At 37.6% G+C, this 115,343-nt stretch carries 112 protein-coding genes, 3 pseudogenes, 1 riboswitch and 1 other annotated feature (1 of these 117 running past the window's edge); of the genes and pseudogenes, 82 read left to right on the forward strand and 33 right to left on the reverse strand.

What is annotated here, in order from left to right; translation table 11 throughout:
• Window positions 1–422 precede the first annotated feature (422 nt).
• Window positions 423–2,141 (forward strand): HD-GYP domain-containing protein, encoded by a 1,719-nt coding sequence (locus tag C9J35_RS10965; protein WP_107924642.1) that lies wholly within the window; start codon window positions 423–425, stop codon window positions 2,139–2,141.
• A 120-nt stretch (window positions 2,142–2,261) separates the two neighbouring features.
• Here the strand turns inward: C9J35_RS10965 and C9J35_RS10970 are convergent, their stop codons facing one another.
• A complete protein-coding gene (locus tag C9J35_RS10970; RefSeq protein WP_107924543.1) occupies window positions 2,262–3,647 on the reverse strand; it encodes a glycine--tRNA ligase in 1,386 nt (461 codons plus the stop codon).
• A gap of 452 nt (window positions 3,648–4,099) precedes the next feature.
• Between C9J35_RS10970 and ccpN the strand changes: the two genes are divergently transcribed.
• The 13 genes and pseudogenes from ccpN (at window position 4,100) to C9J35_RS11035 (ending at window position 16,347) form a co-directional block, all read left to right on the forward strand.
• Complete coding sequence (gene ccpN / locus C9J35_RS10975) at window positions 4,100–4,732, forward strand: transcriptional regulator CcpN (protein ID WP_107924544.1); 633 nt, start codon at window positions 4,100–4,102, stop codon at window positions 4,730–4,732.
• 16 nt (window positions 4,733–4,748) lie between these two features.
• Entirely contained in the window at window positions 4,749–5,561 is an 813-nt protein-coding gene (locus C9J35_RS10980; RefSeq protein ID WP_107924545.1) for a pyruvate, water dikinase regulatory protein, read from the forward strand.
• 220 nt (window positions 5,562–5,781) lie between these two features.
• Window positions 5,782–7,602: a DNA primase gene (gene dnaG / locus C9J35_RS10985; RefSeq protein ID WP_167395954.1), complete on the forward strand. Its 1,821-nt coding sequence runs from the start codon at window positions 5,782–5,784 to the stop codon at window positions 7,600–7,602.
• A gap of 32 nt (window positions 7,603–7,634) precedes the next feature.
• Window positions 7,635–8,762: an RNA polymerase sigma factor RpoD gene (gene rpoD, locus C9J35_RS10990; protein ID WP_107924547.1), complete on the forward strand. Its 1,128-nt coding sequence runs from the start codon at window positions 7,635–7,637 to the stop codon at window positions 8,760–8,762.
• Window positions 8,763–9,723: 961 nt separating this feature from the next.
• On the forward strand, window positions 9,724–10,287 hold the full coding sequence (locus tag C9J35_RS10995; RefSeq protein WP_107924548.1) for a hypothetical protein: 564 nt from the start codon (window positions 9,724–9,726) through the stop codon (window positions 10,285–10,287).
• A gap of 531 nt (window positions 10,288–10,818) precedes the next feature.
• On the forward strand, window positions 10,819–11,169 hold the full coding sequence (cccA, locus tag C9J35_RS11000) for a cytochrome c550 (RefSeq protein ID WP_054768194.1): 351 nt from the start codon (window positions 10,819–10,821) through the stop codon (window positions 11,167–11,169).
• A 153-nt stretch (window positions 11,170–11,322) separates the two neighbouring features.
• Window positions 11,323–12,015: a tRNA (adenine(22)-N(1))-methyltransferase gene (locus tag C9J35_RS11005; protein ID WP_107924549.1), complete on the forward strand. Its 693-nt coding sequence runs from the start codon at window positions 11,323–11,325 to the stop codon at window positions 12,013–12,015.
• A gap of 1 nt (window position 12,016) precedes the next feature.
• Window positions 12,017–13,138 (forward strand): Nif3-like dinuclear metal center hexameric protein, encoded by a 1,122-nt coding sequence (locus C9J35_RS11010; RefSeq protein WP_107924550.1) that lies wholly within the window; start codon window positions 12,017–12,019, stop codon window positions 13,136–13,138.
• 15 nt (window positions 13,139–13,153) lie between these two features.
• The gene (locus C9J35_RS11015) at window positions 13,154–13,378 is read left to right on the forward strand and encodes a hypothetical protein (protein WP_107924551.1); all 225 of its coding nucleotides are present in this window, start codon (window positions 13,154–13,156) and stop codon (window positions 13,376–13,378) included.
• Between the two features lie 111 nt (window positions 13,379–13,489).
• A complete protein-coding gene (locus C9J35_RS11020; RefSeq protein ID WP_107924552.1) occupies window positions 13,490–13,738 on the forward strand; it encodes a DUF2164 domain-containing protein in 249 nt (82 codons plus the stop codon).
• Between the two features lie 373 nt (window positions 13,739–14,111).
• On the forward strand, window positions 14,112–14,648 hold the full coding sequence (locus C9J35_RS11025; protein ID WP_054768195.1) for an NADPH-dependent FMN reductase: 537 nt from the start codon (window positions 14,112–14,114) through the stop codon (window positions 14,646–14,648).
• Between the two features lie 168 nt (window positions 14,649–14,816).
• Window positions 14,817–15,392, forward strand: coding sequence for a signal peptidase I (lepB, locus tag C9J35_RS11030; protein WP_107924553.1), 576 nt, complete (start codon window positions 14,817–14,819; stop codon window positions 15,390–15,392).
• A gap of 60 nt (window positions 15,393–15,452) precedes the next feature.
• Window positions 15,453–16,347 (forward strand): annotated as a pseudogene (locus C9J35_RS11035) (PhzF family phenazine biosynthesis isomerase).
• A gap of 280 nt (window positions 16,348–16,627) precedes the next feature.
• Here the strand turns inward: C9J35_RS11035 and C9J35_RS11040 are convergent.
• From C9J35_RS11040 to C9J35_RS11055, 4 genes are all read right to left on the reverse strand, one after another.
• Window positions 16,628–16,825: a YwbE family protein gene (locus tag C9J35_RS11040; protein WP_107924554.1), complete on the reverse strand. Its 198-nt coding sequence runs from the start codon at window positions 16,823–16,825 to the stop codon at window positions 16,628–16,630.
• A gap of 51 nt (window positions 16,826–16,876) precedes the next feature.
• Window positions 16,877–17,413 carry a tubby C-terminal domain-like protein gene (locus C9J35_RS11045; RefSeq protein WP_107924555.1) on the reverse strand — a complete coding sequence of 179 codons (537 nt, stop codon included), beginning with the start codon at window positions 17,411–17,413 and terminating at the stop codon, window positions 16,877–16,879.
• A gap of 484 nt (window positions 17,414–17,897) precedes the next feature.
• Entirely contained in the window at window positions 17,898–19,160 is a 1,263-nt protein-coding gene (locus C9J35_RS11050; RefSeq protein WP_107924556.1) for a dicarboxylate/amino acid:cation symporter, read from the reverse strand.
• Between the two features lie 263 nt (window positions 19,161–19,423).
• Window positions 19,424–20,473, reverse strand: coding sequence for a TRAP transporter substrate-binding protein (locus tag C9J35_RS11055; protein ID WP_107924557.1), 1,050 nt, complete (start codon window positions 20,471–20,473; stop codon window positions 19,424–19,426).
• A gap of 111 nt (window positions 20,474–20,584) precedes the next feature.
• Here C9J35_RS11055 and C9J35_RS11060 point away from each other — a divergent pair, with 111 nt between their 5' ends.
• Together C9J35_RS11060 and C9J35_RS11065 are read left to right on the forward strand one after the other, a co-directional pair.
• Window positions 20,585–22,165 carry an ATP-binding protein gene (locus tag C9J35_RS11060; protein WP_235616285.1) on the forward strand — a complete coding sequence of 527 codons (1,581 nt, stop codon included), beginning with the start codon at window positions 20,585–20,587 and terminating at the stop codon, window positions 22,163–22,165.
• A gap of 60 nt (window positions 22,166–22,225) precedes the next feature.
• Window positions 22,226–22,927, forward strand: a complete 702-nt coding sequence (locus tag C9J35_RS11065) for a response regulator (RefSeq protein WP_107924559.1) — start codon at window positions 22,226–22,228, stop codon at window positions 22,925–22,927.
• A gap of 140 nt (window positions 22,928–23,067) precedes the next feature.
• On the opposite strand, the gene C9J35_RS11070 is transcribed toward C9J35_RS11065, so the two are convergent.
• From C9J35_RS11070 to C9J35_RS11085, 4 genes are all read right to left on the reverse strand, one after another.
• Complete coding sequence (locus tag C9J35_RS11070; RefSeq protein ID WP_107924560.1) at window positions 23,068–24,036, reverse strand: 4-hydroxy-3-methylbut-2-enyl diphosphate reductase; 969 nt, start codon at window positions 24,034–24,036, stop codon at window positions 23,068–23,070.
• 190 nt (window positions 24,037–24,226) lie between these two features.
• Window positions 24,227–24,778 (reverse strand): VrrA/YqfQ family protein, encoded by a 552-nt coding sequence (gene vrrA, locus C9J35_RS11075; protein ID WP_054768197.1) that lies wholly within the window; start codon window positions 24,776–24,778, stop codon window positions 24,227–24,229.
• A gap of 398 nt (window positions 24,779–25,176) precedes the next feature.
• Window positions 25,177–25,881 carry a response regulator gene (locus tag C9J35_RS11080; protein ID WP_054768198.1) on the reverse strand — a complete coding sequence of 235 codons (705 nt, stop codon included), beginning with the start codon at window positions 25,879–25,881 and terminating at the stop codon, window positions 25,177–25,179.
• Window positions 25,874–28,582: a DUF4118 domain-containing protein gene (locus tag C9J35_RS11085; protein ID WP_235616276.1), complete on the reverse strand. Its 2,709-nt coding sequence runs from the start codon at window positions 28,580–28,582 to the stop codon at window positions 25,874–25,876. Before C9J35_RS11085 ends, C9J35_RS11080 begins: the two co-directional genes overlap by 8 nt.
• Window positions 28,583–28,861: 279 nt before the next feature.
• On the opposite strand from C9J35_RS11085, the gene C9J35_RS24855 reads away from it, so the two are divergent.
• From C9J35_RS24855 to kdpC, 4 genes are read left to right on the forward strand one after another with little or no spacing between them, the layout of a single operon-like run.
• Complete coding sequence (locus C9J35_RS24855; protein ID WP_369122290.1) at window positions 28,862–28,930, forward strand: potassium-transporting ATPase subunit F; 69 nt, start codon at window positions 28,862–28,864, stop codon at window positions 28,928–28,930.
• Window positions 28,931–28,953: 23 nt separating this feature from the next.
• Window positions 28,954–30,648 (forward strand): potassium-transporting ATPase subunit KdpA, encoded by a 1,695-nt coding sequence (kdpA, locus tag C9J35_RS11095; protein WP_107924563.1) that lies wholly within the window; start codon window positions 28,954–28,956, stop codon window positions 30,646–30,648.
• A gap of 15 nt (window positions 30,649–30,663) precedes the next feature.
• Window positions 30,664–32,727 (forward strand): potassium-transporting ATPase subunit KdpB, encoded by a 2,064-nt coding sequence (gene kdpB, locus C9J35_RS11100; RefSeq protein WP_107924564.1) that lies wholly within the window; start codon window positions 30,664–30,666, stop codon window positions 32,725–32,727.
• 12 nt (window positions 32,728–32,739) lie between these two features.
• Window positions 32,740–33,381 carry a potassium-transporting ATPase subunit KdpC gene (kdpC, locus tag C9J35_RS11105; RefSeq protein WP_010859878.1) on the forward strand — a complete coding sequence of 214 codons (642 nt, stop codon included), beginning with the start codon at window positions 32,740–32,742 and terminating at the stop codon, window positions 33,379–33,381.
• A 97-nt stretch (window positions 33,382–33,478) separates the two neighbouring features.
• Here the strand turns inward: kdpC and C9J35_RS11110 are convergent, their stop codons facing one another.
• Window positions 33,479–34,534: a 2,3-butanediol dehydrogenase gene (locus C9J35_RS11110; protein WP_054768205.1), complete on the reverse strand. Its 1,056-nt coding sequence runs from the start codon at window positions 34,532–34,534 to the stop codon at window positions 33,479–33,481.
• A 301-nt stretch (window positions 34,535–34,835) separates the two neighbouring features.
• Here C9J35_RS11110 and C9J35_RS11115 point away from each other — a divergent pair, with 301 nt between their 5' ends.
• Window positions 34,836–36,137: a DEAD/DEAH box helicase gene (locus tag C9J35_RS11115; protein ID WP_107924565.1), complete on the forward strand. Its 1,302-nt coding sequence runs from the start codon at window positions 34,836–34,838 to the stop codon at window positions 36,135–36,137.
• Between the two features lie 12 nt (window positions 36,138–36,149).
• Window positions 36,150–37,043 carry a deoxyribonuclease IV gene (locus C9J35_RS11120; protein WP_107924566.1) on the forward strand — a complete coding sequence of 298 codons (894 nt, stop codon included), beginning with the start codon at window positions 36,150–36,152 and terminating at the stop codon, window positions 37,041–37,043.
• An 84-nt stretch (window positions 37,044–37,127) separates the two neighbouring features.
• Here C9J35_RS11120 and C9J35_RS11125 read toward each other — a convergent pair whose 3' ends face one another.
• Window positions 37,128–37,364, reverse strand: coding sequence for an endonuclease IV (locus tag C9J35_RS11125; RefSeq protein ID WP_054768200.1), 237 nt, complete (start codon window positions 37,362–37,364; stop codon window positions 37,128–37,130).
• A 104-nt stretch (window positions 37,365–37,468) separates the two neighbouring features.
• On the opposite strand from C9J35_RS11125, the gene C9J35_RS11130 reads away from it, so the two are divergent.
• The 3 genes from C9J35_RS11130 to C9J35_RS11140 are packed head-to-tail and all read left to right on the forward strand — an operon-like array spanning window position 37,469 to window position 39,499.
• Window positions 37,469–38,215 carry a metal ABC transporter ATP-binding protein gene (locus tag C9J35_RS11130; protein WP_107924567.1) on the forward strand — a complete coding sequence of 249 codons (747 nt, stop codon included), beginning with the start codon at window positions 37,469–37,471 and terminating at the stop codon, window positions 38,213–38,215.
• 13 nt (window positions 38,216–38,228) lie between these two features.
• Entirely contained in the window at window positions 38,229–39,092 is an 864-nt protein-coding gene (locus C9J35_RS11135; RefSeq protein WP_054768201.1) for a metal ABC transporter permease, read from the forward strand.
• Window positions 39,089–39,499: a Fur family transcriptional regulator gene (locus C9J35_RS11140; RefSeq protein WP_107924568.1), complete on the forward strand. Its 411-nt coding sequence runs from the start codon at window positions 39,089–39,091 to the stop codon at window positions 39,497–39,499. Before C9J35_RS11135 ends, C9J35_RS11140 begins: the two co-directional genes overlap by 4 nt.
• Window positions 39,500–39,597: 98 nt before the next feature.
• Here the strand turns inward: C9J35_RS11140 and C9J35_RS11145 are convergent, their stop codons facing one another.
• Complete coding sequence (locus C9J35_RS11145) at window positions 39,598–40,014, reverse strand: hypothetical protein (RefSeq protein WP_107924569.1); 417 nt, start codon at window positions 40,012–40,014, stop codon at window positions 39,598–39,600.
• Between the two features lie 438 nt (window positions 40,015–40,452).
• Window positions 40,453–41,541, reverse strand: a complete 1,089-nt coding sequence (gene serC, locus C9J35_RS11150) for a 3-phosphoserine/phosphohydroxythreonine transaminase (RefSeq protein ID WP_107924570.1) — start codon at window positions 41,539–41,541, stop codon at window positions 40,453–40,455.
• Window positions 41,542–41,781: 240 nt separating this feature from the next.
• On the opposite strand from serC, the gene C9J35_RS11155 reads away from it, so the two are divergent.
• The 3 genes from C9J35_RS11155 (at window position 41,782) to C9J35_RS11165 (ending at window position 43,923) form a co-directional block, all read left to right on the forward strand.
• Window positions 41,782–42,240 carry a MarR family winged helix-turn-helix transcriptional regulator gene (locus C9J35_RS11155; protein ID WP_054768202.1) on the forward strand — a complete coding sequence of 153 codons (459 nt, stop codon included), beginning with the start codon at window positions 41,782–41,784 and terminating at the stop codon, window positions 42,238–42,240.
• Entirely contained in the window at window positions 42,227–43,264 is a 1,038-nt protein-coding gene (locus tag C9J35_RS11160) for a threonine aldolase family protein (protein WP_107924571.1), read from the forward strand. The genes C9J35_RS11155 and C9J35_RS11160 overlap by 14 nt, the downstream gene beginning before the upstream one ends.
• A 122-nt stretch (window positions 43,265–43,386) precedes the next feature.
• Window positions 43,387–43,923, forward strand: a complete 537-nt coding sequence (locus C9J35_RS11165) for an isochorismatase family protein (protein WP_107924572.1) — start codon at window positions 43,387–43,389, stop codon at window positions 43,921–43,923.
• A gap of 36 nt (window positions 43,924–43,959) precedes the next feature.
• On the opposite strand, the gene C9J35_RS11170 is transcribed toward C9J35_RS11165, so the two are convergent.
• Both C9J35_RS11170 and C9J35_RS11175 read right to left on the reverse strand, forming a co-directional pair.
• The gene (locus C9J35_RS11170; protein ID WP_107924573.1) at window positions 43,960–44,469 is read right to left on the reverse strand and encodes a PCYCGC motif-containing (lipo)protein; all 510 of its coding nucleotides are present in this window, start codon (window positions 44,467–44,469) and stop codon (window positions 43,960–43,962) included.
• A gap of 81 nt (window positions 44,470–44,550) precedes the next feature.
• On the reverse strand, window positions 44,551–46,863 hold the full coding sequence (locus tag C9J35_RS11175) for a YhgE/Pip domain-containing protein (RefSeq protein ID WP_107924574.1): 2,313 nt from the start codon (window positions 46,861–46,863) through the stop codon (window positions 44,551–44,553).
• Window positions 46,864–47,058: 195 nt separating this feature from the next.
• On the opposite strand from C9J35_RS11175, the gene C9J35_RS11180 reads away from it, so the two are divergent.
• The 5 genes from C9J35_RS11180 (at window position 47,059) to C9J35_RS11200 (ending at window position 51,403) form a co-directional block, all read left to right on the forward strand.
• A complete protein-coding gene (locus tag C9J35_RS11180; RefSeq protein WP_107924575.1) occupies window positions 47,059–47,538 on the forward strand; it encodes a thioredoxin family protein in 480 nt (159 codons plus the stop codon).
• A 280-nt stretch (window positions 47,539–47,818) separates the two neighbouring features.
• The gene (locus C9J35_RS11185) at window positions 47,819–48,520 is read left to right on the forward strand and encodes a tetratricopeptide repeat protein (RefSeq protein ID WP_107924576.1); all 702 of its coding nucleotides are present in this window, start codon (window positions 47,819–47,821) and stop codon (window positions 48,518–48,520) included.
• Between the two features lie 410 nt (window positions 48,521–48,930).
• Window positions 48,931–49,734: a putative bifunctional diguanylate cyclase/phosphodiesterase gene (locus C9J35_RS11190; protein WP_107924577.1), complete on the forward strand. Its 804-nt coding sequence runs from the start codon at window positions 48,931–48,933 to the stop codon at window positions 49,732–49,734.
• Between the two features lie 276 nt (window positions 49,735–50,010).
• Window positions 50,011–50,568 carry a hypothetical protein gene (locus C9J35_RS11195; protein WP_107924578.1) on the forward strand — a complete coding sequence of 186 codons (558 nt, stop codon included), beginning with the start codon at window positions 50,011–50,013 and terminating at the stop codon, window positions 50,566–50,568.
• A 181-nt stretch (window positions 50,569–50,749) separates the two neighbouring features.
• Window positions 50,750–51,403, forward strand: coding sequence for an alpha/beta hydrolase (locus C9J35_RS11200; protein WP_107924643.1), 654 nt, complete (start codon window positions 50,750–50,752; stop codon window positions 51,401–51,403).
• Between the two features lie 554 nt (window positions 51,404–51,957).
• Here C9J35_RS11200 and proC read toward each other — a convergent pair.
• Window positions 51,958–52,758 carry a pyrroline-5-carboxylate reductase gene (gene proC / locus C9J35_RS11205; protein ID WP_054768286.1) on the reverse strand — a complete coding sequence of 267 codons (801 nt, stop codon included), beginning with the start codon at window positions 52,756–52,758 and terminating at the stop codon, window positions 51,958–51,960.
• 307 nt (window positions 52,759–53,065) lie between these two features.
• Between proC and cyoE the strand changes: the two genes are divergently transcribed.
• A complete protein-coding gene (cyoE, locus tag C9J35_RS11210; RefSeq protein ID WP_107924579.1) occupies window positions 53,066–54,016 on the forward strand; it encodes a heme o synthase in 951 nt (316 codons plus the stop codon).
• Between the two features lie 38 nt (window positions 54,017–54,054).
• On the opposite strand, the gene C9J35_RS11215 is transcribed toward cyoE, so the two are convergent.
• From C9J35_RS11215 to C9J35_RS11245, 7 genes are all read right to left on the reverse strand, one after another.
• Entirely contained in the window at window positions 54,055–54,789 is a 735-nt protein-coding gene (locus C9J35_RS11215) for a metallophosphoesterase (RefSeq protein WP_054768287.1), read from the reverse strand.
• Between the two features lie 639 nt (window positions 54,790–55,428).
• Window positions 55,429–55,872 (reverse strand): helix-turn-helix transcriptional regulator, encoded by a 444-nt coding sequence (locus C9J35_RS11220; protein WP_107924580.1) that lies wholly within the window; start codon window positions 55,870–55,872, stop codon window positions 55,429–55,431.
• Window positions 55,873–56,040: 168 nt separating this feature from the next.
• A complete protein-coding gene (locus C9J35_RS11225; protein WP_107924581.1) occupies window positions 56,041–56,445 on the reverse strand; it encodes a hypothetical protein in 405 nt (134 codons plus the stop codon).
• Window positions 56,446–56,594: 149 nt separating this feature from the next.
• Window positions 56,595–57,929, reverse strand: coding sequence for a hemolysin family protein (locus C9J35_RS11230; protein ID WP_107924582.1), 1,335 nt, complete (start codon window positions 57,927–57,929; stop codon window positions 56,595–56,597).
• A gap of 32 nt (window positions 57,930–57,961) precedes the next feature.
• On the reverse strand, window positions 57,962–58,381 hold the full coding sequence (locus tag C9J35_RS11235) for a MerR family transcriptional regulator (RefSeq protein ID WP_235616277.1): 420 nt from the start codon (window positions 58,379–58,381) through the stop codon (window positions 57,962–57,964).
• A gap of 383 nt (window positions 58,382–58,764) precedes the next feature.
• Complete coding sequence (locus C9J35_RS11240; RefSeq protein ID WP_107924583.1) at window positions 58,765–59,955, reverse strand: YbfB/YjiJ family MFS transporter; 1,191 nt, start codon at window positions 59,953–59,955, stop codon at window positions 58,765–58,767.
• 150 nt (window positions 59,956–60,105) lie between these two features.
• Window positions 60,106–60,600 (reverse strand): hypothetical protein, encoded by a 495-nt coding sequence (locus C9J35_RS11245; protein ID WP_054768288.1) that lies wholly within the window; start codon window positions 60,598–60,600, stop codon window positions 60,106–60,108.
• A 195-nt stretch (window positions 60,601–60,795) separates the two neighbouring features.
• On the opposite strand from C9J35_RS11245, the gene C9J35_RS24530 reads away from it, so the two are divergent.
• Window positions 60,796–60,924, forward strand: coding sequence for a hypothetical protein (locus C9J35_RS24530; RefSeq protein WP_268807922.1), 129 nt, complete (start codon window positions 60,796–60,798; stop codon window positions 60,922–60,924).
• 210 nt (window positions 60,925–61,134) lie between these two features.
• Here the strand turns inward: C9J35_RS24530 and C9J35_RS11250 are convergent, their stop codons facing one another.
• The 4 genes from C9J35_RS11250 to C9J35_RS11265 all read right to left on the reverse strand — a co-directional run bounded on the left by C9J35_RS11250 (window position 61,135) and on the right by C9J35_RS11265 (window position 63,850).
• Window positions 61,135–61,719, reverse strand: a complete 585-nt coding sequence (locus C9J35_RS11250; protein WP_054768289.1) for a 5' nucleotidase, NT5C type — start codon at window positions 61,717–61,719, stop codon at window positions 61,135–61,137.
• A 12-nt stretch (window positions 61,720–61,731) separates the two neighbouring features.
• Complete coding sequence (gene ispG / locus C9J35_RS11255; RefSeq protein WP_107924584.1) at window positions 61,732–62,847, reverse strand: flavodoxin-dependent (E)-4-hydroxy-3-methylbut-2-enyl-diphosphate synthase; 1,116 nt, start codon at window positions 62,845–62,847, stop codon at window positions 61,732–61,734.
• Between the two features lie 96 nt (window positions 62,848–62,943).
• Window positions 62,944–63,288, reverse strand: a complete 345-nt coding sequence (gene yqfZ / locus C9J35_RS11260) for a protein YqfZ (RefSeq protein ID WP_054768290.1) — start codon at window positions 63,286–63,288, stop codon at window positions 62,944–62,946.
• Window positions 63,289–63,340: 52 nt separating this feature from the next.
• Complete coding sequence (locus tag C9J35_RS11265; RefSeq protein WP_107924585.1) at window positions 63,341–63,850, reverse strand: DUF1189 family protein; 510 nt, start codon at window positions 63,848–63,850, stop codon at window positions 63,341–63,343.
• A gap of 193 nt (window positions 63,851–64,043) precedes the next feature.
• Between C9J35_RS11265 and C9J35_RS11270 the strand changes: the two genes are divergently transcribed.
• The 4 genes from C9J35_RS11270 to C9J35_RS11285 all read left to right on the forward strand — a co-directional run bounded on the left by C9J35_RS11270 (window position 64,044) and on the right by C9J35_RS11285 (window position 69,502).
• Window positions 64,044–65,675: a Na/Pi cotransporter family protein gene (locus C9J35_RS11270; protein ID WP_107924586.1), complete on the forward strand. Its 1,632-nt coding sequence runs from the start codon at window positions 64,044–64,046 to the stop codon at window positions 65,673–65,675.
• 65 nt (window positions 65,676–65,740) lie between these two features.
• Window positions 65,741–66,220, forward strand: a complete 480-nt coding sequence (locus C9J35_RS11275) for a DUF456 domain-containing protein (protein ID WP_107924587.1) — start codon at window positions 65,741–65,743, stop codon at window positions 66,218–66,220.
• A 231-nt stretch (window positions 66,221–66,451) separates the two neighbouring features.
• On the forward strand, window positions 66,452–67,057 hold the full coding sequence (locus C9J35_RS11280; RefSeq protein ID WP_054768291.1) for a superoxide dismutase: 606 nt from the start codon (window positions 66,452–66,454) through the stop codon (window positions 67,055–67,057).
• Window positions 67,058–67,297: 240 nt separating this feature from the next.
• Complete coding sequence (locus C9J35_RS11285; RefSeq protein WP_107924588.1) at window positions 67,298–69,502, forward strand: peptidoglycan D,D-transpeptidase FtsI family protein; 2,205 nt, start codon at window positions 67,298–67,300, stop codon at window positions 69,500–69,502.
• Between the two features lie 200 nt (window positions 69,503–69,702).
• Here the strand turns inward: C9J35_RS11285 and C9J35_RS11290 are convergent, their stop codons facing one another.
• A complete protein-coding gene (locus tag C9J35_RS11290; RefSeq protein WP_235616278.1) occupies window positions 69,703–69,897 on the reverse strand; it encodes a hypothetical protein in 195 nt (64 codons plus the stop codon).
• Window positions 69,898–70,129: 232 nt separating this feature from the next.
• On the opposite strand from C9J35_RS11290, the gene C9J35_RS11295 reads away from it, so the two are divergent.
• The 9 genes and pseudogenes from C9J35_RS11295 (at window position 70,130) to C9J35_RS11335 (ending at window position 79,234) form a co-directional block, all read left to right on the forward strand.
• Window positions 70,130–71,107 carry a PstS family phosphate ABC transporter substrate-binding protein gene (locus C9J35_RS11295; RefSeq protein WP_107924589.1) on the forward strand — a complete coding sequence of 326 codons (978 nt, stop codon included), beginning with the start codon at window positions 70,130–70,132 and terminating at the stop codon, window positions 71,105–71,107.
• 65 nt (window positions 71,108–71,172) lie between these two features.
• Window positions 71,173–72,120 (forward strand): phosphate ABC transporter permease subunit PstC, encoded by a 948-nt coding sequence (gene pstC / locus C9J35_RS11300; protein WP_107924590.1) that lies wholly within the window; start codon window positions 71,173–71,175, stop codon window positions 72,118–72,120.
• Between the two features lies 1 nt (window position 72,121).
• Window positions 72,122–73,000, forward strand: coding sequence for a phosphate ABC transporter permease PstA (gene pstA / locus C9J35_RS11305; protein ID WP_054768292.1), 879 nt, complete (start codon window positions 72,122–72,124; stop codon window positions 72,998–73,000).
• A gap of 90 nt (window positions 73,001–73,090) precedes the next feature.
• Window positions 73,091–73,846 (forward strand): annotated as a pseudogene (pstB, locus tag C9J35_RS11310) (phosphate ABC transporter ATP-binding protein PstB); the annotation flags it as partial.
• A 13-nt stretch (window positions 73,847–73,859) separates the two neighbouring features.
• A complete protein-coding gene (phoU, locus tag C9J35_RS11315) occupies window positions 73,860–74,519 on the forward strand; it encodes a phosphate signaling complex protein PhoU (RefSeq protein ID WP_054768293.1) in 660 nt (219 codons plus the stop codon).
• Window positions 74,520–74,718: 199 nt separating this feature from the next.
• Window positions 74,719–75,591 (forward strand): vWA domain-containing protein, encoded by an 873-nt coding sequence (locus tag C9J35_RS11320; RefSeq protein ID WP_107924591.1) that lies wholly within the window; start codon window positions 74,719–74,721, stop codon window positions 75,589–75,591.
• 77 nt (window positions 75,592–75,668) lie between these two features.
• Complete coding sequence (locus C9J35_RS11325) at window positions 75,669–76,739, forward strand: mechanosensitive ion channel family protein (protein WP_107924592.1); 1,071 nt, start codon at window positions 75,669–75,671, stop codon at window positions 76,737–76,739.
• A 39-nt stretch (window positions 76,740–76,778) separates the two neighbouring features.
• Window positions 76,779–76,987, forward strand: a binding site (T-box leader).
• 286 nt (window positions 76,988–77,273) lie between these two features.
• Complete coding sequence (gene trpE, locus C9J35_RS11330) at window positions 77,274–78,659, forward strand: anthranilate synthase component I (RefSeq protein ID WP_107924593.1); 1,386 nt, start codon at window positions 77,274–77,276, stop codon at window positions 78,657–78,659.
• A complete protein-coding gene (locus C9J35_RS11335) occupies window positions 78,656–79,234 on the forward strand; it encodes an anthranilate synthase component II (protein WP_107924594.1) in 579 nt (192 codons plus the stop codon). Before trpE ends, C9J35_RS11335 begins: the two co-directional genes overlap by 4 nt.
• Before the next feature lie 128 nt (window positions 79,235–79,362).
• Here the strand turns inward: C9J35_RS11335 and C9J35_RS11340 are convergent, their stop codons facing one another.
• Both C9J35_RS11340 and C9J35_RS11345 read right to left on the reverse strand, forming a co-directional pair.
• The gene (locus C9J35_RS11340) at window positions 79,363–79,860 is read right to left on the reverse strand and encodes a hypothetical protein (protein WP_054768294.1); all 498 of its coding nucleotides are present in this window, start codon (window positions 79,858–79,860) and stop codon (window positions 79,363–79,365) included.
• Window positions 79,861–79,862: 2 nt separating this feature from the next.
• Window positions 79,863–80,315: a hypothetical protein gene (locus tag C9J35_RS11345; RefSeq protein WP_235616279.1), complete on the reverse strand. Its 453-nt coding sequence runs from the start codon at window positions 80,313–80,315 to the stop codon at window positions 79,863–79,865.
• Between the two features lie 150 nt (window positions 80,316–80,465).
• Here C9J35_RS11345 and rpmG point away from each other — a divergent pair, with 150 nt between their 5' ends.
• The 5 genes and pseudogenes from rpmG to C9J35_RS11370 form a co-directional block, all read left to right on the forward strand.
• Window positions 80,466–80,615, forward strand: coding sequence for a 50S ribosomal protein L33 (rpmG, locus tag C9J35_RS11350; RefSeq protein WP_008408521.1), 150 nt, complete (start codon window positions 80,466–80,468; stop codon window positions 80,613–80,615).
• A gap of 65 nt (window positions 80,616–80,680) precedes the next feature.
• Window positions 80,681–81,274 (forward strand): 5-formyltetrahydrofolate cyclo-ligase, encoded by a 594-nt coding sequence (locus tag C9J35_RS11355; RefSeq protein WP_107924596.1) that lies wholly within the window; start codon window positions 80,681–80,683, stop codon window positions 81,272–81,274.
• Window positions 81,267–81,476, forward strand: coding sequence for a YqgQ family protein (locus tag C9J35_RS11360; protein WP_054768295.1), 210 nt, complete (start codon window positions 81,267–81,269; stop codon window positions 81,474–81,476). The genes C9J35_RS11355 and C9J35_RS11360 overlap by 8 nt, the downstream gene beginning before the upstream one ends.
• Window positions 81,477–81,759: 283 nt before the next feature.
• Window positions 81,760–83,655 carry an LTA synthase family protein gene (locus C9J35_RS11365; RefSeq protein WP_107924597.1) on the forward strand — a complete coding sequence of 632 codons (1,896 nt, stop codon included), beginning with the start codon at window positions 81,760–81,762 and terminating at the stop codon, window positions 83,653–83,655.
• A 393-nt stretch (window positions 83,656–84,048) separates the two neighbouring features.
• Window positions 84,049–84,201 (forward strand): annotated as a pseudogene (locus C9J35_RS11370) (transposase); the annotation flags it as partial.
• Between the two features lie 515 nt (window positions 84,202–84,716).
• Here the strand turns inward: C9J35_RS11370 and C9J35_RS11375 are convergent.
• Window positions 84,717–84,896: a DUF2759 domain-containing protein gene (locus C9J35_RS11375; RefSeq protein ID WP_010859823.1), complete on the reverse strand. Its 180-nt coding sequence runs from the start codon at window positions 84,894–84,896 to the stop codon at window positions 84,717–84,719.
• Between the two features lie 167 nt (window positions 84,897–85,063).
• On the opposite strand from C9J35_RS11375, the gene C9J35_RS11380 reads away from it, so the two are divergent.
• Window positions 85,064–85,708 carry an MBL fold metallo-hydrolase gene (locus C9J35_RS11380; protein WP_107924599.1) on the forward strand — a complete coding sequence of 215 codons (645 nt, stop codon included), beginning with the start codon at window positions 85,064–85,066 and terminating at the stop codon, window positions 85,706–85,708.
• Window positions 85,709–86,232: 524 nt separating this feature from the next.
• On the opposite strand, the gene C9J35_RS11385 is transcribed toward C9J35_RS11380, so the two are convergent.
• Both C9J35_RS11385 and C9J35_RS11390 read right to left on the reverse strand, forming a co-directional pair.
• The gene (locus C9J35_RS11385) at window positions 86,233–86,475 is read right to left on the reverse strand and encodes a DUF2626 family protein (protein ID WP_010859821.1); all 243 of its coding nucleotides are present in this window, start codon (window positions 86,473–86,475) and stop codon (window positions 86,233–86,235) included.
• Window positions 86,476–86,592: 117 nt separating this feature from the next.
• Window positions 86,593–87,303, reverse strand: coding sequence for a helix-turn-helix transcriptional regulator (locus C9J35_RS11390; protein ID WP_107924600.1), 711 nt, complete (start codon window positions 87,301–87,303; stop codon window positions 86,593–86,595).
• Between the two features lie 323 nt (window positions 87,304–87,626).
• On the opposite strand from C9J35_RS11390, the gene comGA reads away from it, so the two are divergent.
• From comGA to C9J35_RS11530, 28 genes are all read left to right on the forward strand, one after another.
• A complete protein-coding gene (comGA, locus tag C9J35_RS11395; RefSeq protein ID WP_107924601.1) occupies window positions 87,627–88,643 on the forward strand; it encodes a competence type IV pilus ATPase ComGA in 1,017 nt (338 codons plus the stop codon).
• Window positions 88,621–89,694, forward strand: a complete 1,074-nt coding sequence (gene comGB, locus C9J35_RS11400; protein WP_107924602.1) for a competence type IV pilus assembly protein ComGB — start codon at window positions 88,621–88,623, stop codon at window positions 89,692–89,694. The genes comGA and comGB overlap by 23 nt, the downstream gene beginning before the upstream one ends.
• 12 nt (window positions 89,695–89,706) lie before the next feature.
• Complete coding sequence (gene comGC / locus C9J35_RS11405; protein WP_054768296.1) at window positions 89,707–90,048, forward strand: competence type IV pilus major pilin ComGC; 342 nt, start codon at window positions 89,707–89,709, stop codon at window positions 90,046–90,048.
• Window positions 90,045–90,485 (forward strand): competence type IV pilus minor pilin ComGD, encoded by a 441-nt coding sequence (gene comGD, locus C9J35_RS11410; protein ID WP_107924603.1) that lies wholly within the window; start codon window positions 90,045–90,047, stop codon window positions 90,483–90,485. Before comGC ends, comGD begins: the two co-directional genes overlap by 4 nt.
• Complete coding sequence (locus C9J35_RS11415) at window positions 90,482–90,796, forward strand: hypothetical protein (RefSeq protein WP_054768297.1); 315 nt, start codon at window positions 90,482–90,484, stop codon at window positions 90,794–90,796. Before comGD ends, C9J35_RS11415 begins: the two co-directional genes overlap by 4 nt.
• Complete coding sequence (gene comGF / locus C9J35_RS11420; protein ID WP_054768298.1) at window positions 90,793–91,218, forward strand: competence type IV pilus minor pilin ComGF; 426 nt, start codon at window positions 90,793–90,795, stop codon at window positions 91,216–91,218. Before C9J35_RS11415 ends, comGF begins: the two co-directional genes overlap by 4 nt.
• Window positions 91,196–91,396, forward strand: a complete 201-nt coding sequence (locus tag C9J35_RS11425; RefSeq protein WP_010859812.1) for a hypothetical protein — start codon at window positions 91,196–91,198, stop codon at window positions 91,394–91,396. Before comGF ends, C9J35_RS11425 begins: the two co-directional genes overlap by 23 nt.
• 19 nt (window positions 91,397–91,415) lie before the next feature.
• Entirely contained in the window at window positions 91,416–91,931 is a 516-nt protein-coding gene (locus tag C9J35_RS11430; protein WP_054768299.1) for a shikimate kinase, read from the forward strand.
• Between the two features lie 144 nt (window positions 91,932–92,075).
• A riboswitch (glycine riboswitch) is annotated at window positions 92,076–92,168 on the forward strand.
• A 204-nt stretch (window positions 92,169–92,372) separates the two neighbouring features.
• Window positions 92,373–93,476, forward strand: coding sequence for a glycine cleavage system aminomethyltransferase GcvT (gcvT, locus tag C9J35_RS11435; RefSeq protein WP_054768300.1), 1,104 nt, complete (start codon window positions 92,373–92,375; stop codon window positions 93,474–93,476).
• 25 nt (window positions 93,477–93,501) lie between these two features.
• On the forward strand, window positions 93,502–94,848 hold the full coding sequence (gene gcvPA, locus C9J35_RS11440; protein ID WP_107924604.1) for an aminomethyl-transferring glycine dehydrogenase subunit GcvPA: 1,347 nt from the start codon (window positions 93,502–93,504) through the stop codon (window positions 94,846–94,848).
• Window positions 94,841–96,304, forward strand: coding sequence for an aminomethyl-transferring glycine dehydrogenase subunit GcvPB (gene gcvPB / locus C9J35_RS11445; protein ID WP_107924605.1), 1,464 nt, complete (start codon window positions 94,841–94,843; stop codon window positions 96,302–96,304). The genes gcvPA and gcvPB overlap by 8 nt, the downstream gene beginning before the upstream one ends.
• A 530-nt stretch (window positions 96,305–96,834) precedes the next feature.
• A complete protein-coding gene (locus C9J35_RS11450) occupies window positions 96,835–97,755 on the forward strand; it encodes a serine/threonine protein kinase (protein ID WP_107924606.1) in 921 nt (306 codons plus the stop codon).
• Window positions 97,756–98,289: 534 nt separating this feature from the next.
• Window positions 98,290–100,458, forward strand: coding sequence for a transcriptional regulator (locus C9J35_RS11455; RefSeq protein WP_107924607.1), 2,169 nt, complete (start codon window positions 98,290–98,292; stop codon window positions 100,456–100,458).
• A gap of 246 nt (window positions 100,459–100,704) precedes the next feature.
• Window positions 100,705–101,130 (forward strand): hypothetical protein, encoded by a 426-nt coding sequence (locus tag C9J35_RS11460; RefSeq protein ID WP_010859805.1) that lies wholly within the window; start codon window positions 100,705–100,707, stop codon window positions 101,128–101,130.
• A gap of 92 nt (window positions 101,131–101,222) precedes the next feature.
• Window positions 101,223–101,651 (forward strand): J domain-containing protein, encoded by a 429-nt coding sequence (locus tag C9J35_RS11465; protein ID WP_107924608.1) that lies wholly within the window; start codon window positions 101,223–101,225, stop codon window positions 101,649–101,651.
• Between the two features lie 46 nt (window positions 101,652–101,697).
• The gene (locus C9J35_RS11470; RefSeq protein ID WP_054768307.1) at window positions 101,698–102,261 is read left to right on the forward strand and encodes an FHA domain-containing protein; all 564 of its coding nucleotides are present in this window, start codon (window positions 101,698–101,700) and stop codon (window positions 102,259–102,261) included.
• 40 nt (window positions 102,262–102,301) lie between these two features.
• On the forward strand, window positions 102,302–102,829 hold the full coding sequence (locus C9J35_RS11475; protein ID WP_010859802.1) for an FHA domain-containing protein: 528 nt from the start codon (window positions 102,302–102,304) through the stop codon (window positions 102,827–102,829).
• 6 nt (window positions 102,830–102,835) lie between these two features.
• Entirely contained in the window at window positions 102,836–103,678 is an 843-nt protein-coding gene (locus tag C9J35_RS11480; protein ID WP_107924609.1) for a PP2C family protein-serine/threonine phosphatase, read from the forward strand.
• A 50-nt stretch (window positions 103,679–103,728) separates the two neighbouring features.
• On the forward strand, window positions 103,729–105,366 hold the full coding sequence (locus tag C9J35_RS11485; protein WP_235616280.1) for a PP2C family protein-serine/threonine phosphatase: 1,638 nt from the start codon (window positions 103,729–103,731) through the stop codon (window positions 105,364–105,366).
• 1 nt (window position 105,367) lies between these two features.
• On the forward strand, window positions 105,368–106,645 hold the full coding sequence (locus C9J35_RS11490) for a normocyte-binding protein (RefSeq protein ID WP_327323396.1): 1,278 nt from the start codon (window positions 105,368–105,370) through the stop codon (window positions 106,643–106,645).
• Window positions 106,636–107,331 carry an iron-dependent peroxidase gene (locus C9J35_RS11495; RefSeq protein ID WP_107924610.1) on the forward strand — a complete coding sequence of 232 codons (696 nt, stop codon included), beginning with the start codon at window positions 106,636–106,638 and terminating at the stop codon, window positions 107,329–107,331. Before C9J35_RS11490 ends, C9J35_RS11495 begins: the two co-directional genes overlap by 10 nt.
• A gap of 22 nt (window positions 107,332–107,353) precedes the next feature.
• Window positions 107,354–109,999, forward strand: coding sequence for an acetate and sugar kinases/Hsc70/actin family protein (locus tag C9J35_RS11500; protein ID WP_107924611.1), 2,646 nt, complete (start codon window positions 107,354–107,356; stop codon window positions 109,997–109,999).
• 32 nt (window positions 110,000–110,031) lie between these two features.
• A complete protein-coding gene (locus C9J35_RS11505; protein ID WP_107924612.1) occupies window positions 110,032–110,805 on the forward strand; it encodes a DNA and RNA helicase in 774 nt (257 codons plus the stop codon).
• A 52-nt stretch (window positions 110,806–110,857) separates the two neighbouring features.
• Window positions 110,858–111,535 (forward strand): hypothetical protein, encoded by a 678-nt coding sequence (locus tag C9J35_RS11510; RefSeq protein ID WP_235616281.1) that lies wholly within the window; start codon window positions 110,858–110,860, stop codon window positions 111,533–111,535.
• A complete protein-coding gene (locus C9J35_RS11515; RefSeq protein ID WP_107924613.1) occupies window positions 111,535–112,959 on the forward strand; it encodes a hypothetical protein in 1,425 nt (474 codons plus the stop codon). Before C9J35_RS11510 ends, C9J35_RS11515 begins: the two co-directional genes overlap by 1 nt.
• A gap of 47 nt (window positions 112,960–113,006) precedes the next feature.
• Complete coding sequence (locus C9J35_RS11520; RefSeq protein WP_107924614.1) at window positions 113,007–114,137, forward strand: pentapeptide repeat-containing protein; 1,131 nt, start codon at window positions 113,007–113,009, stop codon at window positions 114,135–114,137.
• 26 nt (window positions 114,138–114,163) lie between these two features.
• Complete coding sequence (locus C9J35_RS11525; RefSeq protein ID WP_107924615.1) at window positions 114,164–114,733, forward strand: serine protease; 570 nt, start codon at window positions 114,164–114,166, stop codon at window positions 114,731–114,733.
• Between the two features lie 24 nt (window positions 114,734–114,757).
• Window positions 114,758–115,343, forward strand: partial view of a hypothetical protein gene (locus tag C9J35_RS11530; RefSeq protein WP_107924616.1) — the 5' portion only. 80 nt of this gene lie beyond the right edge of the window; only the first 586 of its 666 coding nucleotides appear in the window; the start codon lies at window positions 114,758–114,760; the stop codon falls past the right edge of the window.

Here is a 115,343-nt window from a genome sequence, read left to right on the forward strand (position 1 = left end):
TCGTCGGCAGCGTCAGATGTGTATAAGAGACAGGTATATATGTATAATATTTTTAGAAAATAAATCTGAGTAAAATGGAAATTTATAAGCCAAAAGAAATGATTATGAAAAGGGTTTTTAATATAAGCATAGTATTAACTAATCATTTCAGTCCCATATACTAGTTGAAAAGGTATTTTAACCTATGATATTGTAAGGGATATAGATAATTATATTTATGCTATTCTTGTATAATTTATACGTATTGTACCAGTTGAAAATTAGTTTCATTATTTATAATATATCTGACATGCATATAAAAAATGTAAAACATGCCTCTATCAGCAAAACGTATGAAAACTACGTTTATTAGAACAACGCAGTCCAATGGAAAAGGGAGGGAGGTCACATAATGCTGGAACATTGCGTATGTGGCAAAAAATGTGCTAAGAAAAGTGACATTAAGTATTGATGAAGTGAAAGCGGATGATATTTTAGCAGAAGATATTTTTTCCGAGTACCGCCTATTAGCTAAAAGAGATTTAGTGTTAACAGAGCGGATTATTGCATTACTCAAGCTTAGAAAAGTAGAAGAATTATCAGTTTATTTGCCTTCAGATTCAGTACGAATTGTCCATGATTTAGGTGCACAGCGTACAAGGGAGTACGAGGATGTATTTGCACCACTCATAGAGAAAAAGGAAGAGATTGATGAATATAAAGAAGCGGTAAACAATCTTTTTATGACAACTTTAGAAAATGTTGTTCATGAATTGCGTTATGGCCAAATTTTGAAAAGTATACAGGATACTTCCTATGTGAGAAATATTTTTGAACAGATTCTGGCAGAAAAGCATCGCTATGACTTACTGATGCGATTAAGGGAATGGGATGAGTATTCATTTGTTCATTCATTTGACGTATTCGTACTAGGTACAATTTTTGCGCGTCATTTAGGCTTAACAGATATCGAAACACTTGCAAGAGGCTATTTATTCCACGATATTGGAAAGTTATTTATTCCCCAAGAAATCTTGAATTTAAAGCGAAAACTATCTGAAGATGAATTTGAAATTGTTAAATTGCATACTACAAAAGGCTTTGAGTTACTTGTGGAGAATGGCGAAGAAGATATTGCCTATTTGGCACGTGACCATCATGAACGCTTTGCTGGGAAAGGTTATCCCAATCATCTTTGTGCAGATGAAATGAGTGAGGGTGTTCAGTTATTACAAATAATAGATGTGTATTCCGCCATGACATCGAAACGTGTGTATCATACAGGGTATGGTGCGACAGATGCGTTAGCTGTTTTATATCGTGATCGTCATTTGTATAACGAGAAGTTTATGCATAAATTTGTAGAGTGTCTAGGGATTTATCCTGTGAATTCAGTGGTGCTACTTTCCGATTATCGACGGGCGCAAGTAGAGCTTGTCTATGATTTATTCCCGACGCTACCGAAAGTAAAATTGCTAGATGAGCAAACGTCTATGAATTTACCTTTGAATTATAGTATAAAAATTGCTGAAATGATTGACTATCGTGTAAATAGTTTTGAGGAAATATTTAACTTATTTGTTGAGCAACTTATACGTTGTGATGAAGATAAATTAAGAGGTCATTTTAATAAATTAATCGATCATTTGCATCCAAAAGAAATAGTTTTGAAAATCTTCTTACCTGCTTTCCGAATTTTGCGACTATTGACAAGGGAAATTCAAACCGATATGACGAAGTATAGAAATTCTATAAATATTTTAAAGATATTGTTAGAAGAGCAGCTAAATGTTTTGTACATGGATTATCAGCATGATAAAACGACAGTTTTAGTGGTGGAGACAACACTTCGCGAAAATTTTTTCATTAAATTAGTTCAGAGTATTTTGTATATTGATAAAATCGTGCCATTCTTTATTAATCCAGGTGATGATCAGCGGATTACACAGCTTATGGAGCACTGTGAGGTAAATGTAGCCTATTTTATTGAAGATGAGTTAACAATGGAAAAAAGAGTGCGTCCGATGCGTGAAGGCACATTTCTTTATTACTCCTTAAAAGATATTGAAGAGTTGCTTGTTAGTTTAGTAGGGACGAGTATGAAAAAATTTTCCTTTGAAGAAAAAATGCAAGAACGTTTGTTTACAAAATTAAAGGCATAAGAAAGAGGGAGTCACATGGTGTGACTCCCTTTGCTTTTTACCATCCATATAGAATATCAGCGATAAGTATCCGAAGACTACTGTTGTCAAAGCGTTCGCATCCATTAATACGCATGTGCACTAAAATTGAAGATGTTTTTCGATATATGCCTTAACATCAGCGATTGGCATACGAACTTGTTCCATAGAGTCACGGTGACGTACTGTTACTTGACCATCTTCTTTTGAATCAAAATCGTATGTGATACAGAAAGGTGTACCGATTTCATCTTGACGACGGTAGCGTTTACCAATTGATTGTGATTCATCATAGTCTACCGGGAATGCTTTGCGAAGCTCTGACCAAACATCTCCAGCTTCATCCGATAATTTTTTAGAAAGTGGTAACACTGCCGCTTTAAATGGTGCAAGAGCTGGATGGAAACGTAATACTGTACGCTTATCATCTTCTTCTAGCTCCTCTTCATCATAGGCATCACATAAGAAAGCTAATGTTACACGGTCTGCCCCTAATGATGGTTCAATACAATATGGTACATAGCGTTCATTTGTGACAGGATCAATATACGTGAAATCTTCACCAGAATGCTCCATGTGTTGTTTTAAGTCGTAGTCTGTACGATCAGCTACTCCCCAAAGCTCGCCCCAACCAAACGGGAATTTAAACTCGATATCTGTTGTTGCGTTTGAGTAGTGGGATAATTCATCGTCTTCGTGGTCACGAAGGCGCATTGAATCTTCGTTCATACCTAAGTTCAGTAACCAGTTTTTACAAAATTCTTTCCAATATGCATGCCACTCAAGGTCTTCGCCGGGTTTACAGAAGAATTCAAGCTCCATCTGTTCAAATTCACGTGTACGGAATGTGAAGTTACCTGGTGTAATCTCGTTACGGAATGATTTACCAATTTGTGCAATACCAAATGGTGTACGTTTACGCATAGAGCGTTGAACATTCTTGAAGTTTACGAAAATCCCTTGTGCTGTCTCTGGACGGAGGTAAATTTCGTTTGTAGAAGATTCTGTTACACCTTGGAATGTTTTGAACATTAAATTAAATTGGCGAATATCTGTGAAATCAGCTTTACCGCAATCAGGGCAAACGACGTCGTATTTCACCATTGTTTCTTTCATTTGTTCGAACGTCATTCCGTCCACAATGATTTCATCGCCTTTTGCTAAAGCAGCATCTTCGATGATTTTATCAGCTCGGTGACGTGCTTTACATGCTTTACAGTCCACCATTGGATCGTTGAAATTTCCTACGTGGCCAGAAGCAACCCAGGCTTTTGGGTTCATTAGGATTGCAGCGTCAATACCTACATTATGTTCAGATTCTTGGACGAATTTTTGCCACCAAGCTTTTTTTACGTTATTTTTTAATTCAACACCAAGCGGACCGTAATCCCAAGTGTTTGCTAAGCCTCCATAGATTTCAGATCCAGGGAAGACAAAGCCTCGATGCTTTGCTAAAGATACAATAGTTTCCATTGATTTGTTAGCCATTTAAATAGCCTCCTTAATTGTTTTACATAAAATGAGTGAGGAGTTTAATCAGATACACTTAAGTGCAGGTTGTTGTGCTGCATTCGGCGTCATCCTCGTTAAACTAAAATAGCACCCGTCTCCGGGCACAAATAATGCCCAGGGACGAGTGCTAATACCCGCGGTTCCACCCTGATTGTTTTAAACGTCTTGTTTAAAACCTCTTTTTAAAAAGTTAGCTCAAGGAGTGCCTTTTCTCTGTTACTGTGTAGACTTTCACCATCTTCTACTCGCTTTTAGAAAGAACAGATACTTTTTTCCTATCATCGCTTGTATAACGCAATATCGCTCGAAAATACATGTAGAGCTAGCGTCTGTGTCAATATTGTAGCATGTAGTTCTTTTCTTCGCAATAACCATTAAAATAGTATATAATAATTGAGCATGAGTATAACACTATTAGAGTTGAGGCGGTGAGTCCAATCGAACTCAATAAACGTCAGGAAGACATTTTACAAATTGTGAAAGAAAACGGCCCGATTACAGGCGAACATATTGCAGAACGTCTTAATCTGACAAGAGCGACATTAAGACCAGATTTAGCTATCCTGACAATGGCGGGCTTTTTAGATGCAAGACCACGTGTTGGCTATTTCTATTCAGGTAAAAAAACGTCCGTTACGATGACGGACAGCATCAACAATTTAAAAGTAAAAGATTTTCACTCCGGCCCAGTTGTTGTACCCGAAACAATGACTGTGTATGATGCGATTTGCTTCATGTTTTCGGAGGATGTGGGGACCCTCTTTGTCGTAGATAAGAACGAATTTTTGACAGGAGTGTTGTCTCGTAAGGATTTACTGCGTACAAGTATTGGCACGCAGGATTTAAATAAAATTCCTGTACATATTATTATGACGAGAATGCCAAATATTTCGTACTGTGAAAGATCTGATTCGTTAATTGTCGCAGCGAATAAACTAATTGAGCGTGAAGTTGATTCGTTACCAGTAATAGAACCACAAGAGGGTGGCCTAACGATTGTTGGGCGTCTCACAAAAACGACGATTACACGTGCTTTCTTATCACTTGCACAAAATGTCTGAAATTGAGGGGAACAGCATGAAGAAACTTCGAGTTTTTGTCGTTTCCGATTCCGTCGGTGAAACGGGTGACCAAGTAGCAAAAGCCGTTATTAGTCAATTCCGACCAGGTTTAGAAAAAACGATTATTCGTCGTTTTCCACATATTCAATCTGAAGAACTTGTACGAAAAATTGTATGCCTAGCAGCGAAACAGAAGGCATTCATTATTTATACACTTGTTCGACAGGAGATGCGTTCGTTATTACATGAATTGTGTGAAAAAGAAAAAGTACATGCGGTCGATATATTGGGAACTGCACTGAAATCTATGGCTACGTTTATGGAAGAGATTCCACTAGAAACACCAGGTATTGTACATCAGCTTGATGATGATTACTATAAAAAAATTGAAGCAATTGAATTTGCGGTGAAATATGATGATGGTCGAGATCCGCGTGGTTTATTACAAGCTGACATTGTGTTAGTTGGGGTTTCTCGTACTTCGAAAACGCCCCTTTCGCAATATTTAGCACATAAACGTTATAAGGTGGCGAACGTACCGTTAGTCCCAGAAGTGGAGCCACCAGAAGAGTTATTACAAATAGATCCCAGAAAATGTTTTGGCTTAATTATTTCTCCTGATAAATTAAACTATATTAGAAAAGAAAGATTAATGTCTTTAGGATTAAATGATGATGCTATCTATGCGCAACACACGCGTATTTTAGAAGAAATTCAACATTTTGAAAAAATTGTCGGTAAAATTGGTTGTAAAGTTATTGATGTGACCAATAAAGCTGTAGAAGAAACAGCGAATGAAATTATCGAACATCTTACAAATTGTCAATAAGAAACAAAGTTCAGTAAACCACCTCGGTTTGTTAGAGGCGGTTTTTTTGAGTCGGTATTGAAAATAGTATAGATAAAAACTAATTTTTGTTTTATAATAATAAAATTGTGGTAAAAATATTTAAAAAGAGAAAATTCCTATTTTTTTGTCGAGAAATAAAGGATTTTTAAAACGGATAGCGAATTGTGTTCTAGAACGTAACTTAAAGATGGTGATGAATATGGCAGGGAAGATTCCTGAAGAAGTGATTGAACAGATTCGGACACAATCGGATATTGTGGATGTCATTAGCGAATATATGCAACTCACAAAGCGTGGGCGTAATTGGTTTGGACTCTGTCCATTTCATGGAGAACAAACACCATCTTTTTCTGTTTCTACAGACAAGCAGATTTTCCATTGCTTTGGTTGCGGGGCAGGCGGTAATGCTATTACTTTCGTCATGGACATTGAGGGTATAACTTTCCCAGACGCAGTTGTGAAACTTGGTGAACGTGCTGGCATACATTTAGATGTTGGTCCAAGTTTACCTGAAATGACGAAAACAGTCTCAAAAGCAGAAGAGCGCATGAAAGAAGCACATGCTTTTGCAGCGGATTTTTTCCATCATTTACTGTTGAACACAGAAGATGGTGAAGAGCCTTTAAATTATTTGCTAGAAAGAGGATTTACAAGGGAACTTATCGAATCTAATAGCATTGGATGGTCTCTCCCAAGCTTTGATGCTTTAACGATATTGCTTGAAAGAAAAGGTTATAACTTACAAGAAATCGCTGATAGTGGTTTAATTATCAAACGTGATGGGGAAGAACGCTATTTTGATCGATTTAGAGGACGTATTATGTTTCCGATTCGTGATGAGAATGGAAAAATCATTGCATTCTCAGGACGAATACTTTCATCGACAGGTGAAGAGGCAAAATATTTAAATAGTCCAGAATCACCAATTTTTCATAAGAGTGAAGTACTTTATAACCTAGATAAGGCACGAACCTCTATTCGAAAAAATCGTCAAGTAGTATTGATGGAAGGTTTTATGGATGTTTTAGCAGCTAGTTCAGCTGGTGTAATGAATGCTGTCGCAACAATGGGTACTTCGCTTACGAATCAGCATATCACAAAGCTAAAGCGCTTAGTAGAGCAAGTTACGATTTGCTATGACGGTGATAATGCTGGGTTTGATGCGGCGAAGAGAGCGGCACAGTTATTACAAACTGAACGCATGAAAGTAGATATTGCAGTGTTACCTGGAAAACAAGACCCTGATGAATATATTCGGAGTCTTGGTGGACAAGCCTTTAAAGAACAAATTTTGGAAAATCCACATGCGTATATTGCTTTTATGATGATGCATGCTAGACGCAATAAGAATTTTCAGTTTGAAAATGATACGCTTCAATATATTCAAGAAGTGCTCGAACAACTAGTAGGTAGATCCTCACCGGTGGAACGAGACTTGTATATAAGGCAGCTATCGAATGAAACAAATATTTCGGAAGAAGCGATTTATGCTCAATTTCGAAAAATAGAGGCAAGTCAGGTGCGCTCTGCAAAAGTAGAGCTACCAGAACAAGTGCCTTCAATGCCAGTCACGCAGCAACAAAAGCCTATGGACGCAGCCGAACGTGCCGAACGTTTATTACTGGCTCATATGCTTCATAATATAGATGTAGTGGACAGGGTATTACGTAATGAACAAAGAGAGCCTTTTGTACGTGATGCGTATTTGGCTGTTTTTGTTCGATTAGTAGGTTTTTATGAGGAATACGGTCATTCAGATTATCAGCGTTTTGTAGAGATTCTAGATGACGCTGAATTACGAAAATTAGTTATGGAAGCTGCATTAGTAGAGCGAGACCCTGATCAAGCAGAGGCAGAGGTTACGGATTCTATACGTCAGTTGCAGAAATATCGAATTGAGCAAGAAATTCAACAAAAGATGCATGAGTCAAAGGAAGCGGAGAAGATGCATGAGTATGCGCGTGCACTTGAAATCGCCCAACAGATTATTCATTTAAGAAAATCGTTATCGGCGATTTAACCCGATTCGGTTGTTTAGAAGGAGGAAGGTTTATGGCGGACAAGTCTGAACGTTCAAAAGAGGTAGAAGTAGAAATTACATTAGATGAAGCAAAAAAATTGCTTCAAGAAAAGGCGAAAACAGAAGGTGAAATTTCAATGAAAGAAATTTCAGAGAAATTATTACCTTACGAATTGGAAAACGAAGAGGTTTTTCACTTCGCCGAAGATCTTGAAAAACATAAAGACATTCAAATCATTGGTAAAGAAGAATTTGAAGAAGAAAGTCTAATGAAAGAAGAAGCAAGTGAAGAGACTTTCGACTTAAATGATTTGAGCGTACCACCCGGCGTGAAGATAAATGATCCCGTTCGTATGTACTTGAAAGAAATTGGTCGAGTTGATTTACTTTCTGCCGAGCAAGAAATTGCCTTAGCAGAACGCATTGAACAAGGTGATGAAGAAGCTCGTAAACGTCTAGCAGAAGCTAACTTACGTTTAGTTGTGTCGATTGCGAAACGTTATGTTGGTCGTGGTATGTTGTTCCTTGATTTAATTCAAGAAGGGAATATGGGACTTATTAAGGCAGTTGAAAAGTTCGACTATCGCAAAGGTTTTAAATTCTCGACATATGCAACATGGTGGATTCGTCAGGCAATTACACGTGCAATTGCTGACCAAGCACGAACAATCCGTATTCCTGTGCATATGGTAGAAACAATCAACAAACTAATTCGTGTACAACGTCAATTACTTCAGGACTTAGGACGTGAGCCTTCTCCAGAGGAAATTGGAGAAGAAATGGATTTAACGCCTGAAAAAGTACGTGAAATTTTAAAAATTGCGCAAGAACCAGTATCTCTTGAAACGCCAATCGGGGAAGAAGACGATTCACACTTAGGTGACTTCATCGAGGATTCAGAAGCGCAATCTCCTTCTGACCATGCAGCATATGAACTGTTAAAAGAACAATTAGAAGATGTTTTAGATACATTAACTGACCGTGAAGAAAATGTACTTCGTCTACGATTTGGTTTAGATGATGGACGTACACGCACTCTTGAAGAAGTAGGGAAAGTATTCGGTGTAACACGTGAACGTATACGTCAAATTGAAGCTAAAGCGCTTCGTAAATTACGTCACCCTTCCCGCAGTAAACGATTAAAAGATTTCTTAGAATAAATTTCAATATAAAGTTACCTTTCAAATAAGGTAGTCCACTGAAAGTCCATATCGTTTCATGTTACGAGGTATTCGACGATTTGATCGTTTGAATACCTCGCTTTTTTCATTTGGCACCCGAAACTCCCCTGTTGTTTCGAAGCACTCCACTCGCTTTCCGTGGGCGAGCCCGAGCCTCCACCTATGCTTCGCTGCGGGGTCTCGTCTGTCTTGCTATCCCCGTGGAGTCAAGGGGGAAAAAGCAAAGGAATAGGGCACTTCTTGTTCAATTTCGAACAGAAAGTGCCCTATTTTAATTTGAAGGACAACAAAATGTAAGTCTTTCAGTGCCTAAGGACTTAGCGTGAATGTTTCTTGTTTGGAAATTATGGACAGCATCATCTTGCATTAGTCCTTTCAATAGAAAGTGGTAGATATGAATCGGAAAGGATGAAAACTCAGAAAAAATGATAAAGTTAGTTGATGTGAGTGTAGGCAGTGACTCATAAGGGAACTAGCGAACCCGCAGGAACGTTAGCGACCAGGAGGCACAAGGTCGCCTCAGGAAAGCGTCCGTTGTAACGGAAATCAACGCCATCAAAGAAAAAGCCATGGCAGGAATGATTTATCGTTTCCGAATGGCGAAAATTCATTTTATGGATTTTTTCAGTGCACTCCTCATTGGGAGGTATCTCTTATATAGAAATATAAAAGTACTAGCACCTACGTAGGGTGTTTGCTAAGCAGGTCTTGGCGGAAATAAGCTGACATATGTAATTTTGCAAAAGAATATTGCCTTGATGAAACAAATATACTTGAAAATTAAATGAAAACGTTACTAACGATATGCATGGTCATAAAAATACCACATTAGAACGGGGCATAAGTTCTCCTATTTGCGACTTTTTACAGATGCCCTTTTGCCGCTTGTGAGATAAAATTGTAGTACAACCATTATTAAGCAATGTTTGGAGAATACACTATGACAAATCCTCGAAAAAAAATAATCTTAAATGAGATTTTGTTTTGGAAGCAAAATAAACTATTACCAGAGCATTACTGCGATTTTTTAGCAACACTTTATGCAGAAGGAACAGACTTGGAGGAGCTAGAGTTTGCGTCTCATAAACAGGCTGTTATACCCTTAGAAAAACGAAAAATGATATTCTTATTAGGAACTCTATGTATTAGCGTAATTGCACTCTTATATGTCTATTTTACAGTTCCTTCTTTAACAATGATTTTAACGTTTATTGTAGCTAGTGCATCGATTACGTTATTCATAATAGCGTTCAGAGTAGTGAAGCAACATAATTTGCTCGCTCCTATACTCCATATTATTGCCGCTATTTTGTTATTTAGTGTTTCAATTCGCATCTGTACTACATATTTTAGTGGGAATAATATTGCATTATTTGGTTTGATTGCAGCAAATTGTGGTGTGTGGCTGTGGTCAGGCATAAAAATGAAGCTACTTTATTTCACAGTCTCTGGTGTTCTAGGGTTAATTGCACTAATTGGCTATTATATCATAAACTTAACATAAACCTATCCTTCCTTTGATATCAGCTCAAAGGAGGGTATTTTATTTTTCTAAAATAGTAGTATGGCTTTTTTTATAAGCAGAAACAAAAGGAAAAAACAGTAGAAATACATATTAAAAATATATTGAAATAATAGTATGGCTTATTTAGTGAAAAAGTAATTAGAAATTTGCGTCACAGTGATTCAAAAGACTGGATATACTATTTCATTAGGAATTGTGTTTTTTTGAACATGTTTTTGGTCGACATAAAAAAATCATGATAGTTTTAGGTATATGAAAGCGCTGAAAGTGGAAAGATAGTTTCGAGAAGATTGGACGATTAACGATTGGAAAAGCTATATTAGAAGTCCAAAATATGGGGATAGCAAGTCATATTTTATCCAATTGATACAGAAATGTCGAATTTGTTACAAACAAAGGAAAACTTAGCGAATAGGGCTTTTCGTTTCCTGTTTAATGCAGTACAATATTAGATGTTGACTGATTCTATATTATAATAGAAGTAGATTTAAAAATGAGGAGGGGAAACACATGAAAAACAATCCAGTCGTTCCTTACATCTTAATTCTGGCATTTGGTATTGGTCTTATTTTCTTCATGTCTTTACAAGGCGCAGATAACAAGAAAGAAATTGCTGCTGAACATGAGGGTGGTGGCGACACTACAGAAGCTACTGATGATGATTCTGCATTAGTACAATCTTGTATCGGTTGTCACGGTGGTGACTTAACTGGTGGTGTTGGTCCAAACCTACACGGCTTAGATGAAGCTCATATCGTAGATGTATTAACAAACGGTATCGAAGGTACACCAATGACTCCAGGAATGAAAAATGAAGCGGAAGCAAAAGCAATCGCTGAATACATTTCTACTCTAAAATAGTTTGACAATGGCTGTACTAAAAGTGTTTTCACACTTTTGGTACAGCCTCTATTATTTTGATGGAGTTGCTCAAATTTTGAGACAGCTCCATTTGTTTTTTCTTACGACATCATACATACTAGAGTAGACTCTATATAAGGTAGGCGGTTAAAAATGAACGCACAAAAATTATCAAAAAGATTAGAAACAGTGGCGAAATTTGTGCCAACAGGTGCGGTTGTTGCTGATATAGGTAGTGATCATGCCTATTTGCCTTGCTATTTAATTCATAAAGGTATTGCTTCTTCCGCAGTAGCAGGTGAAGTAGTCAAAGGTCCATTTGAATCAGCTGTTGGACAAGTACAAAAAGAAGGTTTAACAGAAAAAATTACTGTGAGACTAGCAGACGGCTTAGCGGCAGTGGAAGAGACAGATCATGTTGACACAATTACAATTGCAGGTATGGGTGGACCTCTGATTGTATCGATTTTAGAAAAACATCCAAAAAGCCTAGACGGCGTTACACGTCTTATTTTACAGCCAAATATTCATGCAAAAGTCATTCGTGAATGGGCATTAGTGAATAATTGGGCAATCCTTGATGAAGATATTCTTGAAGAAGACGATAAAATTTATGAAATTCTCGTATTGCAACGTGGACCGATGAAGCTAACAGCTTCAGAACTTTTATTTGGACCGAAATTAATGTTGCGTAAAATGCCAGCATTTATAAAAAAATGGACGCGTGAAAAAGAAAACTGGCAGCGTGTTTTACATTCTATTGAAGGAGCAGAGCAAACACCTGAAATTGCTGAAAAACGCGCAGAGTTACTAGGGCAATTAAAGTTAGTGGAAGGGGTTTTATAAGTTGAAGACAGTAAACGGTCAGGAAATCATTCAATTGTTTGAATCATGGTCACCTAAAAAACTAGCATGCATGGAAAATGATCCAATTGGACTCGCAATTGGCACACTAAATAAACCAGTAAATAAAGTTTTAGTGACATTGGATGTTAACGAAGCAGTAGTGGATGAAGCCATCTCTCAGGGCTGTGAGCTTATAATCGCGCATCACCCGCCCATATTTAGACGTCTTGCCAATATTCGTACCGATAACCCAGCGGGACAATTATACGAAAAGCTTATCAAGCATGATATTGCAGTCTACGCTGCTCATACGAATCTAGATGTAGCAAATGGAGGCGTCAATGATTTACTTGCTAATGCACTGCGACTTGAAAACCGTTCTATATTAGAAGAAACATATGCAGAGGATGTACTTAAACTGGTTGTTTTTATTCCTACTGCCAATGCAGAAGAATTACGTGAGGCACTAGCAAAGGCTGGCGCAGGGCGTTTAGGGTCCTATGAGGCATGTAGTTATACATCGGTCGGAGAAGGGCGTTTCCGTGCACGGGATGGAGCGAATCCGCATGTAGGATTAATTGGAGAGTTGCATGTCGAGCGTGAAGTAAAAGTGGAAGTCGTATTCCCAGCCTCTCTCAAAAATCGTTTATTAAAGGCGATGTTAAATGTGCATCCCTACGAGGAACCTGCATATGATGTGATTCGTTTGGACCAACAAACGAATATTATGGGCTTAGGACGTGTCGGTTATTTACCACAAGAAATGACGCTCCATGAGTTTGCAGAGTTTGTAAAGCAGCAGTTAGATGTGCCAACAGTACGTGTTGTTGGTGATTTACAATCGAAGGTTAAAAAGATAGCACTTGTTGGTGGGGACGGCAATAAATATATTTATACGGCGAAACGTGCAGGGGCAGATGTGTTTTTAACAGGTGATATGTATTTCCATACTGCACAAGATGCACAAGCAATCGGTCTACAAATCGTGGACCCAGGACATCATGTAGAAAAAGTGATGATTGCAGGCGTAGCTAAAAAAATGGCAGACATGTGTAAAGATAAAAATTTTACAGTGGAATTTGTTCAATCTACCATTGATACAGAACCATTTTTATTTGTCTAGGAGAGGGGAATGAGTATGGGAAATAGGCGACCCGCGGGCAATAACGCTGGTAAGTTATGGATTATTATTGGCCTAATGATTGCTGTATTTGGGGGCGGCATGACGTTGATGACCAATAATATGAATGATAAGAAAATAGATACGATGACACAGCAATGTGAGAATGATGGTGGTAAGGCCATTGTCTCAAAGGAAAAAAACTTTTTATCAACAAGCTATTCATTTGAATGTAAACGATAGAAGAACAAAAGGCTGGATTATACAATCTTGGTAATTCAGTCTTTTTGTCAATATATTGTGCAAGTTTGTAGTGATGGGATGTTGGGAAAGTACAGAGAGGAGAGAGTGATGTTGTTTATCCGTTTAACAAAGGAACAACAAGAACTTATAATAGCTGACATTCAAAGGTTTTTTTATAATAATCGTGACGAGGATATTACGGAATTTGAGGCTGAACGAGTATTTGATTTTATGAAGGAATATGTGGCACCTCATATTTATAATGCAGCGATTTCTGATGCGAAATACGTAATGGAAAGACAGCTCTCTACAATTGAAGATGAACTAGCTTCTTTAGAACGTCCGATAAAAATAAAATGAATTACCTGAAGAGACGCAATTGTACAAAGAGTTGTGTCTTTTTTCGTTTAGAAAAGTAAAAAAATTCAAAACGAAACAATTGACAATAATGTTTAATGTATGATAAATTTATCTCGAATTAAAGATAAAAGAATTAAAAGTAAATTCACAATAAGGAATTTATATTTTTTTATAAATATCTCGAATTCGAGATATTTGCAGCTCCAGGTTTTATTAAATTATGAGTAAATATTGAATAAAGGAATGAATTCCTGTGCACCATGGCTTAGAGAGCTTTTTTCCTTAAAATTTACGGAGAATAGGAAGGCACAAGCTTACGCATTACAAAAAATTATTCGTTTTCAGTTCGTATGAACAAGAAGGAGGAAAAGAAATGTTGAAAATAGGAATTATTTTAGGAAGTACACGTGAAGGTCGTTTAAGTCCCCAAGTAGGTCAATGGGTAAAGGAATTAGCAGAAAAACGCCGTGATGCACAATATGAAATTATTGATATTGCAGAATTCAAATTACCTTTATTAGGTGAGCCAGGTACTGATGCTTCTGGGGCAGCTGCATGGTCTCAAAGAGTTGCTGCGTGTGACGGCTTTGTTTTCATTGTTCAAGAATATAACCACTCCATCACAGGGGCACTTAAAAATGCATTAGATTACTTACGGGAAGAATGGAATAACAAAGCAGCTGGTATTGTTTCATATGGTTCTGTTGGTGGGGCACGTGCTGCAGAGCATTTACGTGGCATTCTTGGAGAGTTACTGGTAGCAGATGTTCGTGTACATCCAGCACTATCTTTATTTACTGACTTCGAAAAAGGCTCCGTATTTAAGCCAAAAGATGTGCAAGCTGATTCAGTTAACCAAATGTTAGATCAAGTCATTCCATGGGCAACAGCATTAAAAACAATTCGCTAATAACCATAAGCGATATGTACATAATAATATGTGCATATTGCTTTTTTTATCTAATGTACTTTTCATAACAATATTTAATTTTTACTGATAGAAACTTTTTCACTAGTAAAGCGTATACATTATTGGAAGTAAAATAGGATAATGGTTATTTAAGGGGGAGTATTAAGTTTGACTAAAAAGAAAAATAAAAATGAAGCATGGGCATGGGCAAAGATAATAGGTTTAACGATAATTTTTACAATCGGTGTTCGGTATTTCATACTTTCTCCAGTAATTGTAGATGGTGCTTCGATGATGCCTACTTTTGAAGATGGGGAAAAACTATTAATTAATAAAATCGGTCCTCGATTAACGAACTATAATCGGTTTGACATTATTGTATTTGAAGAGAAAAAAGATTTAAATTATATTAAAAGAATTATTGGTTTACCGGGAGATCAAATTGCCTATAAGGATGACGTTTTATATATAAACGGGGAGAAGTACGAAGAGCCATATTTAAAAAAATATAAAGGGACCCTACAAGATAAAGGGGATTTTACATATGATTTCACGTTAGAAGAGCAATTAGGAGAGATGACAGTACCACAAGGGCATTTTTTCGTCTTAGGCGATAATCGACGTAGAAGTATAGATAGTCGTGACCCGAATGTTGGTTTTATTGCTCAAGACGCGATTTTGGGAACAGCAAGTTCTACATTGTGGCCTTTTGTCAAACGTGAAAATATACGCTTTGATCATTAAGATTTTTTGAAAGGCATGCTATAATTTTTCATTAAATACCGTGAAGGGGCAGTGAGATTTATGAAAACAATTATCGTCCATCATTATGATGCATTTAGCACGATACCAAATAAGGGGAATCCAGCTGGCGTTGTATTAGAAGCTGATAGCTACAATGAATTAGAAATGCAAGAAATCGCCAAGCAAGTTGGCTTTAATGAAACAGCTTTTGCCATGAAATCAGATAGAGCGGATTTATGCATACGTTATTTCACGCCTGGACACGAGGTGAATTTATGCGGTCATGCCACGATGGCAACGATTTATGCACTTAAAACGAATGGTTTGTTAGAGAATAAATCTATGTTCACAATTGAAACAAAAGCCGGTATTTTACCTATTCATTTGCAAGAGCGAGCAGGGGATGTTTTTATAACCATGCAACATGCTGCACCGCAATTCGAATCCTTCAATGGTTCAAGGGTAGAGTTGGCGAAAGCGATTGGATTAGCAGAGCATGAATTAAATTTAGATTTACCGATTATTTATGGCAGTACAGGGCTGGACATTGCTAATTCCTGTACGAAGTTTAGCAGCCATCAAAAAGATGGTACCTCAAACAGCTACGTTTCCAAGTATTTTAAAAGAAATGCCTAAAGCATCATTGCATCCGTTTTGTTTAGAAACGTTCGATGAAACTGCAGATATGCATGCAAGACATTTTTCTTCACCTTTCTCTGGGACAGTTGAAGATGTGGTGACAGGCACTGCATCGGGTGTTATGGGGGCTTACTATGCAAAATATATCGATAATAACATGTCATTACCAAAAACACTCCTTGTTGAACAAGGGCAAGAACTTGGTAGAGATGGGCGTGTACGTGTACATGTAAAACAGAAAGAGAATAATTTAGACATTTCTATTACTGGCACTGCAGTGTATGTGAAAAAGTTGACCGTAAAGATTGAGAATTAAGCACACAGTATGCGTCTAGCGCAAATCTCCACCTTTATTAATAATCAATATAAGAGAGACTGCCCTAATTGATTAATACATCATCTGTTGGACAGCCTCTCTCTTTTGATAAACCTATAAGAGCCAATTGATTGACATTATCTATAAGATTAATGTTTTATTTCTTCCATAACTTGCTGTTTTAAATCTATATCCATAGCAGAAAGATGTTTCTAGCCTGTCTAGTTCCCAACAAGAACATAAAATAGCTGGCTATCTCATTTTGAGATAACCAGCTATTTTATCTTTGTAGAATGTCACAAACACGGCCAATTTGACCATCAGTTAAGCGAACCTTGATACCGTGTGGATGGTAAGGAGAATTTGTCAGTAAATCCTTCACAATGCCCTTTGTTTTTACGCCTGACCGCTGATCTTTTTTGAGAATAATGTTGACCTCAAGACCGGGGTGAATATCTTTTCGATGTTGTCCGTTCATACTTTACCTCTTAACTTTGTAGAATGATTTGAATTATAGCATAAAGTGAAGTTAGTTACTTCCTACAAATAATGTTTGGTAAAGTGAAGCCAATAATGCCACAAATAAAGTATCGTCGGATTGCAAGAGTTTATAGACGATACCTTCCCGTACAAGGCCATTTTCTACAAAACAAGCACTCGCAATTTTTTCATCATTGCAATATAAATAAGCTGTTGAAGTAAAGTCCTTTTCAAAGCGAAAGACTAGGCCATCCATCGTAAAGGAATAGGAAGATTCCAGTAATTGTACAGTTTTTCGTTGAATCGGTAGCATACTTCCATCAGGCAAAGTTAGCTGGTGACTTACACCTTTGGGAAATAGCGTAGATTGCACTTGGAAAAGTGGCTTCCCTTGAGTAGTGCATGTTTCATAACGTTGTGGTAGTGAATCTTGCGTCGCAATGAGGAGTGCAGTATTAAGTACTTTTCCAACAGTTGAACGTTCAACTTTTTGCAGTAGGCAAACCGTTTCATTGTGCTCATTAACAATCGGTAAATTTGCCATTTTATTAAATAATTTAGGATATGTAAGTGAAAATGTAGCCATGAAAAAACCTCCAATCTATTTACTATATACGAGTAACCTAAACTGGAGGTTTCGCATTATTTTCATTTTATTTTGCCCATTTTAAAATGAAGTGAAAATGCGTGTAGAATCGAATGTTGCATGTAACAGGGCAATCAAGACATGGTCAGCGCTCTTGTAAAAGTTAATTGTGCTCTTGGAACAGGTTTTGTCATTCTTTATATAGTAATTAGTAGTAGTAATATAAAGAGCTATTAGAAGTCTTACAAAGAAAGCAGAGCACAAAGAGCGATTTCTACTGAAAAATAGCTGTCCGCTAAAGCTTAAAACAGCTCTATTGGACAGCCTGTATGAAATACCAATTTATATTGTATGAACAGTCATGAAAACACATCTTATGTTGAAAGTTGAGAACGAACTATTTGCATGATTAACTGAGCGCAATTGCCTGTTTGATTCGGCTAGTAATCAGTTGGAGACGAAGATATTCCCGCTGATTGAAGGTTCATTTTACCATTACTTCACCTGCAAGTGCGCGTTTTTCTTGCTCTGGGTCAAACTCTTTTTCCATTTTAGAAACGACTACTGCTGCCACACCGTTACCGATTAAGTTTGTTACTGCTCGTGCTTCTGACATAAAGCGGTCAACACCAATTAATAATGCAATGCCCTCGACAGGTATCATTGGGAATGCAGCAAGCGTTGCAGCAAGTGTGATGAATCCTGAACCTGTTACACCGGCAGCACCTTTAGAAGTTAGCATTAAAATAGCTAGCAATGTAATCTGATGCCAAATATCTAAATCAACACCATATGCTTGTGCGATAAAAATAGCCGCCATTGATAAGTAAATAGATGTACCATCTAAGTTAAAGGAATAGCCTGTTGGTACAACAAGTCCCACTACCTGTTTAGAACAGCCGTAGTTTTCTAATTTACGCATCATAGAAGGTAGCGCAGATTCAGAAGAGGATGTCCCAATGACGATAAAAATTTCATCTTTAATATATTTAATAAATTTAAAAATACTAAAGCCGAAGTAGCGTGTAATTAAACCGATGATAAGAGTGATAAATATGAACATTGTAATGTAAACCGATAACATTAAGAAACCTAAATTACCAAGTGATTTTAAACCAAAGTTCCCGATTGTATAACTCATAGCACCGAATGCGCCAATTGGTGAGATTTTCATCACCATATTGACGATTTTAAAGAAGATATCTGCTACTTGTTCAAAAAACTTAATGACTGGTTTAGCTGGTTCGCCAATCGCAGCAGCCGCTAAACCAAATAATACAGCAGAGAATAACACCGGTAATAATTCCCCATTTGCAAGTGCCCCAACAACATTATCAGGGATAATTTGCATGATAAATGCGCCAATGCCATGCTCTGCAGCAGCCGCCTGCTCAGTATATTGTGATACATCAGCACCATTTGCAGCTTCTGTATTAAAGCCTTTCCCAGGTTGCACAATATTGACAACGAGTAAACCAATTGCTAGTGCAAATGTAGACACAATTTCAAAATAAATAAGTGCCTTCCCACCGATTTTACCAACCTTTTTAACGTCACCCATACTACCAATTCCAATAACAACGGTTAAGAAAATAATAGGTGCAATTAACATTTTAATTAATTTGATGAAAATATCTGCTAATATTTTTAAGCTAGCGCCGAATTCTGGGAACACAGCACCGACAATAATACCGAGCACGATGGCAATCAGTACTTGTACAGTTAAATTTTTAAAATTAATACGCATTAAACTCTCCCCCTTAAAAAGTCGATGAATATTTTGTGAACGTTTTCATGTGGTTATCATAGCTGAAATTTTCCGACAATAGTTTTTATGACCGAAAAGTTTCTATTGTTCATTTTGTTCATTTTTGGTGATGTCTAAGGAAAACAAGGAATAGCAAGATTTTAGAGCTGTTTTATAGTAGATAGTGTTTTAGTGAACTATTATAATACACAAGAAAAAACCCCACTAAAAAAGTGAGGTTTTTTCATTAATGAACAAAAGTATTAAGGAGTAACAATTTTTTGAATTTCAGTGAGTACATGAACGTTTTCATTATTTTTGCGGTAATGGTCATAGACGGGGGATAGTTTTTCTTTAAAACGTTTCCGTTCCTGTTCGCTCATAACATAAATATCAAAGTCATCCTGTTGCTCAAGTTTGTGTAAATCGATTTCATTCATGAGAACAGCTTGTTCGAATTGCCATTCCGTCGTTTCCTCCATAGCTTCCTCAATTTGCTTTTGAATTTTTGGAGGAAGCGATTTCCAAAATTTACTGTTGATTAAAACTGCGTAACCTAAAATGCCATGCTTTGTTAAAGTCATATGTTGTTGCACTTTGTAAAAACCTTTCGAGTAAATATTGGATGCCGTATTTTCTTGAGCATCAATGGCGTGTGTTTCTAAATCCGTAAAGACCTCACTAAAAGAAATAGGGACAGGGGTAGCACCAACTGCCTCAAATTGTTTTTCAAGTGTTTTGCTAGGCATGGTACGTACGCGTAAACCTTGTAAATCTTCATAGCTATGAATAGGTTGCTCGACTGCAGTTAAATGTTTGAAGCCATTATGCCAAAAACCAAGACCTTTTACATGATAGGGCTCAAGCTCTTCTAATAATTGCTTACCAATTGAGCCTGTTAGTACTTGTTTCACTTCATCATCTGTTTTAAAAAGGTAGGGAAGATCGAGCACTTGCCAATCTTGTACATAAGATGTCATCTTTGAAAAAGTAGGGATAATCATTTCAACTTCACCATTTTGAACTGCATTAAACTCATTTTCATCATTAAAAAGCGAGGCATTTGGATAAACATGTACCCTGACCTCACCATTTGTTTTTTCCTGCACGAGCTCAGCAAATTTACTGGCTGCTTGTCCTTTCGGTGTATTTTCTGCAACGACATGACTTAAATGAATGGTGATTTGTGTATCCAAGCCCTTTTGTTCATCGTCATAGGGGAGTGGTTTTGCAAAAAGTAAGCCTTGCTGTATGCCTATGGAAATTGTTAACAATATTGCGGTTGCTATTGTTCCAATAATAAATTTTTTCATATATTACACCCAATTGATTCGTATTTTCCTATGTTTTTGTTATTCTAACATATGGAGTAAGCTAAAATATAGTGATAGGAGGCGATGATCTTGAAATTTCATAAGTTATCAATGAAGAGAAAAATCATGTCTCTTACTTTTTTTATACTCATTGTTTCCTTTAGTATAGGTGGTACTTTTTTGTTAGGATTTGTTATGAATGAGCAGAAAGATAAGCTTGAAAATCAGGCATTACTTGTAGCAAAAACAGTATCGCAGTTACCAGAATTAAAAACTTATATTGTCCATGATGATTTTGTGAAAGCGACACAGCATATTAATCCTGTTGTGGAAGAAATTCGTGATATAAATGGAGCGCAGTATATTGTTGTGCTCGATATGCAAAGACGCAAATATTCGCATCCAAGTGCGGAAGAAATCGGTAGAATCTCCCAATCGGGTGATTTAAATGCTGCATTTTCTGAACATTATTATACATCAATTGCACATGGACAACATGGAGAGATGGTACGTGCTTTCGTCCCCATTATGAGCAATGAGGGTCACCAAGTTGGGGTAGTTGTGGTGGGTTATAGTGTTTTGACTGTCACTGAGTTGCTTCAGTCTATCCAAAAAGAGCTATTCATTACCATCCTATTGTCATTGTTATTTAGTGCCTGGGGCGCGCATACGTTAGGGCTTCACATGAAAAAACAAATGTTTGGATTAGAGCCACATGAAATTGCCAAAATGTATGTGGAACGAACTGAAACATTTAACGCTATGCATGAAGGAATTATTGCCATTGATAATGATTTGACAATTACAATTTTCAATGAAAAAGCCTGTGAGATTTTAGGGGTATCGGAACGACCGGTGACGCTCATTGGTAAGAAAATTTTTGAGGTGTTACCAGATACACGATTGCCTGAAATTTTAGCATTAGATCGTCCTATCTACAATCGTGAGCTCTATATTAATAATCATAGTATTATGAGTAATCGAATTCCAATACAGGTAAACGGAGACACTGTTGGTGCTGTAGCTATGTTTAAAGACCGTACGGAAGTGAAACAGCTCGCAGAGGAATTAACGGGTGTTAGGGCGTTCGTTCAGGCTCTGCGTGTGCAAACACATGAGCATAAAAATAAATTGCATACCATTGCAGGGCTTTTACAGCTTGGCCATCATGCACAGGCGCTTTCCTATCTAACACAAGTGAAGGAAGAACATGATGAAATTACCAATTTTCTAAATGAACGTATTAAAAACGAAAATATTTCTGGCCTGCTGCTTAGTAAAATTTCCTATGCGAAGGAGCAAGGGATTACATTGGAAATTGATCGAGCAAGCCATCTCTCAACATTTCCGAAAAATTTAGATCATCATGATTTCGTTATTTTATTTGGAAACTTAATAGAAAATGCCTTTGATGCCTTAAAAGACATGCCAGTTGGAGAAAAAATTGTGCATGTTTCAGTTGATGAGGAAGACGATGTGCTTGCGATATTAGTAACGGATAATGGCGTTGGCATGTCAGAAGAAGTAAAAGCCCATATTTTTGATAATGGTTTTTCGACAAAGGAAAAAAAGGGCAGGGGCATTGGACTCTATTTGATAAAAGAAATTGTTCAAAAAGGACATGGTGATATTGAAGTCATAAGTGAACCCAATAAAGGAACAAGTTTTTTATTAACATTTTATCTGCATTAAGCAACAGATTTTAGTAAGAAAGCGAAGCGCCAGCGCTATATTTTGAAGGGTGGACTGACAGTGACACTTATAAGAGTACTATTAATTGAAGATGATCCCATGGTACGCGAGGTCAATCGCCAATTTATTGAAAAGGTTGAGGGATTTGAGGTAATTGGCCAAGCGGCAAATGGTGTTACAGGGGTAGAGCAAATTAGTACCCTCAAGCCAGATTTAGTATTTATGGATATTTTCATGCCAGAGCAGGATGGAATTACTAGCTTGCATAAAATTCGGGAACTTAAAATGCAAGTCGATATCATTACCGTAACAGCAGCCAATGACATGGAGACGGTGAAACAGGTACTGCATCTCGGTGTCTTTGATTATATTATGAAACCTTTTTCGTTTGAGCGAGTACAAGGGACACTTGAGAATTATAAGCGATTTAAGAAGAAAATGCAGACGGAACGGGAGTTCACACAAGGGGAGCTCGACCAATTATTCCATTACCATGGGGGCAATGAAGAGAGCGTGCAGGCAAATGTCATCAACTACGAAAAGAATTTGCCAAAGGGTTTTAATCGGACGACCCTTGAAAAGGTTGTCCATTATTTACAATCAGTGGATGGGGCTTCAGCAGAAGAAGTTGCGAGTGGCGTTGGTATCGCCCGCGTAACGGCAAGACGTTATTTAGATTATTTAGAGAAACAACAAGAAATAACGATGGATGTGCATTATGGAGGCATCGGTCGGCCTATAAATTATTACTTTAGTAAATAGTAATCGGAGTTGTCTCAACTGTCGTTATGATGACAATTTTTAGTGAAATTACTTTTTCTAAAAGGAAAGCTGTCTAAAAAGTATGTTCTCTCACTTTTTAGACAGCTTCTTTTAAGATTTAGTACATCACCTGAAGAATTTTAGTAGGGCATAATTTTTTCTACAGGCTTTGGCGTTTTGATTTTTGGTAAGATTTTGTCAAGTGTGACTGTACGATTGATAGTATGTGTTGTTTCGTCCTGATTATCGTATTGCTCAAGGAATGTAATAACCTCTTTTACAATCGGTGTTGGCGTAGAGGCTCCAGCAGTAACTGCTACGGTATTAATGCCTTTTAACCAGTCGATTTTTAGTTCAGAAACGTCTGCGATACGATAAGATGGTGTACCAGCAATCTCAACTGACACTTGCGTCAAACGATTTGAGTTATTTGATTTTGGGTCCCCAACAACAATTAGTAAATCGGCTTCCCCTGCTTGTTTCGCAACGGCCTCTTGACGTACCTGCGTAGCTAAACAAATTTCTTTATGCACTTCTATATGAGGAAATTTTTCTTTTAAACTATCCATTAAATGAGCAACATCCCACTGACTCATTGTTGTTTGGTTCGTTACAAGTAATTTATCATTTGTTAAGTTTAACGAGTCAACATCAGTGGACGACTGAACTAAATGGACGTGTTCTGGTGCAACGCCAATTGCACCTTCTGGTTCGGGATGCCCCTTTTTACCAATATAAATAATATCGTAGCCTTCAGCTGATTTTTCGCGAATTAAATCGTGTGTAACAGTTACGTCAGGGCATGTGGCATCAATGGATACTAAGCCTTTACGCTTCGCGATCTCACGAATTTCAGGTGAAACACCATGCGCTGTGAAAATAACAGTGCCTGTTTCAACTTGTTCAATAATCTCTAAGCGATTGTCGCCGTCTAATGTGATGATACCATCCTCTTCAAAGGCATCAGTGACATGTTTATTGTGTACGATCATCCCTAAAATGTAGATAGGTCTTGGTAATGATTTATCTAGTGCGGCGTTACGTGCGATGACCATCGCATCAACAACGCCGTAGCAATAGCCACGTGGATTAATTTTTAATACTTGCATGGTTGTGACTCCTTTCAAGCTTACGTATCTACATTATAACGGACAGCCACAGCGAATACAAAGAAACGTTCTGTCAATTAAGTCTTGACGCAATTGCATCAAGACAGTGAATCGGTATCTACATAACAAACGATATTCAAATATGCTGCTGTATCATTGCTAATGTGCAAAAGTTATTCACTCTACCAAATTACATAGGTGGCTGGAAAATACGTGGTTTGGAAGGAAGCGGTTCACGTGGTGTTAATGGTGTATTTTGTTGTGAAGAACGCCTACTTCTTGACGTACTTACGGAATCGCTAGCGGCTGCCTCGGCTGCAACAGCTCCTGCCCCTGCAACTGCACCAGTAGCAGGAAGGCCCTGAAACCCTTTATACAATTTTAAAAGGGAAGGGATGTTTTTCACCATTGGCATTGCTTGCTGAATATAAGGGGTATACGTTTTGGCAGAGTTAAACAAACTATTTGCTGATTGTAAAAATGAGCCTATTTTTGAAGGCTCTTGCACAGGTGGCGTTGGCATTTGCCCTCCAAAAGACCCTATCCCATTAGACATTGGAAAGCCACCTGGAACTCGTGGTTGAAAGCCACCAGGAATTCTTGGTTGTGCAGGGAAGCTTCCGGGTGGATAAAAGGATTGTGGTGACATTGGTGTAGGGGTAGGCATTTGCATTGGCATTTGCATGGGCATCCCCATGCCGCCGGGATACATTTGAAACGGATAAGGTGGTCGAAATACCATGTTAATCTCCTTTCATACAAGTTTATCATTGATGACATACCTGATTATAGATATGATATGCAGATACTTAAATTAGCGTTCGACAAATGCACTTAAAGTCACGATAGAACGTCATGTTTTCATTTCCACAGTTCATGCGTCAGGAACGCGATGTATGTGATGTGTTGACTTGGAGGGAGTATTGAAGAAGTGGCTGCATCTGTACATGAAATGTCTTAAACACGTAGCAATCATACATGAACTTAACGTGGTAGGTATTGTCAATGAAAGAAGTGGACCTTTTTATTAAAATAAACAAAAATAAAAAGTAGTAGGAGAAGTTTTTACTCCTGCTACTATTTTTCGTGAAAGTGTATTGTCTTTTTTTGAAATCCGCTCTTCATTAAATTTTTGAAACATTAGCCGTCGTCACTAATACGTAGCATCCTGTATCCAACACGTACGTGTGTTTGGATATACTGTGGGTGAGATGGATTATCTTCTATTTTCTTGCGTAGTGTCGCCATAAACACGCGTAGGCTTGGAACGTCTGACTGAAGAACATTTTGCCAAATTTCCTTCAATAGAAAATTATGTGTTAGCACTTTGCCAACATGCTTTGACAATACGACCAATAGCTTATATTCGATGGGTGTCAAATGCACTTCTTCACCATGCACTAACACGGTGTTTGCTAAATAATGAATTTTTAAATGTCCGTTCACAAATACGGACTGCTCACTACCTAAATGATGCTCGCTTGCAGTTCTCCGTAAGGCTACTCGAATACGTGCTAGTAACTCCTCCACACTAAATGGCTTCGTTACATAGTCATCGGCTCCAGCATCGAGCGCATTAATTTTATCCTGTTCTTCACTTCGAGCACTAACCACGATGATAGGCGTTTGTGTCCAACTTCTCACTTTATGAATAAAATCTACACCATCCATATCTGGTAAACCCAAATCAAGAATAATGACATCCGGCTTCATTGACAGCACTTTTTGCACGGCACTTGTACCATCACGTTCAATGTCGAATGCATAATGCTGTGTTGTTAATGTCATTTTTATTAAATTACCAATCGCCACATCATCTTCCACTACTAAAATTCGTTTATTCATGGATATTCATTACTCCTTTTTTAAGTGGAAAATTAAAAATCGTCCCCTGTGGTTTATTGTCTGAAACCGTTAATTCACTTCCATGTAATCGTAATATAGTCTGGCACAAAGCTAAACCTAACCCCAGACCTCTTCGACTATCACTTCGTTGTACCTTACCTGTTACAAATGGCTCGAACAATGTCTCTTTTAAAGCGTCATCAATACCTGGTCCATTATCCATGATACTAAAGTGTACGGATTCTCCAACTTCCTTTGCAATGAAGGTTATGTGACTATCCGATGGTGTATAGGTCAACGCATTATCCATGATATTAATGATTACTTGAATAATAAGGCGTGCATCCATCACTGCCAATAATAATTCTGGCTCGACATGGTAGGCTATTTTATGTGTGTTGTTAATGGGAATAACATGTGAAAATGCTTCTTGAATAATATCCTCTACAAGCTCTAGTTGCATCTCTATAGCAAACTGCCCATCATCTAACTTAGAAACGGCCAGTAAATTCTCGACCATTTGTACAAGCCATTTCGAATTTTTATAAATATCTTCATATAATCGAAGCTTTTCAGTTTCTGAAATGTCAGCTGTATTGGTCATCAAGATATCTGCGTTGCCAGAAATCGTCGTCAATGGCGTTCGTAAATCATGGGATACAGCTCGTAAAAGGTTGGCTCTCATTTGTTCTAGTTCCGCTTCTTTTGCAACTTCTGCATTTAATTTTTGTAAATACCATTTATCTAGAGCAAATGAAAAATCATTCATAATGGCATGTAGAATATTGCGTTCAAATGCAGGTAATGGTGAATTTTTTGAAAGAGCTACACCAACTACCCCTCTTACACTACCACTAGAAACAATCGGCAAATAGTAAGCATTGACCTCTGGGAAAATGTCTGTCGTCACGCCAGCTACATGCTGATTATTAACTACCCAATTTACGACACCTCGTTCATTGGTATTTTCAAAGAGAGCCGCGATTTCATTATTCTCATTGTTTGTCATACTTTCCGTTCTATAAAAAATCGATTTGACTATCAAATTATGTTCTATTTCATAAAATTGAACGGGTTTTTCCACTAATTTAACAATTTGTGACATACCCTCGTAAATAATATCGTCCATTGATTTGGCATGCTGTAACTTTCGATTTGTTTCAAGGAGTACTTCCATACGATAAGATTTTCGAACTGCAATTGAAGCTTGTTTCTTTATCTTTTTCGTTAAACTACTTGTGATGACTCCTGAAATGAACATAATTAAAAAAGTCATAGGGTAATCGCGATGGTAAGCTTCAAATGAAAATCGAGGCTCCGTAAAAAAGAAATTAAAAAGGAGCACTGCTATCACTGAACTAATAATGCTTATCATCCATCCAGACGACCAGATGGCAAGAATTAACACACCTAAAATGTAGATGGTGATAATATTTGAATCACTGACCCCTATCGTGAAGAAATAGAGACTTAATAGCGAAACCAAACTGAATACTACAAACATTTTCAGCAAGTCCAACCATTCAAATGTCAGTTGATTTCTTACTTCTGGAAGGTAAATTGGTTCGTTGTCATGGTCAGGTACAATATGGATGGCTAAGTTTGGTACGTACTCATTGAGCCGATCGCTGATTTTAGCATTAGGTTGCCACCATTTCCTTTTCACAGCAGTTCTGCCTATTACTAATTTTGTTACGCCACTAATTTGTGCATAGTTGGCAAGGGCTACTGCTACGTCGTCTTCCTGAACAATCACGACATGCCCACCAAGTTGTTCAGTTAGCTTGATATGCTGTTGTAATCGTTCGGTATTCGCTTCGTTCCGCTTGTCATCTTTTCCCTTTTGGACGTAAAGTGCAGTAAATTTACCATGTAAGGCTTGTGCGAGTCTGGCAGCAGTTCTAATCACTTTGGCATTGGTAGGAGAGCTACTAATACCAACTAAAATATGCTCTTCTATGTGTGTACATTGTTTAAAAGAAGGGTTATCCATTACTTGTTTGTAATTGATGGTATCAGCTGTTCTTCGAAGAGCAATTTCTCGAAGAGCTATTAAATTTTCTTTACGGAAAAAAGACTCCATAGCTTTTTTTGCTTGTTGGATATGATAAATTTTTCCATCTATTAGACGTTGGATTAACTCATCTGGTTCTATATCTACAATTTTTATTAGTGCTGCGTGATCAATTAAGTAATCAGGTATACGTTCTCGCACTCTTACGCCTGTAATTTCTTCAACTATATCCTGAAGACTTTCAATATGTTGAATGTTGACAGTTGTATAAACATGAATACCTTTTGCAAGTAATTCTTCTACATCCCCAAAACGCTTTAAATGGCGCATAGTCGGAACATTTGTATGGGCTAGCTCATCGATTAAGATAATCTCTGGTTTACGTTTAAGTACCGCATCGATATCTAATTCTTGAAAGATTTTCCCTTTGTAATTGATTTTTCTGGTTGGTATTTGTTCAAGCCCTTCCATTAAAGCTAATGTTTCAGGACGAGGATGTGGCTCCACATAGCCAATCACCACGTCTTTTCCTAATTGCTTTGCTTGATGTGCAGCGTCAAGCATAGCATAAGTTTTTCCTACGCCAGCGGCATATCCAAGAAATATCTTTAGTTTACCAGCAGTGGTGTCTTCCTCACGTATCTTCGCTAAAAACGTCTCTGGAGAGGGGCGTACATCTTCCATCATCCTTCACCTCATTTGTATTATAGCGCTAACTTCCATTAAGAAAGTATAAAGATTTCACCTTTATGATTTCTTAATACCAAGAGGCTATTTCCTAACACTACATTAATTTGAAAGTCAGTATGATGAAAACATCAAATAGCAGGAAGGGTGAGTTTCGATTGATGGATCTTTTAATGATTGGCTTGCTGATTATTTGTTTTGCCAGTCTTTATGCGTTAACGGCTTGGTGCTATAAGCTAGTCAATGAAAAATAAAGGAGGAATCAGTATGTGGATAGTCATGGGAATTACGATTGTATTGCTTTTTGGTTATCTGGGGCATGCATTATTGTATCCAGAAAACTATTAATAGGCTTTTAGGAGGGGTAGGGTATGTGGCAAATTGCCATTGTTTTAATCATTTATTTACCGCTTGTCATATTAGCGGGCCATTATCTTTTTCGAGTAACGATGCAACAAAAAACATGGCTTGATCCAGTATTGGATAAAGTCGATGGTGCTATTTATAAAATATGTGGTATTAAGCAAGTCGATATGACAGGAAAACAATATGTGCTGACATTAATACTGTCAAATGCTTTTATGGTGTTTATTGGCTATATTCTATTACGGATTCAATCGGTTTTGTTATTAAACCCAAATGATATTGACAATATGGAAGCTACACTTTCCTTTAATACAATCATTTCATTTATGACTAATACCAACCTTCAGCACTATAGTGGTGAATCAGGACTTAGTTATTTGTCTCAGATGCTGGTGATTATATTTATGATGTTTACGTCTGCTGCTACTGGCTATGCAGCCTGCATGGCATTCTGTCGTCGTTTAGTAGCTAAAACTGATACATTAGGTAATTTTTTTATAGATTTTGTACGTGTCATTACACGTGTACTAATGCCAATTTCAATGCTAGTTGCAATCATTTTAGTATCGCAAGGCTCGCCTCAAACTTTAAGTTCGAACAAGACTGTGGAAACGATTGAAGGAAAGTTTCAGGATATTGCGCTAGGGCCTGTGGCATCGCTTGAATCTATTAAACACGTAGGTACAAATGGTGGTGGTTTTAATGGTGCTAATTCGACAACGCCTTTTGAAAACCCTACGGTTATTTCTAACATAATTGAAATGCTTTCTATGATGTTGTTGCCTGGGGCTTGTGTTGTAGCTTTTAGCTTGATGGTTGCTTATAGAAAAAGGAAAACAATATTTGGCAAGCAAGGGCTATCTATTTTTGTTGCCATGAGTATGCTGTTCCTTATGGGGCTAGTTACTGTCTATGTAGCCGAGCGCACGGGTAATCCAATCATTAGTGAGCTTGGCATTTCACAGGAACTTGGCAGTATGGAAGGGAAAGAGATGCGCTTTGGTATCGCGCAATCTGCGTTATTCACAACGGTAACAACTGCTTTTACAACAGGGTCTGTTAATAATATGCATGACACGTTAACGCCAATTGGTGGACTTGTGCCGATGTTTAACATGATGTTAAACGTAGTATTTGGAGGCAAAGGAGTCGGGCTGATGAACATGATGATGTATGTGATATTGACGATTTTCATTGCCTGCCTAATGATTGGTCGAACACCTCAGTTTTTAGGGAAGAAAATTGAGGAAAAGGAAATGAAGTTAATAGCACTTTGTATTTTAATACATCCTGCCATTATTTTGTTATTTTCAGCACTGGCAGTTGCCACTACAACTGGCGTGGCAGGCATAACGAATCCGGGGGCACATGGATTATCTCAAGTACTATATGAATTTGCTTCAGCTTCTGCCAATAATGGCTCGGGCTTTGAAGGGTTAGCTGATAATACGACCTTTTGGAATGTTACGACAGGTCTAGCGATGTTCTTTGGGCGCTATCTAACGATTATTATTCAACTAGCTATTGCATCACTTTTGGCTAAAAAAATGTGGCATGGTGATTCGGTGGGCACATTGAAAACCGACAATACGACCTTTACAATCTTACTTGTTGCCATTGTACTGATGATTGGCGCTTTAACATTTTTACCTGCATTGGCACTTGGCCCAATTACAGAACATTTACAAATATATTCTTGATGAGGAGAGTCACTTATGGAAACGGCAAGAAAAAGTTTTATTACGAGTGATATGCTGAAAAGCTCTATGATAGAGTCATTTAAAAAATTTAATCCAGTATATATGATCAAAAATCCTGTTATGTTCGTAGTCGAGATTGGTTTTTTATTTGTTCTATTGTTAACGATTTTCCCTAGCCTTCTAGGAAGCGGGGAAGGAGAACATGATCGGCTTTATAATGCCATTGTCGCGATTATTCTCTTCATTACGATTCTTTTTGCTAATTTCGCAGAGTCTATTGCTGAGGGCAGGGGGAAGGCACAGGTACAAACGTTAAAAAAGACAAATACAGTTACACAAGCACGTGTCCTTTTAGAAGACGGCTCAGAAATCATGAAACAGGCTCACGAACTTAAAAAAGGAGATATTGTGTTAGTTCAGGCAGGTGAAGTTATTCCCAATGATGGCGAAGTAATTGATGGCATTGCCACAGTTGATGAATCAGCCATCACAGGAGAATCTGCACCCGTTGTGAAAGAGCGTGGTGGTGATTTTTGTTCTGTAACTGGGGGAACTACTGTAACAAGTGATTGGCTAATGATTGTAATCAGCTCACTGCCTGGGGAGTCCTTTTTAGATAAAATGATTATGCTCATAGAAGGTGCTAGTCGTAAAAAAACGCCCAATGAAATTGCCCTGAATACACTTTTAGTAAGTTTAACGATGATCTTCTTATTAGTGGTCGTTACACTTTATCCAATGACTGCGTATTTAAATGTGCATATTTCAATTGCTACGTTGATTGCACTTACAGTGTGTTTAATACCGACAACGATTGGTGGATTGCTGTCTGCGATTGGGATTGCAGGAATGGACCGGGTGACACAATTTAATGTCATTGCTATGTCAGGAAGAGCTGTGGAAGCTTGTGGTGATGTAGATACGCTGATATTAGACAAAACAGGAACTATAACGTATGGCAATCGCATGGCATCTGAATTTTTACCTGTGAAAGGTGTCGACCAAAGGGAATTGATGCGAGCTGCATGGCTTAGCTCACTAACAGATGATACACCAGAAGGTAAGTCGATAGTATCATTGGCTTATGATTTAGGTGTGGAGACAAAAGTGGAAGAGCATGTTATTCAATCAAGTGAGCATATTCCGTTTACAGCGCAGACTCGGATGAGTGGCCTGAATATGAAGGATGGCACAATACTTCGTAAAGGTGCTTACGATACGATCAAACAAGAAAGTATTAAAGCAGGTCATAGAATGCCTGCAAACTTGGAACAGCTTGTTCATCAAGTATCTTCTGTTGGCGGAACACCACTTGTTGTGGCAGTGAATAACAAAATCTTAGGTGTTATCTATCTTAAAGACGTTGTAAAGAGTGGCTTAAAGGAGCGTTTTGATCAGCTTCGAGCAATGGGCATAAAAACTATCATGTGCACTGGAGATAACTCACTCACGGCGGCTGCTATTGCTAAAGAGGCGGGAGTGGATAGTTTTATCGCGGAAAGTAAGCCGGAAGACAAGATCAAGGTTATAAGGGATGAACAGGCACTTGGCAAAGTAGTAGCCATGACTGGGGACGGTACAAATGATGCACCGGCATTAGCTCAGGCGAATGTTGGTCTTGCGATGAATTCAGGAACTAATGCAGCAAAAGAAGCAGCAAATATGGTAGATTTAGACTCCAATCCAACTAAAATCATCGAAGTTGTGGAGATAGGCAAGCAATTACTGATGACTAGAGGGGCATTGACTACTTTTAGTATTGCTAATGATGTAGCTAAATACTTTGCCATAATCCCAGCAATGTTGATGGTAGCGGTACCGGAGATGAATGCACTAAATATCATGAATCTCAATTCGCCAACAAGTGCAATCATTGCAGCTTTAATTTTTAATGCGGTGATTATCCCATTTTTAATCCCTATTGCTGTGAAAGGGGTAAAGTATAAGCCTATGAGTGCATCCAAATTATTAAACAAGAACTTACTTATTTATGGACTAGGTGGCATAATTGCTCCCTTTATTGGTATAAAGGTGATTGATTTATTAATCGGGCCACTATTACACATATTGGGCTTATAGGAGGGCAGTTATATGCATAAATTTATTGAAAACTCGAAACAAGCGCTGATGATTACTTTTACAATGTTCGTATTATGTGGGTTGTTTTATCCATTTGCCGTAACTGGAATTGCCCAAGGGCTATTTTATCATCAGGCAAATGGTAGTTTAGTAGAAATCGATAGCAAAGTAGTTGGTTCTGAGAAGTTAGGTCAGGCCTTTACATCACCAGAGTACTTTTGGGGTCGAGTATCTTCTATTAACTATAATGTTTATACAGAAGAAGATACCATTCCAAATGAAAATGGCGAAACAGCCTATAGTGGTATCAGCTCTGGGACTTTTAACTATGCCCCGTCCAACCCTGAGCTAAAAAAACGAATGGAGTTGGATATTACAGCATTTTTACAAGCTAATTCGACTGTCAAACGTGAAGATATTCCTGCTGATCTGTTAACAGCCTCTGGGTCAGGTCTGGATCCACATATCAGCGTGAAGGCAGCTGAAATTCAAATAGAGCGCATTGCTCGAGCAAGCGGACTTTCGCTAGAGGAGATAGGAGAAATTGTCAAGGCTAATACCGAAAGTCGTGATTTAGGTGTATTTGGTGAGGACAAAGTAAACTTTCTTAAGGCAAACGTGGATCTATATAAAAAAATGACACAAAATGACTAGTAAGCTAATGTAGAAAAAGCCACAAAAATAAAGCCAGTAGAGAAAATATGTCACTTCTCTACCGGCTTTTATATGGATAAGCGAGTGCCTCGCTCTGCTACTGTTGTGAATTTACAAGTATTTTAATATGGTTTTTTTCTTTCATTAATGCTTCAAAGCCTTCTGTGACAACTTCATCAAGGTCAATACGTTTTGTCACAAGCTTGTCCGCAGGGAAATAACCTTTTGTCATTAACTCCATTACAGCTGGGAAAATATCACGATAAGCAATAATGCCTTTTACAGTGCGCTCTGAAAGAACGATGTTGTTAGGCAGAATGGAAGCTGCTGATTCCCAAATCGAAACGATAATCGTCTCGCCTTCAAATGTAGTAGCGTCAATGGCTTGTTGTAATACTACAGGTACCCCTGTCACTTCAAATGCAACATCCACGCCTCCATCTGTTAACGCATGTAATCGAGCTACTGCATCTTCATCTTTTGGATTGATGACTGCTGTAGCACCTAATTCCATGGCTTTTGCTCCACGTTCTGCGGAAAGTTCTACTGCGTAAATTTCAGATGCTCCTGCTGCGCGAAGTGCTTCAATAACAAGTAGCCCAATAGGACCTGTTCCAAAAACAGCTGCTTTGTCTCCTGCTTTTAATTTACTCTGACGAACGGCATGTAATGCTACTGCTGCTGGCTCTACCAGCGCTCCTTGTTCAAATGAAAGACCTTCTGGCATTTTGTGTACCATATGTTCGTCTACCATTGTGTATTCAGAAAAGCCGCCACCACCGCCAGAAAGACCGTGGAATCCTAAATGTTTACAAATATTATATTTTCCTTTCTTACAAGCAGCACATTCACCACATGCAAGTATAGGTTCAACCACAACAGGATCACCTGTTTTAACTTTTGTAACACCTTCGCCAACTTCTACAACTTCACCAGAAAACTCATGACCCATAACTATTGGCGCAATGTCTTTACTTACATAGTGAGGTTGTTCAACTGGAATAAATATTGGCCCGGCTGCGTACTCGTGTAAATCACTACCACAAATACCTGTCCAATGTACTTTAATTTTCACTTTTCCAGGCGCAATAACTGGTTCTTCAATGTTTTCTACTCGGATGTCTCTTGCTTTATACCATCTTGCTGCTTTCATCATAAATCAACCTCCTCTAGTATCTTACATTTTCTATCATAACATGTGGTAATTCTACAAATCATTAGTTAGTGAAAATTGACATAAAAACTACTAAAAATTTACCTGCATGGCTTTTCAATTTTCACATATCACTTTTTTAATTGCATAAAAGCTATATTTAAAGTAAGTTTGATAAGGGTTTGCGTTGAAACGGGGATAAATACATGAGATTAATGATAATACTTGTGTTTATAGAACGTAAGGATACCTAAATGTGCGAATCATGGTACAATAGGTTAGATATTAGGAGGTACGAAATATGTCAAAATATACAGATTATAATTTTCAGCCATTTTTGCAGGACGCAATAGCAAAACTTGGCTTCACAGAACCAACGCCAATACAAAAAGAAATCATTCCACTTATTCTTAAAGGAAAAAGTGCAATTGGCCAAGCACATACGGGTACAGGGAAAACACATAGTTTCTTAATTCCGATAGTGCAACGTGTCGATGTGACAAAACAAGAGGTACAAGCTGTTATTTCTTCACCAACACGTGAATTAGCGCAACAAATCTTTGATGCATTAACTCAACTAATTGAAGGAACAGAAATTCAAGCGAAATTATTTATTGGGGGTACGGACAAACAACGCTCCATTGATAAGTTAAAAACGCAACCACAAATCGTTGTTGGTACACCAGGACGTATTCGTGATCTTGTGAAAGAGCAAGCGTTATTTGTGCATACGGCACCAATTTTAGTAGTGGATGAAGCAGACTTAGCTTTTGATATGGGCTTTATCGAAGATATCGATGGCTTTGCTTCCCAAATGCCGGATAAGCTTGAAATGTATGTCTTCTCAGCAACAATCCCAGAACGTCTGCAACCATTCTTGAAAAAATATATGGAAGCACCAGTTCACGTGCATATGAACGACAAACGCCCTGTAGCGGAAGGTATTGACTTTGTTTTAGTCCCAATTCGTTCAAAATCACGTAACAAACGTTTGCTTGATGTGATTGAAGGCATCAACCCATTTTTAGCGGTAATCTTTACGAATACACGTAAAACAGCTGAGCACGTCGCGGGCTATTTAACAGAAAATGGTATTCGTTGTGGACAAATTCACGGTGACTTAGCGCCACGTGAACGTAGCCGTATGATGAAGCAAATTCGTGATTTAGATTATCAATATATCGTGGCAACTGACCTAGCTGCTCGGGGAATCGATATTCAAGGGATTTCCCATGTTATTAACTATGAAATTCCGGAAGATTTAGAGTTCTTTATTCACCGTGTTGGTCGAACAGCGCGTGCAGGAAATAAAGGAACTGCCATTACATTATTCGAGCCATCTGATGAGGATGCATTAGCACGTGTGGAAAAAATGGGAATTCCGTTCGTACAAAAGGACGTAAAAGATGGGGAATGGACAGAACTGAAAGATCGTCATGCCCGCAAAAACCGCGTGAAGCACGAAAATGAAATTGATGCGAAAGCAAAATCTTTAGTGCGTAAGCCGAAAAAAGTAAAACCTGGCTACAAGCGTAATATGAAGTGGGAAATGGAAAAAATTAAAAAACGTGAACGTCGCATAAAAGCACGTGGCAAAAAATAAGGGGGTATACTGATGCTACTTGGCTCACATGTTTCGATGAGTGGGAAAGAAATGTTGCTAGGCTCTAGTAAAGAAGCACTTTCTTATGGAGCCAATACCTTTATGATTTATACAGGGGCTCCACAAAATACACGTCGTAAAACTATCGCTGATCTCAATATTATGAATGGTTTAATACACATGAAAGAGCATGGGATGACAAACATCGTCGTACATGCACCTTATATTATTAATATTGCGAACACAGAAAAACCAGAAACATTCCGCCTTGGTGTAGATTTCTTGCAATCTGAAATCGAACGTACTGCAGCTTTGGAAGCTACACAAATTGTGTTACATCCTGGTGCTCATGTAGGCGCAGGGCCAGACGCAGGAATTGCGAAAATTATTGAAGGCTTGAATGAAGTATTAGCACAGGATTTCCCTGTACAAATTGCTTTAGAAACAATGGCAGGGAAGGGTACTGAATGTGGTCGCTCTTTCGAAGAATTAGCAAAAATTATCGATGGTGTGACACATAATGAACGTCTTTCAGTATGTTTTGATACTTGTCATACGCATGATGCTGGCTATAATATTGTAGAAGATTTTGATGGTGTGTTAAATGAGTTCGATAAAATCATTGGTGTGGATCGTATAAAAGTGCTTCACATTAACGACTCTAAAAATGTTCGTGGTGCCGGTAAAGATCGACACGAGAATATTGGTTTTGGTCATATTGGCTTTGATGCGTTAAAATATGTTGTACATCATCCACAGTTAATGGCGATACCAAAAATTTTAGAAACACCTTTTGTTGCATTAAATAGTGATGCAAAATCGAAGTCAGCACCTTATAAATACGAAATAGAGATGTTGCGTAGTGAAGAATTCAAACCTGAACTGATCGATGCATTACGTGGATAAGTAAAAAATAGCCCGAAATCAGTAGATATATCTACTGATTCGGGCTATTTTATTGTCAATTATGGCTAGTGGGTCAACAGCACATTACTTGGTAAATAGGGCTATAAGTTGGCGAGAACGTTTTCTTCCCAACACCGCTTCGACTTCTACAAGTATATCTTTGGGAATACCTAAAAAGAGCCAAGAAAATGAAAATTGCTCTAAATAAGGTCTAAGTTTTTTCACTTCAGAAGTACTAATTTCAAAACCTTCACTACGTGCAATCGCCACAATTTCCTTATCACTACTCTGTGATAATTGCTGTAAAAATTGAATACTCAAAGCTAACCCTCCTCTTAAGTTGTGTTTCTTTACAAAAACGGAACTTTCATTTATACTTACAATTTGTAAATCGTAATGATTTTGAATTAGAAAGAAGCGAAAACATGAAAAAAACGTTAATTGAAATTGAAAACGTGTCATTTCAATATGACTATACACAAGTATTAAAAAATATTTCTTTTCGAGTGGAAGAAGGAGATTTTTTAGCATTACTTGGTCCGAATGGTTCAGGTAAATCGACGTTACTAAAAATTATTTTAGGTTTATTAAAGCCAATGTCTGGTGACATCAAGTTGTTTGGCGAGGCTAGTGCAACGTTTAAGCACCGCGAATGGATTGGATATGTGTCACAAAAATCAAATGCCTTCAATTCTGGTTTTCCAGCAACTGTACAAGAAGTTGTTAAAAGTGGCTTAACAAAAAAATTAGGGCTTTTTAAACGTCCTCCCCGAGATGCGAAAGCTAAAGTGCAAGAAGCTTTACAAGCAGTTGGGATGGAAGATTTTATGAATCGTAATATTGGAGAATTATCCGGTGGGCAACAACAGCGCGTCTTTATTGCACGTGCTTTGGTGAGTGAGCCCAGTCTACTAATTTTAGATGAACCAACAGTCGGCATCGATCATGAGAATGTGCAGTCATTTTATGATATGCTGGCGAAATTGAATCGGGAACAGGGAATTACGATGATTCTTGTCACACATGATGTTGATACAGTGTCAAACCGTATTAGCCATGTCGCGTGTTTAAATCAAACGATTCACTTCCATGGCTACAAAAATGAATTTGATACGATTTCGCAGGATGCGCTAGATGCTTGGTACGGCCATTCGGTGAGAAAGATACACTAAAGGAGAAGGCGTAATGATTGAAGCAATATTAAACTATGAATTTTTACAAAACGCCTTTTTCTCAGGGCTTTTAATTGGCATCATTGCACCACTTCTAGGTGTATTCATTGTAGTTCGCAGATTATCATTAATTGCGGATGCCTTATCACATGTTACACTGGCTGGGATAGCAGGTAGCTTATATGTAAGTCAAACTTTTGCTACGTTTGCAATGCTTAATCCAATCTATTTAGGTATATTTGCTTCAGTAAGTGGTTCTGTGTTAATTGAACGTTTACGACGGTTATATAAGCATTATGAGGAGCTGGCGATTCCGATTATTATGTCAGGTGGGATTGGAATTAGCGCTATATTCATCTCACTAGCAAGTGGCTTTAGTACGGATTTAATGAGTTACCTATTTGGCTCTGTATCAGCCGTATCACGTCAGGATTTATGGGTAGTCGTGGGGATAGCTGTGGTTGTCATTGTCTTTTTATTTTTATTCTTTAAGGAACTATTTGTGCTGTCCTTTGATGAGGAGTATGCAAAGGCTAGTGGCTTGCCTGCACGTTGGGTACATCTATTGTTTATGATTGTGACAGCGCTTGTTATTGCTGCTAGCATGCGTATCGTTGGTATTTTACTTGTATCTTCACTGATGACGTTACCAGTGGCCGCGGCCATGCGACTAGCAAAAGGCTTTAAACAAACAATCATCTATGCGATTATCTTTGGCGAAACAGCCGTATTAATTGGTTTAGTGAGTGCATTTTATTTAGATTTAGCACCGGGTGGGACAATTGTAGTCACGTCAATTTTAATATTATTACTCGTAATCTTGGGCAAGAAATTAGTATTTAAACGATCGGCAAAACAAGGGGAGGCAGCACTGTGAATATTTCAAGAGCGTGGGAAATTTTAAAAGAAAACGGCTATAAAAAAACCGATAAACGTGAATTGATATTAGCTATGTTTGCGGCAACGGATAAATATTTAACCGCTCGTGATTTATTAGACGTGCTGAAAAAAGATTTTCCAGGCATGAGCTTTGATACGATTTATCGTAATCTGGCAACGTTTGTGAAGCTAGGCATATTAGAAGAAACGGAATTAACTGGCGAACATAATTTTCGTATGCAATGCGAGTCTGAACATCATCACCATCATTTTATTTGCATGGACTGTGGTAATGTCAAAGAGCTTCATCTTTGCCCAATGGAAATGCTTGGAGAAAAACTTCCTAATTATGAAATTGAAAACCATAAGTTCGAGATTTACGGAAAATGTCCAAATTGTAAGTAAGAAACACTGTCAAAGTAATCTTTGACAGTGTTTTTTGGATTGTAAATATAACTGTAAAAGAAAAACCCTCTTTATGAAGAGGATCTTTCAGCAACTAACTAGGATAATCTACGAAGCGCATCAATTTTTTTACAGTCAATAATTAGTGGTGAAGTTGTTGTGCCAGCTTCAAGGAAATAAGCGCAACAATTTTGTGGACTGAAGCTAATAAATGTCAAGCCAAGGAAGCTACCACCTCCTGACAAGAAGATATCAACTAAAGTTCCTGCTTCTAATTTTCTTAGTTGGTCACAAATACAACTTCTACAATTGTTAGCGAATCTGTTTGCGCATTTGTCTTCTTTATGAGAGTGACATTTTTCTTCTTTTTTACAGTGGCACTTTTCTTCTTTTTTACAGTGGCACTTTTCTTCTTTTTTACAGTGACATTTTTCCTCTTTTTTACAACAACTGCTCATTTTTTGGCATTTGCAACGATCCCAGTTCATATGTGTTCCATATCGTCTATCTTCCATGTTCAAGACCTCCTTTCTCCATAGTGAATGTAAAGCAGCGCCTTACACTAATAATCTATGATTTTTGAAGGAAAGGAGATTGGTAATATGTCCGATAAACGATTGAAAAAACTATATTTTTCTTAAAAACTTTTCTATTGTATGAATCCCCAAGCTGATAAGGATGCTATAAAACGATAAAATTTTTATTTGTTTTCCTCGCTATTTTTCTTGTAAAGTTTACCCTCATTCAACAATTGTATTATTGTACTGGAAACAAAGTGATAGCTACAGAAATTCTCGCACGGCTCAAAAAGCGAGATAGCTGTCGGAATTTTTATGATTTAAGGGATGCAACATTCTACTTAGAAAAAAGACGGGAATGTTCAGGGAATGTTGTGTTCACTAACAAAAAATGACGAATGATTATCGTAATGAAATCATTCGTCATTCTTCATACTATTGATGTTTGTTTTGGAATGCTACCATAAAGTCGCGTAATGCTTCACAAGCTTCTAAAGGTACTGCATTATAAGTAGATGCACGACAGCCCCCTACAGAACGGTGACCGTTTAGTCCCACGAAACCAGCTGCTTTTGCTTCAGCTAAGAATTGTTTTTCTAGCTCCTCATCAGAAACACGGAAAGTGATGTTCATCAATGAACGGCTTTCTGGTGTTGCATGCCCTGTATAGAAGCCATTACTATTGTCAATTGCATCGTAGATAACTTTTGCTTTTGCTTCATTGTGCTTGGCAATTTCTTTAACGCCACCTTTAGACTCAACCCATTTCAACACTTCACCTAACATATAAATACCAAATGTCGGAGGCGTGTTGTATAAAGAGTTGCTATCAGCATGTGTTGTATATTTAAGCATTGTTGGAATCTCTTTGTTTGCTTTTTCAAGTAAATCTTTACGGATAATAACTACAGTAACACCAGAAGGTCCAAGATTTTTTTGAGCACCTGCATAAATAATACCAAATTTGCTGATATCTACTGGTTTAGAAAAGATGTCACTAGACATGTCTGCTACTAATGGGACGTGGCCAGTTTCAGGGAAGTCATGCCATTGTGTACCGTAAATTGTGTTGTTTGATGTGATGTGGACATAAGCATCATCTTCATTGAATTGAATGTCAGCTAATGCAGGAATATTGCGGTATTTGTTCTCTTTGGTACTTGCCGCTTCTACAGCTGTACCGAAGAACTTTGCTTCTTTGATGGCTTTTTCAGACCAAGAACCTGATAATACATAGCTAGCTTTTTGATTTGACTGTAAGAAGTTCATTGGCACCATTGTGAATTGAAGGCTTGCCCCGCCTTGGAGGAATAGTACTTCATAGTTTTCAGGGATGGCATAAAGTTTTTTCAAAAGTGTAATTGCTTCGTTATGTACTTCATCAAAAATGGCGCTACGGTGGCTCATCTCCATAATCGACATCCCTGATTCACGGAAGTTTACTAATTGTTGTTGCGCGTTTTCTAATACTTCTTGTGGTAGTGCAGAAGGGCCTGCGTTAAAATTGTATGCACGTTGTGTCAAAATGGTACACTCCTTGTTTTTGTTTAATAAATGAACTTTATAGGATTATAACTTAATTTTCAAGAGAAAAAACAAAATTCTCAATATTTGAGCATAATAGTGCCTGGCACGCACACAAATTACACACAATTAGAAATATCTCGAAATTCAAGGCGTCCACTACATGGTGAAAAATGTTGACTTTGTCCACTAAATGCCTTAAATTATTTGTTGACTAGGTCCACAAAAAGGAGGGCGACAATGAATATAGAAGATACTATCGTAGCTGATATACGAGAGTTCAATCGGTTTTATACGAAGATTCTTAGTTTATTAGATAAACACGTGTTGAATACTAGTTATTCTTTTACAGAGGCACGGGTCGTTTTAGAGATTGGTTTCATGGAATCATGTATTGCAAACAATTTAGTGGAAAAACTGGATATTGATCGTAGCTATATGAGTAGAATTATTGCCAAGCTTAGTAAAGATGGGCTACTTACTAAGGAAATTTCAACGTTAGATAACAGAACGAGTGTCATTCAATTGACAGCGAAAGGCATTGCTTTATTTAATCAATTAAATGAAAAATCGGATAAACAAATCATAAATTTACTGCATGGTTTGTCACAACGGCAAATTACAGAAATACATGCTTCGATGTTGTTGATTAAGAAGAATTTAGAAGCTTCGGGGGGCTATTGCAATGATACGATTTGAAAATGACTATACAGAAGGTGCTCATCAGCAAATTCTGCAACGTTTGGTAGAAACGAATGAAGAGCAGTCACCCGGCTATGGGACGGATGAACATTGTGAAAAGGCTAGATCTTATATTAGAAAAAGGTGTGCTGTTAAAAATGCAGATGTTCATTTTTTAGTAGGTGGAACTCAAACGAATACTACGGTCATCGCTTCAATATTGCGGGCCCATCAAGGAGTGATAGCCGCTAATAGCGGTCATATAGCCGTACATGAAACGGGTGCAATAGAAGCTACTGGACATAAAGTACTTACTTTGCCGAGTGATGATGGGAAAATTAAGGCAATGCAGATAAAAGAATTATTTGATGCGCATTGGGACGATGTGACGCATGAACATATGGTACAGCCAGGCTTAGTGTACATATCCCATCCAACAGAGAATGGAACGACTTACAGTAAAACCGAACTGGAACAAATCAGTAAAGTTTGCCGTGAATGTGGGTTACCATTGTTTATGGATGGAGCCAGATTAGGATACGGTCTAGTTTCCCAAGATGGTGATCTAACATTAGCAGATATTGCAAAACTCTGTGATGTGTTTTATATCGGAGGAACGAAAATAGGTGCTCTGTTTGGAGAAGCCGTAGTCATCATCAAGGAAGACCTTAAAAAGGATTTTCGGTATTTGATGAAGCAAAATGGTGGATTACTAGCAAAAGAGAGATTATTGGGCATCCAGTTTGAAGTGTTGTTTGAAGATGGTTTATACTATGAGATTTCTAAACATGCTGTGGAAATGGCGAATATGATTCGACAAGCATTTGTAGAAAAAGGTTTTTCGCTACGATATGATTCTAAAACAAATCAGCAGTTTCCTATTTTACCTAATGATGTGTTAGCAATATTGGGCGAAAAGTATTCTTTTTCCTTTTGGGAAAAAGTTGATGCTACACACAGTGTTGTGAGATTTTGTACCAGTTGGGCTACCAAAAAAGAACATGTTGAAATGCTAGTAGCAGATATTAAGGGATTAAAATAGGATAACTTGAATCGAGTAATGTGTAAACTTATTTTACGTATTAAATGTCAGCTAATTTTCTCCATCAATCAAGTAACTTTCTGTATAATGAATCGTGAATAAGAAAATAAGGGGTGTTGTTATTGTTTACAGTAGTGGATGCATGTTTAGTTGTCGTTGATGTGCAAGGCAAGTTAGCGACAATTGTAGATGAAAGTGAAGCGGTAATTGGAAATGTGGCAAAATTAGTGCAAGCTATGCAGGCATTAGAAATACCTATTTTATGGCTTGAGCAAAATCCAAGTCGTTTAGGGGGCACAGCGCTGGAGATTGCACAGCACATCCACGGACAACCCATTGCTAAAATAGCTTTTAGCGCATGCCAAGAGGATGCTTTTGTTGAGGCTATGAAGGCGAGTGGTCGTACGCAGTTTGTTGTGACAGGAATTGAAACACATATTTGCGTGTATCAAACTGCAAGACAGTTAAAGGAGCAAGGATTTGAAGTTGAGGTTGTAGTGGATGCCGTATCTTCTAGAACAAAGGCAAACAAAGCGGTTGGTCTTGAAAAAATGAAGGCGCTTGGAATTTTGCCTACGAGTACAGAAATGATTTTGTATGAGCTACTTCAACGAGCGGATCATGCACATTTCAAAACAGTATTACAACTTATTAAATAAAGAAAAAAACTCATCATTATGATGAGTTTTTTGTTGTTATGCGGGCATTGCTGTTGGTGTTGGTTTAGCATAGCCATTTTTATAAGTATCATCAATGGTTTGGCGAATTTCTTGTAGGCTCATGCCGTCTTTATGCATTTTTGCTGATTGTAGGGCGATCTCTAAGCAAACCAGGCAGCGTGTACCATGATCATCCCATACAATTGTTCCATCCTCACGTTTTTCTTGAATAAAGCAGTTCAAATTACTTTTATGTCCAGCGGATTCACCACAACCACAGTAACAGGGCATCCATTCTAGAATCTCGGTAGATTGACCAGCAATTTGGTAGACTAATCGAATATTTTCTGATTGACTATCTAAAAAAGATGGCAGGACATCAGCACTAGCAGTTTCTTCTTGAATATCTCCAGAATCATGTGCATGTTCGTCATGTGAAGCTTCACGTTGTGACTCATCTAGATTTTGTTCAATGACTTGTTTTTTTTCCCCACAAGCACTTAAAACAAGTAAGGCCATAACAAAAATTGATATAAGCTTTTTCAAAAATAGCGCCTCCTATATGTTTACAATGGCTTCCATTATAACATCGCTCACATGTACATATATAGAAGACGAGGGCGAATATTAGTGAAATATATCTGAACCACGAATTTTGTTCATTAAAAGTTCCATTTTTTCACTCAGTAATTTTTTTAAGAAGAAACCAAAAAGTATGAAAAATAACCAGAAGCATAGTAAGAAAGCAAGGTCTATCCAAACTTTGGTCCATATGATGCCACCGACTGCTTCTCGCATCATTTCAATGGCATAGGTAAAAGGTAAAAATGGATTGATGGATTGAAAAAACTTTGGTAATAATTCAACGGGGTACGTGCCGCCTGAGCCAGCAATTTGTAAAACCAACATGACAATCGCCAATGCTTTACCAACATTCCCAAATACAGATACAAGCGTGTAAACAACCGTCACAAATACAAAGCTAATAAATAGACCAAATAAGATAAAATAGTAAGGCGCACTAATTGAACCGTCTAATATGATAATATCACCGATTGTAATGATAAGTGTTTGGATAAAGGAAATAGTAGCAAATGTGAATAAACGACCAAAGTATATTTCACGAATACTATATTGTTCTGTCTGATGAATATTTACTGCAAGGAGTGATATCAATAATAAACAACCAACCCAAATAGATAACACGGTATAAAATGGTGTCATAGCCGTTCCATAATTAGCGATAGGGAACATTCTATGTTCTTCAAGTTTGATGGGTTCTTCAAAGAAATCGCGTTCGGCATTCACATCATTTTTTAGTAATTGGACGATTTCGGATAAATCAGCTTCATTTTCAAGTGTTCTCAGTTTCGTGGCAAGTTCGATAATTTTTTTGCTTAACGTAGGAAAATCAGATTGTGCAGCAGTAAGTGAATTTTGTGCGGTAGTTAATGTTTTTTGTGCATTGGTTACTAATTGAGTTGCCTGTGGAATAATCGATTGTACTTTGGTAAGCATGGATGATGCATTTGTTAATGTGTTTTTTGCAGTTGTCAACGTCGTTTGAATTTGAGGCTCTAGCTGATTGACGTAATAACTAAGAAATTCATTTATATTATTTGCAGCGTTTTGTGCAACTTGTTGTACATCCGCTATGTCTTTTTTTATGGTCTCCTCATCTACTTGACCCAATTGCTGTAAATTTTCAGATAGAGTGGTTAGTAAAGATTTTAGCTGATTTAAGGCAGTTAGTGAGTTCAAGGAATAGTCGGTTAAACTAGGGTTAGCTTGCAAATCGCCTTGTATGGCTTCAAGCTGCTGAATCAGTTGCTTAGTATTCAGCTCGGAAATGGCTGTTTCTGAGTCGCTTTGTTGTAGTGAAGTAATAACGGCTTGTAAATCTTTTTCAAGCTGCTTTCGTGTTGTTGAGTCTGCTAAGGTTAAGTTTTGTAAAGCTTCGAGTGTTTGAATGCTGCTATTCACTTTCTGTAAAGACGAATTCACTTGGTTTTGAAGATTCTCTTTGGCTTGTGATAAGCCAGAAGCGTCTAAATTTGCATTATTGAGTCTTTCAAAAAGTTGAGTAAATTGATTTGCCAAATTCTGTACGCTTTGTAAATCCTTTTTGACAATTGGCGATAATTTAGTGAACACAGCCTCTGCATCATTTACCAGTTGTAAACCGTTGTGTATAGTTGAAAGGCCGTCATTTGTGAGTGTTTGAACTTCAGGAATTTGCATTTTAGCTCGATTCATTAATTTTTCAGCTTGTTGTACATCTTTGGCCGTTTGACTTAAAAATGATTCAATTTCTGGTAGATGCTGCTCAATGGTAAAAATATAGTTTTCAAATTTTCTAAAGTCAGGGATATCTTGTTCCATTTCTATACCAAGTGTATTAAAAATAGAGAAAAGTGTTCCGTTTACGGTGGAAATAAACTCACTGGACACTTGTTGAGTAAGAACACTGGCCCCTTTACTAGTAATTTTGGGAGCAATCGGATTGATTTTTTCATTAACATAATAATCGATATGCGCTTTTGTCGGTTTATCAGTAAGTATTGACGTCAGATTTTTGGAAAAATCGTTTGGGACAACGATTACGGCAAAATAGTCACCGTTTTTTAATTCAGCAATAGCCTTTTGCCTGGAAGTAAAATGCCAGGCGAAATTTTTATTGGTATTTAAATTAACGAGTAATTCTTGTCCGACGTTTATATCCTCTCCCTTAACAGTTGTTCCGGTGTCTTCGTTGACAACAGCAATTTTCATATTTGCTGTATGCGCATATGGATCCATGGAGGCATAAATATTAAGCCAAGCATAAAGAGAAGGTAAAAAGAGTAGACCTCCAATAATGACTGCAACAACCCAATTTGTTAATATGTTATGGATATCACGTTTATAAATTTGGAAAACATGATGGATAGTATGTTTCATAGCAACATTTCACTCCATATTCATTTTGAGCATTATAGTAAGTAGGGTTCCAAAAAAGATCTAAATTATGTTTGAATTGTGGAAAAACTTAATTTGAAAGACTAATTAGTTTACTAGGATTTCAAAACCCTTTATAATCAATTCCGAATACACTAAAACTAGGATTTTAGTGTAAAAAAGGAGGAACACAGTCTAGTGAAAAAGCTATTAATTATTGGGTCAATTATTGTTGTCTTGTTTGCAGCGGTGATTGTGCTAACAAATGTGTCTAATAACAACAAGCTATCGAATGCAAATAACCCGTATGGTGACAAAAAATTAAAACAAGAAACTATTGATCAGTTAGATGATGAAAATTATCAAAATATTATGCTGCCTGACGAGCTAGAAGCAAAAATCGAAGCTGGTGAGGATGTAAATGCTTATTTCTTCAGCCCGATTTGTGTACACTGTCAAGCGTTTACGCCAGAATTAATGCCGATTGCAGATGAGCTAGGTGTCGACATTGCGCAATTAAACGTCTATGAATATGACGATTTATGGAATAAGTACAAGATTGAAGCCACACCAACATTCATCCGTTTTGAAGATGGTAAAGAAGTTAATCGCTTCGTAGGTGCGTTAAAGGAAGAAGACTTACGCGCATTCTTAAATACAGAGGTACTAAAAAAATAGCTATTACAAAGTGACTGTACAAAATTAAACTGCACCTCCATTGTTAGAGATATTTCTAACAAATGAGAGGTGTAGTTTTTTTGACGAAAGATTGTACTACAGTTAAAAGCTGTTATAGTTTCCTTAGCTATAATTTGGCTGTTGAAAGAAAGTCTATTTGTCGTTTATGTTGATATGCGTAGATTAATAAGACATTTATTTGTTAAATGCATTGTATCTAGAGATGTTTTTTGTAGTGTATACTATAATTACTGATGAGTTGTAAACTGGAGGAAGATGTATGATAATGGATGATTATTTTTATAATGGTGAGTTGATGAAATGTTATGAGATGGCAAAGCTAGTAGTTGATGGACCTGAAAAGGCATTAGCTGATAAATATATTGCTTTACTTGAAGAATATGATTTTGCGAAATATCCAAAGCCAACACTTATCGTGGAAGTACAGCACGCTGAACGAGCGGATGAAAGCTATCCTGAATCCGATGCTGTCGTAGCAATTCGAGCTATAAAGGATGAGGCTGCGTTTGCGCAGCATGTAAAAGAGCTAGAGGAAATAGCGAAAACAGGCACAGCGAGCGAAAAGGCGCAATCCTTTTTTACCCAGGGTGAGTTATTCTTATTTGCACATCATTATAATGAAAGTGTACATTGCTTCAAACAGGCAGTTAAGGAAAATCCCAATAAGGGATTGTATTGGGGGATAACGGGTCAAACAATGCACCGCTTTGGCTGGATGCCGTTTGATGCACTCGGTTATTTAGAGCAAGCAATTATTCTTGATCCAAACAATGCGCGCTGGAAGTGGAATAAGGCACTCGTTCTTATCCAATTAGCAAAAGATTTACAAATGGCTCCGTTTATGGCCAATGCAGCCATTGCATTAGAAGAAGCGCTCGCTGACTGTGGGGAACATCAGCTATCGTTAACAAATGCGATTCAAAATACTATTAATAATATGGATAGTTATGTATTTTCATAAAAAAATGAGGGTAATTTAAATTTCCTACTTGCTGAACAAGAGCAGATTTATTCTTCATTCGAGTTGTCTCAAAGACCAATTGAGACAACTCTTTTTTTGCATAAATAGGAAAGATTGAGCGTCAATTTACATTGTTTTTTTACATTCTAGCGTTTTAATTAATTGAATTATCGGAATTTCATGGTAATCTAATAGTATAGATGTATCATGTTGATAATTAACTGTTTCATAACTTAAAATGGTGAAAGGAAGGTGTAACCATGTGGAAGATAAACGAAAATTTTTCTTTTTTTTAGACAGAGTGTTCCATTTGTCCTACTATCATTCGTTTTATTGATGATGATTAGCTTTTGGAGTGACGAACTTTATGGGATTTTCGGCGAAAGCAATTATGTCACGATTCAAAACTTATGTTAGAAAATGACTTACACCATGCACTTGATAATCAAGAGTTATTTGTAGAATATCAGCCGCAGATAAACTTACAGACAGGGTATATTACATCAGTAGAAGCACTTGTGCGTTGGAGACATCCAGAAAAAGGGTTGATTTCGCCTGGTGTCTTTATACCAATTGCAGAAGAATCAGGATTAATCATTCCGATAGGACAATGGATATTGGAGACTGCTTGTAAGCAAGTGAAACAATGGCAACGAGCTGGTCTACCATCGATTAAAGTAGCTGTCAATCTTTCATTAGGTCAACTGTTCCAACACGACCTGGTTAGAATGATTCAAGATGTACTACAGCGAACAGAGTTAGAGTCTCAATACCTACAACTAGAAATAACAGAAAGCATGACCATAAATATTGATCATATGACAACTATGTTGCATCTACTTAAAGACCTAGGTGTGACAATTGCGGTAGATGATTTTGGGACAGGTTACTCATCGTTATCCTATCTGAAGGATTTCCCAATCGATTGTTTAAAAATTGATCGTTCATTTATTCATAGAATTCAAACCGATTCTACTGATAAAGCGTTAGTTGACATGATCTTGTCTATGGCCAAGCATTTACGACTGAAAGTAGTGGCAGAAGGGATTGAGGAGGTAGAACAGCTTTCCTATCTAATAGCAAGTCATTGTGAAACTGTGCAAGGCTACTTATTTAGTAAACCGCTACTTCCAATATTTTTACAAGAAAACTATGACAGTATTCAACGAAATGCACAAAATATTTTAGAAAAGCTTAATGTAGTGGAAGGCTAGAAAATGAAAAGTTTTAAAACAGCCTTGCTACTTGAACTGCTTCGTGTTAAGTAGACAGTGGAAATAATATAAATGACGTTAGGTGATTTGAGCCCTGAAATTGAAAGGACTATAATGAACGCAAAAGCTGTTGGAAGTACAAATATTAAATCTGGCGTGTCCATTTTATTCTAACAAGCAACTATACAAGCCTAAATGTTGTACGTTTATTTATGTTCGATAATCATGGTATGATAGATGTGAAATGATTTGTAGATATAAAGGACGGGTTTTATAATGGCACAAGAAGTGGCGAATAAATTTATAGAAGATGTTTGTAATCATTTGGTTCGAAATATGAATATTGTACAGGTTGAACAGCATTTTAAAAAGACAATTGCGATGCAACGAGAGTCAGAGCCATCACAGATAGCTTTTTGGGATATGTTGATGATGAATATGCTATATTTCACAGAAAATGAGCAAACTTGGGAACAAGAGTTTATGAAAATGCTTGTAAAAAAAGAGTGGTTACAGCCAACTGTTCTTGAAGAGGAGCTACTGATGCACCAAATGCGCGTTCGTCAGCAAGTAGCTGAACAAATGGAGACAGCAAAGGAATTGTTCCATAAACAGTATGAAGCAGAAGGCTTAACAGAAGAAGATATTGTCTATGATTATGCTTATAGTTCAGCAGGGCATTCAATGCGCATGGATTTATTGGCAGTGTTCGTATCTACACCAGAACAATCGAAGGTGCTTTTTGATGCCGATCCGCAGGAAACGATTCGTATTATCAATGGCTATATTGCTTACCACATAGATAGTCTTATTAATAAAACGACATTAATGTAATGTTGACTGGCTCCCTTCCTAAACTGAAGTGGAGTCTTTTTATTGAAGGGTGCTAGAGCTAAAGAGTGGGTACAAGAAAAATTTTTAATTTTTTATGTGTAGTAAATAAACCAACATATGTGCAGGGGAATTATTGAATATGGTAAGATAGGAGTAATTTTATTTGAAAGGGATTTTGTTCATGAATTCACCATTTACATTTAAACATACACAACCGTCCAATATGGAACCACATAAAAAATACCCAGCAATCTTTTTACTACACGGTATGGGGAGTAATGAGGATGACTTACCACAATTAGTACAAAATTTTCAAGAGCAGTGTCACATTTTCAGTTTACGTGGTCCAATCACTCAAAAGCCGGGCTATGCATTTTTTACAATACAAGAAATTGGTCAGCCAGATCGTGCGATTTTTGATCAGGTGTTAGTGGCTCTGCAACGTTTTATGTTAGAAGCAATTGATGAATATCAAATAGACCCACATAAAGTTTACGTTTTAGGCTTTAGCCAAGGAGCGATTTTAGCGCAATCTTTGGCATTCGTTATGGGTAATTTAATTCGTGGGGTTGTCGCACTTAGTGGCTACATACCAAAATTTGTTACAGAAGAGTATGCTATTCGTCCAGTTAATCATCTACAGATATTTATCTCACATGGTGATTATGATTATGTTATACCATCACAGTGGGGCATTGAAAGTAAGGAATTATTCGAGCAATTTGGTGCACAAGTTACGTTCAAACAGTATCCAGATGGCCATGGTGTCACACCAGAGAATATGCAAGATATAGGTATTTTTTTAGCACAAGAATTACAAATTAACATACATTAAAAAACGAGGTTGGGACAAAACATTAAATTTTAAGAAAGAGGAGCAAAGGTATTATTAAATTTGTGCTATCTAAAATGAAGAAAAATTTAGACGTTCTTCCTTTTGGCATCAATAAAATTTAGAAGAGAGCACTAGTTGATGGTAGCGAAGGCGGCGACTTCTGGGGATTAGCGTGACGCCTGAGACTACAGGCTCAGGCCACGCCCCCGGAAAGCGTCCGCCGTAGTGGACATCAACGTTCACAGCAAAAAAGTGTTAGATCGACATCAGTCAATCTAACACTTTTTTCTCTTTTGTCCCAGCCTCTATTTTTAATTTGTCACAAGACCAACGTATTATCGCCCTATCTAATATATGCTGATCGCGAAAGTAGTAATAAACTAACATATCAGATTAAAACAACTTGTACGACATCGAAACAAATTATTGCTGCTACTGCGAGTCTAGAAAAATTGCGCTAATTTTTTCTACGAGATTAAATGGTCATAGTTGTGAGTCATGATGCTATAAAAATATTACAGCCGATTTCCGTTAAGAGGGAAGCGGCTTGTGCATTACTTCGATAGGCTTCGGTCTTTATCGGTTACTGCAGCCACTGCATCATGAATCGTTGTTTCAAAATGATTACTTTGTAGAGATGATACACCTTGTATAGTCGTACCTCCTGGAGAACATACTTGGTCGACAAGTGACCATGGGTGCTCCTGTGATTGTAAAATCATTTTGGCACTGCCGAGTACCGCATTTGCGGCAATTTCGAGGGCCATATTTTTAGGCATACCTTCTCGTACGGCTGCTCGAGCTAATGCATCAATATACATATAGGTGAATGCTGGAGAAGCACCGCCAATTGTTGTAAATATCGAGAATAAGTGTTCAGGTACTTCGATAATTGTACCGACGGTTTCGAATAATGTCGTAACCAACTGAAGTTGTGTATTTGGTACTTGCTCGCTAGCCGTATAACAACTTGTCGATGCACCGATCAGGGCATTAATATTGGGCATCACACGAATAATAGGTGTGACCTCAGATAAATATCCCTGAAAATACGTTATATTTTTCCCAGCAGCAATGGAAACGATCACATGTTTTTCTTGTAAGTACGTTCTGACTACAGGTAAAACATCTGGTAGCATCTGTGGTTTGACGCCTAAAACAATAACATCACAATGCGACATTAACTCTTCAATAGAGTCTGTTGCTTGTATGCCATATGAAGTTGCTAATTTTGTTGTTTTTGCTTTTGTACGATTATAGCCGTATATAAAATTAGACTGGAAATCGCCGCTATTGCACATTCCTTTAATAATGGCTGTGGCCATATTTCCTAGGCCAATAAATCCGTATTTCACTTGGTAACACTCCTTCGTTTAGTAGAACATAGACATAAGTATAGAACAGAATGTTTTTCTTGAATAGCAATATGCAGGAATGAAGGCAATACTGTTCAAATTCATGTCAGACGGTGGTATCATAGAAGGAGTTGTGACATGGACAGGCATCTACCATTTACGAAATCATGTACTTTATGTGAACTTTGAGACATAGCCGTTCCAAAAGAGGTAAAATAATAATTTGATATGTTTGATGCAAAATTTGTCGCTTTCTATCGGGGGAGGAAGGCGTGTAGAAATTATGAGAGAAAAGGAATTAAGATGAATGGAACAGAATCTAAAAACGGAGCACAATCCACAATCTGTAGAAACGACTTTAGAGAAGCATTCGCGCTCTGATATTTTGGCGCAGACAGTGAAAACTGGGATTATAAAATCTAATTTAATTCCTATGTGGGCTGGATTGGCGCTAGGTATGTATAAAAATAAAATGACATTAATGGCAAATGTGCCAGAAATAATTTTTGCAACAATTGGTTCTGCTCTCGTTATCGGGGCAGCTGGGGCATTTAATAATGTGTATGATCGTGATATTGATGCCATTATGCCACGTACGAAAAATCGTCCGACTGTCACTGGTGAAATGACTGCGAAAACAACTTTGATGTTAGCCATTGCTATGCTTATTGGTGGCGTAGGAGTACTAGCATTTGCTTCTCCACTTGCTGCACTATTTGGATTCTTAGGCGTCTTTTTATATGTAGTGCCCTATACAATGTGGACAAAGCGCCGCACGATTTACAATACTGAAATCGGTAGTATCTCAGGAGCTGTACCTCCATTAATCGGTTGGTCCGCTGTATCTTCTGATATTACGCACCCTGCCTTAATCGGGCTATTTTTTGTTATGGTGATTTGGCAAATGCCACATTTCTATGCCATTGCTATTCGTAAACGCGCTGATTATGAAGCGGCAAGTGTACCGATGCTACCTGTGATTAAAGGGATGCGTCGCACATACTATCAAACGAACTTTTATTTAATTTTACTGATTTTATCAAGCTTTTTATTTGGCACGTTGAGTATTGGTATTATGCTCGTTGCTTTATTACTAAGTGTCGCATGGCTTGTGATGAGTATTTACGGTTATCATAGTAATAAGGATCAAGTGAAGTGGGCGACAAAAATGTTTGTCTTCTCCCTATTTCATATGACAATTCTATTTTCAACGGTAATCATTTACTCGTTGGTAGGAGTTATATTTAAACTATATTAAGAGTATTAATATTAAATTTAGAAGCAAAGGCCAACAAGTTATTTTTCACTTGTTGGCTTTTCCTTTTCTACGGATGTAATATGGCAACTTGGCCATTCCAATGCATGTAGCTGTCCACCAAAAACTGCACCACCGTCAATTCCAATGATATTATTTTCCCCGAAATAAACCGTGTAATTGGCAGGGTCGTGGTGCAGTTTATAGGTTGGGGTATGTCCGAAAATCACTGGTTTTTCCCCTTCATAGCCTGTATGAAATTCTTCACGAATCCATAAAAGCTGCAAGGGGTCTGTATCTTCCAGTGCTAAACCAGGCACTACACCGCCATGCACGAATATAACATCCTCTAATTCAATATATGTTTCAAATGTTTCAATCAACTGTAAATGTTCTTCAAGCTTAGGTAAAGTTTGAATAAAACTAGGTAATGTATTAGTGGCAATGGCATCTACAAAGTCTTCTACCTGATAACCATAGCTAGCTAGTGTTTTATCTCCACCACAAAGATTAATCCAGTGCATCCAAGATTTAGGGATGCCTGAGCGACAGGCTTTTAACATAATAGCTTCATGATTTCCGAGCAAAACACGAGCACCCTGTGTCTGTAGTTCTCCAACTAAATTTAAAACGCCGCTAGATGAAGGCCCACGGTCGATATAATCACCAAGTAAAAATAGCTCATCTTGTTGGGCATCATAGTTTATTTTTACTAATAATTCTTCAAAAAGGTCTAATTCTCCGTGTATATCACTAATTGCTAATATTCGTGTCATAAAATAGCATCCTTTCCAGTATAAATACAGTTATTAATAAGTATAGAGAAATGTTTTACAAAATTCGACTGTTCTATCTTTTAGCACGCCGTACCAGTTGCTAAACCTACTACTTGAAAACAGCGAGGAAATAAGACATTCAAGTAAGAACAAGCGACTATAAGTACTAACGAATGGTCTCACTGTAAATCTCTTGATAGTACTTGCACTGTATCATATGTCAGGAGGATTCCATTTCTTTATTCATTCGTCTATAGAGTTGGTATAGGAAAGGAGGAGGCGCAAAAACAATGACAAGGAGGACTATGAAATCTAGTGAAAAGTAATATTTACAACCTTTATATTGAGTGGGCAATAAGGAACCAGCAGGGAGATAACAAGGAAACGTTTAATAAAGCTTTCAGCATCTTCATACAGATAGACAACATCAAAGGTCCAGCTATTGACTGTGGCATTTCATAGGAAGGTTATTTCAATAATGCATTAACGATAAGCCATTCCCATGCCTAGCTATAAATTTTTTTGTTTAGCACACAAAGCCTATGTTTCCATGTATATTGTATGCTTATCTAATATAAGCCTCACTTGAAAGGGTGGGCTTATATTAGCGTAGTATGTTTACATAAATCACTATAAACCTTAAAGTTTCTCCCATACTTGCATAGCGATTTGCTCGTCAAATGAAGAGAGAAGGCGGTAGTTGTTGGTATCTAAGATTCGATAATGATTACTGATAACGTTCTGCTGTAGACGATAGCCATTGCGTTCGCTAAGATTTTTCCACCATATGTAGCCGCCCATTGTTTTTTCTTTCGGTTGCAATGTCCCGTGATTGGCGATTAAATCAACAACCTCAAGTGGGTCACCACCGAGTTCATGTTGTAAAACGGTGCTATCGCGGCAAAGTGCACAAACGGCAACCGCTGTTGTCCAGCCTGTTTCAATACGGCCCTTTTCAATTTGAACAAGCGTTTTTTTGGAAAGGCCTAGTAAATCACTCATTTGGTCTTGAGTTAATGCTTTTTCTGTTCGAATTAATTTTAGTTTTTCTGTAACAAGTGTGATTAATTGTTCACGATTCATCCAAACACCCTTTCTCTCAGGTTATTAAGCTCCATTATACATGAAAGCCCAAACAGCGTAAGCGTCACTGGCTGATGTCGGTAGAATACACACTAAAAAAATAGACTGCTCAAATGCGGTATGTACACATTGAGCAGTCTATATGATAGGTATCATGGGAAAAGGCTTTTAATATTCGTATTTTTTCGTATCAGAGATGACTCTGAAATGAATGCCTTTAATTTGAGCACTTACTTTATGACGAAGTGTATCAATATCTACTAGCTCGTCTCTGTCATTTACGCACTCAGCGATTTCCTGTAAAAGTTTTGTGAATGCCTCTTTGAATAATGTGCGCATTGTATCGAAGTCCAAGCTCCGGAAGCTACCGTCAATATCAAATGCTTCCACAGAATTTAACTGCTTTGAAGCACCCGCAAAACGATCGTCGTATACTGTATAGTTTTCGTCAGTCACAACGATTATATATAATACTTCGCCTGTAATGGTTTTTAATTCAATATTTGTTTTGTGTTTTTTAACGTCGGTAATAATGTGAATACCGTCCGAATGATAAAGCTTGAATAATTTCATAGCAATGCCCCCTGAGAATAGAATCATAATTTATTATATAGGGGGATGGCTAATAATGGAACAAGTCAAGCGTATTTGGATAGAATAGCCCTATAGGTACAGGGTGATGGAAGCTAAATTTGATATAAACTATCAATAAAATATTAATACTATTTTGTTATTTCTGTTACGATAGGTGCAGTTTTTCGTAAAGGACGAACCTCTACATAATGTAGCTGATGACCTTGTTGCTCATAGACACTAAATACATATGGAGCAAGTTCAATGTTTTTGGCTATTTTGTTACCATTATTCACTGTTAAAAACCAGCCGCCTAGTGTTTCTACTTCTTCCGCATCAAGTGCCACACCTAATAAATTTTCTACATCTTTAACACTCATTTTAGCATTTAGAATATAATGATTTTCGCTTATTTTTCGAATCTCAGCAATTTCATCATCATCAAACTCATCGCGAATTTCACCGACGATTTCCTCTAAAATATCCTCAACTGTAACTAGTCCAGACGTACCACCATATTCATCCATTAAAATAGCCATATGAATACGTTCTTTTTGCATACGTACGAGTAATTCTTGAATTGGAATCGTTTCAATAACATGAATAACAGGGTTAATAAAATCTTCAAGTACTAATGAGTCGTCTGTTAACTGTTCAATCAATCCACGGGTGAATAATTCCTTTGAGTTAAGTGAGCCTAAAATATTATCACGGTCGCCGTCATAAATGGGATAGCGTGTATATTTTTCGGAAGCGATATAGTGAATGATATTTGTAAACGTTTCATTCTTTTCTATACCAACGATTTCTGTTCGAGGCACCATAATTTCGCGTGCAATACGTTCGTCAAATTCAAAGATATTATTAACGAATTTCAACTCATTTTTATTGATTTCACCGCTTTTAAAACTTTCAGAGAGCAATAGACGTAATTCTTCCTCTGTATGGGATAGTTCATGCTCAGAAGCGGGCTTCATACCAAAGAAGCCAACGAGAACACGAGCTGAACCATTTAAGAACCAGATAAATGGATACATTAGTTTATAGAATGCCATAATTGGTTTAGCAAAAAGTAGTGTAATCTTTTCTGCTTTTTGTATCGCAGCTGTTTTTGGTGCTAATTCACCGACAACAACATGTAGGAATGTTGCGATGGCGAAGGCTGAACCAATCGTGAAAATTGTCATGTACTTATCGGAAATACCGACCATATCGAAAAGGGGATGCAGCATAAATTCAAAGGTTTTTTCACCCACCATCCCGATACCAAGGGCTGTCACCGTAATACCAAGTTGGCACGCCGATAAGTACTCATCTAAGTGATCGACGACATGTTTTGCAGAAATCGCTTTTTTATTGCCTTCCGCAATCAATTGGTCAAGCCTTGAGGAACGTACTTTTACAATGGCGAATTCCGTTGCGACGAAAAAGCCTGTTAATGCTAATAAAATGGTAAAAATTGATAAGTTAAGTATGGTCTCCAAATAGTCGTTCTGTTAAAACAGAACGTCACCTCCTAATTATTAATGAGTAGTAGTAAGGATTGCATTAGTGCAATACTTTCAGGCGAAACGTTTTTTTTTATTGTTTGTATATTTTTTTGGTCTTGTTTATCCATCTGCGCAAGGAGAGACGTTACCTCATGCTCTAAATCTTGCATTTTCAAGCGAAGCATTTGGACATCTATTTCTTCATATGGCGTGATGTTTAGTTCGTGTTGTATTTCTTCAAGTGAAAGACCCTCCAGTTTGCGTCGCTCGATATAATGCAGCCGCTCAATCATTGCAGGTGCATAATAGCGATAATTTGATGCAGATCGTTCAGCTTCTAACAGGCCAATATTTGTATAGTAATCAATTGTTCTTTTGGTAATGCCCGTTTTTTCTGCAAACTCGCCAATTCTTAATTTCTCTGTCCCAATACAAACACCTCCCAAACCATCACGTGATACTTTGATTATAGCGTGATGGTTTTATAGAATTCAAATAATAGGCTTGAATATTTCAAAATTGTAGATTTATTTAACAACGTATTTGCTAAATTCATGATTGATGGTTCATGCCATTTTTGCTGTGCAAATAAAGTTAGTACATAAAATAGAGCTGACCCAAAGATTCTCCAACCAATACTAATTAGCTTTCAAGAAGGGAACAAGGAGGGCAGGGCACAAGCCGTAACGCTCGTTGCTGTTATTTTCCTCACTACCGTTATGCTTGCTGTGCCATAGAGGCAACATGGTCTTGACCCTTTGTCTCAAAAAAAACAGCATGCCATGAGGATTACGGGCATGTTGTTTTTACTTTTGAGACAGCGCGTCTTTTATGTTTCGATAGATGTACCATTATTTTGGCTTTCCAAACGCATATGTGTTTTGTAATGGCCAATGAGCATGATCACTAATGCCGCAAAAACCATTATTCCTGCAAACAGTAAGGCAGCTTTATAGCTATTAAAATGAGCGGCTAGTTTACCTGCAATAATCGGTCCGATAATTTGACCGAAAGCATAAAAAGTAGTTAACACAGAAACGACTGCATTGCTTTGGCTAGGGAATACCTGTCTTGCATAGGACGTGGTCATCGTTACAATACCAACGAAAGTCATCCCAAATAAAAACGCTGAAACAAGTACGCTTGCAACCGTTTGTGAAAAGACTGGTAGAATGATGCCGACAACCTGCATCACATAAGCGACCGATAATATGGTTACTGGTGAATATTTTGATAACAACATTATCCATACTGGGGCAGATGGCACAGCAGCCAATCCTACTACCACCCAACTATATGTAGAATAGCTTGATAATGCAGGGATATTATGAATGATATCCACTAAGAAGGTGCCTGTTATAATATAGCCAAGCCCCTCTAAACCATATGAAGCAATCAGCCAAGGCATAAAGCCCACTGTCATCTTGTCACTAGTGGAAGACACTTGCTTGGCACCATCTTGTATGGTTAAATTGCGCCATGTGACAACTGTGATGCAGAAGAAAGCAAGTGAAAGTATACCTAGTCCTAACCATGCTCCCTTCCATGTGTAGGATAGCTCTAAGTAAGGCACAAGTAAGCCTGAAATTGCGATACCAAGCCCAATGCCACTAAATAAATAGCCTGACCATTTTGTTAATATAACCTGCGCTAGGTAATCCATAATAATACTGGAAGTTAATACAAAAATAAGGCCCCCTGTAACCCCAGCAATAAAACGCAATAACATCCATACGAAGAAAGCTTCTGTTAAGCCCATCCAAATAACCGATATGATATTTAATATAACACTGATTAATAAAAATAATTTTTTGCGTCTAAACAAAAATCCTGCCCATAATGCCCCCACAAAATAGCCAACATAATTGCTTGATGCTAAATAACCTGCTGTTTCTAATGTGAAGCCCGTGTCCCTCCGCATAAACGGTAAAATCGGTGTGAACGCGAAACGACTGATGCCCATCGCAATGATAAGCAACAGAACACCCCCCAGTAAAATGCCAGCATGCTTTTTATTCATAGCCAAAACCCCTTTGTGTAAAAATGTAAAGCGATTATTTTAGTATATAGTAGATTAGGTAGTAGGGGTATTACATTTAAGCTTTGCATAGTAGAGTGTTGCATAAAAAAACTTTTCTTAACGAAAGAATCGCTAGAAAAGCTAAGAAATTTATTTTTGTAAGTATGTATCATAGAGGTAATGAAGAGCCTCTTCACCATTCATTTGGTACATTATTTCATTATTATAGACAAGCTTTAAATCTGTGAGAGTACTATCGATTTTATCGCCGTCAATCACACACGTAACAGTAACCAAACCAGTTTCTGCTAGCTGTTTTTGCTTATCTTGATTCCAGCCTTGCTCAGAAAATAATGGTGGTTGCCAAGTGCCTTGTACTTGAAGCTCGTTTTGTTTAGCGTCATAATCCCAGCGTACGTCACGTAAAATAGTTTTGAATAAGTCGTTTATCGTAAATGATTTGTCGTTGTAGTCAATCGCTATCGCTCTAATAGCATGAACATCTCGACTAACAGCATTAGCTGCTGAGTCTGCTGCGGAAGTAATGCCAGATGCGGCATCTTTAATTTCAGTTAATCGATCGCTACAGCCTACCAGTAATGTAGAAAGGCATAACACACAAGCTACTTTTGTAAACCTTTTCACTAATAATCCCTCCAATATAGCAAGTTGTTACTTTCTATATTAGCGAAAAGGAAAACAGGAGAAAAGGGCATGGGGAGATGAGTTTGTGTCGTTTTTGCAACGATACGCGTTGTCATTAATTGTGATGTTGTCCATGGCAGGTAAAAAAATCTCAAAACTTCGTAACTTATTTCCAAAGAAAAGGAGCTGTTTGTTATGAAGATTAATGATGAAATACTTGAAAGGTTAGGAACTTATTTTGTGTATCACGCAATTTATGAAAACTATGGTATTACATTTGAAAGCTTTGTTGATCGATGGGTTCGAGGGATACTTGAGGTTTAAGTTGTTGAAGGGGCTTTTGTTCGTTATAAAAAAGAGTCGTGTTCAGCAATGTGAACACGACTCTTTTATTGGTAAGGCCGATGAATAATTTAGAGCATGATGATCGTCTTGGCAAAAACGCTATATCCGCGATGTTGCTTCGATTCCTTGGCCAATAATGGCAAAGTGCTTACCTATTGCTCGCACTTGTCAAGGGATATTTACTACATTTTAGCGTATTTGTTCCTTAAAATAATCTGTAATAAATTGATTGGCTTCTTGCCAGTTGTAAACACGCACAACATTGTCAGGTACAACAAGGCGATTATATGGTGTATCAAATAATACGACAGGTATTTTTAACTCTTCAGCGAGCATAACCGCATTATCATGCTTATCCTCAAAGAATGCCTCAACGCCATGTTTTTTCGCTACTGCCAGCTTATCATGACTACCTATTAATTCGATATGATCGTACGGAATCGCTTGCGAATTAAACCAATTCAACGTAATATCCGCTACATTGTCACCTCGTGCAGAAATGTAATACAACTCATAGTTATTTCGCCAAGCATTTAAAATATCTTTAGCATCTTTGGCAGCCTCTGATACTTCATACATGTAGGGTTCATTTTCTTTAAACCATGTATTGAACGCTATACGATCCACAGGATGTGGAAATGCAGACAAAAAGTCATATTCGCACACATCATCTAACGTGATATTGACATTGTATTGCTTATTAATATGTGGAATGAGTGTACTAGGACATGTCACAGTGCCATCAATATCGATACCAAAACGAGGCTTTTTCATGCTAGTACCTCCTTAAGCATTGGCTTTCGCTGCTTCTTCAGCCGCCCGCTTTTCTGCCATTTCAGCAGCTAATTTATCGATTTCTTTCTTTAACTCTTCAACCATTGTTTTTTCAGGAACTTTACGTACTGTTTTGCCTTTCATGAATAATAAACCTTCGCCACGTGCACCAGCGATACCGATATCTGCTTCACGTGCTTCACCAGGTCCATTTACCGCACAACCAAGAACTGCGACTTTTAACGGTACATTAAGTTTAGAAATGTATTCTTCTACTTCATTGGCAATCGAGATGAGGTCAATTTCAATACGACCACATGTTGGGCAAGAAATAAGTGTAGCCATGTTAGAGGCTAAACCAAATGATTTTAATAGTTCACGTGCTACTTTTACTTCCTCAACTGGATCTGCTGATAGGGAGATACGTAGTGTATTACCGATTCCTTTTGACAGGATTGCACCTAGACCAGCAGCAGATTTTACTGTACCTGCAAATAAAGTTCCTGATTCAGTAATTCCAAGGTGAAGCGGGTAATCAAAGGCCTTTGCAGCTTTTTCATAGGCCTCGATTGCTAAATTGACATCTGATGCTTTCATCGACACGATAATATCATGGAAATCTAAGTCTTCCAAAATTTTAATATGGTGAAGAGCTGATTCTACCATGCCGTCTGCTGTTGGGTAACCGTATTTTTCTAAGATATGACGCTCTAACGAACCAGCGTTTACACCAATACGAATAGGAATTCCCTTAGCTTTTGCAGCGTTGACAACTGCTTCTACTTTTTCTTTACGACCGATATTACCTGGGTTAATACGGACTTTATCGATACCATTTTCAATCGCTTTTAATGCTAATTTATAGTCAAAGTGAATATCAGCTACTAATGGAATATGGATACGTTTTTTGATTTCTGCAATCGCATCAGCCGCTCGCTCATCAGGTACTGCAACACGAACGATTTGACAGCCTGCTTCTTCTAGTCGAAGAATTTCTGCAACTGTTGCTTCGACATCATGTGTTTTTGTTGTACACATACTTTGAATGAATAATTCATTACTACCACCTATTGTTAAATTACCGACACGTACAGGACGTGTTTTTGAACGGTGACAAATTTCACTCATTAACTTTCTCTCCTTTTCGGGCCACTACTTTCAGCCGTCACTGTCATTTATTTTAGCAGTGTAAGAAAATAAGGACAAGGAAGAAACGTTAACTTTTCATTTTCCGCAGTTGTTTTCGAATGCGAAAGAGAGCGGAAGCTTAATATTTTCACCTGGAATAAGAGCCTGCAACTGTAAATGTGGGTTTAATTCGTAAAAGAGCTGTAGTCGTTCAGGAAAGGTCATGGGTACTTTTGCAGGATGTAGAGCAAATAAGCTATGGATAGTATCTCCTTGAATGGTTTGGACACTGAGATAATTTGGCTCACGTTGGTCTTCACAAAGTGCGTTTGCTGTATCTTTTGGATAAAATGCAGCAAGGGGTAATGTCCCTTCTGTTAAATCTATTTTTACAACAAAGGCGATAACTATAATAATGGCTGTTAAAATTAAGGCACGCAAAAAATCCCCTCCTTTTCTACACTATATTGAGAAGAGAGGGGATTCATGCACACTATTTTGCAATTGGTTGTTTTGGATATTTTGTAAAGGCGACAATTAATAGAGTAATGGTTAATAACAGCGATAAAATTGAGATAATTGTATTGCTAATTGGCAAGTATTCTGAAAGTGTGCTCAAGATAGTCGCCCAAGTAATTGCGAATGTAGTTGTACGCCATATATGACGGTATTCTCCACGGCGTTTCATCACCTTTAAGATAAAGTGGCCAGCCAATGCATAAATGGCGATTTGCGCAAAAATAAGCATGGTTGTAAAGACAAATAGCAAGATGAATGTCGCCGGATATAATAGCCATTTAATATCTTCTATGTATTCCGTCAAACCGCTAAAATCGATGGTATTGATAGACACACCAGCTGTAAAACGTCCAAATGAGAAAACTGTGACAAAGCTCACTAGTAAAAAGGTGTATTGAATAACCTTACCGATAGGCAGTAGACGGTAAGCAGCTAGTTTTTTAGGATGAATCAGACTGTCGATAAATAGTTGTGAGTGTTTCATAAAATATCACCTCCAATCGATATTCTAACATGTTCATCTGGGACAAGATATGAATTGACTTCGATTGGCTGTTTAACAAATGCTAAAATGTTAACATTATGTAAAGAAGTTAAAGGTTTTCTTTACTTTTTGTACTTTTTCATTTAAAGATTAGAAATAGAGTAGTAGAGACAAGGAATTGGAGCGAATACAATTGACAATAGATTGGCAAAGCATACTATTTCAATTTTTAGGCGGTTTAGGGGTCTTTTTATTTTCCATTAAATTAATGGGGGAAGGGCTACAAAAATCCGCAGATGACCGACTGCGCGAATGGTTGAATCGTTTTACGACAAATCCGTTAATGGGTGTATTAGTAGGTATTATCGTAACAGTTTGTATTCAGTCGAGCTCTGCAACGACAGTCATAACAGTTGGACTAGTGAGTGCTGGCTTTTTAACATTGCGTCAAGCAATTGGTGTAATAATGGGGGCAAATATTGGTACGACATTAACGGCATTTATTATCGGTATTGATATTGGCATTTATTTTTATCCGCTACTCGCGATTGGAGCGGCATTTTTATTTTTCTTTAAAAGAGCAATTTATCATCATGTTGGGCAAGTCTTATTTGGCTTTGGCGGTCTGTTTTTAGGGCTTGAGCTTATGAGTGCTAGTATGCAGATGCTCCATCAATTAGCTGACTTTGCTTCATTAACGATACTTCTAAGTAACCAACCGATTTTAGGCGTGTTTCTTGGTACAATTTTTACGCTGCTTGTTCAAAGCTCAACAGCAACTGTCGGTGTACTACAAGGTTTATATGCTGAACATTTAATTGGATTGGAAAGTGCTTTACCCATTTTATTTGGCGAAAATATCGGCACAACGATTACCGCAGTATTAGCCTCACTGGGTGCTTCCGTCTATGCCAAGCGAGCAGCGGCGGCACATGTCCTTTTTAACATCATTGGGACAGTGATTTTTATGGTATTTTTCATACCATTTATGCACTATGTTCAATGGATAAGCGGGCTGCTCCATTTAGAAGCGCGCATGCAAATAGCTGTCGCACATGGCTCGTTTAATGTCTTTAATATGTTGATTCAATTACCCTTTATTGGCGGATTGGCCGTTCTAGTAACAAAAATACTGCCAGGGCACGATGGAAATATTGATGTTACGACGAAACATCTTGATCCGACGTTCATTGATTCTTCGCCTGCTATTGCGCTTGGTCAGGCGAAAGAAGAGGTTTTACGTATGGGTGACCATGCATTACGTGGTTTGGAAGAAACATTTTTATATATGAAAACGGGTGATTCAGAGCATATCCCCACAGTCCTACAATTAGAAGTAGCACTTAATCATTTAGATAAAGAAATTACTAACTATCTCGTGATGGTGTCGAAGCAACCGCTGTCTCGGGCAGATTCGGTACGTCATCATACATTGTTAACGAATGTACGAGATCTTGAACGTATTGGTGATCATTTCGAAAATATTTTAGAACTTCTACAGTATAAGGATCACCATGAAGTAAGTTTAAGTAAATCAGCGCGACAGGATTTAATTGGCATGTTTAGTTTGGCGATAGAAGCGGTACGTAAAAGTATTGCAGCACTTGATACAGCGAGTCTTAGCCTAGCGCAAGAAGTAACTGAATTAGAAAGTCTAATTGATGATATGGAGGATAAACTAAGACAAAAACATATTGCGCGTTTAAATACGAATGAATGCAGCGGTGCAGCAGGCATAGTCTACACGGATATTGTCAGCAATTTAGAGCGTATTGGCGATCATGCCGTTAACATTGCAGATTCTATTTTAGGTATTCGCCATTAAAATTGTGAAACTTTTTATAGTATTTTACGTATAAAAGTCAATGTGAGGCAAAGGAGAGAGATTTTATGGAAGTTGTTGGCTGGATATTAGTAATCGCCTGCTTTATCGTATCTTTTGTAGGGCTAGTGTATCCGATTATACCTGGTGTAATTTTTCTAGTCGGAGGCTTTTTACTATATGGACTGTTTTTCTCATTTGCTGATTTAAGCTGGTGGTTCTGGGTAATTGAACTATTATTTGTAGTATTATTATTCGGCGCTGATACGGTTGCAAATGCATTCGGTATAAAAAAGTTCGGTGGCTCGAATGCGGGCATGTGGGGCAGTACAATTGGTTTATTAATTGGGCCATTCGTCATCCCATTTGCCGGGATATTAATTGGTCCATTTTTAGGTGCTGTTATTGCAGAGCTAGCAGTGGAACGTCGTACAATAAGCGAGGCCGTAAAAAGTGGTGTTGGTTCACTGATTGGCTTTTTAACATCAACTGTAGCAAAAGGTGTTATTCAAGTCGTCATGATTGTAGTTTTCTTTATCGCTATTTAACGTTGATAAATGCGGCTATTTCGCAAGAGTGAGACAACGAGTACAAAAACGTTCATCGAATTGATGGTATGTTTAACAAAACAAAAGAGCGGGAATGATAGTAATTGAATTGGTTTTTCAGTCAAAAGGCTGAAATCTTGGATTTGAGGTATTTTTCATTGAATGGTTTGACCAATTTTGATAATCTAAGGATGTACTAATTATTTCTTTATTTTAGGGAGGAACTTAACAATGGCTTACGAATTACCACAATTAACTTACGCTTATGACGCATTAGAACCACATATCGATGCAAAAACAATGGAAATTCACCATTCTAAACACCACAATACTTATGTAACAAATTTAAACGCAGCAGTTGAAGGCACTGAATTTGCAGAAAAAGATATTAACGAATTAATCGCTAACATCGATGCGCTTCCAGCTGATAAACAACCAGCGGTACGTAACAATGGTGGCGGACATGCTAACCATACATTATTCTGGGAATTAATCGCTCCAGGCGGTTCAAATACACCAGTTGGTGAAGTAGCAAAAGCAATCGATGCTAAATTCGGTTCTTTCGACGCTTTCAAAGAGGAATTTGCAAAAGCTGCAACTACTCGTTTCGGTTCAGGCTGGGCATGGTTAATCGTTGATGGTGACTCAGTAGCTGTAACATCTACTCCAAACCAAGACTCTCCAGTAATGGAAGGTAAAACACCTGTTCTAGGCTTAGACGTTTGGGAGCATGCTTACTACTTAAACTACCAAAACCGTCGTCCAGACTATATCGGTGCTTTCTGGAACGTAGTAAACTGGGATGTAGTAGAAGCTAAATTCCAAGCTGCAAAATAATATTATCTAATACAGAGCTATGCCAAGGTGCGAAATCACCGTGGCATAGCTTTTTTGATTTATTGAGTACTTTCTTGATTTATCCCCCAAATTCACTAATTTACAATGGTAAGAAACTTTTTTATGAAAGTGCCGTCAAATAAATGATGCTTTCACTCAAGAGTATGCTTTTCTGTCGGTACTTCGGATGGTATACTTAATATCGTGTATTTAAACAGTAATTGAGAAGGAGGGGAATACATGCGCAAAACACCAGGGAAAAATCGCGCGGCGAGTGTTAAAGCTAAGCATCATTCCAATTTAACATTTCGAATGAATGTCCTTTTCTTTGCTATATTTATCATATTTTCGATGTTAATTTTTAGGCTTGGTTATATGCAAATTGTAAAAGGGGAAGATTATGTTCGTATTCTAGAGCGTACAGAGGAAGTTCCAGTAAATACGAGTGTACCAAGAGGGCGAATGTATGACCGTTATGGCCGTATTTTAGTCGACAATCAACCAGAAAATGCGATTACGTATACAAAAATGCAGACGACAAAAACGGATGAAATGCTGGAAATTGCCGAGATGCTGGCGCAATTGATTGAACAGCCAACGAAACGTGTCACATTACGGGATAAAAAGGATTTTTGGATTCTTAAAAATCACGATGCTGCCTATGAGAAAGTAACCGATAAAGAACAAACGAAAATTAAAACGCAAGAAAATATTACGACAAGTCAAATCAATGCTGAGATTGATAGACTTGTGCGCGAACGTATTACCGACGAAGAATTAGCGCAACTTACAGAGGCTGATTTAGAAGTGTTGGCGATTTACCGAGAAATGGCATCCGGCTATAATTTATCACCCCAAATCATTAAAAGTGAAAATGTATCCGCTGATGAATTTGCTCGTGTCTCAGAGCGGCTAACAGAATTACCTGGGGTCAATACGACAACTGACTGGAAGCGGGTCAAATTATCATCGCTTTCTGTTTTAGGGCGTACAACGCTACCAACGAAAGGGATTCCAAAAGAGAAGCTAAATTATTATTTAGCGCGCGATTACTCACGCAATGACCGTGTTGGGGAAAGTTATATTGAAGCGCAATACGAAGAGCTTTTACAAGGACAAAAAACAGTTGTCAAAAATATTACCAATAAAAAAGGGCAAGTTGTCGATACTGTTACTACGTATGAGGGCGAGCCAGGTAAAGATTTAGTGTTAACGTTTGATAGCGAATTACAGGCAGAGACGGAGAAAATTGTAGAGGAAGAGCTGCTCAACTTAAAATCGATAGCTGGTTCGTATTTATTAGATCGTGCCTTTTTAGTGATGATGAATCCGAATACAGGAGAAATTTTATCGATGGTTGGTAAGAAAATTGAGAAAGATCCTGAAACAGGTAAAAACATCATCGTCGATTATGCATATGGTTCATTCACAACAGCCTATGAGGCAGGGTCAGTTGTCAAAGCTGCAACCTTACTTACTGGCTATAATCAAGGAGTCATTACGCCAAGCACTGTATTAGGAGATGAACCAATTCATTTACTTGGTACACCAGTAAAGAGCTCGATTTTTAACCGTTCTGGCTATGTATCGATGGATGGTTTGACCGCTCTTGAGCGTTCTTCTAACGTATATATGTTTAAAACGGCCCTACTTATCAACGGGACACCATATAGTTATATGATGCCGCTCCGTTTAAGGGACGATACGTTTTCAAAAATGCGTAATTCCTATGCACAATTTGGCTTAGGAGTAAAAACAGGCATTGATTTACCGAATGAATTCAGTGGCGTGCAGGGTCCATCGGGTCCTACAATGGGTGGTAAAACACTCGACTTAGCGATCGGACAATACGACACATACACGCCAATGCAATTAGCACAATATATTTCGACAGTAGCAAACGGCGGTTATCGTATTCAACCACACGTGGTGAAAGAAGTACGTGAGCCATCAAAAGATGGTCAAAATCTTGGCCAATTAGTATCAGAAGTGGGACCGACGATTTTAAATAGCATTGATAATTCTGCAGATGAAATTAACTATGTGAAAAAAGGGCTTCGTCGTGTATATACTGGTAATCAAGGTAGTGCTCGAAAACAGTTTACAAATACACCTTATACTGCAGCAGGGAAAACGGGAACAGCCGAGGTAGTTTATTATGGACCATTAAAAGAGCATTACGGTACAAGTACAACTAACTTAACACATGTTGGTTTTGCGCCATATGAAAATCCTGAAATTGCTTATGCTGTTGTTATTCCTTGGGTAACTACAAACTTCAAAATTTATTTGGATCAAAATAATGAAATTGCAAAACGTTCTTTAGATAAATATTATGAACTAAAAGCGAAATATGATTCTACGAAAGTTTCTGATAGCAATGTAGAGCAACCAATCTTACCAGCAATCACAAAAGAGAAAATTGGTGAAGATGAGCAAGAATAAGAAAAACCGCTAGTGCATGAAAAATGCCTAGCGGTTTTTTTCTTTCAGTGACGGATAGAATCATTAAAGTGACGGATTAAGTGCAAAACAACAGATAGATAGACGGATTCGCCACAAAACTGGAATGGGTTTTTACAGCGCGTGCTTCTATTAAATAAGAAAATCGACTGTCTCTCTTTGTAGAGGCAGTCGATTTTGTATTAGGCAGATAGTTGCTGAACAGCTAATTCAAATTGTTGCTTTGGTTTTGTACCATAAAGCTCTATATTATTACAGAAATAAGACTGTACCATAAAATCCACAGCCTCCTGTAAAGATAACTCTCGATGAGTCATGACAAGTGTTAAATACGTTTTAAAGTAATCGGCATTTTGTACTTTTGCATGTTTTATCACAAAGTCAAACCCCTTATATATTATTTTCTGACACACAATTGCTTATTATAGCACCTTTCATTGAGGAAGCAAGCTTTTTCAATTGTAAAGGTATCTTTACAATCATTTACAAACCATTACATTCCTTTACGTCTCTTTTACGAATGGTTTATACGACTTCAACAATCAGTGTTTATAGTAAAGATTGTAAGGCAAACAACTATAAAAAAAGTTAGTGACGGAGGCAAATGAGATGAAAAAGTGGAAGTACTTAACGATGACGGCGGTAATGGGTTCAGCATTAATGCTAGGTGCATGCGGTAGTGACAACTCTACTCAAAATGGTAACAATACAGAAACGAATGCACCAGCAAGTTCAGGACAAGATGCTGCTGACGAAAAACTGCAAGGTTCTGTAGCTGGAGATGGTTCATCAACAGTAGCACCAATTATTGAAGCAGTTGTAGAAGAGTATGCAGGTGCACAACCGGATGTCAAAGTATCAGTAGGTGTTTCTGGAACTGGTGGTGGCTTTGAAAAATTCATCGCAGGGGAGACAGACTTTTCAAATGCATCTCGTTATATAAAAGATGAAGAGAAAGCGAAACTAGAAGAAGCAGGTATTGCTTTTACAGAACTAGCTTTAGCATATGACGGTTTATCAGTAGTAGTAAATCCTGAAAATGATTGGGCGAAGGATTTAACAGTAGAGCAATTAAAACAGATTTGGATTGAAGACGGTAAAGAGAAGAAGTGGTCTGATATTGATCCATCATGGCCAGCAGAAAAAATCGTATTCTATTCTCCAGGTACTGACTCTGGGACATATGACTACTTTGATGAAGTGATTTTAGATGGAGCGGATCTAGTAAGTTCTGCAACATTATCAGAGGATGATAACATGCTAGTGCAAGGTGTAGCAGGTGACAAAAATGCAATTGGCTTCTTCGGCTATGCGTATTACCTAGAAAATAAAGATAAATTAAACATTGTGAAAGTAAATGGAGTAGAACCTACAAACGAAACAATTGAAACTGGTAAATACTCACCACTTTCTCGTCCATTATTCACATATGTAAAAAATAGCGCGATTAAAGATAACGCAGCAGCATACGATTTCGTGAAATTCACACTAGAAAATTCAGGAGATATGGCTGAGGCTGTAGGTTATGTACGTCTACCAGAAGAAAAATATGCTGAAGGTTTAAAAACTTTAGAAGGCTTAAAATAAGTAGACATGCATTAGGGGGAAAGAGATGTATGCTCTTTCCCTCGCTTACTTGAAAGGAGCACCCAATGGTTTCTCAAAAAGAAAATAAGACAACATCTGTGCAACAATTAATTGCGAATTCACGCAATCAAAAAACGAAGAAAATAGTGGAAAAAGCAATGCCAGCTCTATTATTTTCTGCAGCCCTTATCTCTATTTTGACGACATTTGGCATTGTTTTCACCCTTATTTTTGAAACGTTTGAGTTTTTTAAACGTGTTTCGATTACGGATTTCCTATTTGGTACACAGTGGTTACCGTTTTCAGGGAAGGAACCGTTATTTGGGATTCTACCACTTATTGCAGGAACGTTGAAAGTCACACTCATAGCAGTTGTCGTGGCCGTACCGTTTGGGATTGCGTCAGCGATTTATTTAAGTGAATATGCGAATGAGAAAACAAGACGTACGGTTAAACCAATATTAGAAGTTTTAGCAGGGGTGCCCACAATTGTTTATGGTTTCTTCGCTCTGACATTTGTCACACCAATGTTACAACAAATTATTCCAGGGTTAAAATTATTTAATGCACTTAGTCCGGGGATTGTTGTGGGAATTATGATTTTACCGATGATCACTTCGCTGTCAGAAGATGCTATGTCGTCTGTCCCTAACAGTATGCGAGAAGGTGCATTGGCTCTCGGTGCTACAAAGTTTGAAGTAGCCATTAAAGTAGTTTTACCTGCTGCACTATCAGGAATTATAGCATCTGTTGTACTTGCTATTTCCCGGGCAATCGGTGAAACAATGATTGTCTCACTTGCCGGAGGGTCCACACCGAAATTTGATTTGGATGTCACGGACTCTATCCAAACGATGACAGCTTATATTGTACAGGTTTCAACAGGTGATGCGGGCTATGGAACGACAATTTACTACTCTATTTACTCAGTAGGTTTCACATTATTTATCTTTACATTAGTGATGAACTTACTCGCTCATTATATTTCGAAACGTTTCAGGGAGGTTTACTAGCATGCGCTATATGGATGACTCAGTCGTCATGAAACGAATGACAAAGCGTATTACGTTCAATAAAGTCTGGAAAACCTTGTTTTTCTTAGCTACTACATTTGCATTAGTAATGCTTGCTATTTTACTCTACCGTATTGTGACACAAGGTATTGACTATTTAAATTTCGACTTCTTGACAAACTTCGCTTCGCGTTTTGCAGATAAAGCAGGTATTAAGGCGGCATTAGTCGGCTCACTTTGGCTGATGGGCGTTGTCGCACCTGTGTCAATCATTCTAGGTGTAGGAACTGCGATTTATTTAGAAGAATATGCAAAGAAAAATAGACTAAATGACTTTATTCGTATGAATATCTCAAACTTAGCAGGGGTACCTTCCATTGTTTTTGGTTTACTAGGGTTAACGATTTTTGTTCGTATGATGGAGCTAGGTAAAAGTATTTTAGCGGCTGGCTTTACGATGAGTTTACTAATTTTACCCGTTATTATAGTAGCTGCACAGGAAGCAATTCGTGCTGTGCCAAGTGAACAACGTGAAGCATCTTACGGCATGGGGGCGACAAAATGGCAAACAATATTACGTGTCGTTCTTCCTGCAGCAATACCAGGGATATTAACTGGAAGTATTTTAGCATTATCTCGTGCAATTGGTGAAACAGCGCCACTTGTGGTTATCGGAATCCCAGTTATTTTACAATTCTTGCCAGATAATTTACTAAGTCAGTTTACGGCGCTACCAATGCAGATTTATGATTGGGCAAAACGCCCACAAGAGGCATTTCAATATGTAGCAGCGGCAGGTATTTTAGTGCTAATGACAGTGCTCTTACTGATGAACTCTATCGCGATTTTTATTCGAAATAAATTCCAAAAACGTTATTAATGAGGTGACCTTATGGTAATAGATTTTAAAGAGGAAAAGTCAGTTGTCAAAACGATTCATACAGGCGCAAAGCCTTCTATAGATGTAGCAAAAAAAGTGGTATATGATACACGCAATTTAAATTTATGGTACGGCGATCACCATGGTTTAAAGGATGTCAATTTAAGCATTTATGAAAACGAAGTAACAGCGATAATTGGCCCTTCTGGATGTGGGAAATCGACGTATTTAAAAACATTAAACAGAATGGTAGAGCTAGTACCAATCGTTCGTACATCTGGTGAAATTTTATATCGTGAGCGCAATATTTTAGATAAAAACTATACGGTAGAAGAATTACGTACGCATGTCGGAATGGTCTTCCAAAAGCCAAACCCATTCCCAAAATCGATTTATGATAATATCGCCTATGGTCCGCGGATACATGGCATAAAAAACAAAAAAATTCTTGATGAAATTGTTGAAAAATCATTGCGTGGTGCGGCTATTTGGGATGAGGTAAAAGACCGCTTAAATCAAAATGCCTATGGCCTTTCAGGTGGTCAACAGCAACGAATCTGTATTGCGCGTTGTTTAGCAATCGAACCAGATGTCATTTTAATGGATGAGCCTACCTCTGCTCTTGATCCCATTTCTACATTAAAGGTTGAAGAATTGGTTCAAGAACTGAAAAAGGATTATTCGATTATTATTGTGACACATAATATGCAACAGGCGGCGCGTATTTCAGACCGTACAGCATTTTTCCTAAGCGGCGAAGTCATCGAATACGATAAAACAGATGTGATCTTCCAAACACCTGCAGATCAACGTACAGAAGATTATATTTCAGGACGCTTCGGCTAAGGAGGAACGATAGATGGTAGTACGTGAACGTTTTGAGCAGGAGCTAAAAGAAATTCAAGCTCAATTTGTTGAAATTGCAAGTAGCAGTATTAATGCTTTAAAAATAGCTTTTAGTGCGTTATTAGAGCAGGATTTAGAAAAGTCCTTAAAGATTCTAGAGGATGATTTAATCATTAATCGTCTAGAGGAAGAAATTAATGACCGTGTAATTTTGATGATTGCCAAGCAACAACCAGTAGCGACTGATTTACGCCGTTTAATGGTGTTAGTGAAAGCGGCATCAGATATGGAAAGAGTTGGAGATTATGCTGTCAATATTGCCAAAGAGACGATTCGTCTTGGTAAAGAGCCCCTTATCTTCCCGACAACAAATTTACAGACAATGTGCAATAAAACGGTTGAAATGCTTGACAGTATTATCAAAGCCTTTACTGAAGAAGATACTGTAAGTGCGAAAGAAATTGCGGAGCTTGATGATTATGTAGATGATTTATATGGTGCAACAGTTACACTGTTGTTGCGTGCAGGTGCTGATAATCCAGCTCATATTCACCAGATTACGCATTTAACTTTTGTCTGCCGATATTTAGAACGTTCAGCTGACCATGCAACAAATATTGCCGAGCACCTATTTTACTTAGTCAAAGGTAAACATTACGAATTGAATAATTAAAAAGGAAGAGAAGGGCGGATGAAGCCATTCTCTTCCTTTTTACGTTGCTGTACAAGTACTGAAAAAATACTGAAATAACAGCAACATTGTACTGCGTAGTAACGTCAAATATTGCGCAGCGGGTTTGTATTGTCAAAATACTAATTTGGTTATACTATAGACATTATCCAAAATTTATGCGCTAAGGTGGTGCTGCTTCGTGAAAGATGTTGTAGAAACATTCATAGAGAAATTTGAACTAGATCTCACAACTGAACAACGAGAAAGCTTGTGTTTTTTATATGAACACTTACATCTAGAGGAGTTAAGTGACAAAGAACAACATTTTTTTATTGAATATTTTTACAAGAGTGAGACATTACGAAATATGGCAGCATTTGCATATGAGTTAGCTGATATCATGCATGAAATTCGAGAAAATATACCTGCAATTGAGCAGGCGGAACGGCTAGCAAATGGCAAGGAGCAACGCTTGTATTATGAACGGAAATGGCAGGAAGCTAAGCGACAACAACTAAAACATCATACTACAAAAGAAGGAAACATCTTTTATGTGCCGTTTGCTGCATATAAAAAAGAGCCTGGACCAATGATTGTTTGTCTTGAACAAACAACGGGAATGGTGGCCTATTCTGAGCTGTGCAAAAGTATGATTTTACCGTTATTTATGAATGCCCATCGAGAGCAACGGGATTTATATATCGTACCGTATGATCGCCAAATTCATGTACATTACCGATTTGAAAACGGGCATATAAATTTGACTGATTTTAAAGATTTTATAGAATATAAGGCAAGAGGAGAATCTGCAATCTTGCCAGTGTTACAGTTTGTGAAAGGATTGCTCAAAGAAAATCAGCAATGTACTGAAGCGGAAATTATAATTTTCACTGAAGGTAACCCTGTCGATGGTCAATATTTATTAGGAAAGCGTGGGAAAGCAATGATAGAAGATATGAAGCATAGCTACCATGCAGAGTTTGCTGTAATTGCAATGCATGAGCAAAATTTTAACGAGCAACAATTTTGGTTTGCGAATAGAGCTTTTTTTGCGGAGGATGCTATTCAATAAACACATGAAGCTGACCAGTTGGATGTTGGTCGGCTTATTTTATGTAAATTTACATAGGTAGGAAAAAGGAGAATTACATGGACACAATAAAATGGTTATTACCAAATGTGACAGTACCGACTTGGATGGACATAATGATTGCAATGGCTATCTGTCTAATTGGCTGGTTATTCCAACAGTTCGTGCTGAAAAAAATAATAACGGTCATGGTTGCATTTTTGAAAAAAAGACAGCGTAACTTTCAAGCAACAGTGCTGGAACAATTTAATAAAGCGATACGTTATGCTTTCATGTCAGCCGTTATTGTACTTAGCTTAACGGTGTTACTAGAAGTACGCTTTTTTACAGATGCGGCAACAAAGAATTTTGTATTGTCCATCATGGTATTTTTTGCCTTTAAAGGCGTGTACGATGTATTGCATTATTATACAAAGCAACCTTTGGCTATCAATAGTGACGAGGAGCAAAATGTACTGTTGCCATTTTTCCTGCGCATAGGTAAAGTGTTAATCATGATTTTAGCCATGTTTACAATTGCTTCTTTTTGGGATTTTAACTTGAATGGCTTTTTAACAGGTATCGGTTTAACAGGTGTAGCCATTGCGTTTGGGATTCGTGATACACTGGCACATGTATTTGGAGGTATGTCCGTTGCACTTGACAACCCGTTTCAAATTGGTGATTGGGTAGCAACAGAAGATCAAAAGATTGAAGGAACAATTGAAGATATTAACCTACGTAGTACGCTTATTCAAACCGGTGATAAAGGACTGGTTTATGTACCTAACGCCTATTTAGTTAATCGCCCACTATATAATTTATCGAAACGAGAAAAACGAAAATGTGAACAATTTTTTTATGTAGCACTTGAAAACGAAGAAGAAAAACTACGTAGTGCATTAAGTATGATTCATCAGCAAATTTATTTACATGATGATACCGAAAAAGATCTGATTCATGTATTTATAGATGATTTCCGTCCTGATTCCTACCGTATTCTAGTGCGATTCTTTGTGGCAACTAACGATACGGGTGTGTTATTGGGTGCAAGACAGGATATACTATTCGCGATTCGACAGATATTGAAAGATTATGATATTGTGCTGCCAAAGTATGATGAGAATTATTGGCTACATAACGAAAAATAATTTGAATTGTGTGACTTTTTGTTTTACAATATACACTAACAATCAGCGTTGATGAAGAGTAGTAGCTATTACATGTTGTTTCAGAGAGCTAGCGTTAGGTGAGAGCTAGTACAGATGAATGGTGAATGGACTTCGGAGCTCTAATCCTGAAAGAGGTAGTACGGGTTAGCGTTTGCCTACGTTATCAGGCTTAGAGTGGGTCTTTATGAGACCAATGAAGGTGGCACCACGGCTTTTCCGTCCTTTTGTGATGGAAAGGCCTTTTTATATTCATTCGTAAATTTGTGGAATAGTGAAGTAATAGCCCCATAAGATGGTTGCCAACTAAATAGTTAGTAACATAAATGCGAGTGTAGCTTTTTTCAGGTGGATCGTAAACGCTGATTGATTGAAGATATTGCCTCTAACGGAAGTCTTGGATTTGAAGGCTTTCGAGTAGGATGTTAGTCAAGGACTGAAATACGCTGAGGTGTTAGTAACAAGAGTATTTGGTGTTGAAGAGCAGAGCATAGCATAGCGAAGGAGAGAAAGAGCATGACAGTTGAGCTTAGAAAATTTGCCACGAAGGTATTACAAGGGGATATGATGACGCCGATTTCGGTGTATCAAGCGCTAGACGGAAAACATAAGATGCTATTTGAATCCTCGGCCAAGCACGAGGAAAGTGGGCGTTATTCCTTTATCGCCGTTAATCCAATTGCTGAACTTATTGGGGATAAAAATGGCTATACATTTACGAAAGAGCAGGATATGGAAAAATCAAGCGGTAATGTCTTTGCTAAATTAAAGCAGGTGATGCATGTCCATGAGGCACATTATCCATTTGCTTTTTTCGGAGGAGCAATTGGCTTTTTTGGTTACGAAACAGCGTTTTATGCAGAGAAAATCGGTGATTATTTGCACGATGATTTAGATATGCCAGATGTACATGTTTTTTTCTATGACACGTTTATCATCTTCGATCATTTAAAGCAAGAGGTTACACTAGCAGCAATTGATTTATTTGAAGAAGGACGTTCGTTAACAATGATGGAGTCAGCTATTGATGAGATGGAGGCACAGCTTTATGCGGGTACGACATTTGGAGACATGGAGTTAGGAGCATTAAAATTCCAACCTATGCTCCCAAAAGAACAATTTGTCGCTATGGTGGACCGCGCCAAACAGCATATTATGAAGGGGGATATTTTCCAAATCGTACTATCTCAGCGTTTTTCGTCACCCTATACAGGCGACCCCTTTGCTTTATATCGTCAGTTGAGAACATCAAATCCGTCACCGTATATGTTTTATATGGATTATGGCGCATATATAATTTTAGGCACTTCTCCTGAAAGTCTTGTAAAGGTGAAGAATCGCAAGGTAACAACGAATCCTATTGCAGGTACGAAGCCTCGAGGTAAAACGGTTGAGCAAGATGAGGCAATAGCGCAGAACTTGCTAAACGACGAAAAGGAAATTGCTGAACACCGGATGTTGGTAGATTTAGGTCGCAACGATATCGGCCGTATATCAAAAGTAGGTTCAGTGAAATTGGCTAAATATATGAACATTGAGCGCTATAAATACGTTATGCATATTGTATCAGAGGTCGTCGGCGAACTACGCGATGATGTACATGTATTGGATGTGCTGAGTGCATGCTTGCCAGCAGGTACTGTTTCAGGGGCGCCGAAAATTCGTGCCATGCAGCTCATTAATGAGATGGAACCAGTGAAACGCGGTGTTTATGCAGGAGCAGTTGGTTATATTTCTTCAACGGGAGCTATGGATTTAGCTCTTGCAATTCGGACAATGATTATCAAAGATGACCGTGCGCATGTACAGGCAGGGGCAGGTATTGTTTATGATTCAATCCCTTTGTCTGAATATGAAGAAACACTCAATAAAGCTCGCGCGCTGCTGGAGGTAAAAAAATGATTTTACTAATCGATAACTATGATTCATTCACCTATAATTTATATCAGCAGGTAAGTATGCTGGGGAAAGAAGTGAAGGTAGTTCGAAATGATGAACTAACGATTGAAGAGATAAAGGATTTACAGCCACAAGGGATTATTTTATCACCTGGTCCTGGAACGCCGGATCAAGCAGGGATTACGGTGGATGTGGTGAAAGAGCTGTATACAGAGTTTCCGATTTTAGGAATTTGCCTTGGTCATCAATCGATTGGGCAGGCATTTGGTGGTAACATCGTGCAGGCAAAAAATATTATGCATGGAAAATTGTCTAGGTTGCAATATAGTAGAATAGGTCTATTCACTCGTTTAGACGGTGAGCTTGAAGTGATGCGCTATCACTCGTTAATTATTGAACCGAGCACTTTACATGAGGATTTTATCATAACGGCAACTTCAAGTGATGATGCTGAGATTATGGCGATTCAGCATAAACAGTACCCGTTATTCGGGTTACAATTCCATCCTGAATCAATAGCTACAAAAGAGGGCAGTGATATGATGCTGGCCTTTCTAGAACAAGTGCATATGGTATAAAAAAAGGCTGTTACAAAAGTCAGTTGTCTCTGATTTTTGTAAACAGCCTTTGCTATAGTTTAGCTTGCTGGCGACGACGATTAAGTGCTTAATCTAATGTATGACAATTGCATTATATAAGAAGTAACTTATTGCTTCTTTCCGGTAATAAGCTTAGCAATTTCTTCTAATGACATGGAAGAGTTCACTTCGTAAGCACCTATTTGTAAGCTACGTGCATATTTAGCATTTGCAAGGAGGAGTTCCATTTCTACACTATTTTCAATGATACCACCATCTTCAAGCTTCTGTGCCACGATATAAGGGGTAATACCACTATATATTTGAAGCGTCATCGTTGTTTTATCTGATGGGGTGTCAGTCTCTTTGTCGACTTCGTGTGTTTCGTTAGGCGTATCATCATCTTGCGAATCTTTGGTAGCAGTTTGCTGTGTGGCCTGCTTTTTAAACGAGGCAAGTTCTTTATTTGCCATCTCGAGTTTTTTTTGCAATGCCTCGACATCCTTATCTGTAGAGGAATTTACAGTGGGTAAACCAATATTCATATCAAAACGATCTGCTAAGGCAAGCAATGCCCCGATTAGAAAAAGAGCGATACCAAATGCACGGATAGCGGATTTATTCACAATTACCGACCTCCGTTTGCAATCACTTGGCGAACTTGCTCTTCTGTTAAATTTGAACGAATACTAATATCAGCTATAGATAGGCCTTGCTTATTAAGTTCAAGCACCTGACTAATAATTATTTGGTGAATAGGCTTCGTTTGTTGGGGCGTTGGCGCTGACTTTGTTGCTTGGGCTGCTTGTTGAACAGCTTGCATCACCTGCTGCATTTTTGGATTTTGTAGTGGCTGGTTTTGAGCTACCGGTGATTTCACCTGAAAATCTGGCTCTAGCAATAACTCCTCTTCAACAATTTTCAAGCGACGTTTCAAATTATTCGTTTCTTGAAAAATAGAGATAGATAATTCTTCAACATCTTGTTCGACTTTTTTCGCAGTATTTTTGAAAAAGAACGATACGACGATAAGAACGATACCAGCAATCATAAGTATGATGGATAAATCCAATAGTCTCACCTCATTAAATTATGTAATTATAAGGTATTTTACCACATGCAAAGTTAATATGAAATGAAGGTAGATTTTTTTTCAGTTTATGGTATAATGGATTAGTCGTATAAATCATGCTCAAATTTTAATTCTTGATATAGAGTGGGAGGGTTAATAATGCGCGTAAACATTACTTTAGCTTGCACAGATTGCGGCGAACGTAACTACATTTCAAAAAAGAACAAGCGTAACAATCCAGAGCGTCTTGAACTTAAAAAATATTGCTCTCGCGAGAAGAAATACACTCTTCACCGTGAAACAAAGTAATCGCTCATTAAGCCAAAACCACATGTGGTTTTGGCTTTCTACGTTCTAATAGGAGGTAGCCTGGCATGGAAAAAACAATTTTACGAAATGAAGTACGCGAAACGCTAGCGAAGATGACTGCAACTGCATATCGCGACCAATCATTTTTAGTAGCTAAAAAAGTGTTACAGGAACCATATATAATAGAAGCAAAGACGATAGGACTGACGATTTCTAATAAGCCAGAGGTCGACACAATTCATCTTATTGAAGCGCTATGGCAACTGGGCAAAAAGGTGGCAGTTCCTAAATGTAACCCGAAAACGCGAGAAATGTCGTTTTATGTCATAGAATCGTTTGCGCAGCTAGAAACTGTTTATATGCATTTGCGTGAGCCAATTCCGGAAATCTCTGAATTTGTTGACGCAAATGAAATAGATATCATACTTGTTCCGGGCGTTGTTTTTGATACACATGGCTATCGTGTAGGCTACGGTGGTGGTTATTATGATCGCTATTTAGTAAACTATACAAAGGGTAAGCTCATGTCGCTGCTTTTCGATGAACAGCTACGTGCAAGTGTACCAAAAGCGCCACATGATTGTCCGGTGGATATCATTGTGACGCCTACAAAACGTATTAACTGTGTAGCACAACGAGGAGCGAATAAAAATGGATAAGATGTTAGATATTTATGAATTACTGAAAACATATGGCACTTATATTTATACCCGTGATCCAATGGGCGATTTAATGTTAATGGAAGATGAAATTCGTGAGTTATATAAGGCGAATGTTCTAGACATTAAAGATTACCAAATGGCGTTATTATTAATTCGACAAGAATCAACAAGACTTCGAGTTGAACAAAATAAACAATAGTGTTTTAATTGTGAATGATTTGGGTATGGTAAAAATATTGTAATATGTATGTAATATTCTCAGAAACAGTGGTTTCCCACTGTTTTTATGTTTTTACGAAACTTTTTACAATGAGAAACGTATATATAAGTATCCCGAGCATATAAGAGCAAGAGCAGAAAAGTTTTCCAAAAATATATCTGTTGATTATCTGTTAAAAAAGGATTAAGATATATTTTGTTTCAGTAACAGTTTAGTTAAATTTATTATTTTTTTGTGTAAGGAATAGGAGAGGATGTTAGGAATGAAATCATTAAAGTGGCCTAAACATTCATTTATGATACTAGCAGTCGTAGCAACTTGGATAAAAACGGTCATTGTTTACCACACAAGCTTTGAGATGAAAATTGAAAATGCAATGCAACAATTTATTTTGTTTATTAACCCGTTAAGTTTTTTACTATTTACGTATGGTTTATCGTTATTCTTTAAATCACCGAAAGCAAGAAATCGTTATATTATTATTGTCAGTGTTATTTTATCTATAGTCTTATATGGGAACGTTGCTTTCTATCGTTTCTACAATGACTTTATTACATTACCGGTATTATTCCAGACAAGTAACTTTAGTGATTTAGGAACATCGGCAGCGGCCATTATTAATCCATGGGATTTATTGTACTTTACGGATGTATTTATTTTAATACTGGCGAATAAATACTTACCAAGAATGAAAGCAGCGGTAAAAGTCAATATTGAATTCCGTCGTGCATTCTTCGTATTAGCGATTGCAATGACTTTCTTAAACTTAGGTTTAGCGGAAACAGAGCGTCCACAACTTTTAACACGAAGCTTTGACCGTGAATTACTTGTAAAAAATATCGGTACGTACAACTACCATTTGTATGATATTTATATTCAGTCTAAATCTTCTGCTCAACGCGCACTAGCGGATGGCAGTGAATTAGTAGAAGTAAACAACTACATTCGCTCAAATCAAGCAGCTATCAATAAAGATATGTTTGGTAAATACAAGGATCGTAATGTAATCTACGTGTCACTTGAATCTTTACAAAACTTTGTGATTAATAATGATATGGACGGCCATGAAATTACACCGTTCTTAAACTCTTTAACAAAAGACCCAGACACGTATTATTTCAGTAATTTCTATCACCAAACAGGTCTTGGGAAAACATCTGACTCAGAGTTTATTGTAGAAAACTCATTATTTGGCTTAGGTCGTGGAGCAGTATTCTTCACACATGGTGGAAACACGTATAACTCTATGGCAGAGCGTCTTGGGGAAAATGGTTACTTTACAAACGTTATGCACCCGAACAACAAATCGTTCTGGAATCGTGACATTATGTACAAATCATTAAAAATCAATAAATTTTACGATGTAGACTCATATAAAGTAGAAGAAGGCCAAGCAGTCAACTGGGGTATGAAAGATATTCCATTCTTTGAGCAATCTGCAGCACTAATGAAAGACATGCCACAGCCCTTCTACTCTCGTCTAATTACGTTAACGAACCACTATCCATTCACATTGGATCCAGATGATGTGATGATTCCTGAATATACTTCAAATTCAGGTACATTAAATCGCTATTTCCAAACAGTTCGTTACATGGATGAAGGTATTAAAGACTTCTTCCAAGCTTTAAAAGACCAAGATGTCTATGATAACTCAATTATTGTCATGTATGGAGACCATTATGGTATTTCTGAAAATCATAACAAGGCAATGGCACAGTATTTAGGTAAAGAAAGCATTACACCTTATGATAATGCATTGTTACAAGAGGTACCTTTATTCATCCATATTCCTGGTTCTGGTGAAGGTAAAGAAATGCAAGAAGTAGCTGGTCAATTGGATTTACGTCCAACGATTTTACACCTTCTAGGTATTGAAACGTCAAAAGATATGCAACTAGGGGCAGATTTATTCTCTCCAGAGCATGAGGATTTTGTTATTTTCCGTGACGGTCGTTTTGTAACTGACAAATATGTCTATGCTGGTGAAGCTTGCTATGACAAAGCAACGGGTGAGCAAATCGATGTTGAGCCATGTCAGCCTTATGCTGATCGTGCAACAATAGAATTAGAAAACTCTGATGCCATTATTAATGGAGACTTACTCCGTTTCTATGATGAAAAAACAGGCAACTTAAAACAAGATGCAGTGAAATAAAGTGCAACTTCGATCAGTGGGGGCTTTCTTCATGTCCATTGATTGTTAATGCAGGGTAAAAATTGAGAGGACTCCTTATGGGTTCTCTCTTTAGTTTGTCGTCAACTCTACCGGGTTGGACTGCCCCTAAATTGTTAGACACCAAATCTAACGATTTAGGGATGTTTTTTATGGCTAATTTATGGCCGAAGAGGAAATATGTATTGCTAGACTTTACCAGAGGAGGAACATGGTTATATGGAACTTCAAGAGTTCTATCAGGTTTCTTGTCATTACGCTCCTACGGGGCCTTCAGCTTACCGCTATATCCACAGAAGTCGCTGCTTGCGGTCCAATCAACTAGTGTACGTCTATAAGTGAGAGGTGGTGGTTATGATGACAAAAAATATAAATATCTATGCACGCCCAAGAGAAACGATTGAACGTGTCTTTGCCAATGTGCAAGCACAGCATGATATGCGTTGGACAACCTTGCGAGGGATTAAAAAATTGTCTATACAGGGCAATACTACTTTTGCTACACATGCATTTAAATTGGGCTGGTGAGACCAACAAACAGCGTAAGCCTTGCCTTTGACAAGCTCGTTTAGAGCGGTAATCAGCTTTGAGATATAATGATAAGCCGATTTACCTTTAAGTCTGGCGCTTCTTCTTGACAAGGGCCACACCAAGAAGGCAAAAATTAATGATGAGAATCTTCCCTTTGTATTGTTCCAATGTTGTCGTTGATGCATCTAGGTGAGTTAATTTCGTTTCAAAGACAATGTGCCTCGTCCTTTTGATATTTTATTTTTCGCAGCAACCCCTATTAGTGAAATAATTAGAACGACAGAAAATACCATAAAAATGAATTTTTTACGCTGCATGATAAATCTCTAATTTAACCTTTTTTCAAATAGTGTAACTTAAATGAAAAGAGATAACTGTTATAATTTTGTGTGATGGTGTCATGGATATTTAAAGCTGAAACATAGATGTGTTTACACTTTATATCAATAGAGTAGAAGGCATGAAAATAAAGAGCAGCCTCTAATGAGACTGCTCTTTACTCTGTCTAAATCTTAGTGTAATGTTGGTGGGTATCCGCTATGGATAACTGTCATGATTGTGAACCAACCAAATACAGCTGCACTTAATAAGTTGAAAACAACGCTTAATAGGTTCTTTTCTTTAATTGCTTGGAATGTACCAACGACTGCTAAGATCGCTACTAGACCAAAAATAACCATTAATAAGTTCATTAAAAAGACACTCCTTTCGACATCAGAAAATGAATGTCGTAAACAATATTCCTCCTTAATTGTAAACGTTCTACCTTTGTTTGTCGAGAACTAATATAGCGGAAACTATGAACTTTTATCGTCAAATTGTGGCAATGAATGTATAATATGAAGTTGAGGTGATGATGATGATGAACGTACGAAGTTATTCGCTTGGTCCAGTACAAACGAATTGTTATATCGTATCGAATAAAGACAAAGAATGTATAATTTTTGATCCAGGTGAGGAAGCAGGGCGTATTATAAAAGTGATACGTAGTAACGGACTTAAACCACTAGCTATTTTTTTAACACATGCACATTTTGATCATATTGGTGCAGTAGATGCAGTGCGAGAGGCTTTTGAACTTCCTGTATGGATACATGAAAAAGAAGTAAGCTGGTTAGGTGATCCAAGTAAAAATGGTTCTAGTAAGTACGCAGCGTTGCCGAATTATACTGTAGCAGCACCTGCAGCGGAAAATATTATTAAGCAAGAGCAACAATTTGACATAAGCAATTTTCTTTTTAAAGCTGTTTTTACACCTGGTCACTCACCAGGTAGTATCTCATATATTTTTGAAAATGATGGTTTTGCAATTGTTGGAGACACATTATTTGAGCAAGGTGTTGGAAGAACTGATTTACTGGGTGGTTCGACAAAGATACTACTGGCATCAATTCATAACAAGCTATTAACACTGCCAGAGGATATGATTATTTATCCTGGTCATGGTCATTACACAACAGTTGGAGCTGAAATGGAAACAAATCCTTTTTTAAATGGTTTTTAAAAATTATAAATCTGTATAAACGGTAAAATTATACACTTTCTTGCATTTATGATGAAATGGAACTAGGTAATAGGTTCTGCGGATAGTTTTATGGCCATTATTGTAGGATTAGCGATAATGATTCAATTTATATGTCATTTAAGCAATCGCACAATAGTAAGCCACTAATGAAAATGTTGATGTTTGTGATCCCTATTATGATAGCCATATTTTCAATTTTCATGCCCTCTGCCATACTATTCGATTAGACCGTGTCATCTTGAATGATTTTACAGACCTTTGTATTTCATAAATTTAATGCAAAAATCCCCCAAACGTTTCATATAGGTTTGATAGCAGACGAATTTTAACCTAATTGATAGTGAAGGGGATTTTTCTATGTTTTTATACGACCAACTGCTAAACAAATGGAGATTTTATTACATATTTATGTATCAATTTCTGCTCTTATCGAAATGATTGCATAAATGAACATAAAAAAAAGCGTGTCTCACATATTTATGAGACACACTATTTTCTCTGTATTAATGACCCGCACCAGGTACGTGAATGAATGTTGTATAGTACGTGAAGCCAGCGAAGAATACAGTTAAATATGCTCCGAAAATGTACATGTACATACGTTCTGAAAGGTTTAAGAAGCCTAATAATAAGAATAAACCTGTATTACCTACGAATAATAGCGATACTTCGTTCATACCACCAAGGTAGAACATAACTGCAAAAATACCTGTCCAGAATGCCATAACTTTATACATATTATCCATGAAATTTCCCCTCCTTTTGCCCACGACACAATAATCTCTTATTCATTATAAATGATATGAAAGGTGTCTGTAAACTGGAACTTCTTCTTCTTTGTGACAAACAATTGGATTTTTGTTTTAGCTTTCGATTTCTGTCACGTTTATTTCATATTTACATAAATCGCAGTTATGTACCATGCTTTCAATTTGAACAAATTCATTACTTGTAAATAGGCCATCTAACTGTCCTTTTAAGTAAGATTCGTGTAAAGTACAAACAATTTCTGAATGCTTATTTAGCTGCTCTTGAAATGGACAATTAAAAATGGAGAAGATCACTTTTTTTCCATGTTCTGTTTGCTGGATTTGTGGAACATAGCCGATTAATGCAGCGTTATCTGTTAACAATTGAAGTTTTTGTTCAAAGGAAAATGTAGTATTCAATTTTAATTCAGCAGTTAGATAATTTTTCATTTGCTGGAAGCCATCTTGATAACTGATGTCTTGGCATTTTGCCAATGCAATTTCACCTAATTCTTGAATCAGTTGAATGCACCATTTTAACAGACGATCTTCATCACGGCGGGGAAATGTCAGCGATATACCTTTTTCAGATGCTTTATAAACACGGCCGGGGCGACCACCTTTACCGGTTTTGGCAAAATCGGCTGAAATAATATTGATTTCAGATAGCTTCGTTAAATGAAGTCGTGCAACATTTGGGTGTATACCAAATTTATCAGCGATATTTTGTACGGTTACTGTTTTTTTCTCTTTTAGGATGTACTCATAGATAGAGTATCTAGTTTCATCAGCTAATGTACTAGTAATTTTTAATGGATGGATCATTTGCTTCACCTCAATATGGTTTTTTGAATATGTTGTTAAAATATAGCTAGGAAAAAAATCATGTTGATTCTATTATATTGTATTATTGAAAAAGTTACAGTTCCTTTCAACATAAATATTAACTTTTACATATAGTAATGTTCATTTTTAGTGAAAATTTGCAAGTTATCCACAATTTTTTAGCAAAAATCACATTTGATAGGAAAATTTATAGCAAAAATTTATTTTAAGAAAAGGGCTTTTCTCGTATCACTTTCCTATTTATACTAGGAAATAACGAATAGAGCGGTCATATTCGAACGAACCAGAAAAGAGGTGCATCTATGCAAAACTTTGAGTCGGTAGTCGAACAAAAATGTGAGCAACTATTGTTAAAGGCCTATCATTTTGGTGCTTCGGATTTATTATTAATACCGGATGAGGGGCGTTATCGTATTAACTTTCGCAAATATGATAAATTGCTTTCCGCAGGTGAACTACCAAATGAGTTAGCGGAGCGAATTGTATCCTATTATAAATTTCTAGCGGCTTTAGATATTAGTGAACGACGAAAACCCCAAAGTGGCTCCTTTCAAAAAACAGTCGAACAAAGCCGTTTTGCTTTCCGCGTTTCTACACTTCCTTCTGCCTATTTAAAAGAGAGTCTAATTATTCGGCTTCTTCTTCAAAATCAATCATTCCCTCTTACTTCCTTAAGTTATTCCAAAGGTGCAGCAAATAAGCTATTAGAGCTAGTTGATAGCAGGCAAGGCATCTTGCTTTTTAGTGGCGCAACGGGCTCCGGTAAAACGACATCCTTATATTCCCTCGTTCATCATTGTGCCATTCATCTCCAAAAACATGTGATTTCATTAGAGGACCCTGTAGAAAACAATCAGGCACATCTTCTCCAAATTCAAGTAAATGAACGAGCAGGCATCACGTATGCTTCGGGTTTAAAGGCCATATTACGTCATTCACCAGATGTTATTATGATTGGCGAAATAAGAGATCAAGAAACAGCAAAGATTGCAATAGAGGCCTCGCTTACCGGTCATCTTGTGTTAACGACGGTCCATGCCAAAGATTCTGTTAGTTGCCTCTATCGATTAATTGACCTAGGTGTGACTATTGAGGAACTCCGTCAAACGGTTATTGGGGTTGTGGCCCAACTACTAATCCAAACACCAAAACAAGAAGAGCGACGTGCTCTGTTAGAAATATTAAGTGACGTTCACCTTAGTGAGGCTATTGAAGCCATTAAACAAAAAGCTATCTATGAGTTGCCGCATGATAGTACGCTAAATGGTCAAAAAAGATTGTTAGAGAGACAGCATTATGCATCTTCGAGTGCTTATTGAAAAATTGCAGATGGATTACAACAGGGCGACCAAATGGCGAGTGAAGGAGCAGGCTAATTTTTTCAATCGCTTAAGTGTGTTAATACAAGAAGGATATTTGTTTACACAAGCTATTTCCATGCTCCTACCACATCACATAGACGCGCATGAAGAGATACAACTAATGATCGAAGACAAATTTAAAGAAGGAGTAGGTGTAACAGGGATACTGGAAACATTGCAAATTTCTAAGCATTATTTAGTAGCTATATCTATTGCTGAAAATAATGGGCATATGATAGAAGCCTTTAAAGGTGTAGCCAAGCAAATGGCGTTGAATGAGGCAACAAAGAAAAAATTTAAAGGTCTCCTATTGTACCCCCTCGTATTAATGTTGTTTTTATTGCTGCTTTTCTTAGTATTTCGGACAATTTTCTTTCCGAATATTGAAAAAATGGTCTTAAGTCGTAGCAGTGAAACGGGGGAGACAAGCATCGCCTTCTCACGTTACTTACTACATTTGCCTGATGTGCTTCTTACGATAGGGATTGTAGCCGTTTTGGGTTCCATCATTCTTCAGTTTTGGCTTAAACGACAACCAATTGCTCAGCAGTTATACATGTCATTAAAAATACCATTTATGAACATCTTCATTCGATTATCGATGACAAGACAGTTTGCTGCATATTTAGGGAGTTTACTACAAAGCGGTTTCTCTTTACAAGCAAGTCTTCACATTTTAGAAAAACAACAGTTACAACCGTTTATTCGGTATTTTGCAGGTTGTATAAAAGAAAGGGTTATATATGGAGATACACTTACACAGGCCGTGCAGTTGATGGCGGAATGGCAAAAGGATTTCTCCATTTTTGTACAACATGGTGAGCAGAGTGGTTATCTAGGTAAAGAGCTCGTATTATATAGTGAATTACTGGCGGAAAAGCAGGAACTATTTCTAAAGCGCATGCTCGCCTTTGTACAGCCAACGTTATTTCTCATCATTTCCCTGTGCATAGTAGCTGCATATGTAAGTTTATTATTACCGATATATCACATGATTGAACTAGTATAGGAGAGATAATAAATGAAACATGTTAAACAACAAGCAGGATTTACACTAATAGAAATGTTAATCGTACTGTTAATTATTTCGGTGCTAATCTTAATCACCATTCCAAATGTAACGAAACATTTTGCGACGATAGATGAAAAAGGCTGTACCGCTTATATTTCGATGGTGCAGGGGCAAGTAGAGGCATACAGAGTGGATTTTATGACCTATCCGACACTAGAAGAATTAGTAACGAACGGTTATTTAAAAGAAAATGAAACAACCTGTCCAAATAAAAGCGAAATAGTGATTACTAGTGATGGCGAAGTAAAATTAGCAAATCCGTCGTCTGGAGCAGATGCGGGTGGAACATGATTGAGGTGAAAAATGAGCGCGGATTTACGCTGATAGAAATGCTAATCGTCTTGTTTATTGTAATGTGTTTAACGGGTATCGTGACAAAGCTTTCCTTAAAAATAGCTGAAACTAAGGAACTTGAGCGTTTTTTTACACAAATTCAATTGGATATTCAATTTATTCAAACTTATAGTATGCAGCAGCGGGAGTATGTCTCTATGAAGTTTGAAAGCCCACCCCATCGCTATATTATAAAAAAAGATTTTTATAGCAATTACTATGAGCGAGCTTTTCCAAAGGGAGTTGAATTGATGACAGCGGCAAGTACGATTCAAACGATTATGTATAACTACAATGGGAATGTGATGAATGCAGGTACATTGTATTTTAGAACACCTCAAGGTATTAAAAAGGTTGTTATTACATTAGGACGTGGGAGATCCAGAGTGGAATGAATGAGTCCGGATACTCTTTTGTTGAAACTATTCTATCGGTGGTTATTGTCATGCTAATCTGTACAACATTCGTCCCTGTTACCTATAATATGAAAACAAATTTATACAACAAAAAGCTTGAGGTTGTCGCTGCAGAAACTGCTTATGAAGGTTTGAAGCAATATCGATACCTACAACAATTAGAAGGTATGAAAACAATAGAGGGTGTGAATTATCATTGGACTTACGATGGACAAGAGATATGTGTCGCTTTTCACAACACACGTGAATTGCGTCACAAGTGTATTCAGCTTACGGGTGAAAATAAATGAACGAAAAAGGCTATACATTATTAGAATCATTGTTGCAAGTCGTCGTTTTTGTGTTAATTTCTCATCTTTTTATAGTCATCATGCTGTGGTATGCAGAAATGAAAACAACCATATTGACGGATGAACAAACGAAATGGGAGCTATTTGTTTATGATTTGAATATGTATTTAGTGGATGTTTCATCGTTCACGATGCGCGATGATCAAAAGAGAATAACTTTCCAAGTTTCTAACTCACTTCATCATATTGATTGCTACAACAATATTATACGCAATCAAGTGAATGGTGGACATGTACCATTGCTTATCGGTCTTCGTAGCTGTCAGTTCCAATTTAAAAATAATGAACTAACAGTTGCTGTTGAATTTTCGAGTGGTTTGCAGAAGGAGCGGACCTATTATGTGCCAATTATTGAAAAATGACAGAGGGGCTATTTTTTTAATCGCAATTGCATTATTATTTTTTGTAACTACTTTTGTTCTTACGTATTGTATGTCTTATGAAATTCAGTTACGAACATATGATGCGCTTGAAAAGGTCAATGTTCGAGCTACGATAAATTTATTAGGACAAATTTTGTCAGACAGTGTAGAATCGTAGTTATAAGAAGGTGATTCGAATGCGAAAAATATATTTAGTTGGCTTTATGGGATGCGGGAAAAGTGCGTTAGGAAGGCGGTTAAGCTATTTATTAAAGCTACCGTACTATGATATGGATCATGAAATTGTTAGACAACAGGGCATGACAATTCCACAAATTTTCGAAAAATACGGAGAGGCACGTTTTCGAGAGATAGAAACAGAATTTTTGAAAAATTTCCGAGACGAAGCTTGTATTATTTCAACAGGCGGTGGTGTAGCCGTAAATGGAGAAAATCGAAAAATTATGAGACGTAGTGGCCTCGTGTTCTTTTTAGATGCGACATTCGAAGATATTTACAAACGAATACAGCATGATCCAAACCGACCAATTGTACAAAGTTCAACAAAGGAAGAGTTAGAAGAACTGTATCACTACAGAAGGAAGTTTTATCGTGAAGCAGGACATATACAGGTTTTGACAGAAGGTAGAACTATGCGCAATATTCTAGAGTATTTAGTATTCCAGGTGAAAAGGTTGAAAGGCGAACGATAATAAGTGAAAACACATTCAATGTTCGTTTATTATGTTAATTTAAAAAATGATTGCCTTTTCAATACAATCAATGTTAGGATATAGACTAATAAGGTAACTTAAGTACATTGAATACTAAATAGTACCAAGATGATTCTTGGGCGGATGATTGTGCGGGGAGAGCGCGTATAGACGCCACCGAAGGAGCAAGTAGCAAAGGGCTATGAATCTCTCAGGTAAAAGGACTCGTACAAGACGCAACTCTGGAGAGAGCTGTAGTACAACAGCCACCAAAGGGGAAAGCCTACTGATTGGCAATCAAGTTATGCGAGTCAGTGTGGTGTAACTTTCAGGTGCAAGGACAGAGAATCCCGAAAAGGGGTTCGTCTGTCTTTTTTTATGTAGAAAAACAGACGAACTACTACAAGTAAAAATGATACTAACAATAAGGGGGCAATACTCATGACGAATGAATTAAAACGTACACCTCTATTCGATGAATACGCAAAGTTTGGTGGTAAAACAATTGACTTTGGTGGATGGGAACTCCCAGTGCAATTCTCTTCTATTAAAGATGAACATGATGCCGTGCGTAGTCGTGCTGGCTTATTTGATGTGTCACATATGGGAGAGATTGTCGTAACAGGTCCTGAAGCACTGGACTTTTTACAAAATCTTTTGTCAAATGACATTTCAAAAATTGCTACAGGTCAAGCGCAATACAATGCAATGTGCTATGAAGATGGTGGCGTTGTCGATGATTTATTAACGTATAAATTGGCTGACAATCATTATTTATTATGTGTCAATGCAGCGAATATTGAAAAAGATTATGACTGGATGTTGGAAAACCAAAACCAGTATGATGTCACAATCGACAATCAATCAGATGCTTATGCGCAAATTGCCCTTCAAGGTCCATTAGCTGAAGAGGTTCTTCAAACATTAACAACGACTGATTTAAGTGCAATTAAATATTTCCGCTTCCAAGAGGACGTTGAGGTTGCTGGGCACAAAGCGTTAGTTTCTCGCAGTGGTTACACAGGAGAAGATGGTTTTGAGCTGTACGGTTCCCCAGAAGATATTAAAGCACTGTGGGTCAAAATCTTAGAAGCTGGTAAAGACAAAGGTGTTGTTCCAGCAGGTTTAGGCTGCCGTGACACACTGCGTTTTGAAGCAGGTCTTCCGCTTTACGGTCAAGAGCTATCAGCGACAATTTCTCCACTTGAAGCAGGTATTGGATTTGCAGTGAAATTAAATAAAGAAGACTTTATTGGTCACGATGCATTAGTTGCACAAAAAGAAAATGGTTTATCTCGCAAGCTTGTTGGGATTGAAATGATCGATAAAGGGATTCCACGTCATGGCTACAAAGTGTTCAACAATGGCGAGGAAATTGGTGAAGTGACAACAGGTACACAGCTTCCTTCTTCTAAACGTAATGTTGGTCACGCGTTAATTAACAGCCAATTCGCAACTATCGGAACAGAATTAGAAATCGAAATTCGTGGTAAGCACTTAAAGGTAATCACAGTTGAAACACCGTTTTACAAGCGTTCAAAATAAAATTTGAAAAGAGGGACCTACATTTATGAAACATCGTTATTTACCAATGACGGAGCAAGATAAACAAGAAATGTTAGACGTAGTTGGTGTATCCTCAGTTGATGAACTATTCGAAGATATTCCAGAAATAGTACGATTTAAAGGCCTTTATGACATTAAAGAAGCGAAATCAGAATCAGCACTTTTAAAAGAATTATCAGCACTTGCTGCGAAAAACAAAGATACCAACGCTAATGTCTCATTTTTAGGTGCAGGCGTTTACAATCACTATAAACCGGTTATCGTGGATCACGTTATTTCTCGTTCAGAGTTCTATACAGCTTATACACCTTACCAACCTGAAATTTCACAAGGGGAATTACAAGCAATTTTTGAATTCCAAACGATGATTGCCGAACTAACAGGAATGGATCTTGCTAACTCTTCTATGTACGATGGAGGAACTGCACTCGCTGAAGCAGGTATGCTCGCAGCAGGCCATACACGTCGTAAGAAAATTTTAGTATCTGAAACGGTTCACCCTGAGTACCGTGACGTCGTTGCTACATATGCATACGGTCAATCGATTGACATCGTAACAATCCCTCAAAAAGATGGTGTAACGGATGTTGGCGCATTAAAAGAGCTAATCGATGACAATACTGCTGCTGTCATTGCACAATATCCAAACTTCTTTGGTCAAATCGAGGACTTACAAGTTATCGGTGACATTGCACATGAAGCAAAAAGTTTATTTGTTGTATCCTCAAATCCACTAGCATTAGGTATTTTAACACCTCCTGGAAAGTTAGGTGCTGATATTTGTGTTGGTGATGCGCAAGTTTTTGGTATCGCAGAAGCATTCGGTGGTCCTCACTGTGGTTTCTTCGCTGTGACAACAAAATTAATGCGGAAAGTTCCTGGCCGTCTTGTTGGTGAAACAGTGGATGGTGAAGGTCGACGTGGTTACGTACTAACATTACAAGCACGCGAACAGCATATTCGTCGTGATAAAGCGACTTCTAATATTTGTTCAAACCAAGCACTTCTGGCACTTGCAGCTTCAGTTGCAATGACAGCACTTGGTAAGCAAGGTGTTCGTGAGATGGCTACGCAAAATATTGCCAAAACGCGCTATGCGAAAAATGCCTTTGAAGCGGCAGGCTTCACAGTAGCATTCCAAGGTGCACACTTTAATGAAATCGTCGTAAAAACGAATAGATGCGTCAAGGAAATCAATAAAGGCTTAATTGAAAAAGGTATTATCGGTGGGTATCCATTAGGTCAAACTTATGAAGCTTTAAAGCATCATGTGTTAATTGCTGTAACTGAATTACGCACGAAGGAAGAAATTGATGCACTTGTTGCAGAAATGGGGGCTCTCAATGCATAACGAAAATCAATCACTCATTTTTGAAATTACAAAAGAAGGTCGCGTAGGGTACAGCTTAGAAGCACTTGATGTGCCAGCAGTTGATCTTTCAGATTTACTTCCTGCAAACTTAATTAGAGAAGAAGCTGCAGAATTACCAGAGGTTTCTGAGCTAGACATTATGCGTCACTATACAGCACTTTCTCGTCGAAACCATGGTGTAGACTCTGGCTTCTATCCATTAGGCTCTTGTACGATGAAATATAATCCGAAAATTAATGAAGCCGTTGCTCGTTTTTCTGGCTTTGCCAACGTTCACCCATTACAAGATGAATCCACTGTACAAGGTGCAATGGAACTTCTGTATGACCTACAAACTTCTTTAGTAGAAATTACAGGTATGGACGAAGTCACATTACAACCAGCAGCAGGCGCACATGGTGAATGGACAGCATTAATGATGATTCGTGCCTTCCATGAGGCGAATGGCGAAGGTCACCGTAATAAGGTTATCGTGCCTGACTCAGCACATGGTACAAATCCGGCATCTGCAACTGTCGCTGGTTTTGAAACAATTACGGTAAAATCCGATGAAAATGGCTTAGTTGATATTGAAGATTTACGCAATGTAGTGGGTCCTGACACAGCTGCATTAATGCTAACAAATCCAAATACGCTGGGCTTATTTGAAGAGAATATTATCGAAATGGCAGAGCTCATTCACGCTGTTGGCGGTAAAGTTTACTATGATGGAGCTAACTTAAACGCAGTAATGAGTAAAGCGCGCCCTGGCGACATGGGCTTTGACTGTGTCCACCTGAACTTACACAAAACATTTACAGGCCCACATGGCGGCGGTGGTCCAGGCTCAGGTCCAGTTGGCGTAAAGGCAGATTTAATTCCGTTCCTACCAAAACCAGTCCTAGTAAGAACAGAAGAGGGAACATACCACTTCGACTACGAACGTCCACAATCAATTGGTCGCGTAAAGCCTTACTATGGTAACTTTGGGATTAACGTCCGTGCGTACACATATATCCGTACGATGGGCCCAGATGGCTTAAAAGCTGTAACGGAATATGCAGTTTTAAATGCAAACTATATGATGCGTCGTCTAGAGCCGTTCTTCGACCTACCATATAACCGTCATTGTAAGCATGAATTTGTATTATCGGGTCGTCGTCAAAAGAAACTGGGCGTACGTACATTGGATATCGCAAAACGCCTGTTAGACTTTGGCTACCATCCACCAACAACATACTTCCCACTAAACGTGGAAGAGGCGTTGATGATTGAGCCAACTGAAACAGAATCAAAAGAAACATTAGATGCATTCTGTGACATTATGATTCAAATCGCAAAAGAAGCAGAAGAAAATCCATCTATTGTGCAAGAAGCACCACATACAACAGTCGTATCTCGTCTAGACGAAACACGCGCTGCTCGTACACCAGTGCTACGTTACCAAAAAGCATAATATGCATTGCAATAGAGCTGTTTGAAAAGTATTTATTTACTTATCGAACAGCTTTTTTGTTTGTTTTGTTACACCCTTTTACTTAGCTAGAGTATCATGCGAAAGGAAGCCCGACCTGAGCGAACCTGCGCGAACCTGGGCGGAACCTGAGCGGAACCTGAGCGAACCTGAGTGGAACCCGAGCGAACCGTCGCCGAACCCGAGCGAACGGAGTCCATACCCGAACAATCCGAGCCCATCTCTGAGCGTACTAACCCACCTTTCCGATCATATCGCCGAGCAACTCGAGCGAAACGATGCCTGCCACTGAGTTTCGCAAGTTCAACCAGTTTTATGTCTAGTAATGGGAAATATAATAAAAGTCATGGTTATAGCACTGACAATTGACAAGAAAATTGCTAATATAGAGGAATATATTTATATTAATTACATTAATTTGGAATTAAAACTCTGACAATGCATAGTAATTTTGTCATAAAATGTACATATTTTTCAAGATGGATATTGCAAAAAAGGATGGTAGAAGGCATATGAATGCTATTTTGTACGACGTAAGCTTACCAATAAATTGTGTTCTGAAAGATACATATAAAATCAATGAGATCATTTCTTCAAGTAAGTTGTCAATTGTTTACAGAGGAGAAAACCTCGATTCTGGAGAGCAAGTTATCATAAAAGAGTTCTATCCAAGTGACATTGCTTTACGTGACTTAGATAATATAAGCGTGATTAATCGCCTTCCTTCTACAAAGGAAAAATTTGCAGAGTTAAAGGGGAATTTTCTACATGAGGCAGTTCTCTTGCAGCAAATCGTTCATAAAAATATTGTGAGGTACCTCGAACATTTTCAAGAAAACGGGACTATTTATATCGTGATGGAATTCTATGAAGGGATGCTTTTACATCAATATGTAAAAAAATATCAATTGGATAATCGAAATCAGTTGTATAAAAGTATATTTCTGCCGTTAATTGATGCGTTAGATTATCTGCATAACAAAGGCATACTACATCGAGATATTAAACCCAGTAATATAATAATTGATCAAGAAGGAAGTCCGCAGATACTGGATTTTGGTTCAGCTGTATTTTATAAAGCAGCAACGGCACATAAAATTTTTACATCCCCTGGATTTTCTCCGCTTGAGCAATATTCTGACAAAACTCAGCAGGGGGTTTACACAGATATCTATAGTTTAGCGGCAACATTTTACTATGCTCTTACTGACGTTGTACCTATGGATGTATCTCAAAGAGTAATTGAAGATGGTATAAAAAATGTCAGACAGTATAACAAAAAAGTGAGTTTTATAATGGCACAGGCGATCATGTGGAGTCTAACAGTCAACGCAAAAAAAAGATGCTTTTCGCTAAAATTCTTGTTATTGACTATTTTATCTGAGAGTATAGTCATTAAAATAAAGTATTATTTTGACTATAATAATAAATAATTTTACAAAAATAAAGCTATGTAATCATTTTGCAATTTCATAATATTGAAAATTATAACAGCTAGTGGATGCCTATATTGTCATCTAATAGCTGTTTAATATTGTTAAATCAATGTTTCTATTACAATTTAAGTTATTTATTACCACAAAAATTAACATGGTTATTTTTTACTAATAATACATTTATGTAATTTAATTTGAAAAAAATACTATTGTAAATATTGACAATAATTTTTCGTAATGTATAGTTACTTGTGATACATATTGTCACTAGTGTAACGCCCGATATGACTGGATCTTCAGTGAATGCCATTTTACAACTGCATAAACATACTGTACCCTTTGTCGGATGAGGAATTCCAAGGGCTTTCTGTGCTTTTTGGTACCATTTAATTACTATAAAGTATAAAAATAGTGTTTGTTAACTGTGTATTATTGGCTAAAAAGTGTTACCACTAATGATTATGTTTTACAAATAGTTACTCGAAATTCGTTATAAAGGAGGGATGGCTGTAGAATTTTACAGCCGAATAAATGGAGATTATCAATCAAACAAACAGAACAATGCTCTTTGAGGAGATTAATCCAGAAAAGCTGGACTTAATTACCCTTGTAGGAGATGTAAAAGGAATTGACAGCCTCAGTGATGAGAAAGTCAAAGAAATCAATCAATATCTTCTAGTAAAAAGCTTCGACGAATTTTTAGATAAGTTTTCTCCTACAGTCTATTCATTCTACAATGCAGCAAATCAAAAAGTGATGTATACATTAAAAAAGCCAGAAGGCATTCAAGATGATTGTATTTCTGAAATCGCAATCGATCAAAATAATGATTTTTTAAAGATGCTATTTACCCTCATCGATACGAAACGCAGCCAGGGCATTACCAATGTTGACTTTAAATTTGAAAATCTATTAGATATGATTTCGCCGAAAAAAGTTATGGACGATATCCGTCAAGTCAGAAAAGAAATTCATTACATGTACGGTGAATATGAAAAATTAGACGACGGTGATCCTAAAAAGCTAGATACCGGGGATAAGCTAAACCTGATGTTTGAAGTAGCAAGTCGCAACTATAACAACGTAATGGCAATGTTGCCATTAGCAATCGAAGATATTAAGACGAGACTGCTACTAGGTGCTAACCAGGAAGAAGATGAATCCGAAAAACTGCAAATTGGCACACTTACTATTGGTGAAACGGGTGAACTAAAAATTATCGAAGCACCTCAAAATACGAATTCTGAACTGATGGTCATTGAAGAAAACAGTAACTATGGTTTAAGTACAGTGTTTGAAGAGGACTATGAATCGATTACAGAATCACCTTCTTCCTATGTGAAAGATTTAGTAGTAAGAACCTTCTCACCATTACCAACAGTGAGAGCAGAATTTGATGTAGAAACAGAGGTACAGAACTACAATACATACTTAGAATTCTATAAAGATGCTAAAGATGAATTTGTAAAGACTGTAAAGCCATTAGTAGAAAAATTACTTGGCGTCAAAATGTATTTTGATCAGTATGCGACAAAAAACAAAGGGATGCAGCCCTCGTTGCTTGTAACTAATACAAAATTAGACATGCTCGTTAAAAGTAATAATATCCCAAGATTGAGTACGTATCTAAATACAGTAAACTCGAAAAATGACTTTACTGACACGGTCTGGTATGGCATTGTGCCATCACTAGAGCTAGAAGCATCTGGAAAGATGAAAGTGAGCAGAGCACGTTTCAAAGGGAATGAGAAAGTTGCCAAGCAAGAAGGTAACACAATGGAATCCCTAACTATGCTGCTTGATACTGTAAAGGATTATAAAGTTCAAATATTCTTCAACTTTATGGCAGAAGAAGAAACAACTTTCAACGGAATAGCAACAGCAGGTATAGACCGACTTATCGATAAATGTTCTGTTCTCGTTCGAAAAGAATTCAGTGAATTTGCAATCCCTTGTCTCCCGAATTTCACAATTATTCCAAAAGATAAATCTGGAGTAGTGATTGATACAAGAATGCAGACAACTGAAAATGGGGCAAAGCTGTCTAAGGAAAAGGAAGATATTTTAAAGCTATGGATAGAGGGTGTCTATGTAGGTGCTAGCTATGTAGCCGCAGGTATTGTGTCTGCATATCAATGTCCAGAATATCTAAAAGAATCTTTCCGAAATGTCAAAAGAAGCTACCCTGGCGTTCGATTTGATATTGAAGCAGGAGATAACTCACTAAGAGCTGTTACAACGATGGCAAAAGAAATCTCAGGTTTTACCAACAATATTAAAGACGCCATTAACAGTAGAAGCTTTGGCTTTGTGTTCTCATCAGAAAACGCTCAGCTTCAGGATAAAGACATTAAACGTATTACCGTGTATAAAGCAAGAAGCCTTGCAATGGAGGAAGACGGATTCGATTCTATTTACAAAACACAAGTTAGTACCTATATCGAACGAATTCTACGTTTCCAATCAGGTGACTTTAAACATGAAAATATTGTTCGTTTCTTTAGTAATAATCCAAGTAGCCAAAAAAGCAAGTGGCTTAATGATAAAGGCTATGTAAACTCGGTTATCCATGATGGAGACGATATCGGCTACATTATTGATGAGAAAACGAGCTTATGTCAAATAGATTTAGTATTTAACGGCAATGTGAAGAACCTTGAAGTCATGATTACAAAAGGCACAAGTGCAGTTAAAGCTTAAGCGATTTTCACCTGCATTTTAAATTTTATCCATTGATGTATTCGTTGGATGTTTAAGATTTATTCATCAATAAATCTTTTAACATAAATATATGAATCTCCTTAAACCTGTACTTGGTGAAAGATTTACATATTTCTCGATGTTTGCTTTAGCCAAACGACGAGAAATTAAGAAAGCTTGAAACATTGCAATTTCACCAAGAATAGATTAAGTGTTGATTCGAAAAAATTCTAGGAGGTAATAAGAATGGGTTTTGTATTAAAAGTAGAAGGATCAGAAGCAATTGAACTAGGGTTAGAAAGTATTATGACGGTTGAGTATGAAACAGATACGCCAGATGACTCAAACGCTCGTTCAACAGATGTTGGAGCAACTTTAAAAATTAAAGGGAAAATCCTTACTGCAACAGATGGCGATAATTCTGATGACACGATGAAATTAGGATTATGGTCATTAGTACCTGCTGAAAAAGCTGACTGTTACCGTAAAGTAACATTAGAAGTTATCTCGGCTGATCAAGTAGTAAGAAAAATTAATTTCCCAAATGCGTTTGTTGTTGACTACACAGAAAGATACGGCGACACAGAAGGTATTGGCGAATTCTTCCTATTCATCAAACAAAAGAAAGACAAAACAGATTTAGCAAAAATCGAAGGCGGCTACGCTGTCTAAATCGTAGTTTGATAGAACACACCAAATTATCTAAGGGACTATATAGTTCCTTAGATAATTTTGAATAATCCTAATACTGGGGATGAAATTTAATGAAAAATCATTACGAAATTCTAGGCGTTAGCAGACAAGCAACACAAGATCAAATAAAACTTGCATACAGAAAACTATCAAAAAAACATCATCCAGATGTAAGCGGTGGTAACAAGGAATCGGAAAAGATTTTTTTAGAGGTGCAAGAGGCATACAAAGTACTGAAAGACACAGATTCGAGAGAGGCATATGACGCTCGTCTTGATGATGTGAGACAAGATGCTAGTTATTCAAATGACAATACGAATAAATCACGTCAGCAATCCAAGGTAAATAAGCAAGATTTTAATATGCATGATATTGAAAAGAACTTCGAGCATTTTTTTGGCTTTAATCCGAAAACGAAAGAAATGTCAGCACAAAATAAATCGGCAAAGAAAAATCCAATAGATACGACGGATTTATTTGAGCGCTTTTTTAATAAATAACAACATATGAACAATTAGTGTGGGGGAGAGTGATAACGTGTATGACATGAAAAATTCAGCCTATGCGCAGAGTGAAAAGAAACAAATGATGTTAAGAATTATAGATATTTTAATTGTTACTATCGCTTTCTTTTTCATTTTATATGTATTCGTAATGAATCAAGATTTTCTGTTGAAAACGATTATTGGATCAATACTAGCGGTAATCATCATTGTTTATGGCTCCATTATGTATGAAACGAAGAAAGTTTTAAATGACATAACGGATACAGACATTCAGAAAATTGTCCTTCTCAGCGAACAAGGGAAGGAAATGAAAGAATGGTCGATAAAAGGAAAAACCTCACTACTTATAGGAAAAAGCACAACAGAACTAGAAGCTGACATCGATTTAAGTGGTACAGAATATGAATCGCTCATTAACTACGAGCATGCTGTGTTAAATTGTGTTTCTGGCATGTGGTACATAGAGGATATTGATTCTGTTAACGGTGTAGGCATTAAGAAATCCAATAAACGGGTTAAAAATAGATTAAAATATGACAATCCATCTCGCATAAATCATGGAGATATTATATACATAGCAAATACACGTATTTTAGTGAAATAAAGAAAATCTAGATTCGTAACAAAGACGGGGGAAAATGAAAATGAGTTTGATTAGATGTACAAATGGTCACATGTTTAGTTCAAGAAGACATAGAAATATTTGTCCGTATTGCAATGTGATGGTGGAGCAGGAACCAAAGGGTACTAGCCAACCCATCGCTGTTATGGAAGCGGATGATAAAACAATGCCCTATCTTGGAGAAATGGATGGTATTGACCCTGTTACAGGTTGGTTAGTTTGTATTGAAGGTCCTCAAATGGGAAGAGACTACCGCATTTTATCTGAAAAGAACTTTATCGGCAGAGCTGAAGATATGCATATTCGGATTATTGGAGATAATTCCATTTCTAAACGTAATCATGCTGTTATTGTCTATGATCCTAAAAAAAGAAATTTCTATCTCCTGCCCGGCGACGCATCAGGATTAGCCTATCTCAATAATGAAGCAGTCTATACGCCCACAGAGCTAGCGGCATACGATGTTATCCAATTAGGTAGAAGTATGTTTCTGTTTATTCCTTTATGTGGTGTTCACTTTGAATGGGAAAACAACCAGAGTGAGGGATGATGACAAATGGAACAGAAGTTACTGCCATACATAGTTGTACTTGGATTTCTCATTGTACTCATAGGTTTGCTAATCATTAGAAATATTATTGTGAAAAAAGTTGAAACGCGAAAGATTGAAATCGGCAATGGTCAGACAGTTGGTAGACGTGACGAGCAGGATGATTATTTTTCTACAGCTGAAACGAATATTGGAACAATGGCTGTACTTGCAGATGGGATAAGTGGTTTGGCTAACGGTCGAATGGCAAGTACGATTGCTGTCACGACATTTATTCAAGAGTTTATGAAGCTTACTAGTCTAGGAAATATCCAATCCTTCTTTAAGGAAACTGCGATGGCCAGTAATCAGATGATTGTACAAAATCTAAATGGTTCTAATGGGGGCACTACACTCGTGGCTGCAGTTATTGATGAACATGGATTTCTACATTGGGGAGCCGTCGGAGATAGTGTGATTTCAATCTTTCGAAACGGAGAATTTATAGCGATTAATCAAAAGCATATTTTTGAATCTGTATTAAAAGAGCGTTATATCTCTGGGGAAATCTCGCAGCTAGAGGTGCAAGAGAATCCATTAAAAAAAAGGCTTATTAATTATTTAGGGTATGAAGGATTTAAAAATATAGATACTGGAAAAAGTCCAATTAAGCTTCATAGAGGAGATAAGGTATGTCTATTTAGTGATGGCATCTATGATACCTTAACAGAGGTTGAAATGGAAAAAATTCTTTCCCAACAGGCTCCACCCTATGATTTAGCTCAAAATATGATAAAAGCTGTTGAACAAAAGCGCTTAAAAAATCAAGACAATGCCACCATCGTCATTCTAGAAACAACATGGACATAATGCTGATTTATGCGTGATTATTATTGGCTCAGTAAATAAGGAGGATAATCATGAGAAAGGAAAATAGCGATTTCAAAACAAGCTTTCTATCAGAAGCGGGCTCGTTTATGCAGAATAAGGACTATTTTGCCTATGCAGAGCTAGACGATTTTGCCTGCTGGGTGGCTGTAAAAGGACTAGATGCTGATCAGGAAATCAATAGTGCAGAGTTAGCGGCAAAGGGTATCCTTGAGAAATTTATGGAAAAACCATCAATGTCTAAAAGGAGCATTAAAAAATATATAAAAAATGCGCAAAACTTACTACAAGCGCAAAGCTTAAGAGTAAGACTGAAAGCAAGCATCGTCGTCGTTGTATCAGATTATTCCAAAATGATTTGTGCAGTGGCAGGGAATACAAGACTCTATCATTTTCGAAATGGCCTATTGACCTATAAAAGCAGTGATCAAAGTCTAGCACAAGAGCTAGTGAATGACAGGAACAGTTCATTCGATATTAGCCAACATGATGAACGAACGAATCTGTTAAATTATCTTGGAAAGCCGAATAGCTTTCAACCTTTCGTTTCGAATAAGATCAAGCTAATGGATGGCGACGTATTGCTACTTTGCACATCGGGATTATGGGAAGAAGTTAGTGAAATTGAGATGGCAGACGCATTAGAGGGCGCCAAGGAACCCGAGCAATATACAGATCTATTGGAGGAAGTACTTTTAAGTAGGCAAAAAAAAGTCGTCAATAACTACACAATAGCATCTATTTTCGCTAATAAGATTTATCAGGAAACAAACAAGAAAAAAATGAAATACATTAAGATGATTGTAGCTGCCCTCATCGTAGCATTAATTGTTGGAGGAAGTACGATCTTTTATCAAGCAAAACAAGCAAAAAAATTAGCAGAATTGACAGTAGAGATGAAGGAGCATGAAAAGACCGGTAACGTTAATTTTCAGGATGGAAATTATGCGGATGCTTTACTGGAATATAGCGAAGGCCGAAATGCCGCCAAGAAATTGAAAGATCCTATACATAGAAATTTACTAGCTAGAAAGTTAAGAGTGACGCAGCTGATTATTAATGGCGATAAGGCAGCTGAGGCAGGGGAATTTACTGACGCAATGGCGCATTATGAGAAGGCCAAAAAGGAAGGCAAGCTTATTAAAAGCTTCGGCAAAGAGGTTATTGAACAAAGAATTACCAATATGGATTCCATTGTTCAAATTGTTGAGGGCATAAAGGATGGCGATTTTAGATTTGAGGCAGAGGACTATAATGGCGCACTAGAAACCTATCAAAAAGCACGAAAGAAGGCACTTGCGATATCCTTTACTGGTGAACCTCAAATAAAGGTAAAGATTGAAGAAACAGAAGAAAAAATAGCGGAATTGAAGAAGGCACAGAAGGAATTGAAAGCGGAAGGATTAGAAAAAAACGGCGATCAAAGCTATGCACGACAACAATACTTGCAGGCAATCGAATCCTATACACTTGCGCAAGAAATCTATCAGGAGACAGATTTACTCGCGAAGGTTTTAGGTCTCGAACGTAAAATCATGAATGCCAATGACAAGTTAAATCCGGTTCCTCAAGCACAAACAGCTGATACAGCAGCGAGTGGAGCGGAACCGCCAATGGATGAGGCGACAGCGGCCGATCAGCATTCAGATACTGAGAAAGAAGGAAAGTAAAGTGATAAAAGAGCTCATGTTTGAACGGTTACGTAAAATAGAAAATCTAGAGCAACGTCAACTGCTAAAGGATATTGTCAGTGGCGTCTTTGTCAATTTAGTCGATTATCAGGATGAAATGAACAAAAAGCTTGAGGAGCGCATATTCAACGAAATGGAAGATTTGGAGAATAAGCACGATATTTTTGTAACACTCAGTTCAAAGGAAGATGTCGATCCCATTCATGATTGCTTATTCCCTATGCTTCCATCTGATCTTGAACAGAAACAAATTCATATTGGAAAAATGCTTGAAGCGCTTAGGAAAAATGAAACATTTGTCCTGCTCACATTATTTTTACAGTGTGATTCTAGACAAATCCAGCAGTTACTTACGCAACAGCGCTACTTTGCTGGCAAACTTTTAACGACGCAAGGACAAGTCGACATAAAGGTAAGTCTTCAAAAGAATACAAGTTATTTGGAAGAGATAGACAAGCTATATCCCATTTTTCAAATAAATGGCCTACCGTGGAAAACCATCAATCACCCCTATGCCCATAAATTTTTTGATGTGGTTCTCGTCGATAGCCCTCCTTTAAACGAAGATGCCGAAATTATTGAATTCACCATGGATTTACAAGAATTTGAGCATAAAAAACGTCTGGATATGGTGCCGCTATGGAATATTGAAAGACATGCGGTGAAGAATGTAGGATTCCCCACCCCAGCCGTCGATAAAGTGAATTATGAGCATGTTCTTTCTCTTCGAAAGACCGGAAGTCACCATGGCTATCTCGTAGATACACAAGAGGAAAATGTACGTTATGTGAAACGCTTAGAAAATGAAATAACCATTGTTTCACCACAGGACAAATCCGGTATTTGGCAATTATTAAAAATAGCGCAAATAGAAGAAGAGAAAATTGGAAAACTGAATTATCCACTTGTCTCTAATCGCAGAACGGATCGTTTTATGCACAAGTATGCAAGTAAATATTTAGCCAATGTGAAAACAAAAGGTGAAATCATAAGACTTGTCAATTCCTTTGAAATTGCTGAAAAGATAGAGCTGGCAAATGTAGAAATAATGGAATCATTCCAAGGAACAAGCTTCAGTCATTCTACAGATCCGTCCTTATTAGATGTAATAGGTGAAAAAAGCAACAAAAAAGTCATGCTGTTGCAATTTACAGCTAAAGAGGAAAAAAGTTTTATTTCAAATGATATTTTAAGCTTCCTTGTTTCGGAAGTGCAAAGACATTTCTTTGAATATAGATGCGAAGGTATATGGCTATGAATTATATTTGGGATTTGCTTATTAGAGCCGAGGACGAGGGCTTTGCGAAAAAGGATATCCAGTTTCATCTTGCCAAAGACTTTTCACCCTATATGGAACTTAGCCCACAATTATTGAATGCACAACAGCTAGAACAACAGGTCGAAGTAAATCCCTATTATCGATATTATGAAATCTTTAAAAACCTATTTCATCCAGATAACGTGAATGATTTAGAGCTAAGGCAGTATTTCTTGGATTTTGTGCTGCATTTTCTGGCAGAAATCGATCGAATGCAAGGCATGAATAAACGAGAGTTCTCGATACAATTCATCCTCAGAGAAATCGACGCAAATGTATTTGGCAATACGGTGAGGGACAACATGCATGCATTTACAAAAAAGGAAAAAGAGATGGTCGTGCTAAATATTTTAAGGCTATATCAAACAGGTGATGAAATTTACTTGTTAAAGGATACGATGAAAAGGCTTTTTTCACATTGCATGATTTATGTTAAATCGGAGGAACAAGATGAGCTACTTCTATATATTGGCCAAAAGAAGTCAGCGTTTAACGAGATGAAAGTACGACTTGTTCAAGAAATCTTCCTACCAGTGAACTTTCAAATGGAGGTTTATTGGCAAAATCACTTTGGCATAATTGGTGCAGAGGAAACAATGAAGCTGGATCGCATAGCCCTTTACTGAATAGAGCGGAGGAGGATTCAGGATGAATAAATATTCGTATAAACTGTATGCAAATAAGCGCTATACAGAAAAGAAATATATGACATTTACACGTGTGGAATTAATGGAAATGACAACCTTCCAGCTTAGAAATATTTGCTCTAAGGAAAAGCTTGTCACAGGGCTCATTAATACACTAACAAGAGATCAGCTAATTCAGACCATATTAAGATACAGAGGTGCTGAAGAAAATCTTCTAATTAAAGAGAACAAAGATGGGGGCTTTGAACGAGTTGAAGCCGCGATGCAAACCTATTTAAAAACGCCTCTTTCTGACAATGGTGAGATAAAAATCCCTGCGAAAATGAGCCTTTATCAAGGAATGAAAATCGATAAGCCAGACCAGTATCTTGTAGAAACAGGCGGTTTTCTTGTGGAGTCCAATGTACTGTTAGTGAATGAACAGTTTGCGCTTTGCGGAATTCTTAACCTAATAAAAGATGACCAGTATCCGAATCGTTACTATCTTGCAGCTGAGCAAGCAATCGGCATACGGGAGACAAAAAATAAAAACTACAGCTGTATTTTCTTAAGAAAGCAAGATTCAGAGTATATTTACAAGTCTTACTATCAAGAGAACCCACTGCCACCGACAAATCTTCATTATTATAAAGTGCCATTACCAGATTTGGAAATCAAACAGTTGGAAACGACCAATGCCATTCTGGCAATCGATTTTGGAACGACGAATACAACGGCAGGTGTTTATTTAGATAGTGATTATGTTACCTCGCCATGTAGTCATGATTTATTAAACCAAAGAATTCAGTTAAATAGCATCAACTTTGTAGCGTTCCCAGACCCACTTCATCAAAATGAATGGATTGAAGTAGTGCCGACCGTTATGACCGTAGCAGATTGCTCGAATCCAGATCAAGTAAGCTATCATTTTGGCTACGAAGCGTTAAAAGTGATGAAAAAAAATAGCTATACAACGCTTGCAACAAAATTTCAGGGCATTAAACGCTGGGTCAGTAACTATGCAAAGCTGGAAGAAGTGATGGATGCAAACGGTAACACGGCACTTGTTCCACGAAGTCAAATTTTAAGAGAGTTTGTGCTGTACATTGTTCGCATGGCGGAGCATCAATTTAAATGTCGATTCAAGCACTTGCACATTTCAAGTCCCGTAAAGCTGAAAACACAATTTCTTGATATGTTTCATGCTATTTTGCCTGAATATCAAATTGAATCACAACATGCACTCGATGAAGGGATGGCTGTGCTCTATAATACCATCGCGAATCAAATAGAGAATAATAGCTTTACGGATGGCAAGGAATACAAAGCACTGGTCATCGATTGTGGAGGCGGTACAACCGACCTTTCTTCCTGTAAGTTCCAAATCGAGGATGGACATATCTCTTATAAAATTGATATTCATACAACTTACGAAAATGGAGATACCAATTTCGGTGGCAATAATATTACATACCGTATTTTTCAGTTTATGAAAATTGTTTTTGCGAATTATTATAGTCGGGGTAAGAGTGCCTATGATATCGATACATTAATCGATATTCCGGGCAAGGATATATATAGACATGTCGATGATTTTGGTGTGGAAGCAGTCTATGAGCAATTCGAAACGGCCTTTCGTGAAGCCGAACACATTATCCCTACTCGTTTTAAAGAATATGAAAATCGAACGCGCGATGAATACTTGCGTGTACGAAATAATTACTATTTCTTATGGGAAATGGCAGATGAGATGAAGAAGGAATTCTTCCGAAAGACAGGGATTTTAAGAAGTCGTTTTTATTCAGAAAATGATCTGCATCAAGATAGTGATATAAACGTAACAGCAGTGGATCGCTGGTGTCTGTCACTTCTCGAAAACAATCAATTCAAAGATGTCTACGACTATCCTAATGTCTATTTCAATATTAAGGAAATTAATCACCTTATTAAGGCTGATATTTATGATATCGTCAGAGAGTTTTTAGAGGAGTTTTATGAAAACGGCCTTCTTGGGGAATATTCGATTATTAAGCTAACGGGTCAATCCTGTAGAATCGATGCCTTCCGAGAGGCATTAAAGGAATTTGTACCAGGACGAAGCATTGAATTTAGGCAAAAGGCTGAAAATGTTGGAAAGGTACCGGAGTTAAAGCTTGCTTGTTTACGAGGCGCACTCCGATATTTAAATGCCAAGAAGATTGGCATGATCGAAACCAATGTAACCAACCATGCACCAGTAGTGCCTTATGCTGTTAGTGCCTTTACGCATAACCGTCAGGAAAAGCTGCTCATCAGCAGTCTAGAGCGACTAAACCAAATTCACGGTACGATATCACGTCCATGGGGTGTCACGGAAGTTGAATTTTACCTCAGCGGCAGTGACAACCATACAACACATAAATACATTTACTTTAATCGACAAGAAGATTTTGTTTCAGTTCTTTATGAGAACATCGCTGCCTACTATCAAGATAAAATTCCACAAGATGAGACGGATTCCATCGTTAATGGCGAAGTAAAATTCTTTGTATTTGCAGGAGAAGATCATTGGGGCTTCCATGTAGTACCTGTAGCGAGAAGAGAAGAGCAACTATTTATAGGGAAGAAAGATTTCTTTGCCTTTGAAACAGATTTGTCTGAACTGGATTTCTTTGATGGATTAAAGTAAGTCACATTTAGATGAGAGGGGTGAACGACAGAGTGTTTGCCAATCAATATCCGCATTTCCAAAAAGGAAGGATTTTAAAACGAGAAATGCTTGAAAATCTTCGTGATTATCCAAGAGACTTTCTCGATTTGTATTTTAAGGATTATTCAAATGGCATAATCACTGGGGTTAATGTCCTTGTAGCTGAAACATCGCTCATTATTACCCAGGGAATTGTCAAGTATAACGATCATCTCTATATACTCCATTCAGATTACGAGCTGCCCTACTATGCAACAGGGCATGAAACGATGGTGAAAATAAAATTTGCTGAAGAAGTAAATGAATTAGACTTTACATCTTTCACAACGCAAATTGTTCTCGATGATTCGGTGAAAATGGCTAAAAATGAGCTGGAATTAGGTCGCTTTAAATTAAAACCAGGGGCTCGACTCCGTTCACAACATGTCGATTTTCATGATTTAGCTACTGAATATAATACGGTCAATTTTATTCACTGTCAGTATGCAGGTGTACAAAAAAGTACATGTCATCCAATCATTTTACAATTTTTTGCGCGCGAGCTTTTGAAAAATAGACCCTCTAATGCCTATGATATAGCATTTGCGCTGGAATGTTTAAATCATGACCGTGTGCAACGGGATGTCATCGACTTTTACGTAAGCAATCGACTAGAGTTGGAAGACCAAGCGTATACAAATGTACAAATTCATAAATATTTAAGTCGTATTTTAGTGGAAGCAAAGGGCGGCAGTCGTCAGGCAGGACAGACTCTAGGACGCCCAAAGCGCATGATTGTGGACTAATAATGAAAGTCTGTTAGTGATAATACGTTCAAGAAAGGGAAGGTGAAACAGGTTGAAATTTTTAGATGAAAAGATACTTGCACTTAGAAATGAAATGCGGGAACAAGAAAAGCATGAATTAGCCCAAAAGGAAGCGGCTTTACAAGAAAATGAGCCGGAACCTCAACAGGAGGAACAGCATGAGCTACAAGCAATTGACCTTTACCAGGACTTTGTAGATATTGATGGTGAAGATGTTCCAGTTATCGACCAACGTATATTGAATGGGAAAATTACGTTACGAATGCCCAAGCTATTTTCCATCATGTTACCTGAATTGGCATCTCTCAAATACCCTTCGGAACGTAGGCCGAATATTATTTATACAGATGAATCGACAACGATCAATCTAGCCTTCAACATGACACCACATGTTTTAACAGAAACAGGGGTTGCTGAGTTTCAAGAAAACATGATTGACGTTCTCGAACAAGCCCAGCCATCAGCGGAATGGTTAGACACAGATGTGATAGAAATTAATGACAAAACAATTGGCTTTATCGAAGTGATTACACCTGCTATAGATGGCGATATTTTTAATTTAATGTTCTTTGCTTCTATAGATGGACAAGCGCTCATTGGTACGTTCAATTGTATGGAGGAGGATCTTGAGGATTGGCGTCCTATCGCAAGGGCGATGATGGAAACCTTGCAATTTACTCCTAATGGAATGAATGGAGGGGCACAGTAATGAGTGTATCCGTCACAGCGTATCACAATTTACAGGTCTTACCTTTTGAACTGGTTAGTCTCCAAGAGCTTACACTGACAAAGAAAATGAATGAGCATGCCACATTACACTTTACTGGTATTGTGCCAGAGGAGATAAGAGATAAATACGTTGAAATGACTGAGGCTAACGCAGCCATTGCAGTCAATCAATTGGATCATCAAGGAAATCCCATTCCTTTATTTAAAGGTGTAATTTTAAGCATAAAAGTGAGCGCAGTTCGAGATATTTACTATCTAGAAGTAGAGGCTGCCTCAAACAGCTATCAACTTGATATTAAAACGAAAAGTCGCTCCTATCAGCACAAAGATATGACCTACGCATCCTTGTTCCAACTAATGAGTCCCGCTTACCCTGGCCTCGATATTATTGATGAAGCAACAAAAGGAGGTAAATTAGACAAATTTACGATGCAATACCTTGAAACAGATTGGCAATTTTTAAAAAGACTTGCCTCTCGTTTTAACACGGGGTTAGTACCTGCGGCGACCTTCGATAAACCGAAATTTCATTTCGGTGTTCCTGCTGGTAGTGCGAAAGGTAAGCTTGCAGACTATCACTTTACAACAAGAAAAAAACTAGCAGATTATCTCCTCTATTCAGAGAACGGTAATGAAGGTATGGAAGAAAATGATTTTCTTTACTATGAGGTGGAGACGGACAAAGTTTTCAATATTGGCGATCATGTATCGTTTAATGAGCAAACCCTCTATGTAGCCGAGGCCATTACATCTATGAAGAATGGGCTGTTAAAACATATTTATAGCCTTTCAACAAAAAATGGCATGAACAAAAGCGAAGTCTTTAATCAAGCTATTTCAGGTCTGTCCATTGAGGGTAAAGTGCTTGAGGTCGCTAAGGATCATATCAAGGTCCATCTAACTATCGATGACAAACAAGATAAAGAAAAAGCACATTGGTTCTTGTACTCGACTGGCTATACAGCTGAGGGGCATAGCGGCTGGTATTGTATGCCTGAAATCAATGATTATGTCCATGTATATTTCCCGAGCCATAAAGAAGAAGAGGGGCTTGCAAGTAGCTCGATTCGCAAAAATTTAGATAGTAGTGCAACGAATAAGCTCGATGATCCTTCTACTAAATACTATCGAACGGCCTTTGGTAAAGAAATTAAGATGAGCCCAAGCGAAATTGTCATTACGGCGCAGGATGGCGATATTTTTATCCGCTTAAATGAAGAAAGCGGCATCGAAATTTTTAGCAAGAAGGACATTAAACTTATTTCAGCGGCAGATATTTCTGTCAATGCCAGTAAGAAAATTCTTTTGTCTGCGGAGGAAGAAATTTCATTAAAATGCAAAGAAAGTAAAATAACGATGGATGGCAATGTCCAGATTTTCGGCAAAGAAGTCAAGGCCAATTAACAGCCGTATAGGAGACGTTCTGACCAAAAAGAAAGCAGGAGACGTATATGCAAGCACAGGAAATTTTACAGCATTTTTATGAAACCGAAGTAGAAAAAAGACGATTGAAGTATTTATTGGCATTAGAAGATTTTTTTCAAGCTTCTAAAGATGAGCTTGCAGAAGACTTTCAAAAATCTTTTCAAAACATTTGTCTACAGTTGCAACAACAACAATCCCAGCAACAAAAGGGGCCAATCGGACATATCACTTTTTCCATGCTACGAACAGAGCTTCTAGAGGGGCAGCATCGTTATCTAGTGGAGGGCACGGATGAAGAATGGTTTTTTGACCTCCACCCTATTTTAGCGAGCTATGATGCAAACTGGGCATTTCGTTTTTTAGAGCAATTCATAGCAGAGCTAACTATGTACAGCAAAACATTCATGGGCGCGATTACACTGGCAGAGATAGAGCGCATCAAGTTACAGGAAGCCACTCTTTTTCATCAGTATGTCATTAGCCTTGCAAGGTATGCACTGCCTGACATCATTAGATGCCCACAATACATAGCACTTGAAAGAGCTGAAACTGTAGAAATTCGTATCGGCGAGTATATGGATATAAATGAAGTTGTTTATAGTGATGATTTCTCCAAGAAAGATACGGAAGAAATTAAGGCTTGGCTCGCCCAAAAACTAGAGGACGAATATCCGTATGAGGTCTTTAACAATTTAGATTTATCCGCAGGCAACTATGAAAGCCTCGATGTACGCTATGCATTTTTCAAAAAAACCAATTTATCGCATAGCCACATGCGAGGTAGTCTGCTGATTGGCGCTAACTTATATGCTAGTCAGCTGGTGGCAGCAGATTTGAGCTTTAGCGCCATCCATGAAGCGGATTTCAGCCATAGTCAGCTACAGGGGGCGAATTTCCAACAAGTGCAAGGGGCAGGCGGTCTTGCTAATCGAGAGAAGTGGGAAATGCCCGGCTATCTTCCGGTACGCTTTACGGAAGCCAATCTAGAAGGAGCGAACTTCGAGTTGGCTAATTTACGAGGGGCTTGTTTTATCGGGGCGAAGCTAAAAAATACTGATTTTGCAGGTGCGAATTTAGAGCAGGCTATATTCTCGCAGGAAGCACGGGAGCATCTGAAGCTTGATCCGTTTCAAGCCGCAAATGTCATTTGGAAGTAGATGTTGTAAAAAGGAGCCTATAGAAGATGAACTATTTTATTCTATCCCAGGATGATCGTATCTCGAATGCTGTAGAACCAATTGGTATAGCCCAAGTCATCAAAAAAGAATTATTAACAGTGGAAAGAATGGAGGAATTGGAGGACATTGATCGTCAATTCCCTGTGTTAAATAAGAATGACAATGACTATATCGATTTTATCGCAAAGCCTATTGCTCTATTAGCAGACCCTGTTAAACAATTAGTCGAAAAATACGAACCTCGACTACCGTGCAAACCGGTAATTTTAATGGAACAGGCCAAGTTAAAACAGGTGTTATATTGGCTCATCATTCCACCACAAGTGGCTTGTCTTTCAGCTCAAACAGAGTTCCACCTAGATGGAACTTTGAAAAAATTGGTTATCGATGAGGCGTTGGCTGCTCCGTATACCATCTTTAAAATTGTCGGCATTAAAGAGGATTATCTCATTGTTAACATCGAGCTCGCAGAAAGCATACTGCGACGAGCTTTTCGAGGCATTCGCTTGCTAAAGGTGCAAACTGAGGGAACATGGAACGAGACGTTTAGCGGAACAGATTGCAGTATTTCATAAAACTAGATTTGGAGAGAAGTAATCATGAAAAGCAAATGGATTTCAGTTATGTTCGCAGCATTAGTACTAGCAGGCTGTGGCTCAGATGAAGCTGAAAAAGGTGAGAAAAAAGAACAAGTAGCTGGACAGGAAAGCGCAGCTAAAGAAAAAGTAGATAATAGCAAAGCGAATCTAGCTAAAATTTTTGCAGAAGGGTCATACAAAGCGGATGTTATGGCAATCGGTCTACCTGCAGATTTAAATGAAAAGATGGAAAAAATCACAGAAACTATGCAGGCGTCTCTTGCGCAAAATGAAGAATGGTTTTCAGAAGTATTGGCTGGACTAGCTGAAGGAGAGATTCTTCCCTACCATGAAAAACTAGGCATTACAGAAGAAGAATACAAGTTTTTACTTGAAGTGGAACAGTACTTCAAGCTTGGAAAAGTTGGCGAAAGCGACATTACCATTACAACAGCTGATGAACAGACAACAGTACAAAATCCTACAGCTTCCATTGTTAAAGAGCTGACAATTAGTGCGGATGGCAACACGCTAACAAGCGATCTAGGTGACTTAACATATGTAGAGGAAATCGTAGCTTCTGATACGCAGAAAAATTACAGGCAGA

Origin of the sequence: Lysinibacillus parviboronicapiens (assembly GCF_003049575.1) — a bacterium.
Taxonomy (GTDB): domain Bacteria; phylum Bacillota; class Bacilli; order Bacillales_A; family Planococcaceae; genus Lysinibacillus; species Lysinibacillus parviboronicapiens.

What these genes read in the sequence shown, in the direction of transcription:
- comGC (WP_054768296.1), top strand. Translation starts at nt 89,707, where the DNA reads ATGAAACATGTTAAACAACAAGCAGGATTTACACTAATAGAAATGTTA.
- C9J35_RS10970 (WP_107924543.1), bottom strand. Translation starts at nt 3,647, where the DNA reads ATGGCTAACAAATCAATGGAAACTATTGTATCTTTAGCAAAGCATCGA.
- ispG (WP_107924584.1), bottom strand. Translation starts at nt 62,847, where the DNA reads ATGAGTGAAATTTGTCACCGTTCAAAAACACGTCCTGTACGTGTCGGT.
- C9J35_RS11110 (WP_054768205.1), bottom strand. Translation starts at nt 34,534, where the DNA reads ATGAAAGCAGCAAGATGGTATAAAGCAAGAGACATCCGAGTAGAAAAC.
- C9J35_RS11215 (WP_054768287.1), bottom strand. Translation starts at nt 54,789, where the DNA reads ATGACACGAATATTAGCAATTAGTGATATACACGGAGAATTAGACCTT.
- C9J35_RS11415 (WP_054768297.1), top strand. Translation starts at nt 90,482, where the DNA reads ATGAATGAGTCCGGATACTCTTTTGTTGAAACTATTCTATCGGTGGTT.
- phoU (WP_054768293.1), top strand. Translation starts at nt 73,860, where the DNA reads ATGGTAGTACGTGAACGTTTTGAGCAGGAGCTAAAAGAAATTCAAGCT.
- pstC (WP_107924590.1), top strand. Translation starts at nt 71,173, where the DNA reads ATGGTTTCTCAAAAAGAAAATAAGACAACATCTGTGCAACAATTAATT.
- C9J35_RS11015 (WP_107924551.1), top strand. Translation starts at nt 13,154, where the DNA reads ATGGGAAATAGGCGACCCGCGGGCAATAACGCTGGTAAGTTATGGATT.
- C9J35_RS24530 (WP_268807922.1), top strand. Translation starts at nt 60,796, where the DNA reads ATGAAGATTAATGATGAAATACTTGAAAGGTTAGGAACTTATTTTGTG.
- C9J35_RS11450 (WP_107924606.1), top strand. Translation starts at nt 96,835, where the DNA reads ATGAATGCTATTTTGTACGACGTAAGCTTACCAATAAATTGTGTTCTG.
- C9J35_RS11085 (WP_235616276.1), bottom strand. Translation starts at nt 28,582, where the DNA reads ATGATGGAAGATGTACGCCCCTCTCCAGAGACGTTTTTAGCGAAGATA.
- C9J35_RS11390 (WP_107924600.1), bottom strand. Translation starts at nt 87,303, where the DNA reads ATGATCCATCCATTAAAAATTACTAGTACATTAGCTGATGAAACTAGA.
- C9J35_RS11050 (WP_107924556.1), bottom strand. Translation starts at nt 19,160, where the DNA reads ATGCGTATTAATTTTAAAAATTTAACTGTACAAGTACTGATTGCCATC.
- C9J35_RS11295 (WP_107924589.1), top strand. Translation starts at nt 70,130, where the DNA reads ATGAAAAAGTGGAAGTACTTAACGATGACGGCGGTAATGGGTTCAGCA.
- C9J35_RS11240 (WP_107924583.1), bottom strand. Translation starts at nt 59,955, where the DNA reads ATGAATAAAAAGCATGCTGGCATTTTACTGGGGGGTGTTCTGTTGCTT.
- C9J35_RS11220 (WP_107924580.1), bottom strand. Translation starts at nt 55,872, where the DNA reads ATGAATCGTGAACAATTAATCACACTTGTTACAGAAAAACTAAAATTA.
- C9J35_RS11055 (WP_107924557.1), bottom strand. Translation starts at nt 20,473, where the DNA reads ATGAAAAAATTTATTATTGGAACAATAGCAACCGCAATATTGTTAACA.
- trpE (WP_107924593.1), top strand. Translation starts at nt 77,274, where the DNA reads ATGACAGTTGAGCTTAGAAAATTTGCCACGAAGGTATTACAAGGGGAT.
- C9J35_RS11430 (WP_054768299.1), top strand. Translation starts at nt 91,416, where the DNA reads ATGCGAAAAATATATTTAGTTGGCTTTATGGGATGCGGGAAAAGTGCG.
- comGB (WP_107924602.1), top strand. Translation starts at nt 88,621, where the DNA reads ATGCATCTTCGAGTGCTTATTGAAAAATTGCAGATGGATTACAACAGG.
- C9J35_RS11455 (WP_107924607.1), top strand. Translation starts at nt 98,290, where the DNA reads ATGGAGATTATCAATCAAACAAACAGAACAATGCTCTTTGAGGAGATT.
- C9J35_RS11495 (WP_107924610.1), top strand. Translation starts at nt 106,636, where the DNA reads ATGGCTATGAATTATATTTGGGATTTGCTTATTAGAGCCGAGGACGAG.
- C9J35_RS11360 (WP_054768295.1), top strand. Translation starts at nt 81,267, where the DNA reads ATGGATAAGATGTTAGATATTTATGAATTACTGAAAACATATGGCACT.
- comGD (WP_107924603.1), top strand. Translation starts at nt 90,045, where the DNA reads ATGATTGAGGTGAAAAATGAGCGCGGATTTACGCTGATAGAAATGCTA.
- gcvT (WP_054768300.1), top strand. Translation starts at nt 92,373, where the DNA reads ATGACGAATGAATTAAAACGTACACCTCTATTCGATGAATACGCAAAG.
- C9J35_RS11475 (WP_010859802.1), top strand. Translation starts at nt 102,302, where the DNA reads ATGAGTTTGATTAGATGTACAAATGGTCACATGTTTAGTTCAAGAAGA.
- C9J35_RS11175 (WP_107924574.1), bottom strand. Translation starts at nt 46,863, where the DNA reads ATGAAACATACTATCCATCATGTTTTCCAAATTTATAAACGTGATATC.
- rpmG (WP_008408521.1), top strand. Translation starts at nt 80,466, where the DNA reads ATGCGCGTAAACATTACTTTAGCTTGCACAGATTGCGGCGAACGTAAC.
- C9J35_RS11195 (WP_107924578.1), top strand. Translation starts at nt 50,011, where the DNA reads ATGGCACAAGAAGTGGCGAATAAATTTATAGAAGATGTTTGTAATCAT.
- C9J35_RS11135 (WP_054768201.1), top strand. Translation starts at nt 38,229, where the DNA reads ATGATTGAAGCAATATTAAACTATGAATTTTTACAAAACGCCTTTTTC.
- C9J35_RS11325 (WP_107924592.1), top strand. Translation starts at nt 75,669, where the DNA reads ATGGACACAATAAAATGGTTATTACCAAATGTGACAGTACCGACTTGG.
- C9J35_RS11250 (WP_054768289.1), bottom strand. Translation starts at nt 61,719, where the DNA reads ATGAAAAAGCCTCGTTTTGGTATCGATATTGATGGCACTGTGACATGT.
- C9J35_RS11025 (WP_054768195.1), top strand. Translation starts at nt 14,112, where the DNA reads ATGTTGAAAATAGGAATTATTTTAGGAAGTACACGTGAAGGTCGTTTA.
- C9J35_RS11520 (WP_107924614.1), top strand. Translation starts at nt 113,007, where the DNA reads ATGCAAGCACAGGAAATTTTACAGCATTTTTATGAAACCGAAGTAGAA.
- C9J35_RS11275 (WP_107924587.1), top strand. Translation starts at nt 65,741, where the DNA reads ATGGAAGTTGTTGGCTGGATATTAGTAATCGCCTGCTTTATCGTATCT.
- kdpC (WP_010859878.1), top strand. Translation starts at nt 32,740, where the DNA reads ATGCATAAATTTATTGAAAACTCGAAACAAGCGCTGATGATTACTTTT.
- C9J35_RS11425 (WP_010859812.1), top strand. Translation starts at nt 91,196, where the DNA reads ATGTGCCAATTATTGAAAAATGACAGAGGGGCTATTTTTTTAATCGCA.
- C9J35_RS11185 (WP_107924576.1), top strand. Translation starts at nt 47,819, where the DNA reads ATGATAATGGATGATTATTTTTATAATGGTGAGTTGATGAAATGTTAT.
- pstA (WP_054768292.1), top strand. Translation starts at nt 72,122, where the DNA reads ATGCGCTATATGGATGACTCAGTCGTCATGAAACGAATGACAAAGCGT.
- C9J35_RS11355 (WP_107924596.1), top strand. Translation starts at nt 80,681, where the DNA reads ATGGAAAAAACAATTTTACGAAATGAAGTACGCGAAACGCTAGCGAAG.
- C9J35_RS11225 (WP_107924581.1), bottom strand. Translation starts at nt 56,445, where the DNA reads ATGAAATTATTCAAGCTTTATCATTCGGACGGTATTCACATTATTACC.
- C9J35_RS11525 (WP_107924615.1), top strand. Translation starts at nt 114,164, where the DNA reads ATGAACTATTTTATTCTATCCCAGGATGATCGTATCTCGAATGCTGTA.
- gcvPA (WP_107924604.1), top strand. Translation starts at nt 93,502, where the DNA reads ATGAAACATCGTTATTTACCAATGACGGAGCAAGATAAACAAGAAATG.
- comGA (WP_107924601.1), top strand. Translation starts at nt 87,627, where the DNA reads ATGCAAAACTTTGAGTCGGTAGTCGAACAAAAATGTGAGCAACTATTG.
- C9J35_RS11470 (WP_054768307.1), top strand. Translation starts at nt 101,698, where the DNA reads ATGAAAAATTCAGCCTATGCGCAGAGTGAAAAGAAACAAATGATGTTA.
- C9J35_RS11200 (WP_107924643.1), top strand. Translation starts at nt 50,750, where the DNA reads ATGAATTCACCATTTACATTTAAACATACACAACCGTCCAATATGGAA.
- C9J35_RS11385 (WP_010859821.1), bottom strand. Translation starts at nt 86,475, where the DNA reads ATGGATAATATGTATAAAGTTATGGCATTCTGGACAGGTATTTTTGCA.
- comGF (WP_054768298.1), top strand. Translation starts at nt 90,793, where the DNA reads ATGAACGAAAAAGGCTATACATTATTAGAATCATTGTTGCAAGTCGTC.
- C9J35_RS11485 (WP_235616280.1), top strand. Translation starts at nt 103,729, where the DNA reads ATGAGAAAGGAAAATAGCGATTTCAAAACAAGCTTTCTATCAGAAGCG.
- C9J35_RS11080 (WP_054768198.1), bottom strand. Translation starts at nt 25,881, where the DNA reads ATGAATAAACGAATTTTAGTAGTGGAAGATGATGTGGCGATTGGTAAT.
- vrrA (WP_054768197.1), bottom strand. Translation starts at nt 24,778, where the DNA reads ATGGTATTTCGACCACCTTATCCGTTTCAAATGTATCCCGGCGGCATG.
- rpoD (WP_107924547.1), top strand. Translation starts at nt 7,635, where the DNA reads ATGGCGGACAAGTCTGAACGTTCAAAAGAGGTAGAAGTAGAAATTACA.
- C9J35_RS10995 (WP_107924548.1), top strand. Translation starts at nt 9,724, where the DNA reads ATGACAAATCCTCGAAAAAAAATAATCTTAAATGAGATTTTGTTTTGG.
- kdpA (WP_107924563.1), top strand. Translation starts at nt 28,954, where the DNA reads ATGTGGCAAATTGCCATTGTTTTAATCATTTATTTACCGCTTGTCATA.
- C9J35_RS11115 (WP_107924565.1), top strand. Translation starts at nt 34,836, where the DNA reads ATGTCAAAATATACAGATTATAATTTTCAGCCATTTTTGCAGGACGCA.
- C9J35_RS11480 (WP_107924609.1), top strand. Translation starts at nt 102,836, where the DNA reads ATGGAACAGAAGTTACTGCCATACATAGTTGTACTTGGATTTCTCATT.
- dnaG (WP_167395954.1), top strand. Translation starts at nt 5,782, where the DNA reads ATGGCAGGGAAGATTCCTGAAGAAGTGATTGAACAGATTCGGACACAA.
- C9J35_RS11515 (WP_107924613.1), top strand. Translation starts at nt 111,535, where the DNA reads ATGAGTGTATCCGTCACAGCGTATCACAATTTACAGGTCTTACCTTTT.
- C9J35_RS11500 (WP_107924611.1), top strand. Translation starts at nt 107,354, where the DNA reads ATGAATAAATATTCGTATAAACTGTATGCAAATAAGCGCTATACAGAA.
- C9J35_RS11155 (WP_054768202.1), top strand. Translation starts at nt 41,782, where the DNA reads ATGAATATAGAAGATACTATCGTAGCTGATATACGAGAGTTCAATCGG.
- C9J35_RS11060 (WP_235616285.1), top strand. Translation starts at nt 20,585, where the DNA reads ATGAAGAGAAAAATCATGTCTCTTACTTTTTTTATACTCATTGTTTCC.
- C9J35_RS10980 (WP_107924545.1), top strand. Translation starts at nt 4,749, where the DNA reads ATGAAGAAACTTCGAGTTTTTGTCGTTTCCGATTCCGTCGGTGAAACG.
- C9J35_RS11045 (WP_107924555.1), bottom strand. Translation starts at nt 17,413, where the DNA reads ATGGCTACATTTTCACTTACATATCCTAAATTATTTAATAAAATGGCA.
- C9J35_RS11070 (WP_107924560.1), bottom strand. Translation starts at nt 24,036, where the DNA reads ATGCAAGTATTAAAAATTAATCCACGTGGCTATTGCTACGGCGTTGTT.
- C9J35_RS11190 (WP_107924577.1), top strand. Translation starts at nt 48,931, where the DNA reads ATGTTAGAAAATGACTTACACCATGCACTTGATAATCAAGAGTTATTT.
- C9J35_RS11040 (WP_107924554.1), bottom strand. Translation starts at nt 16,825, where the DNA reads ATGAACGGACAACATCGAAAAGATATTCACCCCGGTCTTGAGGTCAAC.
- cyoE (WP_107924579.1), top strand. Translation starts at nt 53,066, where the DNA reads ATGGAACAGAATCTAAAAACGGAGCACAATCCACAATCTGTAGAAACG.
- C9J35_RS11265 (WP_107924585.1), bottom strand. Translation starts at nt 63,850, where the DNA reads ATGAAACACTCACAACTATTTATCGACAGTCTGATTCATCCTAAAAAA.
- C9J35_RS11120 (WP_107924566.1), top strand. Translation starts at nt 36,150, where the DNA reads ATGCTACTTGGCTCACATGTTTCGATGAGTGGGAAAGAAATGTTGCTA.
- kdpB (WP_107924564.1), top strand. Translation starts at nt 30,664, where the DNA reads ATGGAAACGGCAAGAAAAAGTTTTATTACGAGTGATATGCTGAAAAGC.
- C9J35_RS11130 (WP_107924567.1), top strand. Translation starts at nt 37,469, where the DNA reads ATGAAAAAAACGTTAATTGAAATTGAAAACGTGTCATTTCAATATGAC.
- C9J35_RS11285 (WP_107924588.1), top strand. Translation starts at nt 67,298, where the DNA reads ATGCGCAAAACACCAGGGAAAAATCGCGCGGCGAGTGTTAAAGCTAAG.
- C9J35_RS11160 (WP_107924571.1), top strand. Translation starts at nt 42,227, where the DNA reads ATGATACGATTTGAAAATGACTATACAGAAGGTGCTCATCAGCAAATT.
- C9J35_RS11375 (WP_010859823.1), bottom strand. Translation starts at nt 84,896, where the DNA reads ATGAACTTATTAATGGTTATTTTTGGTCTAGTAGCGATCTTAGCAGTC.
- C9J35_RS11335 (WP_107924594.1), top strand. Translation starts at nt 78,656, where the DNA reads ATGATTTTACTAATCGATAACTATGATTCATTCACCTATAATTTATAT.
- C9J35_RS11460 (WP_010859805.1), top strand. Translation starts at nt 100,705, where the DNA reads ATGGGTTTTGTATTAAAAGTAGAAGGATCAGAAGCAATTGAACTAGGG.
- cccA (WP_054768194.1), top strand. Translation starts at nt 10,819, where the DNA reads ATGAAAAACAATCCAGTCGTTCCTTACATCTTAATTCTGGCATTTGGT.
- C9J35_RS11145 (WP_107924569.1), bottom strand. Translation starts at nt 40,014, where the DNA reads ATGGAAGATAGACGATATGGAACACATATGAACTGGGATCGTTGCAAA.
- C9J35_RS11280 (WP_054768291.1), top strand. Translation starts at nt 66,452, where the DNA reads ATGGCTTACGAATTACCACAATTAACTTACGCTTATGACGCATTAGAA.
- C9J35_RS11005 (WP_107924549.1), top strand. Translation starts at nt 11,323, where the DNA reads ATGAACGCACAAAAATTATCAAAAAGATTAGAAACAGTGGCGAAATTT.
- gcvPB (WP_107924605.1), top strand. Translation starts at nt 94,841, where the DNA reads ATGCATAACGAAAATCAATCACTCATTTTTGAAATTACAAAAGAAGGT.
- C9J35_RS11465 (WP_107924608.1), top strand. Translation starts at nt 101,223, where the DNA reads ATGAAAAATCATTACGAAATTCTAGGCGTTAGCAGACAAGCAACACAA.
- C9J35_RS11380 (WP_107924599.1), top strand. Translation starts at nt 85,064, where the DNA reads ATGATGAACGTACGAAGTTATTCGCTTGGTCCAGTACAAACGAATTGT.
- C9J35_RS11365 (WP_107924597.1), top strand. Translation starts at nt 81,760, where the DNA reads ATGAAATCATTAAAGTGGCCTAAACATTCATTTATGATACTAGCAGTC.